General features: G+C 72.4%; 108 protein-coding genes, 1 pseudogene and 1 riboswitch (2 of these 110 only partly in view). Of the genes and pseudogenes, 74 read left to right on the top strand and 35 right to left on the bottom strand.

Annotated features, from left to right (window positions below):
* Positions 1-238, bottom strand: partial view of a MarR family winged helix-turn-helix transcriptional regulator gene (locus ACFYO8_RS06605; protein ID WP_354867723.1) — the 5' portion only. Its footprint begins 233 nt before the window's first position; only the first 238 of its 471 coding nucleotides appear in the window; its start codon is at positions 236-238; its stop codon lies off the left edge, out of view.
* A 63-nt stretch (positions 239-301) separates the two neighbouring features.
* Here ACFYO8_RS06605 and ACFYO8_RS06600 point away from each other — a divergent pair, with 63 nt between their 5' ends.
* From ACFYO8_RS06600 to mqnP, 3 genes are read left to right on the top strand one after another with little or no spacing between them, the layout of a single operon-like run.
* Positions 302-859 carry a carboxymuconolactone decarboxylase family protein gene (locus tag ACFYO8_RS06600; protein ID WP_354867726.1) on the top strand — a complete coding sequence of 186 codons (558 nt, stop codon included), beginning with the start codon at positions 302-304 and terminating at the stop codon, positions 857-859.
* Positions 860-906: 47 nt separating this feature from the next.
* A complete protein-coding gene (locus tag ACFYO8_RS06595) occupies positions 907-2,364 on the top strand; it encodes a menaquinone biosynthesis decarboxylase (protein ID WP_354867729.1) in 1,458 nt (485 codons plus the stop codon).
* A complete protein-coding gene (gene mqnP, locus ACFYO8_RS06590) occupies positions 2,364-3,269 on the top strand; it encodes a menaquinone biosynthesis prenyltransferase MqnP (protein WP_354867732.1) in 906 nt (301 codons plus the stop codon). Before ACFYO8_RS06595 ends, mqnP begins: the two co-directional genes overlap by 1 nt.
* Positions 3,270-3,314: 45 nt before the next feature.
* On the opposite strand, the gene ACFYO8_RS06585 is transcribed toward mqnP, so the two are convergent.
* Positions 3,315-4,280: a terpene synthase gene (locus ACFYO8_RS06585; RefSeq protein ID WP_354867735.1), complete on the bottom strand. Its 966-nt coding sequence runs from the start codon at positions 4,278-4,280 to the stop codon at positions 3,315-3,317.
* 141 nt (positions 4,281-4,421) lie between these two features.
* On the opposite strand from ACFYO8_RS06585, the gene ACFYO8_RS06580 reads away from it, so the two are divergent.
* The gene (locus tag ACFYO8_RS06580) at positions 4,422-5,066 is read left to right on the top strand and encodes a UbiX family flavin prenyltransferase (RefSeq protein WP_354867738.1); all 645 of its coding nucleotides are present in this window, start codon (positions 4,422-4,424) and stop codon (positions 5,064-5,066) included.
* A 50-nt stretch (positions 5,067-5,116) separates the two neighbouring features.
* On the opposite strand, the gene ACFYO8_RS06575 is transcribed toward ACFYO8_RS06580, so the two are convergent.
* A complete protein-coding gene (locus ACFYO8_RS06575; protein ID WP_013473529.1) occupies positions 5,117-5,383 on the bottom strand; it encodes a BldC family transcriptional regulator in 267 nt (88 codons plus the stop codon).
* Between the two features lie 255 nt (positions 5,384-5,638).
* Here ACFYO8_RS06575 and ACFYO8_RS06570 point away from each other — a divergent pair, with 255 nt between their 5' ends.
* From ACFYO8_RS06570 to ACFYO8_RS06560, 3 genes are read left to right on the top strand one after another with little or no spacing between them, the layout of a single operon-like run.
* On the top strand, positions 5,639-6,097 hold the full coding sequence (locus ACFYO8_RS06570; protein ID WP_354867742.1) for an Lrp/AsnC family transcriptional regulator: 459 nt from the start codon (positions 5,639-5,641) through the stop codon (positions 6,095-6,097).
* A gap of 42 nt (positions 6,098-6,139) precedes the next feature.
* Positions 6,140-6,982: an SDR family oxidoreductase gene (locus ACFYO8_RS06565; protein ID WP_354867745.1), complete on the top strand. Its 843-nt coding sequence runs from the start codon at positions 6,140-6,142 to the stop codon at positions 6,980-6,982.
* Between the two features lie 10 nt (positions 6,983-6,992).
* A complete protein-coding gene (locus ACFYO8_RS06560; protein ID WP_387188853.1) occupies positions 6,993-8,084 on the top strand; it encodes a PLP-dependent cysteine synthase family protein in 1,092 nt (363 codons plus the stop codon).
* 29 nt (positions 8,085-8,113) lie between these two features.
* Here ACFYO8_RS06560 and ACFYO8_RS06555 read toward each other — a convergent pair whose 3' ends face one another.
* The 3 genes from ACFYO8_RS06555 to ACFYO8_RS06545 form a co-directional block, all read right to left on the bottom strand.
* Positions 8,114-8,734 (bottom strand): putative glycolipid-binding domain-containing protein, encoded by a 621-nt coding sequence (locus ACFYO8_RS06555; RefSeq protein WP_387256853.1) that lies wholly within the window; start codon positions 8,732-8,734, stop codon positions 8,114-8,116.
* Positions 8,735-8,813: 79 nt separating this feature from the next.
* Positions 8,814-9,023 carry an AlpA family transcriptional regulator gene (locus ACFYO8_RS06550; RefSeq protein ID WP_041798756.1) on the bottom strand — a complete coding sequence of 70 codons (210 nt, stop codon included), beginning with the start codon at positions 9,021-9,023 and terminating at the stop codon, positions 8,814-8,816.
* 34 nt (positions 9,024-9,057) lie between these two features.
* The gene (locus ACFYO8_RS06545; RefSeq protein ID WP_036311366.1) at positions 9,058-9,273 is read right to left on the bottom strand and encodes an AlpA family transcriptional regulator; all 216 of its coding nucleotides are present in this window, start codon (positions 9,271-9,273) and stop codon (positions 9,058-9,060) included.
* 185 nt (positions 9,274-9,458) lie between these two features.
* Here ACFYO8_RS06545 and ACFYO8_RS06540 point away from each other — a divergent pair, with 185 nt between their 5' ends.
* Together ACFYO8_RS06540 and ACFYO8_RS06535 are read left to right on the top strand one after the other, a co-directional pair.
* Positions 9,459-9,710 (top strand): flavin reductase, encoded by a 252-nt coding sequence (locus ACFYO8_RS06540; protein WP_354867752.1) that lies wholly within the window; start codon positions 9,459-9,461, stop codon positions 9,708-9,710.
* Positions 9,703-9,924 carry a hypothetical protein gene (locus ACFYO8_RS06535; protein ID WP_354867753.1) on the top strand — a complete coding sequence of 74 codons (222 nt, stop codon included), beginning with the start codon at positions 9,703-9,705 and terminating at the stop codon, positions 9,922-9,924. Before ACFYO8_RS06540 ends, ACFYO8_RS06535 begins: the two co-directional genes overlap by 8 nt.
* 80 nt (positions 9,925-10,004) lie before the next feature.
* Here ACFYO8_RS06535 and ACFYO8_RS06530 read toward each other — a convergent pair whose 3' ends face one another.
* From ACFYO8_RS06530 to ACFYO8_RS06520, 3 genes are all read right to left on the bottom strand, one after another.
* Positions 10,005-11,810, bottom strand: coding sequence for a DEAD/DEAH box helicase (locus ACFYO8_RS06530; protein WP_354867756.1), 1,806 nt, complete (start codon positions 11,808-11,810; stop codon positions 10,005-10,007).
* Positions 11,811-11,999: 189 nt separating this feature from the next.
* Positions 12,000-13,580, bottom strand: a complete 1,581-nt coding sequence (locus tag ACFYO8_RS06525) for a hypothetical protein (protein ID WP_354867758.1) — start codon at positions 13,578-13,580, stop codon at positions 12,000-12,002.
* Positions 13,581-13,689: 109 nt separating this feature from the next.
* Positions 13,690-15,336, bottom strand: coding sequence for an NlpC/P60 family protein (locus ACFYO8_RS06520; RefSeq protein ID WP_354867760.1), 1,647 nt, complete (start codon positions 15,334-15,336; stop codon positions 13,690-13,692).
* Between the two features lie 220 nt (positions 15,337-15,556).
* Here ACFYO8_RS06520 and mqnE point away from each other — a divergent pair, with 220 nt between their 5' ends.
* From mqnE to ACFYO8_RS06505, 3 genes are read left to right on the top strand one after another with little or no spacing between them, the layout of a single operon-like run.
* A complete protein-coding gene (gene mqnE, locus ACFYO8_RS06515; RefSeq protein WP_354867762.1) occupies positions 15,557-16,726 on the top strand; it encodes an aminofutalosine synthase MqnE in 1,170 nt (389 codons plus the stop codon).
* 7 nt (positions 16,727-16,733) lie between these two features.
* Positions 16,734-17,162: a hypothetical protein gene (locus ACFYO8_RS06510; RefSeq protein WP_354867764.1), complete on the top strand. Its 429-nt coding sequence runs from the start codon at positions 16,734-16,736 to the stop codon at positions 17,160-17,162.
* A gap of 26 nt (positions 17,163-17,188) precedes the next feature.
* The gene (locus tag ACFYO8_RS06505; protein WP_354867766.1) at positions 17,189-17,467 is read left to right on the top strand and encodes a DUF4229 domain-containing protein; all 279 of its coding nucleotides are present in this window, start codon (positions 17,189-17,191) and stop codon (positions 17,465-17,467) included.
* 71 nt (positions 17,468-17,538) lie between these two features.
* On the opposite strand, the gene ACFYO8_RS06500 is transcribed toward ACFYO8_RS06505, so the two are convergent.
* On the bottom strand, positions 17,539-18,879 hold the full coding sequence (locus tag ACFYO8_RS06500) for a C39 family peptidase (RefSeq protein ID WP_387188850.1): 1,341 nt from the start codon (positions 18,877-18,879) through the stop codon (positions 17,539-17,541).
* Between the two features lie 206 nt (positions 18,880-19,085).
* Here ACFYO8_RS06500 and ACFYO8_RS06495 point away from each other — a divergent pair.
* The 4 genes and pseudogenes from ACFYO8_RS06495 to ACFYO8_RS06480 all read left to right on the top strand — a co-directional run.
* Positions 19,086-20,399: pseudogene (locus tag ACFYO8_RS06495) on the top strand (M14 family metallopeptidase); the annotation flags it as partial.
* A 120-nt stretch (positions 20,400-20,519) separates the two neighbouring features.
* A riboswitch (cobalamin riboswitch) is annotated at positions 20,520-20,613 on the top strand.
* A 107-nt stretch (positions 20,614-20,720) separates the two neighbouring features.
* On the top strand, positions 20,721-21,653 hold the full coding sequence (locus ACFYO8_RS06490; RefSeq protein WP_354867772.1) for an ABC transporter substrate-binding protein: 933 nt from the start codon (positions 20,721-20,723) through the stop codon (positions 21,651-21,653).
* A gap of 74 nt (positions 21,654-21,727) precedes the next feature.
* Entirely contained in the window at positions 21,728-22,804 is a 1,077-nt protein-coding gene (locus ACFYO8_RS06485; protein WP_354868419.1) for an iron ABC transporter permease, read from the top strand.
* Positions 22,801-23,580 carry an ABC transporter ATP-binding protein gene (locus ACFYO8_RS06480; RefSeq protein WP_357708724.1) on the top strand — a complete coding sequence of 260 codons (780 nt, stop codon included), beginning with the start codon at positions 22,801-22,803 and terminating at the stop codon, positions 23,578-23,580. The genes ACFYO8_RS06485 and ACFYO8_RS06480 overlap by 4 nt, the downstream gene beginning before the upstream one ends.
* 5 nt (positions 23,581-23,585) lie before the next feature.
* On the opposite strand, the gene ACFYO8_RS06475 is transcribed toward ACFYO8_RS06480, so the two are convergent.
* A complete protein-coding gene (locus tag ACFYO8_RS06475; protein WP_357708727.1) occupies positions 23,586-24,344 on the bottom strand; it encodes a VOC family protein in 759 nt (252 codons plus the stop codon).
* A 221-nt stretch (positions 24,345-24,565) separates the two neighbouring features.
* Here ACFYO8_RS06475 and ACFYO8_RS06470 point away from each other — a divergent pair, with 221 nt between their 5' ends.
* From ACFYO8_RS06470 to ACFYO8_RS06455, 4 genes are read left to right on the top strand one after another with little or no spacing between them, the layout of a single operon-like run.
* Complete coding sequence (locus tag ACFYO8_RS06470; protein WP_354867779.1) at positions 24,566-24,886, top strand: type VII secretion target; 321 nt, start codon at positions 24,566-24,568, stop codon at positions 24,884-24,886.
* Between the two features lie 11 nt (positions 24,887-24,897).
* The gene (locus tag ACFYO8_RS06465; protein WP_354867781.1) at positions 24,898-25,824 is read left to right on the top strand and encodes a WXG100 family type VII secretion target; all 927 of its coding nucleotides are present in this window, start codon (positions 24,898-24,900) and stop codon (positions 25,822-25,824) included.
* A gap of 9 nt (positions 25,825-25,833) precedes the next feature.
* Positions 25,834-26,187 carry a YbaB/EbfC family nucleoid-associated protein gene (locus ACFYO8_RS06460; RefSeq protein ID WP_354867783.1) on the top strand — a complete coding sequence of 118 codons (354 nt, stop codon included), beginning with the start codon at positions 25,834-25,836 and terminating at the stop codon, positions 26,185-26,187.
* A 4-nt stretch (positions 26,188-26,191) separates the two neighbouring features.
* A complete protein-coding gene (locus tag ACFYO8_RS06455) occupies positions 26,192-26,791 on the top strand; it encodes a hypothetical protein (protein WP_354867785.1) in 600 nt (199 codons plus the stop codon).
* Between the two features lie 81 nt (positions 26,792-26,872).
* Here ACFYO8_RS06455 and ACFYO8_RS06450 read toward each other — a convergent pair whose 3' ends face one another.
* Positions 26,873-28,918: an AAA family ATPase gene (locus ACFYO8_RS06450; protein WP_354867787.1), complete on the bottom strand. Its 2,046-nt coding sequence runs from the start codon at positions 28,916-28,918 to the stop codon at positions 26,873-26,875.
* 267 nt (positions 28,919-29,185) lie between these two features.
* Here ACFYO8_RS06450 and ACFYO8_RS06445 point away from each other — a divergent pair, with 267 nt between their 5' ends.
* From ACFYO8_RS06445 to ACFYO8_RS06435, 3 genes are all read left to right on the top strand, one after another.
* Entirely contained in the window at positions 29,186-29,767 is a 582-nt protein-coding gene (locus ACFYO8_RS06445; protein ID WP_354867789.1) for a winged helix-turn-helix domain-containing protein, read from the top strand.
* A 40-nt stretch (positions 29,768-29,807) separates the two neighbouring features.
* Complete coding sequence (locus ACFYO8_RS06440; protein ID WP_354867791.1) at positions 29,808-31,055, top strand: MFS transporter; 1,248 nt, start codon at positions 29,808-29,810, stop codon at positions 31,053-31,055.
* Between the two features lie 81 nt (positions 31,056-31,136).
* The gene (locus ACFYO8_RS06435) at positions 31,137-31,988 is read left to right on the top strand and encodes a menaquinone biosynthesis protein (RefSeq protein ID WP_354867793.1); all 852 of its coding nucleotides are present in this window, start codon (positions 31,137-31,139) and stop codon (positions 31,986-31,988) included.
* A gap of 7 nt (positions 31,989-31,995) precedes the next feature.
* Here the strand turns inward: ACFYO8_RS06435 and ACFYO8_RS06430 are convergent, their stop codons facing one another.
* Positions 31,996-32,934: a hypothetical protein gene (locus tag ACFYO8_RS06430; protein WP_354867795.1), complete on the bottom strand. Its 939-nt coding sequence runs from the start codon at positions 32,932-32,934 to the stop codon at positions 31,996-31,998.
* Positions 32,934-33,908 carry a hypothetical protein gene (locus ACFYO8_RS06425; protein ID WP_354867797.1) on the bottom strand — a complete coding sequence of 325 codons (975 nt, stop codon included), beginning with the start codon at positions 33,906-33,908 and terminating at the stop codon, positions 32,934-32,936. The genes ACFYO8_RS06430 and ACFYO8_RS06425 overlap by 1 nt, the downstream gene beginning before the upstream one ends.
* Positions 33,909-34,266: 358 nt before the next feature.
* Between ACFYO8_RS06425 and paaA the strand changes: the two genes are divergently transcribed.
* From paaA to paaE, 5 genes are read left to right on the top strand one after another with little or no spacing between them, the layout of a single operon-like run.
* On the top strand, positions 34,267-35,334 hold the full coding sequence (gene paaA, locus ACFYO8_RS06420) for a 1,2-phenylacetyl-CoA epoxidase subunit PaaA (protein ID WP_354867799.1): 1,068 nt from the start codon (positions 34,267-34,269) through the stop codon (positions 35,332-35,334).
* A gap of 53 nt (positions 35,335-35,387) precedes the next feature.
* The gene (paaB, locus tag ACFYO8_RS06415) at positions 35,388-35,732 is read left to right on the top strand and encodes a 1,2-phenylacetyl-CoA epoxidase subunit PaaB (protein ID WP_387188874.1); all 345 of its coding nucleotides are present in this window, start codon (positions 35,388-35,390) and stop codon (positions 35,730-35,732) included.
* Positions 35,729-36,451 carry a 1,2-phenylacetyl-CoA epoxidase subunit PaaC gene (gene paaC, locus ACFYO8_RS06410; protein ID WP_354867801.1) on the top strand — a complete coding sequence of 241 codons (723 nt, stop codon included), beginning with the start codon at positions 35,729-35,731 and terminating at the stop codon, positions 36,449-36,451. The genes paaB and paaC overlap by 4 nt, the downstream gene beginning before the upstream one ends.
* Positions 36,448-36,924 carry a 1,2-phenylacetyl-CoA epoxidase subunit PaaD gene (paaD, locus tag ACFYO8_RS06405; protein WP_354867803.1) on the top strand — a complete coding sequence of 159 codons (477 nt, stop codon included), beginning with the start codon at positions 36,448-36,450 and terminating at the stop codon, positions 36,922-36,924. The genes paaC and paaD overlap by 4 nt, the downstream gene beginning before the upstream one ends.
* On the top strand, positions 36,921-38,033 hold the full coding sequence (gene paaE, locus ACFYO8_RS06400) for a 1,2-phenylacetyl-CoA epoxidase subunit PaaE (protein WP_387256850.1): 1,113 nt from the start codon (positions 36,921-36,923) through the stop codon (positions 38,031-38,033). The genes paaD and paaE overlap by 4 nt, the downstream gene beginning before the upstream one ends.
* A gap of 27 nt (positions 38,034-38,060) precedes the next feature.
* On the opposite strand, the gene ACFYO8_RS06395 is transcribed toward paaE, so the two are convergent.
* The 3 genes from ACFYO8_RS06395 to ACFYO8_RS06385 are packed head-to-tail and all read right to left on the bottom strand — an operon-like array spanning position 38,061 to position 39,699.
* On the bottom strand, positions 38,061-38,714 hold the full coding sequence (locus ACFYO8_RS06395) for a hypothetical protein (RefSeq protein ID WP_354867808.1): 654 nt from the start codon (positions 38,712-38,714) through the stop codon (positions 38,061-38,063).
* Between the two features lie 56 nt (positions 38,715-38,770).
* Positions 38,771-39,535 carry an N-acetylmuramoyl-L-alanine amidase gene (locus ACFYO8_RS06390; RefSeq protein WP_354867811.1) on the bottom strand — a complete coding sequence of 255 codons (765 nt, stop codon included), beginning with the start codon at positions 39,533-39,535 and terminating at the stop codon, positions 38,771-38,773.
* A complete protein-coding gene (locus ACFYO8_RS06385; RefSeq protein WP_354867813.1) occupies positions 39,535-39,699 on the bottom strand; it encodes a hypothetical protein in 165 nt (54 codons plus the stop codon). Before ACFYO8_RS06385 ends, ACFYO8_RS06390 begins: the two co-directional genes overlap by 1 nt.
* Positions 39,700-39,810: 111 nt before the next feature.
* Between ACFYO8_RS06385 and mqnC the strand changes: the two genes are divergently transcribed.
* From mqnC to ACFYO8_RS06285, 20 genes are all read left to right on the top strand, one after another.
* A complete protein-coding gene (gene mqnC / locus ACFYO8_RS06380; RefSeq protein ID WP_030500766.1) occupies positions 39,811-41,001 on the top strand; it encodes a cyclic dehypoxanthinyl futalosine synthase in 1,191 nt (396 codons plus the stop codon).
* A gap of 422 nt (positions 41,002-41,423) precedes the next feature.
* The gene (locus ACFYO8_RS06375; RefSeq protein WP_354867816.1) at positions 41,424-42,689 is read left to right on the top strand and encodes a cell wall anchor protein; all 1,266 of its coding nucleotides are present in this window, start codon (positions 41,424-41,426) and stop codon (positions 42,687-42,689) included.
* 98 nt (positions 42,690-42,787) lie between these two features.
* On the top strand, positions 42,788-43,498 hold the full coding sequence (locus ACFYO8_RS06370) for a demethylmenaquinone methyltransferase (protein ID WP_354867819.1): 711 nt from the start codon (positions 42,788-42,790) through the stop codon (positions 43,496-43,498).
* A gap of 74 nt (positions 43,499-43,572) precedes the next feature.
* Entirely contained in the window at positions 43,573-43,791 is a 219-nt protein-coding gene (locus ACFYO8_RS06365) for a hypothetical protein (protein ID WP_354867821.1), read from the top strand.
* A 134-nt stretch (positions 43,792-43,925) separates the two neighbouring features.
* Positions 43,926-45,200 carry a geranylgeranyl reductase family protein gene (locus tag ACFYO8_RS06360; RefSeq protein WP_354867824.1) on the top strand — a complete coding sequence of 425 codons (1,275 nt, stop codon included), beginning with the start codon at positions 43,926-43,928 and terminating at the stop codon, positions 45,198-45,200.
* A gap of 134 nt (positions 45,201-45,334) precedes the next feature.
* Positions 45,335-45,700 carry an NADH-quinone oxidoreductase subunit A gene (locus ACFYO8_RS06355; protein ID WP_354867826.1) on the top strand — a complete coding sequence of 122 codons (366 nt, stop codon included), beginning with the start codon at positions 45,335-45,337 and terminating at the stop codon, positions 45,698-45,700.
* A gap of 11 nt (positions 45,701-45,711) precedes the next feature.
* Complete coding sequence (locus ACFYO8_RS06350; protein ID WP_354867828.1) at positions 45,712-46,392, top strand: NADH-quinone oxidoreductase subunit B family protein; 681 nt, start codon at positions 45,712-45,714, stop codon at positions 46,390-46,392.
* A complete protein-coding gene (locus ACFYO8_RS06345; protein WP_354867830.1) occupies positions 46,389-47,123 on the top strand; it encodes an NADH-quinone oxidoreductase subunit C in 735 nt (244 codons plus the stop codon). Before ACFYO8_RS06350 ends, ACFYO8_RS06345 begins: the two co-directional genes overlap by 4 nt.
* A gap of 55 nt (positions 47,124-47,178) precedes the next feature.
* Positions 47,179-48,504: an NADH-quinone oxidoreductase subunit D gene (locus tag ACFYO8_RS06340; RefSeq protein ID WP_354867833.1), complete on the top strand. Its 1,326-nt coding sequence runs from the start codon at positions 47,179-47,181 to the stop codon at positions 48,502-48,504.
* Positions 48,501-49,610 (top strand): NADH-quinone oxidoreductase subunit NuoE, encoded by a 1,110-nt coding sequence (nuoE, locus tag ACFYO8_RS06335; RefSeq protein ID WP_354867835.1) that lies wholly within the window; start codon positions 48,501-48,503, stop codon positions 49,608-49,610. Before ACFYO8_RS06340 ends, nuoE begins: the two co-directional genes overlap by 4 nt.
* Entirely contained in the window at positions 49,607-50,923 is a 1,317-nt protein-coding gene (gene nuoF, locus ACFYO8_RS06330; RefSeq protein ID WP_354867838.1) for an NADH-quinone oxidoreductase subunit NuoF, read from the top strand. Before nuoE ends, nuoF begins: the two co-directional genes overlap by 4 nt.
* Positions 50,923-53,364 carry an NADH-quinone oxidoreductase subunit G gene (locus ACFYO8_RS06325; RefSeq protein ID WP_355047341.1) on the top strand — a complete coding sequence of 814 codons (2,442 nt, stop codon included), beginning with the start codon at positions 50,923-50,925 and terminating at the stop codon, positions 53,362-53,364. The genes nuoF and ACFYO8_RS06325 overlap by 1 nt, the downstream gene beginning before the upstream one ends.
* A complete protein-coding gene (gene nuoH, locus ACFYO8_RS06320) occupies positions 53,361-54,716 on the top strand; it encodes an NADH-quinone oxidoreductase subunit NuoH (protein ID WP_354867843.1) in 1,356 nt (451 codons plus the stop codon). The genes ACFYO8_RS06325 and nuoH overlap by 4 nt, the downstream gene beginning before the upstream one ends.
* A gap of 1 nt (position 54,717) precedes the next feature.
* Positions 54,718-55,365, top strand: coding sequence for an NADH-quinone oxidoreductase subunit NuoI (gene nuoI, locus ACFYO8_RS06315; RefSeq protein ID WP_354867844.1), 648 nt, complete (start codon positions 54,718-54,720; stop codon positions 55,363-55,365).
* Complete coding sequence (locus ACFYO8_RS06310) at positions 55,362-56,132, top strand: NADH-quinone oxidoreductase subunit J (RefSeq protein ID WP_354867847.1); 771 nt, start codon at positions 55,362-55,364, stop codon at positions 56,130-56,132. The genes nuoI and ACFYO8_RS06310 overlap by 4 nt, the downstream gene beginning before the upstream one ends.
* The gene (gene nuoK / locus ACFYO8_RS06305; RefSeq protein ID WP_013283611.1) at positions 56,129-56,428 is read left to right on the top strand and encodes an NADH-quinone oxidoreductase subunit NuoK; all 300 of its coding nucleotides are present in this window, start codon (positions 56,129-56,131) and stop codon (positions 56,426-56,428) included. Before ACFYO8_RS06310 ends, nuoK begins: the two co-directional genes overlap by 4 nt.
* Positions 56,429-56,435: 7 nt before the next feature.
* On the top strand, positions 56,436-58,397 hold the full coding sequence (gene nuoL, locus ACFYO8_RS06300) for an NADH-quinone oxidoreductase subunit L (protein ID WP_387187722.1): 1,962 nt from the start codon (positions 56,436-56,438) through the stop codon (positions 58,395-58,397).
* Between the two features lie 64 nt (positions 58,398-58,461).
* Positions 58,462-59,994: an NADH-quinone oxidoreductase subunit M gene (locus ACFYO8_RS06295; protein WP_354867850.1), complete on the top strand. Its 1,533-nt coding sequence runs from the start codon at positions 58,462-58,464 to the stop codon at positions 59,992-59,994.
* On the top strand, positions 59,991-61,544 hold the full coding sequence (gene nuoN / locus ACFYO8_RS06290) for an NADH-quinone oxidoreductase subunit NuoN (RefSeq protein ID WP_354867852.1): 1,554 nt from the start codon (positions 59,991-59,993) through the stop codon (positions 61,542-61,544). The genes ACFYO8_RS06295 and nuoN overlap by 4 nt, the downstream gene beginning before the upstream one ends.
* 87 nt (positions 61,545-61,631) lie before the next feature.
* On the top strand, positions 61,632-62,672 hold the full coding sequence (locus ACFYO8_RS06285) for a polyprenyl synthetase family protein (protein WP_354867854.1): 1,041 nt from the start codon (positions 61,632-61,634) through the stop codon (positions 62,670-62,672).
* A 31-nt stretch (positions 62,673-62,703) separates the two neighbouring features.
* Here ACFYO8_RS06285 and ACFYO8_RS06280 read toward each other — a convergent pair whose 3' ends face one another.
* Positions 62,704-63,927, bottom strand: a complete 1,224-nt coding sequence (locus ACFYO8_RS06280) for an MFS transporter (protein ID WP_354867857.1) — start codon at positions 63,925-63,927, stop codon at positions 62,704-62,706.
* A gap of 153 nt (positions 63,928-64,080) precedes the next feature.
* On the opposite strand from ACFYO8_RS06280, the gene ACFYO8_RS06275 reads away from it, so the two are divergent.
* The 3 genes from ACFYO8_RS06275 to ACFYO8_RS06265 all read left to right on the top strand — a co-directional run bounded on the left by ACFYO8_RS06275 (position 64,081) and on the right by ACFYO8_RS06265 (position 66,251).
* Complete coding sequence (locus tag ACFYO8_RS06275) at positions 64,081-64,863, top strand: helix-turn-helix domain-containing protein (protein ID WP_354867859.1); 783 nt, start codon at positions 64,081-64,083, stop codon at positions 64,861-64,863.
* 183 nt (positions 64,864-65,046) lie between these two features.
* Positions 65,047-65,541 carry a sigma-70 family RNA polymerase sigma factor gene (locus tag ACFYO8_RS06270; protein ID WP_030274508.1) on the top strand — a complete coding sequence of 165 codons (495 nt, stop codon included), beginning with the start codon at positions 65,047-65,049 and terminating at the stop codon, positions 65,539-65,541.
* The gene (locus ACFYO8_RS06265) at positions 65,538-66,251 is read left to right on the top strand and encodes a zf-HC2 domain-containing protein (protein ID WP_354867861.1); all 714 of its coding nucleotides are present in this window, start codon (positions 65,538-65,540) and stop codon (positions 66,249-66,251) included. The genes ACFYO8_RS06270 and ACFYO8_RS06265 overlap by 4 nt, the downstream gene beginning before the upstream one ends.
* A gap of 103 nt (positions 66,252-66,354) precedes the next feature.
* Here ACFYO8_RS06265 and rarD read toward each other — a convergent pair whose 3' ends face one another.
* The 4 genes from rarD to eccE form a co-directional block, all read right to left on the bottom strand.
* On the bottom strand, positions 66,355-67,296 hold the full coding sequence (rarD, locus tag ACFYO8_RS06260; RefSeq protein WP_354867863.1) for an EamA family transporter RarD: 942 nt from the start codon (positions 67,294-67,296) through the stop codon (positions 66,355-66,357).
* Positions 67,293-67,781: a GNAT family N-acetyltransferase gene (locus ACFYO8_RS06255; RefSeq protein WP_354867865.1), complete on the bottom strand. Its 489-nt coding sequence runs from the start codon at positions 67,779-67,781 to the stop codon at positions 67,293-67,295. Before ACFYO8_RS06255 ends, rarD begins: the two co-directional genes overlap by 4 nt.
* A gap of 108 nt (positions 67,782-67,889) precedes the next feature.
* Positions 67,890-68,276 carry a phage holin family protein gene (locus tag ACFYO8_RS06250; protein ID WP_354867867.1) on the bottom strand — a complete coding sequence of 129 codons (387 nt, stop codon included), beginning with the start codon at positions 68,274-68,276 and terminating at the stop codon, positions 67,890-67,892.
* 101 nt (positions 68,277-68,377) lie between these two features.
* Positions 68,378-70,180 (bottom strand): type VII secretion protein EccE, encoded by a 1,803-nt coding sequence (gene eccE, locus ACFYO8_RS06245; RefSeq protein WP_354867869.1) that lies wholly within the window; start codon positions 70,178-70,180, stop codon positions 68,378-68,380.
* 241 nt (positions 70,181-70,421) lie between these two features.
* Here eccE and ACFYO8_RS06240 point away from each other — a divergent pair, with 241 nt between their 5' ends.
* The gene (locus ACFYO8_RS06240) at positions 70,422-70,739 is read left to right on the top strand and encodes a WXG100 family type VII secretion target (RefSeq protein ID WP_354868426.1); all 318 of its coding nucleotides are present in this window, start codon (positions 70,422-70,424) and stop codon (positions 70,737-70,739) included.
* A gap of 20 nt (positions 70,740-70,759) precedes the next feature.
* Complete coding sequence (locus ACFYO8_RS06235; RefSeq protein ID WP_135242906.1) at positions 70,760-71,053, top strand: WXG100 family type VII secretion target; 294 nt, start codon at positions 70,760-70,762, stop codon at positions 71,051-71,053.
* A gap of 61 nt (positions 71,054-71,114) precedes the next feature.
* On the opposite strand, the gene mycP is transcribed toward ACFYO8_RS06235, so the two are convergent.
* Positions 71,115-72,338, bottom strand: a complete 1,224-nt coding sequence (mycP, locus tag ACFYO8_RS06230; RefSeq protein WP_354867872.1) for a type VII secretion-associated serine protease mycosin — start codon at positions 72,336-72,338, stop codon at positions 71,115-71,117.
* A 152-nt stretch (positions 72,339-72,490) separates the two neighbouring features.
* On the opposite strand from mycP, the gene ACFYO8_RS06225 reads away from it, so the two are divergent.
* Both ACFYO8_RS06225 and ACFYO8_RS06220 read left to right on the top strand, forming a co-directional pair.
* Positions 72,491-75,670, top strand: coding sequence for an SseB family protein (locus ACFYO8_RS06225; RefSeq protein ID WP_354867875.1), 3,180 nt, complete (start codon positions 72,491-72,493; stop codon positions 75,668-75,670).
* The gene (locus ACFYO8_RS06220) at positions 75,667-76,032 is read left to right on the top strand and encodes a hypothetical protein (protein WP_114919301.1); all 366 of its coding nucleotides are present in this window, start codon (positions 75,667-75,669) and stop codon (positions 76,030-76,032) included. The genes ACFYO8_RS06225 and ACFYO8_RS06220 overlap by 4 nt, the downstream gene beginning before the upstream one ends.
* 1 nt (position 76,033) lies before the next feature.
* On the opposite strand, the gene ACFYO8_RS06215 is transcribed toward ACFYO8_RS06220, so the two are convergent.
* The 5 genes from ACFYO8_RS06215 to acs all read right to left on the bottom strand — a co-directional run bounded on the left by ACFYO8_RS06215 (position 76,034) and on the right by acs (position 85,371).
* The gene (locus ACFYO8_RS06215) at positions 76,034-76,966 is read right to left on the bottom strand and encodes an alpha/beta fold hydrolase (RefSeq protein ID WP_387256848.1); all 933 of its coding nucleotides are present in this window, start codon (positions 76,964-76,966) and stop codon (positions 76,034-76,036) included.
* A 131-nt stretch (positions 76,967-77,097) separates the two neighbouring features.
* Positions 77,098-77,433, bottom strand: a complete 336-nt coding sequence (locus ACFYO8_RS06210) for a hypothetical protein (RefSeq protein WP_354867880.1) — start codon at positions 77,431-77,433, stop codon at positions 77,098-77,100.
* A gap of 175 nt (positions 77,434-77,608) precedes the next feature.
* Positions 77,609-80,011, bottom strand: a complete 2,403-nt coding sequence (locus tag ACFYO8_RS06205) for an immune inhibitor A domain-containing protein (RefSeq protein WP_354868429.1) — start codon at positions 80,009-80,011, stop codon at positions 77,609-77,611.
* Positions 80,012-80,367: 356 nt separating this feature from the next.
* Positions 80,368-83,151, bottom strand: a complete 2,784-nt coding sequence (locus ACFYO8_RS06200) for an immune inhibitor A domain-containing protein (RefSeq protein ID WP_355047339.1) — start codon at positions 83,149-83,151, stop codon at positions 80,368-80,370.
* Positions 83,152-83,382: 231 nt separating this feature from the next.
* A complete protein-coding gene (gene acs / locus ACFYO8_RS06195; RefSeq protein WP_354867886.1) occupies positions 83,383-85,371 on the bottom strand; it encodes an acetate--CoA ligase in 1,989 nt (662 codons plus the stop codon).
* A gap of 190 nt (positions 85,372-85,561) precedes the next feature.
* Here acs and ACFYO8_RS06190 point away from each other — a divergent pair, with 190 nt between their 5' ends.
* A complete protein-coding gene (locus tag ACFYO8_RS06190) occupies positions 85,562-86,308 on the top strand; it encodes an oxidoreductase (protein ID WP_354867888.1) in 747 nt (248 codons plus the stop codon).
* A gap of 13 nt (positions 86,309-86,321) precedes the next feature.
* On the opposite strand, the gene ACFYO8_RS06185 is transcribed toward ACFYO8_RS06190, so the two are convergent.
* Both ACFYO8_RS06185 and ACFYO8_RS06180 read right to left on the bottom strand, forming a co-directional pair.
* Complete coding sequence (locus ACFYO8_RS06185; protein ID WP_354867891.1) at positions 86,322-87,128, bottom strand: HAD-IB family hydrolase; 807 nt, start codon at positions 87,126-87,128, stop codon at positions 86,322-86,324.
* Positions 87,129-87,461: 333 nt separating this feature from the next.
* Positions 87,462-87,710 (bottom strand): tyrosine-type recombinase/integrase, encoded by a 249-nt coding sequence (locus ACFYO8_RS06180; RefSeq protein WP_354867894.1) that lies wholly within the window; start codon positions 87,708-87,710, stop codon positions 87,462-87,464.
* Positions 87,711-88,247: 537 nt separating this feature from the next.
* Between ACFYO8_RS06180 and ACFYO8_RS06175 the strand changes: the two genes are divergently transcribed.
* From ACFYO8_RS06175 to ACFYO8_RS06135, 9 genes are all read left to right on the top strand, one after another.
* A complete protein-coding gene (locus tag ACFYO8_RS06175; protein ID WP_354867896.1) occupies positions 88,248-88,607 on the top strand; it encodes a transposase in 360 nt (119 codons plus the stop codon).
* Positions 88,604-89,530: an IS3 family transposase gene (locus ACFYO8_RS06170; protein WP_387188847.1), complete on the top strand. Its 927-nt coding sequence runs from the start codon at positions 88,604-88,606 to the stop codon at positions 89,528-89,530. Before ACFYO8_RS06175 ends, ACFYO8_RS06170 begins: the two co-directional genes overlap by 4 nt.
* 457 nt (positions 89,531-89,987) lie before the next feature.
* Complete coding sequence (ssd, locus tag ACFYO8_RS06165) at positions 89,988-91,091, top strand: septum site-determining protein Ssd (protein WP_354867902.1); 1,104 nt, start codon at positions 89,988-89,990, stop codon at positions 91,089-91,091.
* Positions 91,088-92,299, top strand: a complete 1,212-nt coding sequence (locus tag ACFYO8_RS06160; RefSeq protein WP_354867905.1) for a TadA family conjugal transfer-associated ATPase — start codon at positions 91,088-91,090, stop codon at positions 92,297-92,299. The genes ssd and ACFYO8_RS06160 overlap by 4 nt, the downstream gene beginning before the upstream one ends.
* Positions 92,296-93,195, top strand: coding sequence for a hypothetical protein (locus tag ACFYO8_RS06155; protein ID WP_387256846.1), 900 nt, complete (start codon positions 92,296-92,298; stop codon positions 93,193-93,195). The genes ACFYO8_RS06160 and ACFYO8_RS06155 overlap by 4 nt, the downstream gene beginning before the upstream one ends.
* Entirely contained in the window at positions 93,195-93,923 is a 729-nt protein-coding gene (locus ACFYO8_RS06150; RefSeq protein WP_387188844.1) for a type II secretion system F family protein, read from the top strand. The genes ACFYO8_RS06155 and ACFYO8_RS06150 overlap by 1 nt, the downstream gene beginning before the upstream one ends.
* Positions 93,924-93,946: 23 nt before the next feature.
* Entirely contained in the window at positions 93,947-94,114 is a 168-nt protein-coding gene (locus ACFYO8_RS06145; protein ID WP_013283643.1) for a DUF4244 domain-containing protein, read from the top strand.
* A gap of 110 nt (positions 94,115-94,224) precedes the next feature.
* The gene (locus tag ACFYO8_RS06140) at positions 94,225-94,596 is read left to right on the top strand and encodes a TadE family type IV pilus minor pilin (protein WP_387188843.1); all 372 of its coding nucleotides are present in this window, start codon (positions 94,225-94,227) and stop codon (positions 94,594-94,596) included.
* Entirely contained in the window at positions 94,593-95,057 is a 465-nt protein-coding gene (locus ACFYO8_RS06135) for an Rv3654c family TadE-like protein (RefSeq protein ID WP_387188842.1), read from the top strand. Before ACFYO8_RS06140 ends, ACFYO8_RS06135 begins: the two co-directional genes overlap by 4 nt.
* Before the next feature lie 47 nt (positions 95,058-95,104).
* Here the strand turns inward: ACFYO8_RS06135 and ACFYO8_RS06130 are convergent, their stop codons facing one another.
* The 3 genes from ACFYO8_RS06130 to ACFYO8_RS06120 all read right to left on the bottom strand — a co-directional run bounded on the left by ACFYO8_RS06130 (position 95,105) and on the right by ACFYO8_RS06120 (position 98,880).
* Positions 95,105-95,683: a hypothetical protein gene (locus tag ACFYO8_RS06130; protein WP_387188841.1), complete on the bottom strand. Its 579-nt coding sequence runs from the start codon at positions 95,681-95,683 to the stop codon at positions 95,105-95,107.
* A 268-nt stretch (positions 95,684-95,951) separates the two neighbouring features.
* Positions 95,952-96,158: a hypothetical protein gene (locus ACFYO8_RS06125; RefSeq protein WP_354867920.1), complete on the bottom strand. Its 207-nt coding sequence runs from the start codon at positions 96,156-96,158 to the stop codon at positions 95,952-95,954.
* A 235-nt stretch (positions 96,159-96,393) separates the two neighbouring features.
* Entirely contained in the window at positions 96,394-98,880 is a 2,487-nt protein-coding gene (locus ACFYO8_RS06120; protein ID WP_387188840.1) for a DEAD/DEAH box helicase, read from the bottom strand.
* Between the two features lie 133 nt (positions 98,881-99,013).
* Here ACFYO8_RS06120 and ACFYO8_RS06115 point away from each other — a divergent pair, with 133 nt between their 5' ends.
* From ACFYO8_RS06115 to ACFYO8_RS06085, 7 genes are all read left to right on the top strand, one after another.
* Positions 99,014-99,364 carry an STAS domain-containing protein gene (locus tag ACFYO8_RS06115; RefSeq protein ID WP_354867925.1) on the top strand — a complete coding sequence of 117 codons (351 nt, stop codon included), beginning with the start codon at positions 99,014-99,016 and terminating at the stop codon, positions 99,362-99,364.
* Positions 99,364-99,801, top strand: a complete 438-nt coding sequence (locus ACFYO8_RS06110) for an ATP-binding protein (RefSeq protein WP_013283650.1) — start codon at positions 99,364-99,366, stop codon at positions 99,799-99,801. Before ACFYO8_RS06115 ends, ACFYO8_RS06110 begins: the two co-directional genes overlap by 1 nt.
* Before the next feature lie 320 nt (positions 99,802-100,121).
* Entirely contained in the window at positions 100,122-102,470 is a 2,349-nt protein-coding gene (locus ACFYO8_RS06105) for a sodium-translocating pyrophosphatase (protein ID WP_354867928.1), read from the top strand.
* Positions 102,471-102,571: 101 nt separating this feature from the next.
* Entirely contained in the window at positions 102,572-103,114 is a 543-nt protein-coding gene (locus ACFYO8_RS06100; RefSeq protein WP_354867931.1) for a hypothetical protein, read from the top strand.
* Positions 103,105-103,713 carry a hypothetical protein gene (locus tag ACFYO8_RS06095; protein ID WP_354867934.1) on the top strand — a complete coding sequence of 203 codons (609 nt, stop codon included), beginning with the start codon at positions 103,105-103,107 and terminating at the stop codon, positions 103,711-103,713. Before ACFYO8_RS06100 ends, ACFYO8_RS06095 begins: the two co-directional genes overlap by 10 nt.
* Positions 103,714-103,980: 267 nt before the next feature.
* Positions 103,981-106,818, top strand: a complete 2,838-nt coding sequence (gene topA / locus ACFYO8_RS06090; protein WP_387256844.1) for a type I DNA topoisomerase — start codon at positions 103,981-103,983, stop codon at positions 106,816-106,818.
* Between the two features lie 100 nt (positions 106,819-106,918).
* Entirely contained in the window at positions 106,919-107,872 is a 954-nt protein-coding gene (locus ACFYO8_RS06085) for a DUF559 domain-containing protein (protein ID WP_354867939.1), read from the top strand.
* A 60-nt stretch (positions 107,873-107,932) separates the two neighbouring features.
* On the opposite strand, the gene ACFYO8_RS06080 is transcribed toward ACFYO8_RS06085, so the two are convergent.
* Entirely contained in the window at positions 107,933-109,249 is a 1,317-nt protein-coding gene (locus tag ACFYO8_RS06080; protein ID WP_387188838.1) for a D-arabinono-1,4-lactone oxidase, read from the bottom strand.
* 219 nt (positions 109,250-109,468) lie between these two features.
* Between ACFYO8_RS06080 and ACFYO8_RS06075 the strand changes: the two genes are divergently transcribed.
* Positions 109,469-110,044, top strand: a complete 576-nt coding sequence (locus tag ACFYO8_RS06075; protein WP_354868433.1) for a TetR family transcriptional regulator — start codon at positions 109,469-109,471, stop codon at positions 110,042-110,044.
* A 79-nt stretch (positions 110,045-110,123) separates the two neighbouring features.
* On the opposite strand, the gene ACFYO8_RS06070 is transcribed toward ACFYO8_RS06075, so the two are convergent.
* Positions 110,124-111,332 carry an amino acid deaminase/aldolase gene (locus ACFYO8_RS06070; protein ID WP_354867944.1) on the bottom strand — a complete coding sequence of 403 codons (1,209 nt, stop codon included), beginning with the start codon at positions 111,330-111,332 and terminating at the stop codon, positions 110,124-110,126.
* A 215-nt stretch (positions 111,333-111,547) separates the two neighbouring features.
* Here ACFYO8_RS06070 and tmk point away from each other — a divergent pair, with 215 nt between their 5' ends.
* A protein-coding gene (gene tmk, locus ACFYO8_RS06065) for a dTMP kinase (RefSeq protein ID WP_354867947.1) crosses the window boundary here: on the top strand, positions 111,548-111,720 show its beginning. The gene runs 1,984 nt beyond the window's last position; 173 of the gene's 2,157 nt are visible here — the first part of the coding sequence; it begins with the start codon at positions 111,548-111,550; its stop codon lies beyond the right edge, outside the window.

Raw genomic sequence — 111,720 nt, 5'->3', positions numbered from 1 at the left:
GCGCGACCAGCCGGTCCACCGTCTTGCCGGCGGCCTGCTTGGAGACGCCGAGGCGTTGCCCGAGGTCGGAGGCGGTGGTGCCGGCCGGGCCGACGGCCTGGAGGACGAAGCCGTGGGCCGGGCGCAGCTCGGGGTGCCCCTGGCGGGCCAGCTCGGCGTGCAGGTCGTCGACGAGCGTACGGAAGCCGGCGAGCAGGAGCAGCGGCAGCGCGAAGCCGGGGCGGTCAGGCGTTGCCATGTTCGACAACCACGTTTACTATTTCGTCAACCACGTTGACCATCTTACGAGAGGGGCACAGTCATGTCCCGCTTCACCGCGTACGAGCCGGACACCGCGCCCGCCGCCGCCCGCCCGGTCATGGCCGGGGTGCGCCGTTCGCTGGGCCACCTGCCCGCTGCCGTCGGCCTGATGGCCGGGTCGCCCGAACTGCTCAAGGGCTTCCTCGCCGCGAACGCCGCGTTCGAGGCCACCGACCTCGACCCGGTCGCCCGGGAGGTGGTGGTGCTGACCGTCGCCACCCGCAACGGCTGCCACCTCTGCGTGGCCATGCACACCGCGGCGCTGGTCCGGCACGCCGCCGCGCCAGAGCTGATCGAGGCACTGCGGACCGGTGTGCCGCTGCCCGATCCCCGGCTGGAGGCGCTGCGCCGGTTCACCGTCGCCGTGCTCGACCACCGGGGCGCGGTCCCCGACGCCGACCTGGACGCGCTGCTCGCCGCCGGATGGCAGCGCCGTCACGCCCTGGACGTGGTGCTCGGCATCGGCACGTACACGATCTCCACGTTCGCCAACCGGCTCACCGAGGCGCCGCTCGACCCGCCGCTGGCCGCGTACGCCTGGACGCCCGCCCCCTGTTGACCGGGGGCGCGCCTTACCCGAGGAAGGGGGTGCGGGAGGATGGGGGCATGGCGGCTCGCTTTCCGTACACCGATCTCAAGGACTTCCTCGCGGCGCTGGAGCGTGCGGGGGAACTGCGGCGGGTGAGCGCGCCGGTCGACCCCACGCTGGAGATCAGCGAGATCGTCACCCGCACCGTCCGGGCCGGCGGGCCCGCGCTGCTGTTCGAGCGCCCCACCCGGGGTGAGATGCCGGTGGCGATCAACCTGTTCGGCACCGAGAAGCGGATGGCGATGGCGCTCGGGGTGGAGCACCTCGACGAGATCGGCGCGCGGATCGGCGACATGCTCAAGCCGGAGCTGCCGCAGGGCTTCTCCGGGATGATGGGCGGCCTGGGCAAGGTCATGCAGCTCAAGTCGATGCCGCCGAAGAAGGTCAAGACCGCCCCCTGCCAGCAGGTCGTCTACCGCGGCGACGACGTCGACCTGAACCGGCTGCCCGGGTTGCAGGTGTGGCCCGGTGACGGCGGGATCTTCCACAACTTCGGGCTGACCCACACCAAGCACCCGGAGACCGGCAAGCGCAACCTCGGGCTCTACCGGCTCCAGCAGCACAGCCACAACACGATCGGCATGCACTGGCAGATCCACAAGAACTCCACCGCGCACCACGCGGTCGCCGAGCGGCTCGGCCAGCGGCTGCCGGTGGCGATCGCGATCGGCGCGGACCCGGTGGTGGCGTACTCGGCCAGCGCGCCGCTGCCCGCCGACATCGACGAGTACCTGTTCGCCGGGTTCCTCGCCGGTGAGCGGGTCGAGATGGTGGACTGCCTGACCGTCCCGTTGCAGGTGCCGGCACACGCGCAGATCGTGCTGGAGGGCTACATCGAGCCGGGCGAGCGGCTGCCCGAAGGGCCGTTCGGCGACCACACCGGCTTCTACACGCCGGTCGAGCCGTTCCCGGTCATGCACATCGAGTGCATGACCATGCAGCGCGACCCGGTCTACCACTCGATCGTCACGTCCCAGCCGCCGCAGGAGGACCACGGCCTCGGCAAGGCCACCGAGCGGATCTTCGCGCCGCTGCTGCGCTTCCTGATCCCGGACATCGTCGACTACGACCTGCCCGCCGCCGGGGTCTTCCACAACTGCGCGATCGTGTCGATCCGCAAGCGCTACCCGAAGCACGCGCAGAAGGTCATGAACGCGATCTGGGGCGCGCACATGATGTCGCTGACCAAGCTGATCGTGATCGTCGACGAGGACTGCGACGTGCACGACTACAACGAGGTCGCGTTCCGCGCCTTCGGCAACGTCGACTACGCCCGCGACCTGATGCTCACCGAAGGGCCGGTGGACCACCTCGACCACGCCTCGTACCAGCAGTTCTGGGGTGGCAAGGCGGGCATCGACGCGACCCGCAAGCTGCCCGAGGAGGGCTACAGCCGGGGCTGGCCGGAGGAGATGCGCATGTCGCCCGAGGTGGTCTCGCTCGTCGAGAAGCGCTGGAAGGAATACGGGATCTGATGACGGCGGCAGTACAGGAACGGCCCGGCAGGGTCTCGTCCTTCCTCAAGCTCGTCGCCATCGAGCACTCGGTCTTCGCGCTGCCGTTCGCGTACCTGTCGGCGCTGACCGCGATGCAGCTCGACGGCGGGCGGGTGGACTGGCTCGACCTGCTGCTGATCACCGTGGCGATGGTCGGCGCGCGGACGTTCGCCATGGCCGCGAACCGCATCCTGGACCGGCGGATCGACGCGCGGAACCCGCGTACCGCGAACCGGGAACTGGTCACCGGCGCGGTGAGCGTGCGGACGGCCTGGACCGGCGCGGCCGTCGCGCTCGTGGTGTTCCTGGCCGCCGCCGCCCTGCTCAACCCGCTCTGCCTGGTGCTCGCGCCGCTCGCCGTGGTGCCGCTCGTGGTCTACCCGTACGGCAAGCGGTTCACGAACTGGCCGCACGCCATCCTCGCGGTGGCGCAGGCGGTCGGCCCGGTCGGCGCCTGGCTGGCGGTCACCGGCACGCTCGACGGCTCCGGCCCGGCCTGGCTGCTCGGCGCCGCCGTCGGCCTGTGGATCGGCGGATTCGACCTGATCTACGCCTGCCAGGACGCCGACGTGGACCGGGAGATCGGGGTGCACAGCGTCCCCGCCCGGTACGGGCTGCGCTTCGCGCTGCACGCCTCCACCCTCGCGCACGTGGTGACGTTCGCGCTGTTCATCTGGTTCGGCGCCTGGGTCGGCTTCGGCTGGCTGTGGTGGATCGGGCTGGCGCTGACCGCTGTCGCCTTCGCCTACCAGCACATGGTGGTCAGCCCCACCGACCTGAGCAAGGTCAACCGGGCGTTCTTCACCGCGAACGGGTTCGTCGGCATCGCGTTGTTCGTCCTCGCCCTGCTCGACCTGGTGATCCGCCTCGGCCTGCGGCCGTAGCCGGGAGCCCGCGGCTCTCGCCGGGGGGCCTGCCGCCCGGACGGGTCAGGGCGTCGCGCCGACCGGGTAGCGCGCGCTCTCCAGCGTCCAGTCGACTGTGCCGCGCACGGCGGCGGCCAAGCCGTCGAGATGGGTGGCGACGGCCTGGTCGAGCGCCGGGCCGAACGACGGCGTCGCCGCGCGCAGCACGACGAATCGCCCCATCTCGGCCCGCCAGTGCCCGGCGACCAGGTCGAGCGCCGCCGGCACCGGCACGCCCCGCTCGGCGGCCACCGCCAGCACCAGGTTGTGCCCGCCGCCGGTGGCCCGGTCGCGTTCCAGCGAGGCGATGTCGTTGAACCAGGACAGCAGGTCGTTGGCCAGGCCGGCGAGCCGCCGCAGCGCCGGATGGTGGTAGACCGCGTCGGGCAGAGGCCGCCCGGACGCGAACTCGATCAGTGGGTACGAGACGTACGCCGCCGACGTGGCCCGGCGCAGCCGCACGTACTCGGCGACGCCCGGCGGTCGCCCGGTCGTGGTGGCGGTGGCCTCCCGGTGCACCCCGTCGAGGTGGTCGGCGACCGCGTCGGCGAAACGCAGCCGCCACCGGGCCGGCATCCGGCGGCGCGGCTCGCGCCACGCCTGCACCAGCAGACGGCGCAGCGGGCCGGAGAAGCCCGGGTGGCGGGCGCGTGGCCCCTCCCGCAGCAACGCGAGCGCACCGTCGCGCAACGCGCGGATCTGCGCCGGGGCCAGCCCGTCCCGCCCGTCGCAGGCGTCGTCGACCAGGAAGAACCAGGTGAACAGCGCGGTGAGCACCCGCAGGTCCGGTTCGGCGGCGTCCGGGTAGAGGCGACCGGCGTACCGGGCGAAGCCGGCCCGCGCCAGCCGTCGCCGCTTCGCCGGGTCCGCCGGCAGGCCGAGCCGGTCGACGTGCTCCACCAGCCAGCCCTGCACCTGGTCGGCGTACGGGGAGATGCGGGGCGCGATGGGGCAGTCGGAGCGGAGCGCCCGCAGCACCGTCCCCGTCATGACCGGCCCTTCCGTGGAAGTCGTCGTCGATCGAAGAATTTCATGCCGTGGGGCGTTCCGTGAACCCGCTGGACATCCCGGGCGGGCCGACCGAACGGGGGTCCCCGCCCGGCGCCCGCCGCGACCAGGCACGCTTGGGGCATGCGCGAACCATGGGTGGTGGGTGTCTCCGGAGCCTCGGGCACGCCGTACGCGGCGGCTGTCGTCCGGGCACTGCTCGACGCCGGCCAGGCGGTGGACCTGATCGTCTCCCGGGCGGCCCGGCTCACAGTGCTGGACGAGACCGGCCGGCCGTTCCGGGACGCGCACTGGGCCGAGGACCTGGCCGCCTGGCTCGACCGCGACCTCACCGGCGCCGACCTGCGGCACTGGCCCGCCGGCGACCTGGCCGCCGGCCCGAGCAGCGGCTCCTACCCGGTACGCGGCATGGCCGTGGTGCCGGCCAGCACCGCCGCGTGCGCGGGCATCGCGATCGGGCTGTCGAAGGACCTGCTCCAGCGCGCCGCCGAGGTGAACCTCAAGGAGCGCCGCCCGGTCGTCGTGGTGCCCCGGGAGACGCCGGTGACCCGCAGTCACCTGGAACATCTCGTCGCGCTGCACGACGCCGGGGCGGTGGTGCTGCCGGCCAGTCCGGGCTTCTACGGCGCCGGCGCGGCGGCGTCCGCCGGGCAGCTCGTGGACTTCGTGGCCGGCAAGGTGCTCGACGCGCTCGGCGTGGAGCACACGCTGTTCCGGCGGTGGTCCGGCGAGCTGGCCGCCGGTCGCCGGGAGGCCGCCGCCGACTGACGGGCCCGACGTGCGGGGGCGCGGCCTCGATCGGCCGCGCCCCCGCACGCTCAGTACATGCCGGCGTTCGCCGGTCCGGGGCCGGTGGAAGCGGTCGGGCCCATGTTGCGGGCCTTGCCCATGTCCTCCGCCTCGTCCAGCATGCCCTCCCCCTCGAGCAGGGCCCGCACCTCGGATTCCCGAAACCGGCGGTGCCCTCCTGGAGTCCGGATACTGCCGATCCGGCCGGCCGCTGCCCATCTGGTCACGGTTTTCGGGTCCACCCGAAACAGCGCAGCGACCTCACCCGGCGTCAGCAGGCGATCTCCAGTGTCCACAGCCCCCTCCTCGCGTCGACGAAGCCCTCGGCTGAACACACTGCCCCCGGCCGGTGCGAGCCCAGAGCCGTCATGAGGGACGTATGGCAATTACAGCACCGGCTACCGGACGTGTCCGCCAAACGCGAAAAAGGCACACACTGGGAAGTTAGGAAATGGTACCGGCGGAGAACCCCCTGATCGTACGTTTGTGAAGGGACCGGCCGCGGGTACCGATCGCGTTCGGTAGCCGCCGAGCGGATAGGGTCACTCTCCGTGGACACGATCGACCTGAGCCTCGTGGAGTTGTTGCGAGGCAACGCCCGTCTGTCGTACGCCGAGCTGGCCCGTCAGGTCGGCCTCTCCGCCCCGGCCGTGCACGAGCGGGTCGGCAAGCTGGAGTCCAGCGGCGTGATCCGGGCGTACCGGGCCGAGGTCGAGCCGGAGTCGATCGGGCTCGGCGTCACAGCGCTCATCGGCATCATCGAGGACTCCGACGCGGACACCGACGAGGTGCTGGAGTCGTTCCGCCGCATCCCCGAGATCGAGTCCTGCTACTTCATGGCCGGCGTCGAGTCCTTCCTGCTCAAGGCGCGGGTCGGCACGATCGCCGAGCTGGAGCAGCTGATCGTCCGGCTTAACCGGACGGCCGGTGTGGCGTCCACCCGTACCAGCATCGCCCTGTCGACCAAGTGGGAGAACCGCCCGCAGGCGTTGGGACCCCCCACCGCCTGACGCCTCTGGCCTCCGCGTGGGGGTTGCGGTTACCGTGCGCCGATGACGAGCTCTGGACGCGGTACCGCCGTGGTGACCGGTGCGGCCGGCGGGCTGGGGCGGGCGATCGCCGCCGCGCTGCACGCCGACGGGTGGAACGTGCTGCTCACCGACGTGGATGCCGGCGCCGTGGCGCAAGCCGCCGCGCCGCTGGGTGGCTGGTCGCGCCCGCTCGACGTACGCGACGAATCCGCCTGCGCGGACGTCGCCGCCGAGGCGGCGGCCGCGCCGGGCGGCCTCGGGCTCTGGGTGAACAACGCGGGCATCCTGGTCACCGGCCCGTCCTGGGCGCACGACGCCGCCACCCGGCGCGCGGTGGCCGAGGTGAACGCGCTCGGCGCGATGAACGGCACGCTCGCCGCCGTCGCGGTGATGCGGGAACAGGGCCGCGGCCACGTCCTCAACGTCGTCTCGCTGGCCGGGCTGATCGCCGCGCCGGGCGAGACGGTGTACGCGGCCAGCAAGCACGCCCTGCTCGCGTTCAGCCTCGGCACGTTGAGCGACCTGCGGATGGCCGGCGTCCGGGGCGTACACGTGTCGTGCCTGTGCCCGGACGGGATCTGGACGCCGATGCTGCACGACAAGCTGGACGATCCGGGAGCGCTGGCGTCGTTCACCGGCTCGCTGCTCGCGCCGGAGCGGGTGGCCGCGCGGGCCGTCCGGCTGGCCCGCCGGCCCCGGCCGGTGGTCAGCCTGCCGCGCTGGCGCGGCGCGCAGGTACGGCTGCTCGACGCCTTCCCCCGGCTCGCCCTGGCCCTCACGCCGGTGATCCGGGCCACCGGCCGGGCCGGTCAGCGGCGGCAGGCTCGTCGGGTCCAGGGGAACGCGAGGCCACCTCGCTTGTAACGTTGCCGACGTGACTCACTTCGACCGGTGCGACGAGGCCAGCCGGCGCTGGGTGACCGAGGCGATCGCCGCCGTCGAGGCGGACGCCAACCGCTCCGCCGACACCCACCTGCTGCCCTTCCCGCTGCCCCGGGACTGGGGGATCGACCTCTACCTCAAGGACGAGTCGGTGCACCCGACCGGCTCGCTGAAGCACCGGCTGGCGCGCTCGCTGTTCCTCTACGGGCTCTGCAACGGCTGGATCGGCCCGGACACCACGATCGTCGAGGCGTCGTCCGGCTCGACGGCGGTCTCCGAGGCGTACTTCGCCCGGATGCTCGGACTGCCGTTCATCGCGGTCATGCCCGCCTCCACCTCGCCGGAGAAGATCGCCCAGATCGAGTTCCAGGGCGGGCGCTGCCACCTGGTCGAGGACCCGGCGAAGGTGGTGGTGGAGGCGCGCTGGCTCGCCGAGGACACCGGCGGCCGGTTCATGGACCAGTTCACGTACGCCGAGCGCGCCACCGACTGGCGGGGCAACAACAACATCGCCGAGTCGATCTACGCCCAGCTCGCGCTGGAACGGCACCCGGTGCCCGCCTGGATCGTGGTCGGCGCCGGCACCGGCGGCACCAGCGCCACCATCGGCCGCTACGCCCGCTACCGTCGGCTGCCCACCAAACTCTGCGTGGTGGACCCGGAGAACTCCGCGTTCTACCCCGCCTGGCAGGCCGGTGACTGGTCGGTGTGCACCGACCGTGGCTCGCGGATCGAGGGCATCGGGCGGCCCACCGTCGAGGCGTCCTTCCTGCCCGGCGTGGTGGACCGGATGGTCCAGGTGCCGGACGCCGCGTCGCTCGCCGCGATGCGGGCCGGCTCGGCGGTGCTCGGCCGCCTGGTGGGCGGATCCACCGGCACCAACCTGTGGGGCGCGTTCGGGCTGATCGCGCAGATGCGCGCCGCCGGGCGTACCGGCTCGGTGGTCACGCTGATCTGCGACCCGGGCGACCGGTACGGCGACACCTACTACTCCGACGAGTGGGTAGCCGCGCAGGGCCTCGACCTCGCCCCGCACCTCGCCGCCATCGACCGCTTCCTGGCCGACGGCGCCTGGCCGGCCTGAGCCTGGTTCCAGCTTGCCGGCGAGGCCGGTCAGCGGGGTTCGGCCCGCTCGGCCAGCCCCGGGTAGCGCACCACGAAGCCGTCCGGGTCGACCTCCAGGTCGGCCGTGAACGTGTCACTGGAATACCGGATCCGGCCCGGGCCCAGCGAGGTGTAGACCTGCTCGGCGGGCACCACGGCCAGGCCGGGCAGCAGCACCCAGGCCACCGACACGGCGGTCGCCAGGTCGGCGGGCAGCCGGCCCAGCCCGATGCGGCGGATCGGCAGCGTGTTCGTCAGCGGGGAACCACCCAGGTCCACGTCGAGTGCCTCGGCCAGCCGTCCCGGATCGTCGGTGCCCGGCAGGCCCGCCGGTGGGTGGCCCGCGGCGCTCAGCGCCGCGTCCAGGTCACCCTCCTCGCCGGTACGCATGCGCCACCCGTCCCGGCCCCGCTCCAGGCGTACGCTCCGCGACCAGCCCGCGCCCTCGGCCTCGACCTCCAGCCGGTTCGTCGACCAGTCCGGCCCGACGGCCAGCCGGTACCGGCACGTGTACGGGATCGGATCCACGGCGAGCGCCACACCCTGCGCGGTCAGCCCCTGACCGTCGTCGAGCACCACGTGCTCGGAGCCGGCGGTGTCGGTCCGGGCCCAGAAGAGCGACTTCGGCATGGTCCGGACGTTACGCGACCCGGCGGTCGGCGGCAGCGGATGCGCGAACGCCGCCGCCGGTCCCGGGCTTGTTGCCTGCCTACCCCTGCTCGTCGCCCTCAGTGGGGCGGGGCGGCCGGTTGTGGCGGGCCCACTCGTCGACCTCATCCGCATCCCAGACGTTCATGCCGATCAGTCGGGCGAGCGGCTCCGGGAACCCGGGACGGCGAGTGATCTGCAGGACCCGCTGACGCGATACGCCGAACAGGGCGGCCAGCTCGCCGGGCCCGTACAGGCGTGGTCGTCTCACACGCCGAAGGGAGTCATGGTCATGCCTCTTCGGGCTACTCGTCGTCGTCCGCAGGCCGGGGCGGCCGGTGCTCCCGGATGTACCGCTCGACGTCCCGCTTCAACCAGACCGCGCCGACCGACAGCTCTTGATACGGCGCGGGGAATGCGGGGTGCCGCCGGATCTCGCGGAATCTCGATCTGCCCACGCCGAGCATCTTCAAGATCTCACCGGCCGCGACAAGTTCGCCCGGTCCCGTCTCCTTGGTCACGACTTCGAAGGTAGGAGCGGGCCGGCCCGACTATGGTGACGCGAACAAATGGCCCCACCTACGTGGGCCCGTCAATGTTGACAGGGGGGCGAGTGAGCGATCTGATGGATCAGCCCCCCGTCCGGTGGCGAGTTCGCGGCGGGCGGGGGTGCCACCTGGACGCCGAGGCCTGCAGGAGGCCCCGAGTGACCCAGCGCCACGCTCCGCTGAAACCCCTTTGGGTCTGTACGGCAGACCTGCTCAACTGGCCGTGCGAGAACGCCAAGGTCGAGTTGGTCGCTGATTACAAGCACGACCGGCGCCACCTCGCCGTCGATCTGGCTGTCCTGATGCGGCAGGCAACCATCGACCTGACCAGGCTCTACTCCGAGCCGCCGTGTCCCGCCGAGATGCACATCCGGTTCCTGGGCTGGCTGCGGTCGGTGCGCAATGTCTGACCCGATCGGCACCGGGCTGCTGCTGGCCGCCGTCATCGCCCAGGCGTTCGGCTGCTGGGTCGCCTGGTCGTGGGGCCGGTCCGCTCGGCGCAGCCTCCGGCAGACCATCGGCAAGACCATCCCGACGCCACCGCCCGATTGGCGGCCTCGTCATCGCCTGTCGCTGTGGAACGAGCCGACCCGGCGATACCCCGTCCTCGCACCGCGCAGCTAGAACGGGAGCCGAAATCACCACAGACGCACCGCCGCCGCCGAGCGGGTGCTCGGCGGCGGCGGTGGTTGGTCGCGCTCAGATCAGTGGGTACGTGCCGGCGGGCGCCCGCCGAAGCCGCGCCGGTCGTCCCGGCCCCGTCCCTCGGCCCGGAAACCGCCCCGGCGCTCGGCCGGCCGCGCGTCGCCCCGGTCACCGAAACGCCGCTCGGCGTGCGGGCGGTCCTCCTGGCGCCGGTCGCCGAAGCCGCGCGAGGCGCTCGGCCGGTCGTCGTACCGACGCTCGTCGCGGTCGTACCCGCGCCCGGCCGTCGGCCGCTGCCGGTCCCCGTACGGCCGCTCGGACCGCTCACCGTGCTGGCCGCGGTCATCGGACCGCTGCTCGCCGAAGCTCCGGTCGTCGCGGCGCTCCGGCCGCCCGAAGCGGCCTTCGCCGCCGGACCGCTCGCCCGAGTAGCGCTCGCCCGCCGGCCGGTCGCCGAACCGGCGGTCACCGCCGCGTTCGGCGAACCGGTCGCCCGCCGGCCGGTCGCCGAAACGGCGCTCGCCACGGTCGCCGAAGTCGCGTCCGCCACCGAAGCCCCGGCCACCGCGGTCGAAGCCCCGGCCGTCGCGGTCGCCGAAGCGACGCGGGCCGCCGCGTCGCTGCTCCGGCTCGTCCCGGACCGGTACGCCGCTGGGTTCGCGCGCGCCGGTCAGCTCGGCCAGCGCCTCGTCGCCCGCCCGGACCCGGGTCTCGGCCGGCTCGACGCCCGCCTTCTCCATCATGGCCAGCGTGGTCCGGCGCTGCTTGGGCAGCACCAGCGTCGCCACCGCGCCGGATTCGCCGGCCCGAGCCGTACGACCGGCCCGGTGCAGGTAGTCCTTGGGGTCCTTCGGCGGGTCCACGTGCAGCACCAGCGAGACGCCGTCGACGTGGATGCCCCGGGCCGCCACGTCGGTCGCGACCAGCACGGGCGTCCGGCCCTCGCGGAACTCGGCGAGCGTCTTGGTGCGCACGCGCTGGGTCTTGCCGCCGTGCAGCCCACCGGCCCGCACACCGACGGCGGCGAGCTGCTCGACCAGCCGGTCCACGCCGAGCTGCGTACGGGCGAACAGCATGGTGCGGCCCTCACGGGCGGCGATGGACGCGGCGACCGCGAACTTGTCGTGCGGCGGGATCAGCAGCAGGTGGTGATCCATGGTGGACACGGCGGCGGTGGCCGGTGCGGTCGAGTGCGTGACCGGGTCGGTCATGAACCGCTTGACGAGCGTGTCGACGTCGCCGTCCAGAGTGGCCGAGAACAGCAGCCGCTGCGCGTCCGCCGGAGTCTTCGCCAGGAGCTTGATGACCTCGGGCAGGAAGCCCATGTCCGCCATCTGGTCGGCCTCGTCCAGCACGGTGATCTCGACGTCGTCGAGGCGGCACACGCCGCGCTCGATCAGGTCGCCGAGCCGTCCCGGGGTGGCCACGAGGATCTCCACGCCACGGCGTAGCGCGTCGATCTGCCGGTCGTACGGCACACCGCCGACGGCGGTCTTCAGGAACACGCCCACCGCCTTGCCGAGCGGCACCAGGGCGTCGTTCACCTGCATGGCGAGTTCCCGGGTGGGGACCAGGACCAGGGCGCGCGGGTGCAGCGGCCGGGCCCGGTTGCGGTCGGCGAGCCGGACGATCACCGGGAGGCCGAAGGCGAGTGTCTTGCCCGAGCCGGTCTGGCCCCGGCCGAGGACGTCGCGGCCCGCGAGCGAGTCGGGCAGCGTGGCCCGCTGGATCTCGAACGGGGTGGTGATGCCCTGCCGGGTGAGCACCTCGACGACCTGCCGGGGCAGGCCGAGGGAGGCGAAGTCGATGTTCTCCGGGGTCGGGTCGACGGACGGTGACGTGCTGGATTCAGCGAACGTGGTCAAGAAATGCCTCTCGAGCGGGGCGCATCTTCGCGATGGCCCGCCGCGGCCTGTCACGCCGCCGAATCGCCCGCAAGATCGCCCATGGGCGCGCAGTCGGGGCGCGCCGGGTCAGTGATCGCAGATAAGTGTACGGCGAATCGCCCACTTCGCCAGGGCAGCGCGAGGCGGTAGTGGGCGGGCTCACCCCTGTCACTCGATGAGCATGGTCCCGGTCAGGCCGCTCAACGCGTCGTTGGCCAGGAAGACCACGAGCAGGCTGATCCCGATGAGCAGGGCCAGCGCGAGGGCCAACACGATGATCACCTTGGTGTTGCCACCCCGGGCGGCCGGGCTGTCCTCGGACCAGCCCTGGGCCAGGATGTGCCCGGTCAGGGAGCCGGAGTTCTCCAGCGGGTTGCCCTGCGGGAACGACACGGTGGCGAAACCGGGCCCGTCGGTCCCGCCGTACGCGGTGGCGGCGAGGTCCGGACCGGCGGGCTGCGGGCGTACCGGACGGGTCGCGCCGGCGTCGCGGGCGGGCGCGGCCGGCGGCGGCCAGGTCGGCAGTGCCGGGGCCGGCACCACGGGCGGCGGCGGGTCCGACATGGGCGCGGCGGCCCACGAGGGCTGCGCCTCGGCGGGCGCGGCCGGTGGCGCGATGAGCGGGGCCGGCGGGCTCGGTACGGCCGCCCGCGCGGGCGGAAACGCCGGGGTGGCCGGCGGGGCGGGAAACAGCGGCGCGGGCAGTGGGTCCGGAGCGCCGGTCATCGCCGGCGGCGGCGGGAACGGCGGCGCGGGCATCGGTCCCGGCGGGGCCGGTGGCGGGGGTACCGGTGGCCCCGGCGGTGGCACCGGCGGCCCGGGGACCGGCGGAACCGGCCCGGGTGGCGTCGGCGCCGGAGGGGTGGGCGCGGGCGGTGAGGGCAGGGGTGGCGTCGGCCGGAGCGGAGGTTCCGGCTCGGGTACCGACGGCGGCGTCGGACCCGGCACCGGGGTCGGCGCCGGCTCGGGCTCCGGGCCGTTCGGCGTCGGAGGCTGCGCGGGCTCCGGCGGCTGGACCGGCTCCGGGGGTTCCGGGCTCACCGGCCCGGCCCGGTAGACAGTGGCGGCGGCCGGCGGAGCGGCCACCACGGACGCCGCGGCCTCCTCGGCCGAGACGCGGCTCAGCCCGGGCACCGACGCGCTGGCCCGGGCGGGTGCTCCGACCTGCTCAGCGGTCGGGGCCGGCGGCGTGTCGGCGGACCCGGCTGCCGGGGGTGCGGGGGCGGCGTCCGCCTGCCGGGCGGGTGCGGTGTCGCGGTCCGGCCGGTCGTCCGCACGGCTCGCGGCGTCGGCCGGCGCGGCCGCTTCCGGCGGAGCGGGTGCGGGCACACGTGCGGAACCGGAGACGCGGGGTGTCGGGATGGCAGCCGGAGCACCGCCGGGCGTGCCCGCGGAGGCGTCGCCGTCCGGCTCGGCGGGCGCGGTGACGGGCTGGGGCATCGCCTGACGTTCGGCCACCGAGAAGGCGGACCAACTGGACGGCGGCACCGTGGCGCCGGGCAGGCGCCGGTCCAGCGGCGGCGGGGTGTCCGCCGGGGTGCCCGCCCGGTAGGTGGTGGGGGTGGACTGCGGAAGCGGCTGCTCGGCACCGGCGGGCGGCGGTACGGCCGCGCCGGCGACCGATACCCGCGCCCGCGCGACTGCCACCGGCCCGGCGAGGGCCGACCCGTGGTCGTCGCCGGTCGGGTCGGCGGGGTCGGGCGTCGGTCCCGGGTGGGCCTTCTCCGTCCGAACGTCCTGCTCGCCCATCTCGCCCCTCCGCACCCACGCTCGCCTCCGGCCGTGGCGCCGACCGGAAGTGCCTGGATCTCACCGTGCCATATTCCGGCCCGGGAACACAGCCGGAGCGGCGGTCGGGTCAGTCGGCGCTACTGCTCGGGCTGGCCGAGCCGCTGCCGGACGTGCTGCTCGACGGGGCGGCGCTGCTGCTGCTCGGTGCGGCGCTGCTGGTGTCCGGCTCGGCGCTCGCGCTCTGGCTGGGCTCCGGCTCCGGCTCCGCCGACTCGCTGGGCGGCGGCGTGGTGGGCGCCGGGCTGGACGTCGTCGGCTTCGGCGTGGGCGTGGTCGGCTTCGGCGTGGTGGGCGTCGGCTTGGGCGTGGTCGACGGCTTCGGCGTGGTGGGCGTCGGCTTCGGCGTGGTCGACGGCTTCGGTGTGGCCGGCGTGGTCGGCACGGGCGGCGGCGGTACGGGAGTGGCCGGGCCGGGTACCGCTCCGATCACCCGGGTCGCGGCGTAGAGCCGGGACCAGCGGACCACCGAGATCTTGACCACGTCGCCGGTCCGTGGGGCCTCCACCATCTTGCCGTTGCCGATGTACATGGCGACGTGGTGGACGCTCGTCCAGCTGCTGCTCGACGCGAAGAACAGCAGGTCGCCGGGGAGCAGGGCGTTCGGCGAGACGGTACGGGAACGGGTGGCGAAGTACTGGTCCTTGGCGACGCGAGGCAGACCCCGGTAGCCGGCCGCCCGGTAGGAGGCGAGCATCAGGCCGGAGCAGTCGAACCGGTCCGGGCCCTCGGCGGCCCACAGGTAGGGGTCACCGAGCTGGGCGAGGGCGTAGCGCACGGCGGCCAGCGCCCGCGGGTCCGCCGCCAGGCCGTCGATGCTCTGGTCGACCACGTACGAGGTGCCGAGCCGCTGCTCGGCGGCGTCCGCCAGGCGCTCGATCTCCAGGAGCTTCGCCGCGTTCTCCTTGCGCAGCGCGACGAGCGTGGTCTCCTGCTTGCGCAGGTCGGACTCGGCGCGGGTGAACGCCGCGCCCTTCTCGGTGGCCCGGCGCTGGGCCGAGTCGTGTGCCTCCCGGGCGATCCGCTCGGCGCTCGTGGCGCGGAGGAGCTCGCCGGTCACCGACGTCGTGGCGCCCTCGGCCTTGTCGCCCCGGGTGATGCGCTGGAGGTTGGCGAAGTCACGCAGGCTGGCGCCGAACTCGCCGGGCGGCAGCGCCGCGTCCGCCTTGACCGCGTCGGCGGCGGCGCTCTTGGCGTTCTCCTGGGCGCGGGTGAGCGCGTCCCGGGCTTCCTTGAGCCGGGCGGCGGCCTGGGTCAGCTCGGTCTGTGCGGCGTCCCGCTCGGTCTTGATCCGGAGCAGTTCCTCGCCGAGCAGTGTGACCCGGGCGTCGAGCTGGTTGATCTGCGCGATCAGCGGGCCGTCGGCGGGGTTGGTGACGCCGGTGGCGCCGGGCAGGCCCGGGACGGCGCCGGGAACGGTGCCCGGCAGACCCGGGACGGTGCCGGGCACGCCGGGAACGGTGCCGGGCAGACCCGGGACGGTGCCGGGCACGCCGCGGACGGCGCCGGACGAGCCGGGCAGCTGCAGGGGGCCGGTGACCTGCGGCCGCGAGCCGGTGTCGGGCACGGCGTCGGGCAGCGGGTCGGCCCATGCCGGAGTGGCGAGCGCCGCGGCCGCAACCGCACCCAGGAGGGCGGACCAGAGCGCCGGGCGCAGGATCGGTGAGATCACCGGCTGCCGTGCTCGTCGCCGTCGGGCCTTGGTGCTGTGCGCCATTCCGCTCCCCGTCCGGTCTGGGGTCCGTCACGCGTGGTGGGGCGTGTCGGGACAGGACGGCCCTGGTGTGTGTTCCGCCCCACCCTGTCTTACCTCACGGTTGCGAGGATGTCGATGTGCGGAGCGTGACGGCCGGTGAACCGGCGCACCACGTCGGCGGGCGGTCGGACCCGCGACGTAGGCTCGATCGGGAACCCAGGTGGAAGGACGTGGCCAACGGATGGACGCCGGACTCAAGCGCGAACTCGAGGCGAAGGTGTACGCGGGGGAGCGGCTGACCCGCGAGGACGGCATCGCCCTCTACGCCAGCGACGACCTGACCTGGCTGGGCCGGCTGGCCCACCACAGGCGTACCGAGCTCAACGGCGACCGGGTGATGTTCAACGTCAACCGGCACCTGAACCTGACGAACGTCTGCTCGGCGTCGTGCGCGTACTGCTCGTTCCAGCGCAAGCCGGGCGAGAAGGACGCCTACACGATGCGCATCGACGAGGCGGTCCGCAAGGCCAAGGAGATGGAGGACGAGCAGCTCACCGAGCTGCACATCGTCAACGGCCTGCACCCGACGCTGCCCTGGCGCTACTACCCGAAGGTGCTGCGCGAGCTGAAGGCCGCGCTGCCGAAGGTCAACCTCAAGGCGTTCACCGCGACCGAGGTGCAGTGGTTCGAGAAGATCAGCGGGCTCACCGCCGACGCGATCCTCGACGAGCTGATGGACGCCGGCCTGGAGTCGCTGACCGGCGGCGGCGCGGAGATCTTCGACTGGGAGATCCGCCAGCACATCGTCGACCACAACTGCCACTGGGAGGACTGGTCGCGCATCCACCGGCTGGCCCACTCGAAGGGCATGAAGACGCCGTCGACCATGCTCTACGGCCACATCGAGGAGCCCCGGCACCGGGTCGACCACGTGCTGCGGCTGCGTGAGCTGCAGGACGAGACCGGCGGTTTCCAGGTCTTCATCCCGCTGCGCTACCAGCACGACTTCGTCGACTCGGCGGACGGCAAGATCCGCAACCGGATCCAGGCCCGGACCACGATGGCCTCGCCGGCCGAGTCGCTCAAGACGTTCGCGGTCTCCCGGCTGCTGTTCGACAACGTGCCGCACGTCAAGTGCTTCTGGGTCATGCACGGCCTGTCGGTGGCGCAGCTCTCGCTGAACTTCGGCGTCGACGACCTGGACGGCTCGGTCGTCGAATACAAGATCACGCACGACGCCGACTCGTACGGCACGCCGAACACCATGCACCGCGACGACCTGCTGCACATGATCTGGGACGCCGGGTTCCGTCCGGTCGAGCGGAACACCCGCTACGAGATCGTCCGCGAGTACGACGCGCCCCCGTCGCCGGCGGAGCGCCGGTCCGAGCCGCAGCAGGTCTGGGCCTGACCTGGCGATGAGCGGCGAGGAACAGCAGCGCGCCTTCCCCCGGCGCGACGCCGAGGGGCGCATCCTCACCCTCGGTGACCTGCTCGGCGTGAGCCTGGCCGGCCTGGTCATCGGGGTGCTGGCGCTGCTGGTCTTCGAATTCGCGTTCGCCACCATCGGTGACAGCGGCTTCGGGGGCACGAACGGCTGGCTCGCGGTGATCCTGCCGCTCTGGCTGTTCTGGGACGAGTTCCGGGCCTGGGAGTTCGGCGCCGCCCGGGTGGTGGCCGCGCTCGCCGGCATCGCGCTCGGCGTACTCGCCGGTCTGCTGGCGGCCGGGCTGGCCTCGGGGCTGCCCGCGTTGTTCACCGGAGCGTTGGCCGCGGCGGTGTTCACCGTGGTCTACGCGGTCGTCTGGTTTCATGGCGTGCACTGGCTGGCCCGGCGTACGGGCTGAGGCACGAAGAGAGTGGGAATGCGGGAATGAGCGCGGCGCTCAAGTACACGCTGGGCCGGATCGGGCTGTTCGTCGTCGTACTGGCGGCCCTCTGGTTCGTCGACATGAACATGTTCCTGCGGCTGATGCTGGCGCTGATCTTCTCCGCCACGCTGTCGTTCTTCCTGCTGAAGGGTCTGCGGGACGACATGGCCGGAGAGATGGCGGAGGCCGCGGAGCGGCGTCGCGCCGAGAAGGACCGGTTGCGTTCGGCGCTGGCCGGTGAGGACCAGGCCGAGCCGGACGCCGAGCGCCGCGACAGCTGAGCGGGCGGGTGAGGGGCCCGGCGGACGACGTCCCGCCGGGCCCCTCACCGTTCACCAGTTGGTCGAGCCGGTCACCAGTTGGTCGAGCCCGGGACGACCGGCCACGGCCGGTCGGCCGGCTTGATCAGGTACGCGATGCCGCCGGAGCCGGAGGCCACCGTGCCGTTGGCCCGGTAGCGCTTGGTGCGCAGCCAGATCTGCTCGAACTGCTCCCGCTTGTAGACGTTGCGGACCGCGTCGTTGGACGAGGACGCCGGGTCGTTGACGATCACGTCGCCCTCGGCGGTGAAGCCGACGATCACGAACAGGTGCCCGGAGGTGCCGTAGTTGGCGCCGTTCAGCTCGCTGGCGAGGAACGACTGCGAGGTCACCACCGGGATGCCCGCCTTGATGAAGCGTTCCGCCTCGTCCAGGGAGTGCAGCCGGGTGACCCGCGCCTCCAGGCCGGGGAAGCTCGCCGCGTACGCGGTGTTGAACGGCCAGTTGCCGGCGCCCTCGTACTCGTAGTCGTAGGTCATCCGGGCGGCGTGGTCGACAGTCGGGTCGGCGTAGGAGGGGTCGACCCAGGAGGTGTCCTCGGCCGAGGGCTTGCGGCCCCAGTACTCGACCACCATCTCGGTGGAGGTGGGTGAGCACCACGCCTCGCCGCCGCCGTTGTACTCCGGGTACTCGCCGATGTGGATGTTCTGCGAGTAGCGCGGCACGGCCAGCTCCGTGCCCCAGGCGATGCCGCCCCGGCTCGGGGTGACGGTGAACCGGTCCGGCACGTTCGACGCCATCGCGCCGAGCATCCGGACCTGCGGCGTGGCGGCCTGGCCGGGCGCGCGGTAGAGGGTCAGCCGCAGCTGGTACGAGCGCAGCAGCACCCCGGCGTCGGCGTCGTCGATCGAGAACGTGTCGGTCCAGATGCTCGACCACGGGTCGCCCTGGCCGTCCAGCGTGGCGCGCTTGATGTCCTGGTCGCCGGAGGCCCAGCGGCCCATGACGTACCACGGGGTCTGTGCCCCGGTGTTGTACGTGCCGTGCAGCTCGACCTGGATCCAGGTGCCGGCCGGGGTGGCGGCGTTCCACGACGCGACCATCTCGGTGGCGTCGAAGCCGATCCGCCGCTCGGGCGAGGTCCAGGTGGCGTACTCCCAGGTGCGGGTGGCGCCGGTGTGCTCGTCGGTGAACTCGGTGGTCCCCGCCGGGCGGTCGATGGTCAGCGCCGGGTGGCGGCCCGGTACGGCGCGGGTGCCCTGGTGGGTGCCGCTACGCCAGTCGGGGAAGCGGGAGAACTCCTGAAAGGTGATCTGTTCGTCGTGCGTGACGCCCGGCCGCGCGGCTTGTGCCTGGACCGGTGCGCTGGTGCCGAGGAGGGTGAGCGCGGTGAGCCCGGCGAGGGCGGCCGCGCGCATGGGTCTTCCGAACATGGCAGCTCCACAGGGAGACGGCATCGTTGCCGTTCACTGTGGCGCTTGGCGGGAAGTTTCGCCAGATGTTCAGGCACAGAAAATCATTGCCGAAGTGACGATCAGGCCGGGATGGCTAAAGAGAGAGACAGATATTGATATGACCATGTGTCTCCTGGTGGAGTGTGCGGACAACGGGATCTCCCGTACCCCCAGGAGGTTTGTCAATGGCCTTCCGCGCCTCTCCGCTCCGCCGCCGGTTGGCGCTCGCCGCCGCCGTCGGCCTGACCATCGTCGCCGCGGCCGCCGCGCCCGCTGTCGCCCGCCCCGCACCGGAAGGCTCCGGTGAACCGACCAGCGTCGCCTACCGGGTGCTCGGCCCGCGCACCGCGGCCGACCGCACCGCCGTCGCCTCCACCGGCGCCGCCATCGACTACTCCGAGCACGGCGTGCTGCACGTCACGGCGACCAGGGCCGAGGCCAACGCGATCACCCGGCTCGGATTCCGGCTCGAGAAGGACGTCGCGCCGGCGCCCGCCGACGGGGGCATGACCGCCAACGCGTTCCCGTCCGCCGACTCGAACTACCACGACTACGCCGAGCTGACCACCGTGGTGAACAAGGTGGTCGCCGACCACCCGACCATCGCCCGCAAGCTGAGCATCGGCACGTCCTACCAGGGCCGGGACCTGATGGCGGTGAAGATCTCCGACAACGTCGCCACCGACGAGGCCGAGCCGGAGATCCTGTTCAACGCCCAGCAGCACGCCCGCGAGCACCTGACCGTCGAGATGGCGATCTACCTGCTGAACCTCTTCACCGACAACTACGGCAGCGACTCCCGGATCACCAGCATCGTCAACACCCGGGAGATCTGGATCGTCCCCACCGTCAACCCGGACGGCAGCGAGTACGACATCGCGACCGGCTCCTACCGGTCCTGGCGCAAGAACCGGCAGCCAAACAGCGGATCGACAGCCGTCGGCACCGACCTGAACCGCAACTGGGGCTACCAGTGGGGCTGCTGCGGCGGCTCGTCCAGCACCAAGTCGTCGGAGACCTACCGGGGCCCGTCCGCCTTCTCCGCCCCGGAGACCGCCGCGCTGCGCAACTTCGTGAACAGCCGGGTCGTCGGCGGGGTGCAGCAGATCAAGGCGAACATCGACTTCCACACCTACTCGCAGCTGGTGCTCTGGCCGTACGGCTACACGTACAACAACACCGCCACCGGGATGAACACCGACCAGTACAACACCTTCGCCACCATCGGTCGGCAGCTGGCGGCGACGAACAACTACACCCCGGAACAGTCGAGCGACCTCTACATCGCCGACGGCACCAGCATCGACTGGATGTGGGGCACCCACAAGATCTGGGCGTACACCTTCGAGATGTACCCCGGCTCGTCCTCCGGCGGCGGCTTCTACCCGCCGGACGAGGTCATCCCGGCGCAGACCTCACGCAACCGGGAGGCCGTGCTGCTGCTGTCCGAGTACGCCGACTGCCCGTACCGGGCGATCGGCAAGCAGAGCCAGTACTGCTGACCTCACCACCGGGCGGGAACCCCGGTTCCACCCCCGCCGGGGTTCCCGCCCACCCCCACCGTCCGGACGATCTCCGCTGGTCGTGCGCTACCGTGGCATCGACCGTGCCACAGCGAAGCCGGTGTGAAACCGGCGCTGTCCCGCAACTGTGATGCCCCGTACGCGCGGCGTCGGCCTTCCGCCGGCGCCGACGGACGTGGGACGAGCCAGGTCGCCTGCGGCCCGGTCGCGACACGCGCTCTCGAGGAAGGGCGCCTCGCGGACGGGCCTCTCTTCCTGTCGGCGAAGCACCACACTCCTCGACCGACAGGAGGTTCCATGTCCCGACGTACCCCCCAGCTCTTCGCCGCCGCGCTCGCGGCCGGCGCGCTGCTCCTCGGCGGCTGCGCCGAGAAGACCTCGACCGACACCCCGGCCGCCGGCGCCTCCGGCGGCGCGTTCCCGGCCACCGTCGGCAGGCTGACGCTGGAGAAGCGGCCCGAGAAGATCGTCTCGCTCGCGCCGACCTCCACCGAGATGCTGTTCGCCATCGGCGCCGGAAAGCAGGTCACCGCCGTCGACGACCAGTCGGACTACCCGCCCGAGGCGCCCCGCACCGACCTGTCCGGTTACCAGCCGAACGCCGAGGCGGTCGCGTCCCGCAACCCCGACCTGGTGGTGATCTCCGACAACCTCAACAAGATCGCCGACCAGCTCGTCGCGCTGAAGATCCCGGTCCTCCAGGTTCCCGCCGCGACCACGCTCGACGACACGTACCGGCAGCTCACCGACCTGGGCACGCTCACCGGCCACCGCGCCGAGGCGGACGCCGTGGTGCAGAAGATGAAGGACGACATCACCGCGCTGACCAAGGACCTGCCGAAGCGTACGGAGAAGCTGACCTACTACCACGAGCTGGGCCCGGAGCTGTACAGCGCGACCAGCAAGACCTTCATCGGCACCATCTACGCGCTCGCCGGCCTGGAGAACATCGCCGACGCGTCCGACGCCGACGGGAAGAACGGCGGCTACCCGCAGCTCTCCCAGGAGGTCATCGTCAAGGCGAACCCCGACTTCGTCTTCCTCTCCGACACCAAGTGCTGCAAGCAGAGCGCCGACACGGTGAAGGCACGCAGCGGCTGGTCCGGCATCACCGCCGTGAAGAACAACCAGATCGTGGAGCTGGACGACGACATCGCCTCGCGCTGGGGCCCGCGCGTGGTCGACCTGCTCAAGGTGATCGTGGACGCCACCGCCAAGGTCCCGGCCTGACCGTGGCCCTCCGACAGGCGGACTCCGCCCCGAACCCGGCCGGCACGCCCCGGGCGTCCCGGCCGGGTCCCCGGTTGACCGGGCGCCGCACGGCCGGTGCCCCGATCCGGCCCGCCGGGCTGCGCAAACGCTGGCTGTTCGCCGGTGTCGTGGCGGTGTTCGTCGCGCTGGTCGCGGGCGTCTCCCTCGGGCCGGTCAGCCTGCCGCCCGGCAGCGTCGCGGCCGAACTGCTCAACCTGCTGCCCGGGGTACGCCTGGACAGCGGGCTCACCGAGCGGGAAATCGCGATCATCACCGAACTGCGGCTGCCCCGGGTCGTGCTCGGGCTGCTCGTCGGCGCGCTCCTGGCCCTGGCCGGCGGCTGCTACCAGGGCGTCTTCCGTAACCCGCTGGCCGACCCGTACCTGCTGGGCGTGGCGGCCGGCGCCGGGTTCGCGGTCACCGCGGCGATCGTCCTCGGCGCCGGTGCGGGCGGCGCGCTGACCGGGCTGCCGATCACCATCCCGCTCGCCGCGTTCGTCGGGTCGCTCGGCGCGGTGATGCTGACGTACCTGCTCGGCGCGGCCGGCGGGCGGGACCGGTCGCCCGCCACGCTGATCCTGGCCGGCGTGGCGGTGTCCGCGTTCTTCGCCGCTGGGCAGACGTACCTGCTGCAACAGCACTCCGACAACATCCAGCAGGTCTACTCCTGGCTGCTCGGGCGGCTGGCCACCGCCGGCTGGCACGACGTGTGGCTGGTCCTGCCGTACTTCGTGCTCACCGCCGTGGTGGTGCTGCTGCATCGGCGCGAGCTGGACGTGCTCTCCGTCGGCGACGACGAGGCAGCCGGTCTCGGCCTGCACCCGCAGCGGTCCCGCTACCTGCTGATCGCCGCCGCGTCACTGGGTACCGCCGCAGCCGTGTCCGCGTCCGGGCTGATCGGCTTCGTCGGCATCATCGTGCCGCACACCATGCGGCTGCTCTTCGGTTCCAGCCACCGGGTGGTCCTGCCGCTGTCGATGCTGTTCGGCGGCGCTTTCCTCGCGCTGACCGACGTGGTCGCCCGGACCGCCGCCGCCCCCGCCGAGATCCCGATCGGCGTGGTCACCGCGCTGCTCGGCGGCCCGTTCTTCGTGCTTGTCCTGCGGACGGCCCGCCGGGTGGCGATGTGAACGCCCCCGCCGTGCGCGTCCACGACCTGCGCGTCACCCTCGGCGGCAGCCCGGTCCTGGCCGGCGTCGACCTCACCGTCACGGCGGGCGAGTGGGTCACCGTGATCGGACCCAACGGCGCCGGCAAGTCGACCCTGTTGCGCGCCGTCGGCGGCCTGCTGACCGGCCCGGGCGAGGTCGCACTCTTCGGTACGCCGATCGGCGCGCTGCGCCGCCGCGACCGCGCCCGGATCGTGGCCACCGTGGCGCAGTCCCCGGTCGTACCGATCGGCATGTCGGTGTTCGACTACGCGCTGCTCGGGCGTACCCCGTACATCCCGCCGCTGGGCCGCGAGTCCGCCGCCGACCTGGCCGCCGTGCACGAGGTGTTGGACCGGCTCGACCTGGGCCCGTTCGCGCACCGCGAGCTGGCGACGCTCTCCGGTGGCGAGCGGCAGCGCGTCTTCCTGGCCCGGGCGCTGGCCCAGGGCGCCACCCTGCTGCTGCTCGACGAGCCGACGAGCGCGCTGGACATCGGGCACCAGCAGGAGGTGCTCGAACTCGTCGACCAGCTCCGCTGCGAGCATGGCCTCACAGTGCTCGCCACCATGCACGACCTCTCCATCGCGGGCGAGTACGCCGACCGCCTGGTCCTGCTCGCCGACGGCCGGGTGGCCGCTGCCGGGCCGCCGGAGGAGGTGCTCACCGAGGACCTGCTGGCCCGCCACTACCGCGCCCGCATCCGGGTGATCCCCGGCGACCACGGCCCCCTGGTGGTCCCCGTCCGCCCGACCTGACCGGATCAGCGGAGGGTGGAGACGGAGAAGAGGGCGCCGGACGGGTCGCGCAGGGCGGCGCTGCGGCCGGCCGGGTTGTCACGCGGCGGGACGAGGATGGTGCCGCCCAGCTCGGCGGCCCGCGCGGCGGTCGCGTCGCTGTCCTCCACCGCGAAGTAGACCGCCCAGTACGCGGGCAGGTCTTCGGGTAGCGGCTCGGCCCGGGGCACCATGCCGGCGACGATGCGGGCGCCGCAGCGCCACCCGGTGTACGCCACCGGTCCGGCGGGACGCTCCTCCGGGTGCCAGCCGAAGACCAGCGCGTAGAACTCCTTGGCGCTCTCCGGATCGGGGGTGACCAGTTCGTTCCAGCACATCGCGCCGGGTGCGTTGAACAGTTCGGCCCCGCGCATCGCCATCGGCTGCCAGACACTGAACACGGCGCCCGCCGGGTCGGCGAGGACCGCCATCCGGCCCTGTGTGGAGACGTCGAACGGGGAGACCACCACCTGCCCGCCGGCCGCCTCCACCCGGGTCGCGACCAGGTCGGCGTCGTCGGTCGCCACGTACATCGACCAGACCGGCACCTGGTCCGGCGTGGCGGGCGGACCGGCCCCGGCGACCGCCTTGCCGTCCTTGCGGAAGACGGTGTAGCCGTCGGCGTCCGGCTCGGGGGAGACCTGCCCGGTCCAGCCGAACAGCTCGGGGTAGAACCGGCGTGCGTCGTCCAGCCCGGGCGTGGCCAGGTCGGTCCAGCAGGGCGTGCCGGGCTCGACGCCGTTCACGGTGACCCCTCTCGCCGGGGGCGGCTCCGCTGGCCCGCCCTGTCGGCATCGTGGCACCGCCGGGCCGGTCCCCGGGCCGGAACCGGACAAAAGGTCTGTGCATCCCCCGACTGCCGGGCGTGCGCCGGCGGCGGCATCCCCTGACCGGGTAGCCGGCATCCCCTAGTCTGGTGGCGCCGTCGACGACGGTGGAAGTTCCAACCGGACACTGGGGAGGGTCCGTGACCAGTCCGAGCAGGAATCTCGACGTCCAGCCGGAGGCGCTGAGGGCGTTCGCCGCCGCCTCCCGGGACCGGACGTCCCGGTTCCGCGAGCTGGAGCGGGCGTTCCGCGACGGCCACGTGGCCCGGCACTCCTTCGGCGTGATGCCCGCGTCGTTCAGCCTCGCCGCCGCGTACGAGCAGCAGTTCGAGGCGTGCCTGCAAGGGCTGGCGGACGGCGCCGAGACCATGCTGACGATCGCCGTGGGGCTCGCCGAGACCGCCGCCGCCTACGACGACACCGACTTGGCGAACGACACCATGTTCACCGCCGGCGGCTGAGGGGAGCGGGGATGAGCACCGAGGCGCTCCAGCGCAACAAGACCTACTTCGAGCAGATCGTGTCGGGCACGCCCGACCCGTTCAAGCCGCTGTCGAACGCGGTGCTGTGGCCGTTCGAGCAGCTCCTGGAGCTGGTCGCCGGTGAGCCGGACGACCTGATGCGGGCGGCCCAGCTCGCGATGACCACCGGAGAGGCGGTCCGGCGGATCGCCGGTGACCAGGTCGCCGACCGGGCCCGGCTGCGCGGCGCCTGGGACGGCGACGCGGCGGAGAAGTTCCACGCCTCGATGGAGTCGATCGAGGCGGCGATGGAGGATCTCGCAGAGGGGCTGGACGGCACCAAGGAGGTGCTGGTCGACTCCGCGAACGCGGCGGTGGACGCGTTCAACCTGCTGGTCGAGCTGATCCTGGAGTTCTTGCTCTGGTTCCTGACCGAGGTCATCATCGCCGCGGTGGCGGCGGTGCTGAGCGCCGGGGTGAGCCTGGCCGCCACTGTGGTGCGGGTGCTGGCGCGGCTCGCCACCACCGTCGGCCGCATGGTCAAGATCGTGGCACGGTTCGCGGAGATCCTCACGAAGCTCGCCACCAAGCTCCAGAAGGTCGCCAACCTGATCGAGCACTACGCCAAGGTGGTGATGGAGCTGCGCCGGGCCAAGAAGGCGTACAGCGCGTTCAACAAGTCCGGCTACACGAAGGCGGCGCTCGCCTTCAAGGTCGAACGCGCCGCCGTCCTCTTCCCGGGCAAGTTCGCCATCAACCAGACCTCCCCGGTGAACATCCCCGGCATGGGCGGCGCCCTGCTCGACACCGGTATGGGCCTGCACGACGTCTCCGACGGGCGCAAGGACCGCAACTACCTGGTGGACGGCACGTACCGCGAGGATCTCGGCCCGTACAGCAAGAGCGTGCAGAACGTGTTCGACTCGATCGTGAACTGAGAGGCAGCAATGACGTTCCCGGCCCTGGACCGGATCGAGGCGCTGGCCCGCAACCTGGACGGGTGGCAGCGTGAACTCGGCGCGCGGATGGCCGAGCTGGAGCAGAGCAGCGCCGAGGGGGTGAGCGACTCCGGCCTGGTCACTGTCGTGGCCGCCGCCGACGGCAAGATCCTCTCCACCGACATCAACGCCCGGGCCATGCGCTTCGACTCGTACACGCTCGCCGAGGAGATCACCGCGGCGGCGAACCGGGCGCAGGAGGCCGCCGCCGCCCGGGTACGCGAGATCGTCGGCGAGGTGATGGGCAACGCCCCCGCGGCGGAGCGCCGCGCCGACGACGGTCACGGCCACGACCGATACTGAGCCGATGGACGAGACCAGATACCGCGACCGGATCGGCCGGCTCGTCGAGCCGGGCGAGCGCGTCCTGGCCCACGCCAAGGCCGACGTCGGCCAGGGGCTCGCCCCGGCACCGCCGCCCGAGCCGGAGCCCACCGCCGAGCCGAGCCGGCGGACGGTCGGCTCGGTGCTGCTCAACGTCCTGCTGCCACTGGCCACCTGGGACCGTGGCGACCGCCTGGTCGACCTGATCGGCTGGGGGATCGCCGGGCGAGGCGCCCCCGGCTCGGCCGCCTCCCGCCTGCATCGCGCGCTCCGCCCGCCCCGGCCCGACCTCCAGGTCCGGGAGACGCTGCTCGCGGTCACCGACCGGCGGCTGGTGGTCTGCCGTACCGGCGGGGTCAAGTTGCTGGCCGGTCGCGAAGCCGAGGAACGCGCGCTGGCCGAGACCGCCGTGGCGTGGTCGGCCACCCGGGCGGAGATCGCCTCCGCGCGGGTGGGCTGGCACCGGCTCAACCCGAAGCGGCTGCGGATCGACTTCACCGACGGTTCCTGGCTGTCGTTCACCGTGCCGATCGCCGAGTCGGGTCGACCGCTGCGCGAGGTCGCCGCCGCGCTGACCGCCTGACCACGCCCGCTCCACGGCGCCACGGCCGGTCGCCCGCGTCAGCGCGCCGGCCGGCCCGCCTCAGCGCGCCGGCCGCCCGCGTCAGGCCGTCAGCGGCGCGGGCAGCGGCTCGCGGTGTAGCACGGCCAGGCGGGAGACCGCCCGGGTCAGCACCACGTAGAGGCGGTGCAGCCCGCGCGGCTCGGCGGCCACGATCGCGGCCGGCTCGACGACCACCACGTGGTCGTACTCCAGGCCCTTCACCAGCGTCGCCGGGACCACTGTGACGCGCGCCGCGGCCTCGACGTCGTCGGCGGTCGCGGTCTCGACGCCCGCGTCGGCGAGCGCCGCGCGGAGCCGGTCGACAGCGTCGTCGGCGGCGATCACACCGACCGAGCCGTCGTGCGCGAGCGCCACCCGCACCTCCGCCACCGTCGCGGCCGTCAGGTCCTCGGCGGTACGCACATCGAGCGTGCCGTCGTTGCGCAGCGAACGGGCCGGGGGTACGTCGACGGCGAGCGCCGGCAGCAGCCGGTTCGCGAACGCCACCACTGCGGCCGGCACCCGGAAGCCGACGCTCAGCGGCACCACCGCCGCGTCCGGCTTGCCCAGGTGGGCCAGGGACTCCCGCCAGTCCGTCGCCGCCCAGGGCGCGGTGCCCTGGGCCAGGTCGCCGAGCAGCGTGATCGAGCCGTGCTCGCTGCGCCGGGCGATGGCCCGGCACTGCATCGGGGAGAGGTCCTGCGCCTCGTCGACCACCACGTGCCCGAAGCCGGCGGGCCGTTCCAGCAGCCCGGCGACCTCGTCGATGAGCACCGCGTCGGCGGCGGTCCACCGGGTCGCCTTCGCGGTACGGCCCACCTTGCCGGACCGGAACAGCTCCTGCTCCTCGGGCGTGAGCAGGCCGTCGGCGGCGGCGGCGAGCGCGTCGGCGTCGGTACGCAGCCGGTGCAGCAGCCCGTCCGGGGTGAGCGCCGGCCAGACCGCGTCGACCAGGTCGGTGACCGGCTTGATCCGGCTCATCCGGCGCAGCCAGGCGTCGCTCGGTGACTCCGCCCGGCGGGCCTCGGCCTGGCGTTGCAGCAGCCCCACCACCCGCGCCCGGACCCGTTCCCGGCCGGTCGCGTAGGGCAACCCCTCCCGGCGGGTCTCGGTGACCAGCCGGTGCAGCGGGTCGAGCCCGATCCGCCACCGGTACGAGCCGTCCGACACCATGATCGGGTCGGTCGGCGTACCGATGTGGGCCTCGACCGCCCGCCGCAGCACCTCGGCCATCCGGACGTCGTGCTTGAGCGCGGCGGCGGCCGGGTCGTCGACCGCGCGGACCGGCACCCGCACGACCAGGTCCTCCACAGTGGCCTGCTCGACCTCGACCTCACCGAGGGCGGGGAGCACCGCCGCGATGTACGACAGGAACGCCCGGTTCGGCCCGACGATGAGCACGCCGGAGCGGCGCAGCCGTTCCCGGTGCAGATAGAGCAGGTACGCGGCGCGGTGCAGCCCGACCGCTGTCTTTCCGGTGCCCGGGGCGCCCTGGACGCAGATCGAGTCGGCCAGGTCGGCCCGGACCAGCTCGTCCTGCTCCGGCTGGATGGTGGCGACGATGTCGCGCATCGGGCCGACGCGGGGGCGCTCGATCTCGGCGGTGAGGATGCGGCTGGCGGTGCCGAGTTCCTCGCCCCGGTCCAGGTGCTCGTCCTCGAAGCTGGTCAGCGTCCCGGCGCTGAACCCGAACCGGCGGCGTACGGCGACACCCTGCGGGTCGCGCGCGCTGGCCCGGTAGAACGACCGGGAGACCGGCGCACGCCAGTCCAGCACCAGCGGCTCGCCCAGCTCGTCGGTGACGTGCCGCCGCCCGACGTGGTAGTCCCGCCCGGCGTGGTCCGGGTCGTCACCGCCGAAGTCCAGGCGGCCGAAGAACAGCGGGGTGTTCGGGTCGTCGGCCAGTTCCTTGACCCGCCGGGCCATGTGCCGGCCGAGCTGCTCGGCGGTGTACGAGTCACCGGCCACCTTGTCGCCGGTGGCGAAGAGCGCCTGGGCGCGTTCCCGCATCCGGGTCAGCGCGGCGCGGGAGGCGTCGAGGTGGGCGCGCTCGGCGGCCAGTTCGGCGTCGAGGCCGGGTGTGGCGTCAAGGTCGGTTGCGGGCACTGTGAACTCCGATGGCTCAACTGAGGCTCGCTCGCGTGTCCGGGGCGGTTGGCCTGCTCCCGGCGCGGGGACGTCCGCTGCGGTGCATGCTCACCGCGGCCGTCGGGCGGCCCTCCACGCTACGGGAGCACCGCCCGGCAACGCCACCGAATTTCCGGGCTCCGCGCCGATCTTGGTACGGACTCGCCCTCATGGGGGCGGTTCCGTACCAAGATCTGGCGGGTGGCGGGCTGCACCTGCCGTGTGTGGGCGCGGGATCATTGAGGCATGACCGAGGCGCTTCCCGGCAGGAGCCGGGTGACGATCAGTGACCCGCAGGTGATGCGGGCGCTCGCTCACCCGGCCCGCATGGCGATCATGGAACATCTCGGCACGCTGGAGGGCGGTGCGACGGCTACCGAGTGCGCCGAGATCGCCGGGCTGTCGCCGAGCGCCACCAGCTACCACCTGCGCGAGCTGGCGAAGTTCGGGCTGGTCCAGCAGGCGCCCGGCCGGGGTGACGCCCGCGAGCGGCTCTGGCAGGCGGTGAATCCGTCGTACCACGTCGAGGTGGGGCCGGACGCCGACCCGGAGGCGCGTGCCGCCGAGGCGGCCCTGGTCGAGGCGCACATGGTCCGCGACGCCGAGCGGGTCCGGGACTGGTTGCGCCGCGCGCCCGACGAGTCGCCGGAGTGGTACGCGGCGACCTGGTTCAGCGACGGCATGCTGCTCATGACCGCCGAGGAGCTGACCGAGCTGAACCAGGCGATCCAGGCGTTGATGGAGCCGTACCGGCGGCGAACCCGGACCGATCCGCCGGCCGGAGCGCGACCGGTGGCGACGCAGTACCGGGCGATGCCTGTCGATTGAGGGGTTGCGTGCGTCAGTTGTGAAGGATTACTTTCGAAGTATGTCCTTCACAACTGACGAGTCGCGCTGGCCGGACGTCTGGTTCGCGGCCACCGCGCGCGGCTTCTCCAGTTGCGGGAACTTCCTGGTCACCAGCGCTCTCACGCTCGCGCTCCAGTCCGCCGGCGCCGGTGGCCTCGCCGTCTCCGGGCTGCTGCTGGCCGCGACGGTGCCGCTCGTGGTGCTCGCGCCGCTGACCGGCCGGCTCGCGGACCGGGTGGACAGCCGGGTGCTGCTGATCGTCACCGGGGTCGGCCAGGGGGCGACCTGTCTGGCGCTCGCGTACGCCTCGGCCCCGGCGCTGGTGATCGCCCTGGTGGCACTGCTCGCCACGGGTCTCGCGGTCTCCCAGCCGGTGATCTCCGCGTTGGTGCCGGTCATGGTGCGGCCGGAGGACCTGCCCCGGGCCGGCGCGCTCAACCAGACCGCCGGCACGCTCGGCGCGCTTGCCGGACCGGCGCTGGCCGGGCTCCTGGTCGGCCAGTTCGGCACCCGGGTGCCGCTGCTCCTCGGTGCGCTCACCTATCTCTCGCTGGTGGCGGCCGGGCTGCTCGTGCGTACCCGCAGGGGTGGCCGCCGGGCTGCCGCCGTAACCGCCGCCGCGGCGGCGCCCCCGTGGCGGTTCCGACGCGACCCGCTGCTGACGGTGATGGTCGGCAGCGTGGCCGCGGTGATCGGCGCGGTCGGTGCGGTGAACGTGATCGAGGTCTTCTTCATCCGGGAGACGCTCGGCAGCAGCGCCACCGTGTACGGGCTGGTCACCGGCTCCTGGACGCTCGGCATCGTGCTCGGCGCGTGGCTGTTCGCCCGCGTCGCCCGCCGGCTCGCCGACGACGGCGCGCTGCTCGGGGCCGGGCTGGTGCTGCTCGGCGGCTGCGGTCTGGCGGTGCTGGTCTCGGCGGCGGTGCCCTCGGCCTGGCTGCTCGTGCCCATCTGGCTGCTGGGCGGCGTGGGCAACGGTGGCGACAACGTCTTCAACAACCTGCTGCTGGCGCGACGGGTGCCGGACGCGGCCCGGGGCCGGGCGTTCGCCGTCTTCGGGGCGGCCGCCCAGGGCGCCGCGATGGGCGGCTACCTGGTCGGTGGCCTGCTGCTGGAGGTGGCCGGTCCGCGCGTGCTCGTCGCCGGATGCGGCGTGGCCGGCCTGCTCGTGGTGGTGGCGCTGGCCTGGCCGGTCCGACGCGCGGTACGCGCCGAGCGGGCCGCCGCCCGCACGGCCACGCCGGCCGCCGCCTTGGCCGGCGGTTAGGGCGCCGCCGCAGGTGCGGAGTTCACCACTCCATCGGCTCCCCCGGCGGCGCGGCGCGAGCCACGGCGATACGGTCGGGGCATGGCCGACCGCATCGCCCGCCCTCGGGTGGGGCACATCCAGTTCCTCAACTGCCTGCCCATCTACTGGGGGTTGATGCGATCCGGCGCGCTCATCGACGTCGACCTGCACAAGGACTCGCCGGACCGGCTGAGCGCCGCCCTGGTCGCCGGTGACCTGGACATCGGGCCGATCACGCTCGTGGAGTTCCTCAAGCACGCAGACGACCTGCTGCTCCTGCCCGACCTGGCGGTCGGCAGCGACGGGCCGGTGCTCTCGGTGAACGTGGTGTCCACCCGCCCCCTGGGTGAGCTGGACGGCGCCCGGGTGGCCCTCGGCTCCACCTCGCGCACCGGGGTGCTGCTGGCCCAGTTGCTGCTCGCCGAGCGGCACGGGGTACGCCCGGAGTACTTCCGCTGCCCGCCGGACCTGACCCAGATGCTGCTGGAGGCCGACGCCGGAGTGCTCATCGGCGACGTGGCGCTGCGCGCGCTCTACGAGGCGCCGGCCAAGGGTCTCGAGGTGACCGACCTGGGGCAGGCGTGGCACGACTGGACCGGCCTGCCGATGGTGTTCGCCGTCTGGGCGGTACGCCGCGATTTCGCCGCCGCCCACCCGGGGCTGGTCAAGGAGGTGCACGAGGCGTTCCTGCGCTCGCGCGACCTGTGCCTGGCCGAACTGGACCAGGTGGCGGAGGCGGCGGCCCGCTGGGAGACGTTCGACGCGGCGACGCTCGCCACGTACTTCCGGGCGCTCGACTTCTCGCTCGGTGAGCGGCAGGTGGCCGGGCTGCGCGAGTTCGCCCGCCGGGCGGCCGCGTACGGGGAGGTGCCGGCGCTGCCGGCCGGCGGCCCGGAGTTCTTCCAGGGCTGAGCGTGGCTCAGGTGGCGGGGCGCATGAGCGCCTTGGTGATCCGTTCGCAGGCGTCCATGCCGTACTCCCAGCCACCCTCGACGCCGAACGGGCTGCGCAGCATCACGCCCATCGTCCAGGTGTCGCCGATGGCCAGGCAGTTGACGTGGTACTCCTCTTCCTCCTGCCGGTCGATCCACCCGTTCTTGATGGCGATCTTCTTCTGCTCGGCAGCGGGGAACGCCTTGCGGATGCCGAAGTCACCGGGGGCGCGGACCAGGCGCATCTCGTTCAGCAGCCACTTGGTCCACTTCGGCCCGGCGGCCCGGCCGTCGTCGATGCAGAGCCCGAGGCGGGCGGTGTCCCGGGGGGAGAGCTGCGTACGGCTCCAGCCGCCGTCGTCGGCGACCTCGCTGTCGGTCAGCTTGCAGATCGAGATCAGTCGCTCGATCGAGTCGGAGTCCCCGACGTTCCGGTAGAACTCCTGGGCACGGGTGTTGTCGCTGTCCCGGATGATCTTCGTGGCGTCGGCCAGCTTCGCTTTGCTCGGCGTCTTGCCGTCCTCCGCGCTCAGGCGCAGGTAGTCGGCCACCACCCAGGACTTGATCAGGGACGCGGTGGTGCTCGTCTCGCCCATGTTCGACGAGCCGATGATCTGCCCGGTCCGCTTGTCCAGCACCGACCAGCCGTACCAGCCCTTGATCTTGAGACTGTCCAGGTTCTTCGCCTGGAACGGCAGCGGTTCGAGGGACCGTGAGGGGGCCACCCGCGGTTTCGCGCCGCGGTCGACGGTCTGCTGGCCGGACCGCTCGCTGGTCGGCTCCGGGCGCGAGTTCGCGGTCGCCTCCAGCGGTGAGCCGGGGATCACACGCAGGGAGAGGCCGAGCAGGCCGACGAGGGCCACAGCCAAGGCGCTGAACGCGAGCGGGCGCCGATAGCTGCCGGGCCGGCGCCGGGCACCGGCCATCAGAGTTTCCCGACCGGCTGCTGCGGCACCTTGAGCGCCGCACCGGGCTGCGGCGTCACGAGCTGGGTGGCGACGGCGGCGCACATCTTCGCACCGTACGGCAGGCCGGCGCTTCCCGGGTACCGCATCATCACGGCGAGACTCCACTTGTCGGTGAACGACAGGCAGCTGACGTGCCAGTTGCCGTCGTAGGCGAGTTGCGTCCAGCCGTTCTTCATGTGTACCGGACCCTGCGCCTTGATCGTCGCGGGCAGGCCGTCGATGATGCCCCACCGGCCGCCGCCGGATCGGGTGCTCTGCTTGTTGACGCCGCCGGCGACCTTTGTCATCTCGCTGAGCAGCCACTCGGTCCACTTGGGGCCGGCGGCGCGGCCGTCGGCGATGCAGTCACCGAGGCGGGCCGCGTCCCGGGGGGACATCTCGGTGAAGCTCCACCAGCCCTTGTAGTCGGGCACGGTGCCGGGCCGGGTGTCGGTCAGACCGCAGATCCGGATCGCGCGGGCGATGACCGGGTCGGGCCGGCCGCCCGGCTGAGGCTTGTAGGAGCCGCCCGCCGCCCGGTAGACGGCGTTCGCGCCGTCGTCGTCGCTGTCCCGGATCGCCAGGACCGCCGCCTTCTTGAGCCCGGCGCTCGGCTGCTTGTCGCCGAGCTGGCGAAGGTAGTCCGCGACGATCCAGGCCTTGAGCATCGACTCGGTGGAGCTGGTCTGGTTCATGTTCTGCGCGCCGGTGACCCTGCCGGTCTCGCGGTCCATCAGGGCCCAGGAGAAGAACTCGCCCTTGAAGTTCACCGACACCGGGGCGTCGCTGAGCGTCGGCGCAGCCGGCGCCGTCGGTGCCGGTGCCGGGACCTGCTCGCCGCCGCCGATGCCGCCCGCGCCGGCGCCGAACTTGGCGTACGCGGCCGGCACCAGCATGACGCCACCGATGAGGATCGCCACGATGGCGACCGCCATGGTCACGCGAGGTCGCATGAGTGGTGAACTCCAGATGTCTGGCCGGGGGGCCGGCGCTTCCGCATGGGTCCGGCCCGGTCGCCGACAGGCCGGGGGACGATGGCCTGAACGGTGACGATCATGGAGCCGAACGGGTTGCCGGGGGGAAGTCTACTTCCGGACAGTCCTGATGACAGGTCTCGACACCCGTGACTCTGCCGGGTCGGCGGGATATTGAGCCACTTTGCCTACCTTGGGGGATTTAGCCGGAGCTGAGTGATCGACATCACAGCGACCTGGGCCGATGGTGGCGCGCGCACCCCCGGTGACGCGAGACGATCCTCGAAACCTGTTACACCCCCTGGTGTGGTTCGTGCCGAGCTGTAACACTGGCTTCATGTATGGCAACGACTTCGCCCCGCCGGAGGACGCTCCGGGCGGCGGCCTGCTCGGCGAGGTGGAGGCCGCGGAGGCGGCGCTGCGCGAGGCGGCGGCGCGGTCCCGGCGCGGCGGCGCGGCTCCCGACGAGGACGTCGAGGCGTACTTCGCAGACGTGATCAGCGCGGACCAGAAGATCGAACCCCGCGACTGGATGCCCGAGGCGTACCGCAGGACGCTGATCCGGCAGATCGCCCAGCACGCCCACTCCGAGATCATCGGCATGCAGCCGGAGGGCAACTGGATCAGCCGCGCGCCGTCGCTCAAGCGCAAGGCGATCCTGCTCGCGAAGGTGCAGGACGAGGCCGGGCACGGCCTCTACCTCTACGCCGCGGCGGAGACGCTCGGGATCAGCCGCGACGAGCTGGTGGAGCTGCTGCTCGACGGGCGGCAGAAGTACAGCTCGATCTTCAACTACCCGACGTTGACCTGGGCCGACGTGGGCGCGATCGGCTGGCTGGTGGACGGCGCGGCGATCGTCAACCAGGTGCCGCTGTGCCGCTGCTCCTACGGCCCCTACGCCCGCGCGATGATCCGGGTCTGCAAGGAGGAGTCGTTCCACCAGCGGCAGGGCTACGAGATCCTGCACACGCTGGCGCACGGCACCCCGGCGCAGAAGGCGATGGCCCAGGACGCGGTGGACCGCTGGTGGTACCCGTCACTGGCCATGTTCGGCCCGCCCGACGGCGACTCGACGCACAGCGCCCAGTCCATGGCCTGGAAGATCAAGCGCTTCTCCAACGACGAACTGCGCCAGCGCTTCGTCGACATGTGCGTCGGTCAGGCGGAGGTGCTCGGCCTCACCCTCCCCGACCCGGACCTGCGCTGGAACGACGAGCGCCAGGCGTACGACTACACCCAGCCCGACTACGACGAGCTGATGCGGGTGATCAAGGGCAACGGGCCGTGCAACAGGGAGCGCCTCGCGCACCGGCGCAAGGCGCACGCCGACGGCGCGTGGGTACGGGAGGCCGCCGCGGCGTACGCCGCGAAGCGGGCGGAGCGAAAGGAACCGGTCGCGGCATGAGCGAACGCACCGAGCGAAGCGAGGGCCGTGAGGGCATGCCCGGTCGGCTCGGCATGAGCGAACGCACCGAGCGAAGCGAGGGCCGTGAGGGCATGCCCGGTCGGCTCGGCATGAGCAGCCAGTCCACTCCCCTGTGGGAGGTGTTCGTGCGGGCCCGCCGTGGCCTGTCGCACACCCACGTCGGCAGCCTGCACGCCCCCGACGCCGAGCTGGCCCTGCGCAACGCGCGGGATCTCTACACCCGCCGTCAGGAGGGCGTCTCCATCTGGGTGGTGCCGGCGAGCGCGATCACCGCGTCCAGTCCCGACGAGAAGGACGCGTTCTTCGACCCGGCCGCCGACAAGGTCTACCGCCACCCGACGTTCTACGAGGTCCCCGAAGGGGCGGCCCACCTGTGAGCCTTTTCGACTTCACGCTCGCCGTCGGCGACGACGCGCTCATCGCCGCGCAGCGCCTCGGTGAGTGGACCTCCCGCGCTCCCGAGATGGAGGAGGACATCGCGCTGGCGAACATCGCCCTGGACCAGCTCGGCGCGGCGCGGCTGCTGCTCACGTACGCGGGCGAGCTGGAGGGCGCCGGCCGGGACGAGGACGCCCTGGCCTACCTGCGCGACGACCGCGAGTTCCGCAACTGCCTGTTGGTCGAGCTGCCGAACGGCGACTTCGGCGTGACGATGGCGAAGCTGTTCTTCCTGGCCGCGTACCAGGTGCCGCTCTACACCGCGCTGGCCGGCTGCGCGGACGAGCGGCTGGCGGCGGTCGGGGCGAAGGCGCGCAAGGAGTCGGCGTACCACCTGGACCACGCCGCGCTGTGGGTGAAGCGGCTCGGCGACGGCACCGGGGAGTCGCACCGGCGCATGCAGGACGCGGTCGACCAGGTGTGGCCGTACGTCCACGAGCTGTTCGACCCGGCCCCGGCGGCGCCGGTCGACCCGGCCACCCTCCGGGCCGACTTCGACGCCACGGTGACCGCGGTCCTGGACGAGGCCACGCTCACCCGCCCGGAGACGGGCTGGACGCCGGGTGGCGGCCGGGACGGCCTGCACACCGAACACCTCTCCTACCTGCTCGCCGAGATGCAGGTGCTGCACCGCGCCCACCCCGGAGCCGCGTGGTGAGGAACGCAAGGGACGCCGCGGCGGCGGTGGTGGACCCGGAGATCCGGGTCATCACCATCGACGAGCTGGGCATCCTGCGCGCGGTCGACGAGGAGCCGGACACCGGCCGGGTCGTCGTCACCATCACCCCCACCTACACCGGCTGCCCGGCCATGGACGTGATCCGGGCCGACATCCGCCGGGCGCTGGCCGCCGCCGGGCATCCGGACGCCGAGGTCCGTACCGTCTACCACCCGGCGTGGAGCACCGACTGGATCTCCGACGCCGGCCGGGCCAAGCTGGCCGCCGCCGGCATCGCCCCGCCCGCGCCGCGCGGCGACGACACCGTGGTGCCGCTGACCCTGGCCGTACGCTGCCCGCGCTGCGGGTCGCCGGAGACCAGCCAGATCAGCCGCTTCGGCTCCACCGCGTGCAAGGCGCTGTGGCGCTGCCGCTCCTGTTCCGAACCCTTCGACCACCTGAAGGCGCTGTGACTGTCACCATCACCCGGCCGGTGCGCCGCCGGCCGGTCTTCCACCCGTTGCCCGTGGCCGCCGTGGACCGGCTCACCGACGACTCGGTGTCGATCACGTTCGCCGTGCCCGAGGAGCTGCGCGAGACGTTCGCGTTCTCCGCCGGGCAGCACCTCACCGTCCGCCGCCCGGCCGAGGCCGACGGCGGGGAGGTGCGGCGGTCGTACTCGATCTGCTCGACCCCCGACGAGCTGGCCCGGCACGGCCGGGTGCGGATCGGGGTGCGTGAGGTTCCGGGCGGGGCGTTCTCCGCGTACGCCTGCGGCGCGCTGCGCGACGGCGACACCGTCGAGGTGCTGCCGCCGCTGGGGCACTTCACCTCCGCGTTCACCCCGGGCCGCGTCCGCCGGTACGGCGCGGTGGTCGCCGGTTCCGGCATCACCCCGGTCCTCGGGCTGGCCGCGACCGCGCTGGCGACCGAGCCGCGCAGCACCTTCACGCTGGTGTACGGCAACCGCACGGCGAACTCGGTGATGTTCGCCGAGGAGCTGGCCGACCTGAAGGACCGCTATCCGACCCGGCTGCACCTGGTGCACGTGCTGTCCCGGGAGATGGGCGAGTCGGCGTTGCTGTCGGGGCGGATCGACGCCGACCGGCTGACCCGGCTGCTGGACACCGTCGTACCGGGTGACGAGATCGAGGAGTGGTTCCTCTGCGGCCCGTACGGCATGGTGGTGGACGCCAAGGCGGTGCTGGCGGGTCGCGGCGTGCCGGACGCGGCGGTGCACACCGAGCTGTTCCACGTCGACGCGCCGCCGGAGCCGGTCCGCCGCGAGGCCGACCGGCCCGGATTCGGCACCGCTGTGACGATCGTGCTGGACGGGCGCTCGTCGAGTTTCACCATGGGCCGGGACGAGCGGGTGCTCGACGCGGCGCTGCGGGTGCGCGGCGAGTTGCCGTACGCCTGCAAGGGCGGCGTGTGCTCGACCTGCCGGGCGAAGGTGACAGCCGGCGAGGTGACGATGGCGCGCAACTATGCCCTGGAGCCGGACGAGGTGACCGCCGGTTACGTGCTGACCTGCCAGTCCAGCCCGGTCACCGACGAGCTGACAGTCGACTACGACGCGTGAGCTGACCGGCGGGCCGGTGCCCGGCGGTCAGAACGGCAGCGGCAGCGGCGCCGAGGCCCGCCGGGCCCGGGCCCGGCGGACGTGGCCGCGCCAGCCGGCGAGGAGCGCGAACAGCGTCCAGCCGACCGCGCCGAGCACGAGCATGCTCCGCTTGCCGGCGACGTCGACCTTCTCGGCGTCGGCCAGCTCCACCTGCCCCTGCGGATCGACGAGCACGGTCAGCCGCTGGCCGACCTGGTAACCGGGAGAGCTGCCCGAGTAGACGAGCGGCTCGTCGAGCGGACCCGAGTCGCCCTGGAGCGCGAACTCGTGCCGCTTGCCGGACGTCTGCACGTCGGTGATGGTGACCTGCTGGGCGACGCCCCGATCCCGCAGCACCGTCTCGGGGGCGAGCTGCACACTGCCCACCAGCACGAAGAGAGCCGGCACCACCGACAGGACGGCCAGCCACCAGGCCCGGTGCAGCAGGCGCAGGGCGACGGCGAAGGCCAGGCAGCCGACCAGCCCGAGGCAGATCGGCACGGCCTGGGACAGCCCGACGGTCAGGTGGCTGACGAGCGTGTTCACCACGATCACGGCGAGACCGAAGCCGGCTACCACCGCGGTCAGCGCGAGGGACCAGAGGGCGGGGCGGGTACCGGCCACTGCTACCGGGGCGGGCGGATGCGGTGAGACGAACACGCGGCGAGCCTAGGCGACGGACGCAAGATTCCTCGCGCCCGTCGCCCGCGCGCGGGTCAGCTCGGCGCTTTGACCTGACCGTCGAAGGCGATGCTGCGCCAGAGGTCGAACTGGCGGTCGTTGCCGATGAGCGGATTGCCGACGAGCGCGACGGCGGCGTAGACCTCCTCGTTGTTGTTGAGCACGCGGAAGTAGCCGGGGCCGACCAGGGCGATGCCCCGGTTGGTGGACTGGATGAGCTTCATGTCGTCCTTCCAGAGTTCGAGGGGCGGGTTCCCGGTGAGCTGCCGGGCGACGTCGGAGCGCATCGTGTCGAGGTCGATGAAGGAGGGATCGATCTTGCCGGTGGTGCTGGTCTCCCGGTGGCCGCGCGCATAGGAGGCGTCGCGGCCCAGCCGGCGCAGCACGGCGGCGGTGGCGAGCACCGACGCGGAGTACTGCGCGGGGGTCATCTGCTGGTCGACCCCGTTGTAGTCGATCTCCCATCCGACCATCAGCGTGTTGCCGTCGCCGGCCGGGATCGGGCCGCTGCCGCGGCTCTTCCCGGCGTGGTTGGCCCGCCCGCCGGAGATGATGTGGAACACACCGTGGTAGTCGACGAGCGCGTGGCAGAGCGGGCCGGGCAGGTCGGAGCGGCCGTTGATGCAGATGCCCAGCGCGGGGTGCGGGTTGGCCGCGCTGGAGGTGGAGGCGGTGTGGTGCCAGAGCACACCGATCGGGCTGAACGAGCTGCCGGCGACGCGGCCGAGCCAGTTGCCCTCCTCCACCACTGTGACGCCGGCCGAGCGCAGCACGTCGGCAAGCCACGGAATGGTGGCCATCAGCTCTCCAGCAGGTCGGCGAGGCACTCCGGTGCGGGTGTGGCCGCCGCGGCCGGGCGGGGGGCCGCGGCGAGGGCCACTCCACCGGCGGCGAGGGGAGCCAGGACGAGCAAGGCGCGGCGGGGTAACGCGCGCCTTGCTCGGGGTACGGGTTCGTCGGTCATCGATTGATCGTAATCCATCTATGAGATTGCCGGCACCCGCCGATCTCACCGGCTCCGCCGCACCCCGGGTCGGCGAGGTGGTGCCCGGGGCGGTCGGCGTACCCTCGGAGTGTGACGGCGAACCGGGAGATCGACGACATCCTGCAACGCGGCGCTGACGGCGGGCGGATCACGCCCGAGGAGGCGCTGCTGCTCTACACCGACGCGCCCTTCCACGCGCTGGGCGAGGCGGCCGACGCGGTACGGCGGCGCCGCTACCCGGACAACATCGTCACGTACCTCATCGACCGCAACATCAACTACACGAACGTCTGCGTGACGGCGTGCAAGTTCTGCGCGTTCTACCGGGCCCCCAAGCACAAGGAGGGCTGGACCCACCCGACCGAGGAGATCCTGCGCCGCTGCGGCGAGGCGGTCGAGCTGGGCGCCACCCAGGTCATGCTCCAGGGCGGGCACCACCCGGACTACGGCGTCGAGTACTACGAGGAGCTGTTCTCCTCGGTCAAGAAGGCGTACCCGCAGCTCGCCATCCACTCGATCGGCCCGAGCGAGATCCTGCACATGGCGAAGGTCTCCGGCGTGAGCCTGGACGAGGCCATCGCCCGGATCAAGGCCGCCGGCCTGGACTCGATCGCCGGCGCCGGCGCGGAGATGCTGCCGGACCGCCCGCGGAAGGCGATCGCGCCGCTGAAGGAGTCCGGCGCCCGCTGGCTGGAGGTCATGGAGCTGGCGCACCGGCAGGGCCTGGAGTCGACGGCCACCATGATGATGGGCACCGGCGAGACGAACGCCGAGCGCATCGAGCACCTGCGGATGATCCGCGACGTGCAGGACCGCACCGGCGGTTTCCGCGCCTTCATCCCGTGGACCTACCAGCCGGAGAACAACCACCTGAAGGGCCGCACCCAGGCGACCACGCTGGAATACCTGCGACTGGTCGCGGTGGCCCGCCTGTTCTTCGAGACGGTGCCGCACCTCCAGGCGTCCTGGCTGACCACCGGCAAGGACGTCGGGCAGCTCGCGCTGCACATGGGCGTGGACGACCTCGGCTCGATCATGCTGGAGGAGAACGTCATCTCCTCGGCCGGCGCCCGGCACCGGTCCAACCTGCACGAGCTGATCGGCATGATCCGGTCGGCCGACCGGATCCCGGCCCAGCGGGACACGCTCTACAACCGGCTGGCGGTGCACCACACGCCCGCCGACGACCCGAGCGACGACCGCGTGGTCTCGCACTTCTCGTCGATCGCGCTGCCCGGCGGCGGGGCCGGGAAGTCGCTGCCGCTGGTCGAGGTCAACTGACCCGGTTCCGCCGTTCGGCCGGTCGGTGTCCGTCGTGCGGCCGGAGGTCCCCCCGTTTCCGGTGAAGCTTCGGCGCGGGGTCTTCACCCGCGTGATCACCGGCGGCTAACCTGCCCGCGCGACACCACCGATCCGGGCCGCGAGCAGGCAGGTAACAGGTCGGCGGCGACCCGGGCGAGCGCGGCCCGGTGAGCCGACGACGCCACTACGCTTGCGGCGTCGTCGGGGACCGTCGTCCTCCATCGGCCCATGAGGGCCGTTCACATAACGCACCGCGGCAGGGGCGGGATGGGTGACCATCCCGCCCCTGCTGTCTGCCGGGATCGATGGGAATTCCGCCGCCGGTGCTGGCGTGGCGACGCGTCGCTCCGGTACCGTCCGTTCGTTCGGCGTGATCACGCCTCCCTATCCCCGGGAGAACAATGACCTTCCGCTACCGGTCCACGCTGGCCCGCGCCGGCGTCGTGGCCCTGCTCTCCGCCGCCGGTCTCGGCGCGCTCGCCGGCCCGGCGCAGGCCGCCGACGAGGCCGACCTCCAGCTCATCCCGCTCAGCTACCAGGTCGCCAAGGGCGTCAGCGAGGCGAAGGCCAAGCCGTTCAAGTTCCAGGTGAACAACACCGTCGGAACCGTGGACGCGAAGGACGTCCGGGTCACCGTCGAGACGAACGGACTCAAGACCGACAAGGTCGGCGTGCTGGTCCCGGCCGGTTGCGACATCCGGGGCACCGCCTTCTCCTGCCTGCTCGGCGACCTGCCCGCCGGCACCTCCGAGGACTTCGGCATCCCGCTGTTCGCCAAGGGTGGCAAGGGTGCGGCCGGCACGCTCACGGTCTCGATCAGCGCGGGCAGGAGCGCCAAGGTGCTGGACGAGATCGACCACGACATCACCGTCGCCGAGCCGGGCTACGACCTCACCACGTGGGTGCAGGACGTGTACGCCGACGTGGTGGTCGACGGCGACGACGCCGGCGAGTCGGGCCTGCGCCCGGTCCGGCCGGGCGCGACCGCGCCGCTGGACTGGGCCGTGTTCAACGACGGCAGCAAGCGCGCCACCGGCATCGCGTACGGGATCGGACTGCCGGCCGGCGTCACTTTCGCGAAGCTGCCCGAGGGCTGCGTCGAGCAGAACCTGGGCGGTGTCCTCAACGCGCACTGCGAGGACGCGGGCGCGGTGCTCAAGCCCGGCCAGTACTACACCGCCGACATCCGGGTGACTGTCGGCGCGGACGTGACGGAGAAGCTGCTCCGGCCCGGGATCGTCTGGGCCAAGGGCCTCGACGCCGCGGCCGGGGCGGCCGACGAGGAGCCGCGGGTCGCCAGCTCGGCGCAGCGGCGCGCGTTCACCGAGACCGACGACTTCGACAACACCGCGCTGTTCGACGTCTTCGTCGACCAGAGCCCGCCGTCGAGCCCGTCCCCGAGCCCGTCGCCGACCGCCCAGCCGACGTCGTCGCCGACGGCCGGGCCGACGCCGACCGGCGGCGCGACGGCGGTGCCGACCCCGACCGCCGGTGGTGGCACGGGTGGCGGCGCCGGTGACGGTGGCCTGCCGGTGACCGGTATGCAGATCGGCCTGATCGGCGGGACCGGCGCGGCGGTGCTCGCGGCCGGCGCGGCGCTGATGATGCTGTCCCGCCGCCGCAAGGTGGTGCTGGTCACACCGGGCGAGGAGCGCACCGGCGACTGACCTGGGAACCGATACGCGGCAGGGCGGGGTGGGTGACCACCCCGCCCTGCCGCGTACCCGGGCGGAGCCGGGCGCCGTGCGGCTGGCAGAGTGGAGGGGTGAGCCGTACCCCGCAGGGCCAGCGCGCCAGCCTGGACAAGCAGCCGCACGAGGTAGCCGCGATGTTCGACGGCGTCGCGGCCCGCTACGACCTGACGAACACAGTGCTCTCCTTCGGGCAGGACCGGTCGTGGCGGCGGGCCACCCGGGCGGCGCTCGGGCTGCGGCCGGGCGACCGGGTGCTGGACGTGGGCGCCGGCACCGGTGTGTCGACCGAGGAACTGGCCCACTCCGGGGCGTACGCGGTCGGCGCCGACCTGTCGCTGGGCATGCTGCACGCCGGAAAGCGCACCCGTCCGTCGGTGCCGCTGCTGGCCGGGGACGCCCTGCGGTTGCCGTTCGCCGACGCCAGCTTCGACGCGGTGACCATCTCCTTCGCGCTGCGCAACGTCAACGACACCGACGCGGCGCTGGCCGAGCTGGCCCGGGTGACCCGGCCGGGAGGCCGGCTGGTGGTCTGCGAGTTCAGCACGCCGGTCAACCCGGCGTTCCGCACCGTCTACCTGTCGTACCTGATGCGGTCGTTGCCGGCGGTGGCCCGCGCCGTGTCGAGCAACCCGGACGCCTACGTCTACCTGGCCGAGTCGATCCGGGCCTGGCCGGACCAGGCGGCGCTGGCCGCGCGGATCGCGGCGGCCGGCTGGGGCCGGGTGGCGTGGCGCAACCTGACCGGCGGCGTCGTGGCGCTGCACCGGGCAGTCCGAAACTGACAGTCCGGCCGAGGCTGGCCGGCCATTTCGTGAATGTCCAGTTCTGGTCTACTTTGTCCCGTAGGCTCGCCTCCATGAGGGGACCAGACCAGGCCGCCACCGACGACGACGCCGCCGAGCTCATCGCGCAGCTCCGCGAGCTGGCCGGCGCGGATCCCGCCGATGTCCGCCAGGTCGTCGCCGAGGTGCTCGCCGCGCTGGACCGGGCCGCCGGTGGCGCGTTGCGCGACCACCTGCCCGACGCGATACGCCTCGACGCCGGGCTCGGACCGGCCGCGCAGGCACGCCCGTGACCGGTCTCGACGCTCTTACCGGCGCGTTTCCGCGAAGTTAGGCCCCCCTCAGCGCGAACTGGTGTAACGGCGGTCATAGACTCCAACCCGATCGGCTTGTGAAGCATTTCACGAGCATGCGGGAGGAGGCGCGGATGACCGCGGTGGAGAACGACGCCGACGTCATCGTCGTGGGCGCCGGTCCCGGAGGATCGGCCACGGCGTACCACCTGGCGCGGCACGGCGTACGCGTGCTGCTGCTGGAGAAGACGGAGTTTCCCCGGGAGAAGGTCTGCGGCGACGGGCTCACGCCCCGCGCGGTGCGGCAGCTCATCCGGATGGGCGTGGACACCTCGCCCGAGGCGGGCTGGCTGCACAACAAGGGCCTGCGCGTGATCGGCGGCGGGGTACGCCTGGAACTGGACTGGCCCGACCTGGCCAGCTTCCCCAACTACGGCCTGGTGCGGACCCGGCTCGACTTCGACGACCTGCTCGCCCAGCGGGCGGTCGCCGCCGGGGCGAAGCTGCGCACCAACGTCAACGTCCTCGGGCCGGTGCTCGACGCCGACGACCGGGTGATCGGCGTGCAGGCCGAGGTCGGCCCGGACAAGGAACCGGCCACGTTCCACGCGCCGCTCGTGGTCGCCGCCGACGGCGTCTCCGGCCGCTTCCCGCTCGCCCTCGGGCTGGCCAAGCGGGAGGACCGCCCGATCGGCGTGGCGGTCCGCCGCTACTACCGCTCGCCCGCCAAGCACGACGACGACTACCTGGAGTCCTGGCTGGAACTGCGGGCCAAGGGCAGCGACGCGCTGCTGCCCGGCTACGGCTGGATCTTCGGCCTCGGCGACGGTCGGGTGAACGTCGGCCTCGGCGTCCTCAACTCCTCCTCGGCGTTCGGCAAGACGAACTACCGCAAGCTGCTCACCGACTGGCTCGCGAACACCCCCGAGGACTGGGGGATGACCGACGAGTCCAACGCGGAGGGTCCGACCCTCGGCGCCGCGCTGCCGATGGGCTTCAACCGGGTACCGCACTACACCCGCGGCGTCCTGCTGGTCGGCGACTCCGGCGGCATGGTCAACCCGTTCAACGGCGAGGGCATCGCGTACGCGATGGAGTCGGGCGAGATGGCCGCGGAGGTCCTGGTGCAGGCGCTCGCCCGCCCGGCCGGCGCGGAGCGCGAGCGGGCGCTGATGGCGTACCCGCAGGAGCTGAAGGCCCGCTTCGGCGGCTACTACCGGCTCGGCGGCGTCTTCGTGAAGCTCATCGGCCGCCCCGAGATCATGCGGATGGCGACCAGGCACGGCATGCCGCACCCGATGCTCATGCGGTTCGTGCTCAAGCTGCTGGCCAACCTGACCGACCCGCGCGGCGGGGACGCGATGGACCGGGTCATCAACGCGATGACGAAGGTGGCCCCGGCCGTGTAGGAGACGACCGGCCCCGAGGCCGAACGCCCACGGGCCGGACCGAGATCGACCCCGCCGACCGCTGTCGGGAGGGACGTGAATAGTGTGATTTTGGCCAACCACCGAGGTCAGGGAAGGACGAGCAGGGGACAACGATGACGCTCTCTCCTTACACACCCATCATCGGGCTGTTCGCCCTCGCTGCGGCGTTCGCGCTGTTCTCCGTGGCCGCCGCCCGACTCGTCGGCCCGCGCCGTCTGAACAAGGCCAAGCTCGAGGCGTACGAGTGTGGCATCGAACCGAGCCCGCAGCCGGTCGGCGGCGGCCGGTTCCCGATCAAGTTCTACCTGACGGCGATGCTCTTCATCGTCTTCGACATCGAGATCATCTTCCTCTACCCCTGGGCGGTCTCCTTCGACGCCCTGCCGATCTTCGGCTTTGTGGAGATGGTCCTGTTCATCGTCGCGGTCTTCGTCGCATACGCCTATGTCTGGCGTCGCGGCGGCCTGGACTGGGACTGAGGAGGTAGCAGATGGGCATCGAGGAGAAGCTTCCCTCCGGCGTCCTGCTCACCAGCGTCGAGAAGCTGGTCAACTGGACGCGGAAGACCTCGGTCTGGGGCGCCACGTTCGGTCTGGCCTGCTGCGCCATCGAGATGATGGCGGCGGGCGGCCCGCACTACGACATGGGCCGCTGGGGCATGGAGGTCTTCCGGGCCTCGCCCCGGCAGGCGGACCTGATGATCGTGGCCGGCCGGGTCAGCCAGAAGATGGCCCCGGTCCTGCGCCAGATCTACGACCAGATGGCCGAGCCCCGCTGGGTCATCTCGATGGGCGTCTGCGCCAGCAGCGGCGGCATGTTCAACAACTACGCCATCGTGCAGGGCGTCGACCACGTCGTACCGGTCGACATGTACCTCCCCGGCTGCCCGCCCCGGCCGGAGATGCTCATCGACGCGGTGCTCAAGCTGCGCGAGAAGATCATGTACGAGCCGCTGGGCCCGAACGGCCGCAAGATGCTGGAGGCCCGCCAGGCGCGCGGTGACGTGCCGGCCGTGCCGTACGGCTCGATGCCCTCGTCGTACCGCAGCGACAAGGCCCGGCGTGCCGAGTGGACGAAGGCCGTCCGCGAGGGGCGCGAGGAGCAGCTGCGGATCGAGAACTGGATGAAGGCGCAGAACCACCTTCAGGCGTCGCATAGGGGCCCGAAATGACCGCACCGAACGACAAGACCAACGACGGCGGGGTGCCGGTACCCACCACCCCGGTCGGCGCCAGCTCCACCGCACCGGCGGAGTACCCCCCGGCCAGCCCGGCCGGCCGGGGCATGTTCGGCAACCAGGGCACCGGCGACGTCTCCGGCTACGGCGGCCTGGTCCGCCAGCGCAAGCCGATCGAGGAGGCGACCCGCCCGTACGGCAGCTACTTCGACGAGGTGCGGGACGCGCTGGAGGAGGCGTACCCGGACTTCGGCGACGCGATCGAGAAGGTCGTGGTCGACCGGGGCGAGCTGACCCTGCACATCCGCCCGGAGCGGATCGCCGAGGTCTGCCAGGTGATGCGCGACGACCTCGCGCTGCGCTTCGAGCTGCTCTCCTCGGTGTCCGGCGTGGACTACCTGGGCGCGGAGCGTCGCCTGCACGTGGTCTACCAGCTGACCTCGATGACCTACCGCCGCATGGTCCGGCTGGAGGTGGCCGTCTCCGCCGAGCAGCCGCACGTCCCGAGCGTCACCGCCGTCTACCCGACCGCCGACTGGCAGGAGCGGGAGGCGTACGACATGTTCGGCGTCGTCTTCGACGGCCACCCCAACCTGACCCGGATCCTCATGCCGGACGACTGGGAGGGCCACCCGCAGCGCAAGGACTACCCGCTCGGTGGCGTGCCGGTCGAGTACAAGGGTGCGGAGATCCCGCCGCCGGACAAGCGGCGGTCGTACCAGTGAGCGCGAGGAGTGCAGCGAAGCGGAGCCCCGCAGTCGCGAACGGAGGGTTGGCACTGTGACCACGTCGAACTACGCGACCGAGCGCGAGACGACCGAGGGCAAGGTCTTCACCGTCACCGGCGGGGACTGGGACGAGGTCGTCTCCGGCACGGACCCGATCAACGACGAGCGGATCGTCGTCAACATGGGTCCGCAGCACCCGTCCACCCACGGCGTGCTCCGGCTGGTCCTGGAGCTGGAGGGCGAGACGGTCCGCGAAGCCCGCTCGGTCGTCGGCTACCTGCACACCGGCATCGAGAAGAACCTGGAGTACCGCAACTGGGTCCAGGGCTCGACGTTCGTGACCAGGATGGACTACCTCGCCCCGCTGTTCAACGAGACGGCGTACGCGCTCGCGGTGGAGAAGCTGCTCGGGATCACCGACGACATCACCGAGCGCGCGAACACCATCCGCGTGCTGATGATGGAGCTCAACCGGATCTCGTCGCACCTGGTCTGGCTGGCGACCACCGCCATGGAGCTGGGCGCGATCAACATGATGCTGTACGGCTTCCGCGAGCGGGAGTACGTCCTCGACATCTTCGAGACCATCACCGGCCTGCGGATGAACCACGCGTACGTGCGGCCGGGCGGTGTCGCACAGGACGTGCCGGACGACGCGATCCGCAAGATCCGCGACTTCCTCGTGCTGATGCCGAAGCGGCTCAAGGAGTACGAGAACCTGCTCTCCGGCCAGCCGATCTGGCTGGAGCGCACGCAGCAGGTGGCGGTGCTCGACGTGAGCGCGTGCATGGCGCTCGGCGTCACCGGCCCGGTGCTGCGCAGCGCGGGCCTCGCCTGGGACCTGCGCAAGACCATGCCGTACTGCGGTTACGAGACGTACGAGTTCGACGTGCCGACCCACACCGACGGTGACGTGTGGGGCCGCTACCTGGTCCGGGTGGCGGAGATCCGCGAGTCGCTGAAGCTGGTCGAGCAGGCGCTGGACCGGCTCAAGCCGGGCCCGGTGATGGTCTCCGACAAGAAGATCGCCTGGCCGGCGCAGCTCGCCATCGGCGTGGACGGCATGGGCAACTCGCTGGAGCACGTCGCCAAGATCATGGGTCAGTCGATGGAATCGTTGATCCACCACTTCAAGCTCGTCACCGAGGGCTTCCGGGTTCCGCCGGGCCAGGTGTACGTCGGCATCGAGTCGCCCCGCGGCGAGCTGGGCGTGCACGCGGTGTCCGACGGCGGCACCCGGCCCTACCGGGTGCACTACCGGGAGCCGAGCTTCGTCAACCTCCAGGCCCTCCCGGCGATGGCCGAGGGCGGCCTGATCGCCGACGTGATCGCCGGCGGCGCCTCGCTGGACCCCGTGATGGGTGGTTGTGACCGATGAGCACGTTCACTGAAGAGACCCGGCTCCGGGCGCGGGAGATCATCGCCCGGTACCCGGCGGACCGGTCCCGCTCGGCGTTGCTGCCGCTGCTGCACCTGGTCCAGTCCGAGGAGGGCTACGTCTCCCCGGCCGGTGTCGAGTTCTGCGCCGAGGTGCTCGGGCTCAACAAGGCCCAGGTCGGCGCCGTCGCCACCTTCTACACCATGTACAAGCGCAAGCCCACCGGTGACTACCTGGTGAGCGTCTGCACCAACACGATGTGCGACGTGCTCGGCGGGCAGAAGGTCTACGACACCCTGGCCGAGCACCTCGGCGTCGGGCACGAGGAGACCACCGCCGACGGGAAGATCACCCTGGAGCACGCCGAGTGTCTGGCGGCGTGCGACTACGGCCCGGTGATGACCGTCAACTACGACTTCTTCGACAACGTGGAGCCGCAGGCCGCGCTCGACGTGGTCGAGGAACTGCGCGCGGGCGGCCGCCCGATGCCGACCCGTGGCGCGCGGCTGTGCACGCTCAAGGAGATGGCCGTCCAACTCGCCGGTTTCGCCGACGAGCGCGAGGGCGCGGTGGCCGACGGCGGACCGGGCGAGCCGAGCCTGCGCGGTCTGCGCCTGGCCGAGCAGCACGGCGTCTCGGTGCCGGGCTTCGACCCGAAGACTCCGATCCGCAGCAAGGCCGAGGCCGACCGGGCCGCCGCCGAGGCGAAGGCGAAGGCCGAGAAGCCGGCTCCCGCGCCCGAGCCGGCGAAGGCCGTCGAGCCGGCCAAGCCGGAGGCGGCCACCGGCAGCACCGCGCCGGACGTGAAGGCGCCGGACGACAAGTCGCCGCAGGTGCGTACCGCCGAGACCCGGCAGCCGGACGCGCACACGCCGGTGGCGGACGCGCCCGGCACCAAGGTCCCGGTGGACGGCCCGCCGCCGGCGTCGCGCGACGCGCAGGCGGCGGAAGCGGCCGGCGCGGCGGCGAACCCGCCGGCCGGCGACGGCAAGCCCGCCGGCGACGCGGCCGGCGCGCAGGAGCGCAACCTCAAGGAAGCTGAGGCCGGTACGGGCGCGGACGGCGCCGACCCGGCGGACGCGAACGGATCGGGGGTCCGCAAGTGACCACTCCTCGGCCGGAGACGCTGGCCAAGCTCACGCCGGTGCTCACCAAGCGCTGGCTCTCGCCGGACGCCTGGCGGCTCGGCACCTACGAGAAGCTGGACGGCTACGCCGCCCTGCGCAAGGCGCTCAAGGCGCACCCGGACGACCTGATCCAGCTGATCAAGGACTCCGGGCTGCGCGGCCGGGGCGGCGCGGGCTTCCCGACCGGCCTGAAGTGGGGGTTCATCCCGCAGGGCGACGGCAAGCCGCACTACCTGGTGGTGAACGCCGACGAGGGCGAGCCGGGCACCTGCAAGGACCTGCCGCTGATGACCTACGACCCGCACTCGCTGGTCGAGGGCGTCATCATCGCCTCGTACGCGATCCGGGCCAACCGGGCGTACATCTACATCCGCGGTGAGGCCGTGCACGCCGCCCGGCGGCTGCGGAGCGCGGTCGCCGAGGCGTACGCGAAGGGTTATCTCGGCCGGAACGTCCTCGGCTCGGGCTTCGACCTGGACCTGGTGGTGCACTCCGGCGCCGGGGCGTACATCTGCGGTGAGGAGACCGCGCTGCTGGACTCGCTGGAGGGCTTCCGGGGCCAGCCCCGGCTGCGCCCGCCGTTCCCGGCGACCCACGGCCTGTACGCCAGCCCGACGGTGGTCAACAACGTCGGCACCATCGCCAGCGTGCCGTACATCGTGCTCGGTGGCGCGGACTGGTGGAAGACGATGGGCACGGAGAAGTCGTCCGGCCCGATGATCTACTCGCTGTCCGGCCGGATCGCCAACCCCGGCCAGTACGAGTGCTCGATGGGCATCACGCTGCGCGAGCTGATCGAGCTGGCCGGCGGCATGACGCCCGGGCACAACCTGAAGTTCTGGACGCCGGGTGGCTCGTCGACGCCGCTGCTGACCGCCGAGCACCTGGACGTGCCGCTGGACTTCGAGGGGGTGGCGGGGGCCGGCTCGATCCTGGGCACCACCGCCACGCAGATCTTCTCCGACCAGGACTGCCCGGTGTACGCGACCTACCGGTGGCTGGAGTTCTACCACCACGAGTCGTGCGGCAAGTGCACCCCGTGCCGGGAGGGCAACTACTGGATGGTCCGGGTCTACCGGCGCATCCTGTCCGGCCAGGGCACCCACGAGGACCTGGACACCCTGCTCGACACCTGCGACAACATCCTCGGCCGCTCGTTCTGCGGTCTGGGTGACGGCGCGACCAGCTCGGTCACCTCGTCGCTGAAGTACTTCAAGCAGGACTACCTCGACTACATCGAGGGACGTACCGCGCCGAAGCTGTCGGACAAGCAGCTGGTGGGAGCCCACTAATGACCGACGTAGCCAAGCAGACCGAGACCGTCACGCTGACCATCGACGGCGTCGAGGTCACCGCGCCCAAGGGTGCGCTGCTGATCCGCGTCGCCGAGCAGCTCGGCACCGAGATCCCGCGTTTCTGCGACCACCCGCTGCTGGCCCCGGCCGGCGCCTGCCGGCAGTGCCTGGTGGAGGTGGAGGGCCAGCGCAAGCCGGTCGCCTCCTGCACCCAGACCGTCGCCGACGGCATGGTGGTGCGGACGCAGCTCACCTCCCCGGTCGCCAAGAAGGCCCAGGAGGGGGTGATGGAGCTGCTGCTCCTCAACCACCCCCTGGACTGCCCGATGTGCGACAAGGGCGGCGAGTGCCCGCTGCAGAACCAGGCGATGTCCACCGGCCGGACGGACTCGCGGTTCCACGAGCACAAGCGGGAGTACCCGAAGCCGCTGCCGATCAGCACCCAGGTGCTGCTCGACCGCGAGCGCTGCGTGCTCTGCCAGCGGTGCACCCGGTTCTCCGAGGAGATCGCCGGAGACAAGTTCATCGACCTGATGGGACGCTCCTCGCACGAGGAGATCAACATCTACCGGGACGAGGAGTACGGGGAGGACGGCGACGCCGGTGACGTCCCGTTCAACTCGTACTTCTCCGGCAACACCGTGCAGATCTGCCCGGTGGGCGCGCTGACCGGCGCCCAGTACCGGTTCCGGGCCCGCCCGTTCGACCTGGTCTCCACGCCCAGCGTCTGCGAGCACTGCTCGGCCGGCTGCGCCCAGCGCACCGACTGGCGGCGCGGCAAGGTGCTGCGCCGGCTGGCCGGCGACGACCCGGCGGTGAACGAGGAGTGGAACTGCGACAAGGGCCGCTGGGGCTTCCAGTACACCCGCGCGTTCGACCGGATCAGCACGCCGATGGTGCGCGACGAGAAGACCGGTGAGCTGCGCGAGGCGTCCTGGAGCGAGGCGCTGACCCGGGCCGCCGAAGGGCTGCGCGCGGCCCGCGACGGCGCGACCGGCACGGCGGTGCTGACCGGCGGCCGGCTCACCGTCGAGGACGCCTACGCGTACGCGAAGTTCGCCCGCATCGCGCTGCGTACGAACGACATCGACTTCCGGGCCCGCCCGGCCTCCCGCGAGGAGGCCGACTTCCTGGCCAGCAGCGTCGCCGGGGTCACCGACGTGACCTACACGGACGTGGAGAACGCGCCCGCGGTGGTGCTGGTCGGCCTGGAGCCGGAGGAGGAGTGCCCGATCCTCTTCCTGCGGCTGCGCAAGGCGTACCTGAAGAAGAAGCTCACCGTGTACGCGATCGCGCCGTTCGCGACCCGCGGCCTGGAGAAGCTCGGGGCGAAGCTGGCCCGCGTGGTGCCCGGCGAGGAGGCCGGCGTGCTGGCCGAGCACGCCACTGTGGCCGAGGCGCTGGGTCGGCCCGGCGCGATCCTGGTCGTCGGCGAGCGGCTGGCCGAGGTTCCCGGCGGGCTGTCGGCGGCGGCGGACGTCGCCCGGCGTACCGGCGCCCGGCTGGTCTGGGTGCCGCGGCGCGCGGGTGACCGCGGCGCCGTCGACGCGGGCTGCCTGCCCAACCTGCTCCCCGGCGGCCGGGTCGTCACCGAGCCGGCCGCGCGCGCGGAGCTGGGCGAGGCGTGGGACATCCCGGCCGGGGTGATCCCGAGCCAGGCCGGCCGCGACACCGACGGCATCCTCGCCGCCGCCGCGAACGGCCAGCTCGGCGCCCTGGTGGTGGCCGGCGTCGACCCGGCCGACCTGGCCGACCCGCGCCTGGCCGAGGCGGCCCTGGACGCGGTGCCGTTCCTGGTCAGCCTGGAACTGCGGATGAGCGCGGTGTCCCGCCGCGCCGACGTGGTCCTGCCGGTCGCGCCGGTGGTCGAGAAGGCCGGCAGTTTCCTGGACTGGGAGGGCCGGCTGCGCACGTTCGAGAAGGTGCTGGACACCGGCGCGATGACCGACGCACGGATCCTCGACGCGCTCGCCGCGCAGCTCGACGTGCGGCTGGGCACCGGCGACGTGCCGAGCATCCGGCGCGAGCTGGGCGCGCTGCCGCGTACCCGGGTCGAGCGGCCGTCGGCGCCCTCGGTCGAGCCGGCCGCCGTGCGGCAGCCCGGACCGGGCGAGGCGGTGCTCGCGACCTGGCACCAGTTGATCGACCTGGGCAGCCTCACCGACGGCGACGAGCACCTCGCCGGCACCGCCCGCCCGCCGGTGGTCCGGCTCGGCAAGGGCACCGCCGAGGCGCTGGGCGTGGCCGACGGCGACCCGGTCACGGTGGGCACCGACCGCGGCGCGATCACGCTGCCGGCGGCGATCACCGAGATGCCCGACGGCGTCGTCTGGCTGCCGACCAACTCACCCGGCTCCACCGTGCGGCGCGGCCTCGGCGCGACGTCCGGCGACGTGGTGAGCGTCTCCGCAGGAGGGAACGAAAGGTGGGTGCAGTGAACCCCGTCATCCTCGCGGCGCAGGACCCGACGCTTGCCGACTTCGGCAGGGACCCGTGGTGGCTGGTCCTCGGCAAGATCCTGTTCGCGTTCGTCGTCGCCGTGGCGGCCACGCTGCTCGGCGTCTGGTTCGAGCGCCGGGTGGTCGGCCGCATGGCGGTGCGGCCCGGCCCCAACCAGGCCGGCCCGTTCGGCCTGCTCCAGACGCTCGCCGACGGCGTGAAGCTGGCCTTCAAGGAGGACATCCTCCCGCGCAAGGCCGACAAGGTCGTCTACTTCTTCGCCCCGGTGATCTCGGTGGTCTGCGCGGTCACCGCGCTGTCGGTGATCCCGTTCGGGCCGATGGTGAGCATCTTCGGGCACCGGACGCCGCTGCAGGTCACCGACGTGTCGGTGGCGGTGCTGGTGGTGCTGGCCTTCTCCTCGCTCGCCGTGTACGGCATCGTGCTCGGCGGCTGGGCCAGCGGCTCCACCTACCCGCTGCTCGGCGGCCTGCGCTCGGCGGCCCAGCTGGTCTCGTACGAGGTCACCATGGGCCTGAGCGTGGTCGCGGTCTTCATGACCGCCGGCACCATGTCGACGAGCGGGATCGTCGCCGCACAGGGCGACGGCACGCGGCTGACCATCGGCGGCTTCGACCTCGCCGCGCCCGGCTGGTACGCGATCCTGCTGCTGCCCAGCTTCATCATGTTCTTCATCGCCATCGTCGGTGAGACGAACCGGGCGCCGTTCGACCTGCCCGAGGCGGAGTCGGAGCTGGTGGCCGGTTTCCAGACCGAGTACAGCTCGCTGAAGTTCGCGCTGTTCATGCTCAGCGAGTACGTCGCGATGGTGACCATGTCGGCGTTCACCGTGACGCTGTTCCTCGGCGGCTGGCACGCACCGTGGCCGATCACGATCTGGTCCGGCGCCAACGAGGGCTGGTGGCCGATGCTGTGGTTCTTCGGCAAGGTCATCATGCTGGTGTTCGTCTTCGTCTGGCTGCGCGGCACGCTGCCCCGGCTCCGGTACGACCAGTTCATGCGCTTCGGCTGGAAGGTGCTGCTGCCGCTGAACCTGGTCTGGATCATGGTGCTCGCCGGGCTGCGCTCGATCGAGGACTGGCAGACCCGGGACCGGCTGCTCGTCACCGCCGTCGGCGCGGGCGTGCTGCTGCTGGCCACGCTCTTCTGGCCGTCGCGCAAGAAGGAGCTGAAGCCGTCGCTCCAGGAGCAGGCGGACACCCGGCCGTACGGCAGCTTCCCGCTGCCGCCGATGGATCTTCAGGTTCCGCCGAGCCCGCGTACCAAGCGCGTGCTCGCCGAGCGGGAGCCGGCCAACGTCGTCGCCGGCCCGGACTCCAGGGAGGTGTGACGTGGGCGCGATCACCGGAACGTTCAAGGGCTTCGGTGTCACCTTCTCGCACATGTTCAAGAAGGTCGTCACCACCGACTACCCGTTCAAGCCGCCGGTCTCGGCGCCGCGCTACCACGGGCGGCACATCCTCAACCGGCACCCGGACGGGCTGGAGAAGTGCATCGGCTGCGAGCTGTGCGCCTGGGCCTGCCCGGCCGACGCGATCTATGTGGAGGGTGGCGACAACACCGAGGAGCAGCGCTTCTCCCCGGGTGAGCGGTACGCCAGCATCTACCAGATCAACTACGCCCGGTGCATCTTCTGCGGGCTCTGCATCGAGGCCTGCCCGACCCGTTCGCTCACCATGAGCAACGAGTACGAGCTGGCCCGGGACAACCGGCAGGACCTGATCTTCACCAAGGAGCAGCTGCTCGCGCCGCTGCTCGAAGGCATGGAGCAGCCGCCGCACCCGATGCGGCTGGGCGACAGCGAGAAGGACTACTACGTCGGCGCGCTCACCAACCCGGGCACCTCGGCCGGCGCCGAGCGCTCGCCGATGGGCCCCGGCCGGTACCAGGTGGACGAGCACCCGGGCGTGACCTTCCCCGGCGCCGAGCAGGCCGAGCAGCGGTCCGCCGCCGCGGCGGGCAAGGGAGGCAAGGCATGACCTCGGCTACGGTGCTCGCCGCCGCGGGCCAGGTGTCCGGCGGCGAGGAGGTCACCTTCTGGATCCTCGCCCCGCTGGCCCTGCTCGGTGCGGTCGGCATGGTGTGGGCCCGCAACGCGGTCCACTCGGCGCTCTGGCTGGTGCTGACCATGCTCTGCCTGGGCGTGTTCTACGTGCTCCAGGCCGGGCCGTTCATCGGCATGGTGCAGATCATCGTCTACACCGGCGCGATCATGATGCTGTTCCTGTTCGTGCTGATGCTGGTCGGCCGGGACGCGTCCGACTCGCTCATCGAGACGCTGCGCGGCCAGCGGGTCGCCGCCGTGGTCCTCGGGCTCGGCTTCGCCGGCCTGGTGGGCACCGGCCTGTACCGCGCGCTCGACGGCGTCCAGGCGGTCGGGCTCGACGAGGCCAACGGCGAGGGCAACGTGCAGGGCATCGCCCGGCTGCTGTTCACCAAGTACGTCTTCGCCTTCGAGCTGACCTCGGCGCTGCTGATCACCGCCGCGGTGGGCGCGATGGTGCTGGCGCACGTGGAGCGGCGCAAGGCGGACCGGATGGACCAGATCGCCACCATGAAGGCGCGGTTCCGCCCCGGCAACTACCCCGGACCGAAGCCCGGCCCGGGTGTCTACGCCACGTCCTCCTCGGTGGCCACCCCGGCCCGTCTGCCCGACGGCCGGCTGACCGACCGCAGCATTCCGGAGATCCTGCCGGTGCGCGAGTTGACGGCCGAGGAGACCGCACCGAAGGGGACTGACAAATGACCCCGGACTACTACCTCATTCTCGCGGCGGTGCTGTTCACCATCGGCGCCGTGGGCGTGCTGGTCCGGCGCAACGCGATCGTGCTGTTCATGTGCATCGAGCTGATGCTCAACGCGGCCAACCTGACCCTGGTCACGTTCAGCCGGATCAACGGCGACCTGAACGGCCAGATCATGGCGTTCTTCGTGATGGTGGTCGCGGCGGCCGAGGTCGTGGTCGGGCTCGCGATCATCATGGCGATCTTCCGGACCCGGCGCTCGGCCAGCGTCGACGACGCCAACCTGCTGAAGTACTGAGGGGCTCGTGGTGGAACAGATTCTGACGATCGCCCAGTCTGAGCCAGCCGAGGCCGTCACCTTCGCCACGGCGGACGGGATGCTGGGCAGCGTCTGGCTGCTGGTGGCGATCCCGCTGGTCAGCGCGGCGATCCTGCTGCTGCTCGGCAAGCGGGCCGACCGCTGGGGCCACTGGCTCGGCGTGGGCGCCATCGGCGCCGCCTTCGTGCTCGGGCTCACCTACTTCTTCCAGCTCCGCGGCTTGGAGAACAAGCAGGTCGAGCTGAGCCTCTGGGACTTCATCGCGGTCGGCGGCCTGCGGGTGGACTTCGGTCTGCTCTTCGACCCCCTGGCGGCGGTGTTCGTCCTGCTGATCACCGGGGTGGGCTTCCTGATCCACCTCTACGCCGTGGAGTACATGGCGCACGACAAGGGTCGGCGGCTGTTCTTCGCGTACTTCAACCTGTTCGTCGCCGCCATGCTGCTGCTGGTGCTCGGCAACAACTACGTGATGCTCTACTTCGGCTGGGAGGGCGTCGGTCTGGCGTCGTACCTGCTGATCTCCTTCTGGTACGGCCGGCCGAGCGCGGCCACCGCCGGCAAGAAGGCGTTCCTGATGAACCGGGTCGGCGACGCCGGCCTGGCCATCGGCATCTTCATCATGTTCGCCATGCTCGGCACCACCCAGTACGACGAGGTGTTCAACGGGGTCGGCTCGCTGACCTCGACCACCGTGCTGGTGCTCGGCCTGCTGCTCCTGCTCGGCGCGGCCGGCAAGTCCGGCCAGTTCCCGCTCCAGGCCTGGCTGCCGGACGCCATGGAGGGTCCGACCCCGGTGTCCGCGCTCATCCACGCGGCCACCATGGTCACCGCCGGCGTCTACCTGATCGCCCGCTCCAACGCGATCTTCTCGGCCAACGAGACGCTCCAGCTCGTGGTGGTCAGCGTCGGCGCGCTCACCCTGCTGATGGGCTGCATCATCGGTGCGGCCAAGGACGACATCAAGCGCGTCCTGGCCTGGTCGACGGTGAGCCAGATCGGCTACATGTTCCTCGGCGTCGGTCTCGGCGGCGGCGCGTACGCGCTGGCCATCGTGCACCTGCTGGCGCACGGCTTCTTCAAGGCCAACATGTTCCTCGGCGCCGGTTCGGTCATGCACGGCATGAACGACCAGGTGGACATCCGCCGCTTCGGCGGGCTGTCCAAGTACATGAAGGTCACCTGGCTGACGTTCATGATGGGCTGGCTCGCCATCATCGGCATGTTCCCGTTCTCCGGCTACTTCTCCAAGGAGCCGATCATCGTGGCCGCGTTCGAGCGGGAGGGCTGGACGGCCTGGCTGTTCGGGCTGGCCGCGCTGCTCGGCGCCGGGCTCACCGCGTTCTACATGACGCGGCTGTTCGTGCTCACGTTCCACGGCCCGAAGCGTTGGACCGAGGACATCGAGCACCCGCACGAGTCGCCGAAGCTGATGACCATCCCGCTGATCCTGCTGGCGATCGGCTCGGTCGGCGCGGGCTTCCTGCTCGCCACCTCCGTGCCGGACTGGCTCACCGCCACCAACGGGCTCGCGTCCGAGAGCGGGGAGCACGCGCCGGTGCTGGCGCACTGGCTGCTCACCGCGCTGTCGCTGCTGGTCACCGTGCTCGGTGCCGGGCTGGCCTGGTTCCTGTTCCGCGCCGGCACGGCCACCGAGCCGCAGCCGGCCGGCGTGGTGGTCACCGCCGCCCGCCGCAACCTCTACACGGACGCCTTCAACGAGGCGGTCTTCGAGAAGCCGGGCATCTTCCTCACCCGGGCGCTGGTGTTCCTCGACAACCGGGGCGTGGACGGGCTGGTGAACGGCCTGGCCGCCGCCGTGGGCGGGGGCTCGGGCCGGCTCCGGCGGCTCCAGACCGGCTTCGTGCGGTCGTACGCGACCTCGATCCTGACCGGCGCGCTGCTCGTGGTGGCGGCGTTCCTGGCGGTGCAGGCGGGGTGGTTGGCGTGATCGACCTCAACGCGGCCGCCCCCGCCGGCGGGCCACGCAGTCACGACGGAGGTAAGGCCGAATAATGTCCAACTTCCCGTTCCTCTCGGTGCTGACCGTGGCGCCGCTGGTCGGCGCCCTGGTGGTGGCACTGCTGCCCCGCAGCCGCCCCGACCTGGCCAAGCTGGTGGCGTTCGGCTGGTCGCTGCTGGTGCTGGTGCTCTCGGTGGTGATGTGGTTCGCCTTCTCCGCCGGTGGTGACCGGTTCCAGTTCCGCGAGTCGTACCCGTGGATCCCGAACTGGGGCGTGAAGTTCACCTTCGAGGTGGACGGCATCGCGCTGGTCATGCTGATGCTGATCGCGATCCTGGTGCCCCTGGTGATCCTGGCGTCCTGGCACGACGCCGAGGCGTCGAAGCGCTCCGTGCCCGCGTACTTCGCTCTGCTGCTCGTCCTCGAATGCACGATGATCGGCGTCTTCGCCGCCGCCGACGTCTTCCTGTTCTACGTGTTCTTCGAGGTCATGCTGGTGCCGATGTACTTCCTGATCGGCAGCTACGGCGGCCACCAGCGGCAGTACGCGGCGGTGAAGTTCTTCCTCTACTCGCTGGTCGGCGGTCTGTTCATGCTGGCCGCGGTGATCGGCCTCTGGGTCGTCGGCGGGAAGACCTTCGACTGGCAGACGCTGAGCCAGGCGGAGTTCGCCACCGACACGGCCCGCTGGCTGTTCCTCGGCTTCTTCGTGGCCTTCGCGATCAAGGCGCCGTTCTTCCCGTTCCACACCTGGCTGCCGGACGCCGGTGGCGCGGCCCCGGCCGGTGCCGCCGCGCTGCTGGTCGGCGTGCTGGACAAGGTCGGCACGTTCGGCATCCTGCGCTACTGCCTCCCGCTGTTCCCGGAGGCGTCGCGGTGGTTCGCGCCGTGGGCGCTGGCGCTGGGCGTCATCGGCATCATCTACGCCGCGCTGCTGGCGGTCGGCCAGAACGACCTGAAGCGTCTGGTGTCGTACACCTCGATCGCGCACTTCGGGTTCATCGGCGTCGGCATCTTCGCGTTCACCACCCAGGCCGGCACCGGCGCGGTGCTCTACATGCTCAACCACGGCCTGGCCACCGGCCTGCTGTTCCTGGTGGTCGGCATGCTGGTCGCCCGGCGCGGATCGGCGCTGATCAGCGACTTCGGCGGCGCGGGCAAACTGGTGCCGGTGCTGGCCGGTGTGCTGTTCTTCGCCGGTCTGGCCTCGCTGGCGCTGCCGGGCACCGCGCCGTTCGTCTCCGAGTTCCTGGTGCTGATCGGCACGTTCACCGTCAACAAACCGGTCGCGGTGATCGCCACGCTCGGCATCATCCTGGCGGCGGCGTACGTGCTGTGGATGGTGCAGCGCACCACGCAGGGCACCCTGAACCCGGCGCTGACCGAGGTCGAGGGCATGCGCCGTGACCTCACCCTGCGCGAGAAGGTGGTCGTCGCGCCGCTGATCGCGCTGATCGTGCTGCTCGGCTTCTACCCGAAGCCGGTCACCGATGTCATCAACCCCGCCGTCCAGGCGACCATGCAGGACGTCGGCAAGTCCGATCCCGCCCCTGAGGTCGGCAGCGTCCAGGAGGCCGCGAAGTGAGTGAACTGAAGCTGCCGTCGATCGACTACGCGGCGCTCGCTCCCATCCTGATCATGCTGGGCGCGGCCCTGCTCGGGGTCCTTGTCGAGGCGTTCGTGCCGCGCCGCCTGCGCAACGCGGTGCAGCTCGGGCTCGCCCTGGTGGCGCTGCTCGCCGCGATCGTCATGGTGATCCTGAACGCCGACGACCGGCTGATCACCATCGGCGGTGCCATCGCGATCGACGGCCCGACGCTGTTCCTCCAGGGCGCCATCCTGGTGCTCGCGGTGATGGCGCTGCTGCTCGTCGGCGACCGGACGGTGGAGCGGGGCGGCGCGTTCGTGGCGCACGCCGCGGTCACCGCCGAGTCGCCGGAGGACCGCCGGCAGGCCGAGGGCGTCGGTGGCGCCACCGAGGTCTACCCGCTGATGTCGTTCGCGATCGGCGGCATGCTGATCTTCGTGGCGGCGAACGACCTGCTGACGATGTTCGTCGCGCTGGAGGTCTTCTCGCTCCCGCTCTACCTGCTCTGCGCGCTGGCCCGCCGCCGGCGTCTGCTGAGCCAGGAGGCGGCGCTGAAGTACTTCATGCTCGGCGCGTACGCCTCGGCGTTCTTCCTGTTCGGGGTGGCCCTGATCTACGGCTTCACCTCCGGGATCCCGGGCCGTGCGGCGGGCGTCGACTTCGCCACCGTGCACGCCGCGGTCACCGACTCCCCGTCCAGCCCGGTGCTGCTGTTCGCCGGCATGGCGCTGCTCTCCATCGGCCTGCTGTTCAAGGCCGCCGCCGCGCCGTTCCACGTCTGGACGCCGGACGTCTACCAGGGCGCGCCGACCCCGGTCACCGGCTTCATGGCGGCCTGCACCAAGGTCGCCGCGTTCGGCGCGCTGCTGCGCGTCTTCCACGTGGCGTTCGCCGGGGCCTCCTGGGACTTCACCCCGGTGCTCGGCGCGATCGCGGTGCTGACCATGCTGGTCGGCGCCGTGCTGGCGGTCACCCAGACCGACATCAAGCGCCTGCTGGCGTACTCGTCGATCGCGAACGCCGGCTACCTGCTCGTCGGTGTGCTGGCGCCGAGCCGCGAAGGGCTCTCCGGCACCATGTTCTACCTGGCCGCGTACGGCTTCTCGGTGCTCGCCGCGTTCGCCGTGGTGACGCTGGTGCGCGACGCCGACGGGGAGGCCACCCACCTGTCCCGCTGGGCCGGGCTGGGCCGCCGCTCGCCGTTCTTCGCGGCGATCTTCACGTTTATCCTGCTGGCCTTCGCCGGTATCCCGTTGACCAGCGGGTTCACCAGCAAGTTCGCGGTCTTCGGTCCGGCCCTGGAGGCGGACCAGGCGTGGCTGGTGATCGCGGGCGTGCTGACCAGCATGGTGCTGGCGTTCCCGTACCTGCGGGTCGTGGTGATGATGTGGCTGTCCGAGCCGGGTGAGTCCACCCCGACGGTGACCGTGCCGGGTGCGCTCACCTCGGCCGCCCTGGTCATCGGCGTGGTGGCCACGCTGGTGCTGGGCGTGGTGCCCGGCCCGCTGCTCGACCTGACGACCGGTGCCGCCGAATTCGTCAGATGACAGAGGTGATCACACCGGGGGCCGGTACGCCGTGGCGTGCCGGCCCTCGGCGTATCCCCGTCGGCGAGCAGGTCGAACGGGTGTGGCATGGTTGAGGATGTGGCGAACCCGGCTGGCGAGCGTTCAGGTCAGTTCGGCGCGCTCGGCCTGCACCTCGCCGACCCGCGCGCCGAAGCCTCAGTGCTGGGCGTACTCGACCGGGTAGAGGCGAGCCTGCGGGCGAGCGTGGCGAGCGCCGATCCGCTGGTCACCGAGGCGTCCCGGCACCTGGTGGAGGCCGGCGGCAAGCGGTTCCGTCCGTTGCTGGTGGCGCTCGGCGCCCAGTTCGGCGAGCCGGACGCACCCCAGGTCGTACCCGCCGCCGTGGTGATGGAGCTCACCCACCTGGCAACGCTCTACCACGACGACGTGATGGACGAGGCGGCCGTGCGGCGTGGCGCCCCGAGCGCCAACTCCCGCTGGACCAACTCGGTCGCCATCCTGGTCGGCGACTACCTCTTCGCCCGGGCCGCGGACATCGCCGCCGACCTGGGTCCCGAGGCGGTACGCCTCCAGGCCCGCACGTTCGCCCGGCTGGTGCACGGCCAGATCGCCGAGACGGTCGGCCCGCGCGACACCGACCCGGTCGCGCACTACCTGCACGTGATCGCCGAGAAGACCGGCTCGCTGATCGCCACGTCGGCCCGCTTCGGCGGCATGTTCGGCGGCGCGTCCCCGGAGCACATCGAGGCCCTGGCCGAGTACGGCGAGATCATCGGCGTCGCGTTCCAGCTCTCCGACGACCTGCTGGACATCGCCAGCGAGTCGGTTCAGTCCGGCAAGACCCCCGGCACGGACCTGCGCGAGGGCGTGCCCACCCTGCCGGTGCTGTACGCGCTGGCCGCCGACGACGCGGACGCGGCGAGCGTACGGCTGCGCGAGATCCTGTCCACCGGCCCGCTGGTGGACGACGCGCTGCACGCCGAGGCGCTCGGCCTGCTGCGGGAGTCCCCGGCGCTCAAGCGCGCCCGGGAGACGGTGCGCAGCTACGCCGAGGACGCGCGCGCCCGGCTGGCCCCGCTCCCCGAGGGTCCGGCCCGCCGCGCGCTGGAGTCGCTCTGCGACTACATCGCCGACCGCACCAGCTGACCTACCCACTGCACTCTCGCCCTCACCCGGCTCACCCCGCCGCCCTGGCCTCGTCGATCACGAGGTTGGCTTGCCGCGTAGCCGGGTGCAGGAGGCGGGCGCCGAGCAGCATCAGGAGGGCGGCGAGGAGCATCGCGGTAGCCGCCGTCAGCCACATCGCCGGGTAGCCGGCCGCGCCGGCCAGCGCGCCCAGGCCGAGCGGGCCCAGGCAGCCGCCCGCGTACACCCCGGTCTGGGTGATCGAGGTGGCGGCGGCCGGCGCCTGCGGGTGGAGCCGGACCACGGCGAAGTTCATCAGCCCCGGCCATGCCCAGCCGAGCCCGAAGCCGAGAACCACGCCCGCGACCAGCGGCGTCGAGCCGGCCACCGCGAGCAGGATCAGGCCGACGGAGCCGGTCAGCAGCATCCCGGCGATCAGCCCGACGTGCCCGCTGGTGCGCCGGTCGGCCAGCCAGCCGACGCCCACCCGGGCGAGCACGCACACCACGCTGCCCAGCGTCAGCGTCAGGCCGGCCAGCCCGGGGGAGAGCCCGCGCGCCGCGGCCGAGTCGACGAGGAACGTGCCGAGGGCGTTCGCGGCGGCCGCGGCGAGCGTCGCGGCCAGCCCGATCACCACGAGCGGGCCTCTGCCGCCGGGACGGCGACCGGAGGCGCTCCGGGCCCGCCCGTCCCGTCCGGCCCGCGGTACGGCCGGCAGCGCGGCCACGGCGGCCACGGCGGCCGCCACGAAGGCCCAGCGCCAGCCGGCGGTGAGCGCGACAGTGGGGACCGCCAGACCGGCCAGCAGCGTGGCGGCGGGTACGGCGGCCTGCTTCACGCCGAACGAGAGGCCCTGCCGGTGGGCGGGCACGTGCTCGGCCAGCGCGGCGTTGCTGGCGAGCTGCCCGAGGGCGTTGGCGGCGGCGCTCAGGGCCAGCAGCGCGACCAGGACCGGGTACGACCGGGCCAGACCGGCCACGGCGAGCAGCGAGGCGGCGGAGAGCACGACGGCGGCCCGGGCGACCGGGGCCGGGCCGAAGCGCTCGACCAGGGCGCCGGAGGGCACCGAGGCGAGCGCGCTCACACCGAAGTAGATCGAGACGGCCAGGCCCAGGCCGGCCGGGCTGAAGCGGAGTTCGTCAGCGAGCTGGACGGCGAGCCCGCCCACCAGGAACACCGGTAGGACGCACACGATCGTGGTGAGGGTGGCGCCCGCGCCGACCGTGACCGCGCGCCGGGACGTCGCAGGGGTGGCACGCGAAACTGTTTCAGTCATCGCGAGCACACCTTACGCCTGCGCGTTTCGGCTGCTCATCGTGTCGGTGGACGTACCGTCTGTGTCCGGTCTTCTGGCATCCTCCATCCGAACAGGCATTTCGCACTCGGCCGGTTTTTCATATGGTGTAAGTCCCCGGCGGCGGAGGTGGTTGTGCGCGACCCCTTGGCGGAACCTTCGGACCTGATCCGTAGCGTCTCCCGCGCGCTTCGCGTGCTCGAGTCGGTCGGCCGTGCGCCGAGAGGGCTCACCGTGAAGCAGATCGCGCGGCGCTGCGAGCTGACCGTCGCCACCACCTACCACCTGGTGCGCACCCTCGCGTACGAGGGCTACGTGATCCGGCGCGAGGACGGGACGTACATCGTGGGGTTGGAGGTGGCCGACCGCTACCGCGAGCTGGTCACCGCGTTCCGTGGGCCGCCCGCGGTCGGTGAGGCGCTGCGCCGCGCGGCGTCGGACACCGGCTGGAGCCACTACCTCGGCCGTTTCGTCGGCGGCCAGGTGGCGGTGACCGCGTCCGCCGAGGGGCCGCGCTCGCCCTACCTGGAAGACCTGGTGCCCGGCTTCGACGAGGGCGCGCACGCCACCGCGCTCGGCAAGAGCCTGCTCGCCACGCTCACCACCGAACAGCGCTTCCGTTACCTGCGCGAGTACGGCATGCGCCCGTTCACGAACGCCACCCTCACCACGGTCGAGGCCTTCGAGGCGGACCTGGCCGCCGGTGACCGGCGCGGCATGCAGCTGGAACTCGGGCAGTTCCGGCAGGGCGTGGCGTGCGCCGCCGTGCTCGTCACCCCGGACAAGGACATGGAGCGCCGGGTGGTGCTGGCGTGCGCGCTGCCGGCCGGGGAGATGATGACCTCGGCCCGGGTGGTCCGAGCCAAGCTGCTCACCGCCGCGCGGGCCATCGCCGACGGGATCGCCTCGGAGAACTGACGAAGGGCCGCCGACCTGGTGGGTCGACGGGGGGATCGGCCCGGATCTGAACCGGACGTGAACAGCTCCGCCCTGACCTGCGGATGAACCGTTCGGCGTCACGGCACGTATGGACAGGCGAACGCATCGCCCGTTTCCCGCTGCCGGAAGCGAGGTACCGCCATCAGCGACCATGACGCCCAACTGCTGCGCGCGCTGCACGACGAGCACGCCGACGCGCTGTACGCGCACGCCCTGCGGCTCGTGAACGGCGATCGGCCCCGAGCCGAGGACCTGGTGCAGGAGACGCTGCTGCGCGCCTGGCGGCACCCCGAGTCGCTGGACCCGCGACGCGGCTCGGTACGCGCCTGGCTGTTCACCACCGCGCGGAACCTGGCCATCGACGCTTGGCGGCGACGCTCGGCCCGGGTCGGCGAGGTGTACACGGACGAGTTGCCCGAGACTGCCGAGACGGTCGACGAGACCGAGCGCGCGGTAGAGGCGTGGACCGTCGCCGAGGCGCTCAACCGGCTCAGCCCGACCCACCGGGAGGTGCTGGTCGAGTGCTTCTACCAGGGGCGTTCGGTGGCCGAGGCGGCGGCGCGGCTGGGCGTGCCACCGGGGACGGTGAAGTCGCGTACCCACTACGCGCTGCGCTCACTACGGTTGGCGCTGGCCGAGATGGGGGTGACCGGATGACACGCTGCGAGTTCGCACACGACGACGGGGCGTACGTGCTCGGCGCCCTCGCGCCCGCGGACCGGGTCGCCTACGAGCGGCACCTGGCCGGCTGCGCGCAGTGCCGGGAGGCGGTGGCCGAGATCGCCGTGCTGCCCGGTCTGCTGGGCCGGCTCGACCCGGCCGGGCTGGAGCAGTTCCTGGAGGTCGGGCCGGAGACGTCGCGGGTGCCCGCGCTGCTCGACGCCGCGCGCGAGCGCAAGCGCCGCGAGCGGTCGCGCTCCCGCCGACGGTACGCGCTGACAGCGCTCGCCGCCGCCGCGCTCGCGGCGCTGGTCGGCGTCGGGGTGGGGCTCGTGCGGTCGCCGGCCGGCCCGGCCGGGCCGCCGGTGGCGCTGGCCTCCGTGCGGCCGGTGGCGTTGGCCTCCATGCGGCCGGTGGCCGGGACGGTGCCGGTGCACGCCGAGGTGGGGCTGACCGAGACGCCGTGGGGCACCGAGGTCACCATGCGCTGCGGGTACGACAGGCGGGCCGGGCACCGGGAGGCGTACACCTTCCGGCTGGTGGCGCACGGTCCGGACGGCGCGACGGAGCAGATCGGCTCGTGGCTCGCCGCCCCCGGCGACGACCTGCGCTTCTCCGGCGTCACCCGCTTCACCAAGGGCGAACTGGTCCGTCTGGAACTACTCCGAGGCAGCAATTCCCCCGTCCTCGCCTACGACCTCCGCTGACCCCGCGGCCCTCTCCGGCCTCCCACCCTCGCATGGTTGATCTTGCAGTTTCGGCCCTCGGTGCGGGTCTTTCGCCCCTTTCACAGGGGCGGAAAGTGCAAGATCAGCGGGAGGGGGTGGGGGTCGAGGCCGGGGGCGGGGTGGGGGTCGCGGTGCGGGCGGCCAGGCGGGTGCGGTGGGAGTGGCGCAGCGCGTCGGCGGTGAAGACCACCAGGGCGAGCCAGACCAGGGCGAAGCCGGCCAGCCGGGCAGGCGGCATCGGCTCGTGGAAGATCAGCACGCCGCAGCCGAGCTGGAGGATCGGCGCGAGGTACTGCAACATCCCGACAGTGGACAGCGGCAGCCGGTTCGCCGCCCCGGCGAAGAGCAGCAACGGGATCGCGGTGGCGGCGCCGGCCAGCACCAGCAGCGCGGTGTGCCCGGCCGAGACGTGCCCGAACGTCGAGTCGCCGCGCGCCGACAGCCACCCCAGGTACGCCAGCGCGGGCAGCGCCAGCACCGCCGACTCGACGAACAGCCCCTCCGTGGCCGGCAGCGCGAGTTGCTTCTTGACCAGCCCGTACCCGGCGAAGCTGAACGCCAGGGTGAGTGCCAGCCAGGGCAGTCGGCCGTAGTCCACGGTGAGCACCGCCACCGCCAGCGCGCCGACGCCCAGTGCCGCCCACTGCGCCCGACGCAGCCGTTCCCGTAGCACCAGGACGCCGAACAGCACCGACACCAGCGGGTTGATGAAGTAGCCGAGCGCCGTCTCCACGACCCGGTCGGAGTTCACGCCGTAGATGTACGTACCCCAGTTGACGGCGATCAGCGCGGCGGCGAGCCCGATGCCGGCCAGCGTCCGGGGGCGCCGGGCCAGCTTGCGCAGGAAGCGGGCGTGCCGCGTGGCGGCCAGCAGCAGCGCCACGAACGCCACCGACCAGAGGATCCGGTGCGCGAGGATCTCCACCGGCCCGGCCGGGCGCAGCAGCTTCAGGTAGATCGGGAAGAAGCCCCAGATCAGGTATGCGCCGATGCCGTACAGGTAGCCGAGCCGGAGCTGGTTCACGGCTCCACCGTAAGTGGCGGATCGCGCGGCTGGTCCTTATCGGTGACCGCTGTCACCCGCTGATCCAGCTCCATCCACCGATCCGGCGCGATCGGCCGGAAGTCGATCTTCGCGTAGACACCGTGCGCGTCGAGAGTGGCCAGCAGGATCCGGCCCACGCCCAGCTCGGCCAGGTGGTCGCGGACCGCGCCGGCCAGCCAGGAGCCCAGCCCGCGACCCCGCTCGGCCGGGTCCACGTACACGTCGCAGAGCCAGGCGAACGTGGCCCGGTCGGTGACCACACGGGCGACAGCCACCTGCGCGCCGTCGCCCGGCCGGTAGACGCCGAAGCCGATCGAGCCGACGAACGCGCGCGCCACCGTCTCCCGCGCCCGCCCCAGCGCCCAGTACGCGTCGGTGGAGAGCCAGAGGTGCACCCGGTCCAGGTCGAGCCGGTGCGGGTCGGTGCTGATCTCGTAGCCGTCCGCGCGGGTCAGGGTGAGCACCCGGCCGAGGCTAGTACCACCGCCCGGCCTCCTCGCCAGCCAATTCCCTCCTGCTGGCCTGGTGGCCCCGGCCGGGCCGACGTGACGACGGCCGGCCGGGGACCGGCGTCAGTCGCGGTCGAGGACGGCGCCGAGGATCCAGGTGACGATGCCGACGAACAGCGCGCCCAGCACCGCCTCCGGCCAGAACCCGTCCACGTGGAAGGGCAGCCCGGCCTCACCGGCGATCCAACTGGTGAGCAGGAAGAGCAAGCCGTTCACCACGAGCGCGATCAGGCCGAGGGTCAGCAGGTAGAAGCCGCACCCCACGGTCTTGATGATCGGTTGGAGCACCGCGTTCACCACGCCGAAGATGACCGCGACGAGCACCAGCGTGATCACCGTCTCGACGGTCGAGCCGGAGTCGAGCGAGATGCCGGGGATGAGCAGCGTGGCGAGCCAGAACGCCACAGCCGTCGAGCCCACGCGAATCAGAAGACCCTTCAGGAAATCCATGGCCGGGATCGTGCCACGGCCGTACCACCAGCGGAAGCTGCCATGCCGGGCCTGCCGCGTCTGTCGGACCGTCCGGGCCGCCGGCCTGCCGGGACCGCGCCTCAGTGCCGGGCCGGGCGGCCGACGAGTTGCGACTCGACGGGTGTGGGCGAGAGCAGCGCCCAGCGCAGGGCCCGCCGATTGATCACCGCCACCATGTCGTCGCGGATCCGGGTCAGCCACTCGGCGGAGCCGCCCAGACCCAGCGCCGCGCCCGCCAACGCGGCCTCGTCCGGGTCGAGCGGCTGGAGGATCGCCAGGTCCGCGCGGGCCAACGCGAGCGCGTCGGCCGGCGTCAGCTCGTCGCGGACCACCAGGACCGACTGCCAGGCGGCGGCTGGTCCGGCCTCCGGCGGCACCGGGCCGGCGTCCACCACCACCAGCAGCGGGTGCAGCGGCGAGCCGGGGACGCCGCCGACCGGACGCCCCGGCGGAAGCAGCGGTACGCCACCACCGAGCGTCCCGACGCCGCGCGCGAACGGCTCCCAGAACCGGGGACGGCCGGTCTGCACCACCACGCGCGCGCCGAGCGCCAGCGCCCGCAGCAGGAGAAGTTGCGCCGCGGGCACGCCGCCGACGAGCAGCGCCCGGGTCGGGGCCGGCCGGAACAGCCGCACGGTGAGCGCGGTGCCGTGCCGGTTGGCACCCACCATCAGGCCGGCGGTGGCCGAGGGCAGGTCAAGTGCGGGCGGAGGTGATCCGGCCGCCGGGGTGGCCCCACCGGAGGCCGCCAACGGCAGCGTGGCGGCCAGCCCGGCCAGGTGTTCACCGTCGAGCCGGCGCAGCTCACCGCCGACGTCCCCGGCGACCCGGCGCAGCGTACGTTCCGCGGCCGACAACTCGGCCGCGCTCCCGGCCGCCACCCGTACCGCCAGTTCGGCCGGGACCGGTGCCGGACCGGTGCGCGGACCGGCAGTGAGTGCGACGGTGGTGGCGGTGGCCGGCAGCGCGAGCAGCCGTCCGACCAGCCCACGGGCCGCCTCGCCGCGCGGATCCGGCCACCGGCGCAGGCGCCAGGTCGCCTGGGCCAAGCCACCCACCGCGAGCAGCGGCCACGTCTCCCGCACCGGCGCGCCGGGCTCGTGGTGGGCCAGCTCGGCGATCACCCGCAACGCCGCGTCGCCGCCCAGCGGCCGGGCGGTGAGCGGACCGAGCCGGCGGACGAGCCGCCGAACGGTGCCGGACAACACACGCAACAGGTCCTCGTCCGGCCGGCCGTCGGCGCGCAGCACCTGGACGGCCAGCACCACGCGCGCCCGCCCGGCCACCCGCCCGTCGGTGAGCTGGCGGTACGACGTCCCGGCCGGGCCGCCGGCGATCGCGGGCGCGGGCGCCGGCGACGACGAGAACACCAGTTGCAGCCGGATCGCGGGCGCGTCCGGACCGGTCGGCGGCAACAGGTCGAACGGCGTCGGCAACTCGCCGGTGTGATCGCCGAGCAGGTCGTCCGGGTCGCCCAGCTCCAGCAGCGCGGTCAGGCCGGCGGCGTCGTGCAGCACGGCAGCGCCACCGGACGCCTCCGTGGCGTCGATCACCGAACCCGGCCGGACCAGTTCCAGCAGCGCCGCCGGGTCGGCCGCCGGGGGCAGGGCGCGGCGCCGGGTCAGGTACGCGGCGGCGGTGGCGAGCCACTCGTGCAGCCATCGGCCACGCACCCGTACCCACGTGGCCGGCAGCAGCAGGGCTGCCGACAGCAGCGCGACGGCCGTCGGGACCACGCCCCGCCCGGCGGCCGCGATCACCATCGCCGCCGCGACCTGGGTCGCCACGATCTGGCCGGCACGCAGCCGGGCTGCCGGACGTGTCGTCCACTGTGGTGTGCGGACCAGGGCGGGCATGGGCCGCTCGGACGTGCTCGCGGTCACCGCACCTCCTCGCCGGCCTCCGCGTGACGCTGCCGTGGCTCATCGTAGTGGCGCGGTTGTCCACAGGGGAGCCCGCAGGGGTAGCAGAACCGGAGTCGGACGGCTACCGTCAGCGACGAAATCGTCGAGTCGCGTGCCCGCCGCCGTCAGACTTCCCTCCACCCCCCCGGGCACCCGCCGACGAGTCCACGGTGGTCACGCAGTGGCCAGCCACGACCGAGGAGACGAGGTGACGTCCGGGATGTCCCAGACCCAGGCAGAAGCCGCGGTGATGCAGCAGACCGCCGCGAAGTTCGAGCAGGTCGACCAGTCGCTCCAGAGCATGCTCAGCGGCCTGATGGCCGAGCTGGAGGTGCTGCAACAGGCCTGGCGGGGTGCTGGCGGGCGCTCGTTCGCGCAGGTCAAGCAGCAGTGGGCGGAGGATCAGGCCACCCTTCAGCGAGCGCTGCGCGAGACCGCCACCGCGATCCGCACCGCCGGCCGGCAGTACGACGTCTCCGACACCGAGGCCGCCGGCCGGGTGGCGGGCACCAACCGCGGCATCCAGCTGCCCCTCTGACAACCGGAAGGATCGAACTCATGGAGCACGGTGTGCTGGTCGTCAACTTCGCCGCCCTGCAACAGGCCGGCGCCGACATCCAACGGGCGCTGTCCACGCTGGAGAGCCAGCTCGGTCAGCTCGAACGCGACGCCGCCCCGCTGGTGGCGAGTTGGAACGGCGAGGCTCGCGAGGCGTACGAGGTGCGGCAGTCCCGGTGGCGGGCCGCCTCGCAGGATCTCCAGGCGATGCTGCGCGACATCAAGCTCGCGGTGGAGGACTCCGCAGCCGACTACCTCGACACCGAGAAGCGCAACGCCAACCTGTTCCAGTGAACCGACACCGCGCGGCCCGGGCAGGTGAACCGGGCCGCGCGGCCGCGTCTGTGGCCGGCGGTCATTCCTGCGCTGCCGTCCCGGCCGGGTCGGCCGCCCGCCATCGCCTGCGCGCGCCGCGCGGCAGCACCAGGGCGAGCGCCGCCACGAGTGCCACCGCCCCGCCCGCGACGGCGACGGCCGGCAGCGCCCGGTCGCGGGCCGCGTCCCGGCGCGACCGGCGGGCGAGCGCGGCCGGATCGGGACGGTCGGCGGGCAGCACGGCACCCGGCCGGATACGGGGACCCGCCGCGCCGGCCGACTCGGTCACCGCCCGGTACGGGTTCAGCACCCCCGCCCCGTAGCCCGCGTCGCGGCCCGGTGCCGGGTCGGCGGCGGCCATGATCCGCCCGGCCACCTCGTCGGCGCTCAGCCCGGGCCGGTACTGGCGCAGCAACGCTGCGGTGCCCGACACGAACGGGGTGGCGTAGCTGGTTCCCTCCGCCCGCTGGTGTCCCGCCCGGGGCGCCGCCATCAGCACCTCGCTGCCCGGGGCGACCACGTCCACGTACGAGCCGGTCTGGGAGAACGCCGCACGCGTCCCGTCCCGCCCGATCGCACCGACGCCGAGCACCCCGTCGTACGCCGCCGGATAGGGCCGGGGATCTCCGTTGTCGTGCAGGTTCCCGGCGGCGGCCACCACTACCACGTCACGCCGCACCGCGTAGGCGACGGCGGCACGTACGGCCGGATCGTCCGCGTACAGCACGACCGAGAGGTTGAGCACGTCGGCGTCGTGGTCCACGGCCCAGCGGATGGCCCGGGCGAATCCGGCCGCGTCGACCGTACGCCCCGACTCCCGCCCCTCGACCACCTGCTGCTCGCTCACCCGTACCGGCAGGATGCGCGCGCCCGGCGCGAGGCCGCGGAACGCGACGCCGGGCTGCGGCGCGGCGGCGATGATGCTCGCCACCCCGGTGCCGTGCCCGGCGCAGTCCCGGGTGCCGTCCCCGCCCCGGTCGAGGAAGTCGGCGCCGTCGAGAACGCGGCCGGCCAACTGCGGATGGGACCGGTCCACTCCCGAGTCGACGACCGCGACCACGACTCCGGCGCCGGTCGCGAGCGGGGTGAGCCGGTCCGGGGCGTACCGCTGCTGTGTCCATGGCTGGTCCGCCACCGGACGGACGGGCGCGAGTGGCTCGGCGCAACCGGCCGGCGCGGCGGCCGTCGCCGGGGCGGCCGGAGACGCGGTGGCGAGGAGCGTCGCCAGGGCGGCCACGGCGGGGTACGCGACTGGCCGAGACATCGACGACCTCCGTAATGTGTCGACTCCGGAACGGGATGTTAGCGCCTCGGTCAGGTCGGGGCCGACCGTCGATGGGCGGAAGTCCTGATGTCGCCGCGACCTTGTAGGTTGTAGGCGATGCCTGTGGCCTGTTCGCGGAAGGAGAGGTGGCCGTGACCGGATGGGAGCCGGCCACCGAGGCCGAGGTGGCGATGCGGGACGCGCTGGGTGCGCAGGACCAGCAGCAGTATTTCCGCGTGCTGACCCGCGTCGATCTCTTGCTTCCGGTCACGGGCGGGCCGGGCGCCGGGTGGGGCACCTGGACCGCCGAGGGCCGCACCCACGTGCTGGCCTTCACCTCCGCCGCGGCGCTGCGCGCGAGCCTGGGCGAGAACGCGGGGCCCACCCGCCGCCTCGCCTACCCGGATCTGGCGGCCGACTGGCCCAACCCCGAGTGGTGGTTGGCGGTCAATCCCGGCCTGCCGATCGAGGGCTACCTGCCCGCCTGGTACGTGGCTCAGCTCTCCCGGGGTGACATCCGGCTGCCTGGCCGCACCATGGGCGCCCGCGCCCGGCTGGAGCGCGTGGAGAGCGCCACCCGGGCGGCCCGGAACGCGGTGCCCGAGGCCGCGCCTCGTCCGCCGGCCGTTCCCGTCCCGCCTGCCGCTGTTCCGCCGCCGAGCGTGCCGTCCGCCGCGATGCCGCAGCCGGCCGCACCGTCCGCCGCCGTTCCGCCGCCGGTCGCGCCGCTACCTGCGACGCCGCCACCGACCGTGCCGCCGACCGCCGTGCCGCCGACCGCCGTGCCGCCGACCGCCGTGCCGCCGACCGCCGTGCCGCCGACCGCCGTGCCGCCGACCGCCGGGGCGCGGGGCCGGGACGAGCGGCTGAGAAAAACCGGCGAGCCGCCCACGGTGCCGATGCGGGCCGCCTCAGTCCTGGGGCGCCGGCTGCCCACCGTGCCGCCACGCCGCCGGGCAGCGGACAGCGACGTCCCGGGCCGTGCCGCCGCTGAGCCGGATACGGACGCCCTCGACGGCTGGCTCACCGACCTGCGCCGCCGCCCGGACGAGCCGGACCCCTTCGCGGCCGCCCCGGCGGTGGCCACCGACGAGCCGTCGGCGGCCACCGCAGCGCCGCCGTCCCGTTCCTTCTTCGAACCCTCGTCCGGTGGCCGCTCGGCCCGGCGCCCATCGCCGCTGGACCCGTCACGCCGGGCCGGTGACCGGGCCACCCCACCGACCCGGTTCGCCGGTGGGCAGCCGTTTCCGCGTCGACGGCCGCTGAACGAGCCGGTACGCGAAGGCCCCACCCACCCGTTCCCGGCGCGTACGGACGAGCCGCCGCCCGCGTCCCGCCCGGAGGAGGCGACCCGGGCGTTCCGGCCCACCCGCCCGCCCGAGGACGCGACCGAAGCGCTGCCCCGGCGGCACGCCGAACCCGCTCCGGCGGCGCACGCCGACCCGGTCACGGCCGAACCTCCGGCCACGGCTGACGGGTGGGGGGCCGCACCGGGCGGAAGCGGGGCCGAGACCAGGTGGGAAACGGTCGACGAGTCGGCGGAGGAACTGCCCCCGTCGATCGCCGAACCGGTCTCCGCGCCGCCCGCGCCGCGCCGCGACTTCACACCCATCGTCATCGAGGGCACCGTCATCGAGGCCCGCGACCTGACCGAGCCCGCGCCGTTCTGGTCCGCGCAGCAGGCCGGCCCGGCGCGTCCGGAACCGGCCGGGGGCGCAACCACGCCGTGGGCCGGCGCCGTCGACCCGACCGTGTCGTTCCCGGTGGATCCGCCGACCGACGACACGGTGAACCTCGTCGACCCGGCGCCGACCCACCTCGGCGCCACCGGCACGCCGGACCGGAGCACGCCGCTTGACGATCCGACGGTGTCGCTCGGATCGGGTTCCGAGCCCACCACGTCGCTGTTCGACCCGTCGGCCTCGGTAGCGGAGGCCACCGCGCCGCTCTTCGCGCCGTCGGCCGAGCCGACGGTGTCGTTGTTCGACCGGGTGTCGGCTGAGCCGACCGAGCCGCTGACCGGCCCGGCGTCGGCCGAGCCGACCGTGTCGTTGTTCGACCCGGCACCGACCGCGCCGCTGTCCGGTGCAGCTGAGGCCGAGCCGACGGTGTCGTTGTTCGACCGGGTGTCGGCCGAGCCGACCGAGCCGCTGACCGGCCCGGTGTCGGCCGAGCCCGTGCCGGCGGAACAGCCGCCCGTGTCCCTCTTCGAGCCGGCGACCGACGAGCCGGTCACCACGGCGCTGTTCGCGCCCGGTGACCCGACCGTGGCGTTGTCCACGCCGGCCCCGGCGACTCCCGCGACTCCCGCGACTCCCGGGACGCCCGTCGATCCGCCGCCCGACGCCGGATCGAGCACCGCACACGGCTCGGCCGACTTCGTACCAGCGAACGACGTGGAGGAGGACCTGCTGGCCGCCGCGGGCAGCGGGAGCACGGACGGCTTCCTCACCACCCTGCTGCTGGCCCGGGTGCTGCTGCCGGTCGCGCCCGATTCGGCCGCCGGCAGCCGACCGGGTGACCCCGGCTTCGTCTGGCACGCCGAGCCGGTCGACGGCGAGACGTGCGTCTCGGTCTACACCTCGCCGGAACGCCTGGCCGAGCACACCGAGGGCCAGGTCGAGACGGTACGGGTGAAATTCGTCCAGCTCATCCGCAGGTGGCCGGACGCGGCCTGGTCGTTCCGGGTCAACCCGGGCAGCCCGGTGGGCGCGTCGTACCCCGGGGAGCAGGTCCTCGCGCTGGCCAACTGGGCGGCCGAGGTGGGCCTCGGCGACGACCCGGAGCCGGCCGCCGCGCCGCAGCCGGCGGAGCGACCGCGTCCGCAGGGGTACTCGGTCACCGACAACCGGCCGGTGACCATGCAGAAGGCGATCGCGGTGAGCCAGCTCGCCTACTACCTGGAGCGGGGCTACGACCGCGTCTCCGGATTCGTGCACCGGGCCGGGGAACTGGCGCACCTGCGTACGCCGGTGGAGCTGTACCGCGCGCTCGGCCTCGGCCACCCGGGTTCGCCGTTCTCCCCCGACGACGAGGAGATCTACCTGCTGCGGTGGCCCGCCTACCGGCCGAGCCTCTACCGGATCCCGTACGGCGGCCCGAACGAGGCGGCGATGCGGGCGATGGAGGGCTGGGTGATCGAGCGGCCCCCGTTCCGTGGCAACGGTTTCGCGCCGGGGGAGAGCAGCGACGTGATCGCGGAGTTCAAGGTGGACAGTGCGCGGCTTCCGCACGGCGCCGAGCTGTGGCGGGCCGGCGCGGACGGTGACAGCAGGCTGGTCGCGGTCCTGGACACCGACGAGCTGCTGTGGCGTAAGGCGGGCGAGGCGTGACCCGCGACGGCTACGTGGCCCGCTGGCGAGGGCGGGAGTACCAGGCCAGCCCCGACGGGGACGACATCCGCCTGTACCAGCCCGGCCCCGACGAGGGATTCACGGAGGTGCGTCCCGGCCGGTACGTCCGGGTGGTGCCGGCCGCCGAGGTCGACGATCTGGCGTACGTTCGGACCACCTGTACCTGGCAGGGGCAGCCGTTCATCGTGCTGGCCGAGCACGAGGGCTGGCTGCGGCTGGAGTACACCGGTGGGCGCTGGCCGGTCGCCGAGGCGATGGGGCTGGAGGCGTTCGACTTCGGCGTCTACCAGGGCTGGGCGCCCGCGGCCGAGGTGGCCGACCTGGGCGAGCAGCGGGTCTGAGTCAGGACTTCGCCCAGCGCAGGACCTCGCCGAGCACCACGTCTCGCGCCTCCACGTGCGGGAAGTGCCCCACGTCGTCGAGCAGCCGCCACTCGTACGGGGCGGTGACGTAGCGGCCGGAGCCCTGCGCGGTGCGGGGGAGCGAGGCCTGGTCGAGCGCGCCGTGCAGTTGCAGGGTCGGCGTGACCAGCGGCTTCTGCATCAACTTCACGAAGCGGTAGCCGTGCAGCCGCAGCGCCGAGCGGAACGCCCAGCGGTAGCCCTCCATCGCGCAGAACGCGGCCTGCGGGATCTGCATCGCCACCCGGCAGCAGTGGGCGTAGTCGGCGAAGTCGGGGCCGGACACCCAGCGCGGCCCGCCCCAGCGGCGCAGCGTCTCCTCCACCTCGGCGGCGCCGTCCCGGGTCAGCACGTGCTCGTAGCGGGGGAGCTGAAACTTCAGTGTCGCGGTGGCCGAGGCGAACTGGCCGCGCGGGTCGGCGAAGATGGCCGCCCGCAGCCGTAGCGGATGCGGCGCGCCGAGCACCACGAGCCGCCGGACCAGGGTCGGGTGGAAGGAGGCGGCGGTCCAGCCGATCAGCCCGCCCGCGCCGGTGCCGACCACCGTGGCCGACCGCTCGCCGAGCGCCCGGATCAGGCCGGCGACGTCGGCGGCGAGCGTGAAGCCGTCGTACCCCCGGGGTGGTTTGTCGCTCGCACCGTAACCGCGCAGGTCGACAGCGACCGCCCGGAAGCCCGCGTCGGCGACCGCCGGCAGCATCTCGCGCCAGGCGTACCAGTATTCGGGGAAGCCGTGCAGGAAGAGCACCATCGGCCCGGTGCCCGCCTCGACGACGTGGAACCGGCTGCCGTTGGCGCCGACGAACCGGTGCGTCCACGGCCCCTCGGGCAGGACGCAGGACTCGTCGACGGGTCCGCCGCGCTGGTCGGTCATGGCGCACAGCCTAGGGCCGTCTGTGACCCACCGGCCCCGCAGGTGACCAGGATCAGGGATTTCTCCGGGCGGGCACCCGGGGTCGCGTACGCCGTCCGCTCATCGACGGGTGAGTACGCCGCTACCGGACGTCATTGGATGATCCGCATCGGGATGCCGGGCCCGCAGTCGACGGAGCGATCCCGCGCGGTGAGCCGCAGCGTGACCAGGTCGCCCTTGCGCAGCTCGCCGGCGTTCGGGCCGTACACCGCGTACTCCGTGCCGTTCTCGTCCATCAGCCCGTAGCACGGCCCGGACCCACCCCGGGTGATCCAGCCGACGACGACGCCGGTGGGCCGGTTGTCGGTCGGCTTCTTCGGCGGGCCGGCGGGCCGGCGCAGCGTCGGCAGGTCGGTGGCGGACAGCGGGGTGGGGCGATCTGCGGGCGTGCCGGCGCCGCTCGCGGCCGGCTGGTGGTCGTCGGGCACGGATCCTCCGTCTCCGCCGCACCCGCGCCGGCGAGCAGCACCAGCGCGAGGGCGGCCGGCAGCGTGGCACGGGCGTCACCCGGATGGGACGCGGGCGGGGTCCGCCGGGTTCCCGGAAAGGGCGATGCCCGGACGGTTCACCGCCCGGGCATCGCGTGGTGCGTCGATCAGTGGATCAGGAGAAGCGGACCTTCAGCGAGGTGCCGTTCTGCTCCAGAACCTTGATCTTGGTGCCGGTGGCCGGGAGCTTGACGCCGTGGTTCGGCAGCTCCGGGTACCAGTACTGCTTGGTGTCGTCGAACAGCGGCTGCGCCGCCTGGCCACGGATGTACTGCGGCTGGCTGTTGAGGTGCAGCGTGAACGAGTCGGCCTTCTTCAGGCTGAACGGCGCGTCGTAGACCTGGACGCGGGCCCGCCAGGGCGCCCCGGTCAGGTTGTAGATCGGCCGCGGGTGCGCGTCGATGATCATGTTCCGACCCTCACCCGGGTGCGCGAACGTGTCGTTGTCCGCGAACCGGAGGTTCCAGTAGGAGATCAGCAGACCCTCCTGGTACGCGTAGTGGTCCACGTAGTCCGGGCGGGTGTTCGCGTAGCCGAAGAAGTACGGGCCGGTCTTGAGGTACTTGTCGTACGAGACGTACGACCGGTTGCCGGCGATGTAGTAGTTGTCGAACTTACGGGTGTAGGTCTCCTCGACGATGCTGAAGCCGCTGAGGGTCCAGCCGCTCGCGCCGGCCTCGGCGCCGTCGGTGAGAAGCGTCTGACCGTCGGCGGTCACGGTGATCGCGTCACCGTAGAAGCCGCCCTCGGAGACACCGCCGTCCGTCTGGTAGCGGAGCCGGAACTGCACGACCTTGCCGGCGACCGCGTCCATCGGGATGTTGACGTCGACCCACTGGCCGTTGCTGGAGCCGTCCAGGGCGTAGCGCCCGGGGGAGATCTCCTTCAGCGGGGTGCCGTTGGCCGTACCGGGCAGCGAGGCCCAGGTCTGGCCACCGTCGGTGGACGCCTCGAAGAACAGGTAGTCGTAGTCCGCCTCGATGCTGTAGCGACCCTTCATCGACAGCGCGGCGCTGGTCTTCCCGGTGAGGTCGACAGTGCGCGTCATCGTGGTGTTCAGGTCGTCGTCGTTGCCCGAGAAGAACTGCTTCGTACCCTCGAACGGCTTGCCGTTCTGGAACGTGTACTCCCGCTGCGGCAGCACCACCACGGCGCCCTGGGCCTTGTTGGAGTTGTACTCCTGCGGCCCGAGTTCCAGGGTGCGCTTCTGTCCGGCCACTACGACCTCGTAGTCGAGCCAGCCGAGCTGGAGCTTGTTCCACGCGCCGAGGTCGCCGCCGCGATCGCCGATGCCGCCGTCGTTCTTGGCGCCGAGCCGGCTCTGGGCCATCAGGGTCCAGTGCTCGTTGTTGTTGTCCCCGCCGCTGACCACGTTGTAGTCGTCCGGCAGACCGAGGTCGTGGCCGTACTCGTGGTAGAAGACGCTGCGGCCACCGTTCTCCGGCTGGATCGTGTAGTCACCGATCCAGACGCCGGTGTTGCCGATCTGGGTGCCGCCGGCCGGGAAGTTCTCCGGGCCGGTGTTGCCCTGGTCGCTGGCGAAGGCGTACCACCGGTGGCTCCAGATGGCGTCCTCACCCTGGTACGGGTCACCGTCGGCCTGGTCGCCGCCGGCGTGGACGATCTGGAAGTGGTCGATGTAGCCGTCCGGCTCGTTGAAGTCGCCGTCGCCGTCGAAGTCGTACCGGTCCCACTCGTCCATCGCCTTGACGTCCGCGGCGATCTCCGCGTCGGAGCGGCCCTGCGCCTTCTGGTCGGCGACCCACTGGTTGGCGGCGTCGCGGACCAGGGCCCAGGTGTTGGTGCAGACGTTCGAGGCGCACGGGTAGCCGTCGGAACGGCCGTAGCGGGCCTCGTTGTACCGCACCTTCACCCAGTTGGTGACCTCGCCGTCGACGCTGTACCGACCCGAGGACTGGGCCTCGTAGTACTGCTTCAGCGACTCTTCGCCCGGGTTGGTGCCGAAGTACAGCTGCCGGTAGTGGTCGGCGCTGTAGTCCGCCTGCCAGACCGTGGAGTTGTCCACCGCCCGGTTGGGCTGCGGGATCTGGTTGACGCGCGGACCGTCGAACCGGGTCGGGCCCGGGGTGTCCGGGTCGGTGTCCTGGTCCGGGTAGCTCGGGTGCCGCTCGTCGCCGAACTCCGCGAGGATGACGAAGATCTTGTCGGTCCGCTCGCGGGAGAGTTCGACGTACTGGTCCTTGGTCGGACCCTTGCCTGCCTTGGTGCTCTTGGCTGCCTTACCCGCCGCGGGACCGGCGACAGCCTGCTCGCCGACCTTGACGACCTTGCTGCCGTTGATCTTCTGGGCCTTCGCCCTGCCGGACAGGACCTCGCTGAGGCCCTCCTGGCGCAGCGCGCGCCGCTTCTCCTCCAGCGGGTTGGGCAGGTCGTGCTCAGCCTGCGCAGGCTCGGCCACCGACGGAGCGGCGGCCGGCAGCTTCGGCGTCGGCGCGGCGCTGGCGGCCGTGCCTGCCATCAGCCCCGTCGCGGTCAGCGAAAGCCCGAGCAGACCCACTGCGACTTTGCGCACGTGGTACCTCCGGTGTGAGGGAACCGGCCCAACTGGGGGTACGGGCCGGTGGAACGTCCCACTAGTGGGACCAAAGGTGAACATAGACACTGCTGCGACTGGTGGGAAGATGTGTGCGTCGATTTGTGGCAACTTTTTGTTGGGGATGCTTTTCACCGTCACACGTCGGCCCGTCACCTAGCCGGTGACCAGCGGCGATATCTGGATCATGAAGTGCAGTGACAGTCATGGATTAACTGCCTACGCGGAAGGGCCGGGAGCACTCGCGCTCCCGGCCCTTCCCTCATCGAGCCCGTTCAGCTCATTTTTCGGTCATTCCGGTTCCGGTTTGAACGTACGGTTCAGCGCCGCGGCGGAACCACGTACACGGTGGCGTACGAGTTGTCCTTCGCGGCCCACTTGATGATGATCGAGACGCCGTACTGGACGCCCGAGTCGCGCGGGTTGCCGGTGCCGAGCACGATCGCCCCGCCACCCAGCGTCGAACCGTAGTAGTCCGTCGCCGGGGTGCCGTCCGGGTTGACCACCCGGGTCGTGTACTGCTGGTTGCCCCGCGAGGGGACGACCACCGAGGCGTCGTTGTCCCGCGAGTACGCGGCGCCGTCGCGGATCTCGATGCCCGGGTACCAGCCCTTGGCGTCGGTGAAGCCGCGCACCGGCGCCTGCGGGCCGAACTTCGTGCAGTACTCGCTGTACGGCTCGTCCGCCGCCTCCAGGCACTCCTTGAACGGGTACGTCGGCTTCAGGCCGAACGCGGCGTTGGAGGACTGCGGCCGGCTGGGCAGGTTCTTCAGCACCGACGGGTCCTTCTCGGCCGCGACGCCCTTGCGGCGCAGCGGGTCGTTGTGCGAGTCGACGATCAGCAGACCGCCCTTGGCGCCGTAGCTGGGCAGCGCGGTCATCTGCGCGGTGACGTGGTTGACGTCGCCGAGCTGCGTGTCCCGGTACCAGACCAGCATGCCCGGCGCGTTGTACGCGATCCGGTCGACCTTCCACGCCTCGTGCGAGTAGACGGTGTCGTAGGTGTACTTCAGGCCCTTGTCGAAGCCGTCGAAGTTACGCCACTCGGCGAGGTAGTAGTGCGCCTTCACCTGCGTGCCCGAGTCGATGTACCAACCCGCGCCGCTGGTGTCGGTGAAGGTGCCGCCGGTCTGGGTCCAGCCCGCCGCGCCGCCCTCCACGTCGTCGCTCCAGGTGGTCGCGCCGCCGCCGGTCACCGAGAAGTCGTCGGCGAACCAGCCGCGCTCCTGGAACGCCTCGTCGGTGGCGTAGCGCAGCCGCACCTGCACGGTCTGCCCGGCGTACGACGACAGGTCGGCGTAGTCGTGCCGCCAGCCGTTCGTGCTGCCGGTCAGGCCGTACTTCTTGTTGCCGAAGTCGACCATGCGGCCGTTCGGGTCGGCGTAGCCGTCGTTCGTGGAGACCAGCGCGCCGCCCTCGGCGTACACCTTCTGCTCGGTCCAGGTGGCGCCGCCGTCCGTGGAGACCTCGACGAAGCCGTAGTCCCAGTCCGCCTCGATGACGTAGTTGTTCCACATCCAGAACTTCGCGTCCGCGGCGTTCGGGACGGACACCGAACGGCTGATCTTGACGTCCGCCCACCCCTGGTCGGCGCCCGAGTACCACATGTTCGAGCCGCTGTGCGGCGTGGCCAGTGAGATCACCTTGTCCGGCAGGTCGATCTTGATGCCGTCCTCGGTACCGACCGGCGTACGCGACGTCTGCCCGAGTTTGACCAGCTTGGACCGGTCACCCGGCCCGAACGTCTTCGGCTCGGCCCAGCCCAGCACCCACTTGTCCCAGAGGCCCATGTGGGTGGGCAGCGCCTGGAAGATCTCGCCGGAGTGCGAGCCGGACGCCATCAGGTCCCAGAAGTCCACGTCCGAGTCGGCGTTGCCCGAGGTGTCGTAGAGGTCCGGCAGGCCCAGGTCGTGCCCGAACTCGTGGGCGAAGACGCCGACGCCGGCGTCCTCCGGCTGCACGATGTAGTTCGACACCTTCAGGTTGGTGCCCGGGATCGTGTAGCCACCGGTCACGGTCGAGGAGTGCGCCCAGACCGAGTAGATGCCGATGTCGCCGCCACCACGGGACTTGCCCTGGTTGGCGTGCACCAGCACCAGGTGGTCGATCACGCCGTCCGGCTCGTGGTAGTTGCCGTCGCCGTCGCGGTCGCTCTGGTCCTCGATGTCGTAGTCGGCCCACGGGAAGTTCGGGTCCTTGGCGGCCAGCGCGTCGATCGCGTCGGTGGCGAGGCGCCCGGCGCCCTGCGGGTTGTCCGGGTGGCCGTTCATCGACTGCTCACGCCCGGCGACCCAGTTGCCGTTCTCGTCCTGGAAGCAGCGCGAGGCGGCGTACCAGCCCTCCGAGTGCGGCACCGTGATCCACGGGCTGGCCTGCCCGTCCACCGTGTACGCGTTCTTGGACATCTCCAGGTACATGTTGTGCATGGTCCGCCCGGCGAGGCTGATGCCCGGCTTGCCGTCCGGCCCCTTCAGGTCCTTGCGGACCCGCTCGGTGATGCCCTTCTTGCTGTACAGCATCTTGTCGTAGTGGGCCGGGGAGAAGTCCGGCACCCACATCGAGTTGTTGTCCTTGTGCGGCAGCGTGGCCGGGTTCGGGATGGTGTTGTGGCGCGGGCCGTTCTGCACCGTTCCGGGCACGCAGGTGCGGTCCTCGAACACCGTCTTCGGGACCATCACGTTCGTGAAGTCGTCGTTGGCCTTGTCGTTGAACTCGACGAGCAGCGTCAGCAGCTTGGCGGTCTGCGTGCTCTTGGCCTTCTTGATCTTCCGAGGGCTCTGGCCGCTCCGGATGGACCTGGCCTCCAGCCTGGCCAGCTCGCGGGCGGCGATCGGGTTGCCGCCGGCGTACTTGCGGTCGTAGGCGCGGGCCTCGTCCGCCGGCGCGGAGAAGATCCCGTCCCGGCCCTTGACCTCCTTGCCGCCGGTGTCCGGCTGCACCTCGGGCTCGGCGTAGTTGATGTAGTGCTCGTCCGCCCCGATCGTGACCGGGGCGGACCGGGACGGCTGGGCCGCCGCGCTGCCGGTCACGGTCAGCGACGTGGCCGCGAGCGCGATGACGGGCAGCGCGACGAGTAGGCGTCGCCGTGCCCTGTGCTGCGACATGGGGAGCATGCCACTCCGTTCGTAGGGAATGGTGAGGGACCGGCCGTCTCACTGACGCACGTCGAAATCTGCCGGTGCGGCTGAACGTAACCGACAGGCAGCGACATCGACAGAGGTGAAAAGGCCCTCTGGCCGATCAGGTCAGTCACGGGTCAACCGATCGACCGGCGCGGATCGCGGACGCGAGGAGGGGCGGACCGCCCGCGGCCCGCCCCTCCTCGTACGTCGACGTCAGTCCTCGTCGGACTTCCCGCCGCTCATCCCCGACGAGATCAGCTCCATCACCGAGGAGTCCTGGAGTGTGGTCACGTCGCCGAGCGACCGGTTCTCCGCCACGTCCCGCAGCAGCCGGCGCATGATCTTCCCGGATCGGGTCTTCGGCAGCTCCGCCACCAGCATGATCTGCCGCGGCTTGGCGATCGGGCCGAGCGTCTTCGCCACGTGGTTGCGCAGCTCGGCGATGAGCCGCTCGCCCGCGTCGCCCGTGGTCTCCGCGCTGCCGCGCGGGATGGCGAACGCCACGATCGCCTGGCCGGTCGTCGGGTCGGTCGCGCCGACCACCGCCGCCTCCGCCACCGACGGGTGGCTGACCAGCGCCGACTCCACCTCGGTGGTGGAGATGTTGTGGCCGGACACCAGCATCACGTCGTCCACCCGGCCGAGCAGCCAGATGTGCCCGTCGTCGTCCTTCTTCGCACCGTCACCGGCGAAGTAGACCCACTCGTCGCCGGTGTTCGCGCCGGCGCCGAACCGGGACCAGTACGTCTCCAGGAACCGGTTGTCGTCGCCCCAGATCGTCCGCAGCATCGACGGCCACGGCTCCTTCAGCACCAGGTATCCGCCGCCGCCGTTCGGCACCGACTGGCCCTGGTCGTCGACCACGTCGGCGACGATGCCGGGCAGCGGGCCCATCGCCGAGCCCGGCTTCGCCTCGGTCACGCCCGGCAGCGGCGAGATCATGATGGCGCCGGTCTCGGTCTGCCACCAGGTGTCCACCACCGGCAGCTCACCGCGGCCGACGTGCTGCCGGTACCAGATCCACGCCTCCGGGTTGATCGGCTCACCGACGCTGCCGAGCAGACGCAGCGACGACAGGTCGTACCCGGCCGGGATGTCCTCGCCCCACTTCATCATGGTGCGGATCAGCGTCGGCGCGGTGTACAGGATGGTCACCTTGTACTTGTCGACGACCTCCCAGAACCGGCCCTTGTGCGGGGTGTCCGGGGTGCCCTCGTACATGACCTGGGTGGCGCCGTTGGAGAGCGGGCCGTACACGATGTAGGAGTGCCCGGTCACCCAGCCGATGTCGGCGGTGCACCAGTAGACGTCCGTCTCCGGCTTCAGGTCGAACACCGCGTGCGTGGTGTACGACGCCTGGGTCAGGTAGCCGCCGGTGGTGTGCAGGATGCCCTTCGGGCGGGCGGTCGTGCCGCTGGTGTAGAGGATGAACAGCGGGTGCTCGGCGTCGAACGCCTGCGCCTCGTGCTCCGGGGAGGCGGTCTCCACCGTCTCGTGCCACCAGTGGTCCTTCGCCGACCAGGCGACCTCCTCACCGGTACGCCGGACCACCAGCACGTGCTCCACCGACGGGCAGTTCGCCACCGCCTCGTCCACCGTCGGCTTGAGCGCCGACGGCTTGCCCCGGCGGAAGCCGCCGTCCGCGGTGATCACCACCTTGGCGCTGGCGTCCTGGATCCGGTTGGTCAGCGCGTCGGCGGAGAAGCCGCCGAACACCACGCTGTGCGTGGCGCCGATCCGGGCGCAGGCGAGCATCGCCACCGCCGCCTCCGGGATCATCGGCAGGTAGATCGCCACCCGGTCACCGGCGGTCACGCCCAGCTCGGTCAGCGCGTTCGCCGCCTGGCAGGTGAGCCGGTGCAGGTCGGCGTAGGTGACGGTCCGGGTGTCGCCGGGCTCGCCCTCCCAGTGGATCGCCACCTTGTCCCCGAGGCCCGCCTCGACGTGCCGGTCCAGGCAGTTGTACGCCACGTTGAGCCGGCCCCCGGTGAACCACTTCGCGAACGGGGCGTTCGACCAGTCGAGCACCTGCTCCCACGGCTGGGCCCAGGCCAGCCGGCCGGCCTGGCGCTCCCAGAAGGCCAGCCGGTCGCCGGCCGCCTCCTCGTACGCCTCGGCGGTCACGTTGGCGTTCGCGGCGAGTTCAGCAGGCGGCGGGAACTGGCGCGTCTCGTTCAGCAGATTGGCCAATGCCTCGCTCATGCGGTGACTCCTTCGTCGCGTGACCTGCGTCTCCTGATGCGGGGAAGGTTAGCCCCGGCGTACCGCGCCCGCGACCGTCCGGTCCTCCACCGCGCGCCCAGCGGCCCTCCCCTCGCGCCGAGGTGTAAGGAAGGGCCCTTATTGACAACCCCGGGCATGGGTGGAGCCCAGCGGTCGCTAGCGTGACGGGGTGACCACCGATCCGCTCGCCCCGCTGCTCGCGCTCGCCGACGTCGCCTCCGCCGTCGAGCAGGCCCGCGAGCGGGTCGACCTGGCCCACCGGCACCGCGCGCTGCGCCGCCAGGGCGGCCAGGTCGCCGCCGAGGTCAGCCTCCGCTCCGCCGTGGCCAGCGCCGCGCTGGAGGGCCGCGTCCACGACCGCGAGGAGGTACGCGCCGGCACCGTCACCGACCCGGTGCTCCAGGGCGCGCTGCGGGTCGCCGGGGCGCTGCCCGGGCTGAGCGACCTCTGGCCCAAGGCGCCCCGGCAGGTGCTCGCCCGGCTGCACGTGCTCGCCGCCCGCGACGTGGTCACCGAGGAGGAACTGGGACGGCCCGTCGCCGACCCCGTGGTCGCGGCCCGTCTCGACGGCCTGGCCGCCCTGGCCGCAGGCGGCACGAAGGTGCCACCGCTGGTGCTGGCCGCCGTCGTACACGGCGAGCTGCTGAACCTGCGCCCGTTCCCCGGCCCGTCCGGCGTGGTGGCCCGCGCCGCCGCCCGGCTGGTGCTGATCTCCACCGGGTTCGACCCCCGCGGGCTGGTCGCGGTGGACGTCGGTCACCGCGAGCGCGAACCGGAGTACGTCGGCGCGGCCGGCGCGTTCGCCACCGGCACGCCCGACGGCCTGCGCTCCTGGCTGCGGCACTACATGAGCGCGGTGGAGGTCGGCGCCGACCAGATCACGCTGATCGGCGACGAGATCCTCGCCGCGTCCTGAGAGGGCGCGGGTGTCAGGCGATGGGTGCGGCGGTGCGGGTGCGGCGGTGCCGGCCGTACCAGGCGATGCCGATGGCCACCCCGACGCCCACGCCCAGTGCCGCCGCCGCGACCGGCACCGCAGGCCGTTCGCGCAGCCGGCGGCCCAGCGGGATCGGGTGCCGGAACTCCAGCACCGGCCACGAGTTCTCCACCGCCAGCTTGCGCAGCGCCCGGTCCGGGTTGACCACCGTCGGATGCCCCACGCACTCCAGCAACGGGCGATCGGAGTACGAGTCGGAGTACGCGTACGAGTCGGCCAGGTCGTAGTCGCGCTCCAGAGCCAGTTCGCTCACCGCCTCGACCTTGCTCGGACCGGCCGCGTAGAACTCGACCTCGCCGCTGTAACGGCCGTCCACCACGCCCATGCGGGTGGCGATCACATCGGTGATCCCGAGCAGCTCACCGATCGGCCGGACCATCTCGTCGCCCGACGCGGAGACCAGCACCACGTCCCGCCCGGCGGCCTGGTGCTCCTCGATCAGAGCGGCCGCCTCGGCGTACACATAGGGGTTGATCAGCTCGTGCAGCGTCTCCGCGACGATCTGGCGGACCTGTTCCACCGGCCAGCCCTTGCAGAGCGTGGCCAGGTAGTCCCGGGTGCGGGCCATGGTCTGCTCGTCGGTGCCGCCCAGCCGGAACATCAACTGCGCGTACGCCGACTTGACCACGTCACGCCGGGTGATCAGCCCGTCCCGGTAGAACGGCCGACCGAACGCCAGTGCGCTCGACTTGGCGATGACGGTCTTGTCGAGATCGAAGAAAGCGGCGCTACGGCCCACGGCGCGAAAGTCTAGCCCGACGGGCGACGTCCGGGCGTCCGCCCGGGTGGCGAAAGCTGATGAGCACCCGGAGGAGTGATGGCGGTCACAGGTAGTTATCGATGAATTTAGCTTTGCGTGGAGTGAACAACACTCGACGTATAAGGGTCGACTGCGGCATGCTTATGCTCGCGACGGGAGTTCGCATACCCGGCGCCGCTCGGCCCTCGGCGGTTGCACCCCCCGTAACCGCTGAGTCGGTTCGGCTCGACCCCCCCGGAGCCGAACCACAGACGACCCCCGTCTCCCCCCGACGGGGGTCGTCCCTTTGCACCGTGAGCGCTCCGCCGCAGATCACAGGTCATCTCCTTCCCCGTCGAGCAGGCTCCCCGAGGGCGTTTCTCCGGTCGGAGGCAGCAGAGAGGCAGCAGAGCCGTTGAACGCCTCCAGGACGCGGGCGGCGTAGTCGTCCGGGGTGTGGGTGTAGCGGTTGAGCGTCGTCGACGCCTGTTCGTGGCCCATCACCCGCTGCACCAGGTTGATCGGAACGCCGTCGGTGACCAGCCAGGTGGCGTAGGCGTGCCGCAGATCGTGGAACCGCATCCCGCCGGACGCCTTGCCCGCACGCAGGCGACAGCCTCCCGCTTGGTGGTGAACTCGGCCGACCACTCGATGCCCTCCCGGTCCGGCCAGGTCGCGCGGTACCGGTGCGGGCCGGTGTTGACGACCTGCCCGAGCAGCCCGGCGCGGACCAGCGACGGCAGCCACACCCGGCGCCGGAAGTTCGATCGGCGCAGCGGCCGGCCGACCCGGTCGCGGAAGACCAGGACTCGCGGGTCCGGATCGTCGGCGGCGTTGTGCAGCTCGCGGAGCGCGGCCAGGAGGAACGCTCTCGATTCGCTGGCGGGGATTAGCTCGATCGGGATCTGGGAATGCCAGGGCCATGGATCGTCGGCGGAGAGTAGCGGCCACCATCCTTGGCGCAGTCATCGGTGGTCTGCTGTCCGCGCTGTTGACCGGCTGGAAACATCCGGTGGTGACCCTCGTTGTCTGGTTGGTCATCTGGGCGCCTCTGGTCTACTTCGGCCTCTACTGGTCCGGAGGCAGACGCATCCAACGACGTGAGCTACCCCCGCTTTCATGGAGCTTCTTGATCATGGTCTGATGGCCGTGGGGAGGAAGTTGTCCGTGGCAGCACCGAAGAAGTACCCCGATGAGCTACGTCAGCGCGCTGTGCGTTTGTACCGCGAGTCGGATCCGAAGCCGGTGATCCGGCGCCTGGCCGAGCAGCTTGGTGTGCATCACGAGGCGCTCAGGAACTGGATCCGTCAGGCTGAGGCCGACGCCGACGAGCGTCACGACCGGCCGACCAGCGAGATGGCGGAGGAGAACCGCCGGCTGCGCAGGGAAGTCACCGAGTTGCGGCGGGCGAACGAGATTCTGAAGGCTGCGAGCGCGTATTTCGCGGCGGAGCTCGACCCGACCCGGCGACGGTCATGAGGTTCATCCACGAACACCGTGACCAGTTCGCGGTCGCGCTCCTGCTACGGGTCCTGAACATCGGTGCTTCGACCTACTACGCGTGGGTGAAGCAGGTCGAGCAGCCCTGCGACCGTGACGTGGTCGACCTGGGTCTGGTCTCCAACATCCACGAGATCTGGGAGACATCGGGGCGCACCTACGGCGCGGACCGGGTCCACCGGCAGCTACGCCGTGACGGCATCTACGTGGGCCGTAAGCGGATCGAGCGGTTGATGGCGCAGCAGGGCTGGCAGGGGGCGTTCCTGCGTCGAGGCTGGCGCGGCGGCTCCACGAAGCAGGATCCACGGCACACACCGGCACCGGATCTGGTCAACCGGCCGTTCACCGCCGACGGGCCGAACCGGCTCTGGGTCGCCGACGCCACCCGCATCCCCTGCGGTGAGGGCGTGTTCTGGTTGGCTGCGGTCCGCGACGTGTTCTCCCGCCGGATCGTCGGCTGGAAGACCTCCGACCGCTGCGACACCGACCTGATCCTCGCCGCCCTCGAATACGGCATCTGGTCGCGTGATGTCCGCGACGGCCAGTTGATCCACCACTCGGACAGGGGATCGAACTACACGTCGTTTTGCTTCGCGGAACGCTTGCAGGACAACGGGATCCTGCCCTCGATGGGATCCGTCGGCGACAGCTACGACAACGCCCTGATGGAGAACTTCTGGTCGACGTTGAAGATCGAACTCGTCTACCGCACGAGCTGGCGGACCCGGGATGAGGCCGAGAACGCGATCTTCGCCTACATCGACGGCTGGTACAACACCCGCCGCATCCAGAAGGAACTGGGCTACCTCAGCCCAAACGAGTACGAGACCGCCTGGCACAGCCACCGAACCGAGCCAGCCGAGCCACCTATCGCCACCCCTGCACCAGCCGGCAGCAGGTAACCACCGCTCCATCAAAGCGGGGGGAACTCATCCCGCCTCTCACGCTCCTCGCGGTCGATCTGCTCGTAGATTTCCTGTTGTCAGCCAAGGCTGCCTCATAGGCGGCGACGAAGGCGGGCGGCGCGGGAGAGGGGTTGCCTGCACGTAGTTCCCCGAGCGTTCGCAGCCGCTCGCCCGCGGTCGACCGGTAGGTCTCCACCGGCAGGACAGCGGCGAGTTCGGCGCTCGGCGGGACCTGGTGCAGCTGGCCCAGGAAGTCGCCGTACTCGATCCCCGTAGTCAGTGGCTGACCGTGCGCTCAGTGCTCCGCCCTCGCGGCACATAGCAGATCCACTACTCCGCCGAGGTCTGTCCACATCACACTTCGTCGTCCACAGGCGAGCGGTCATCCCCCTCGCTCGCCTCGTCGGCTCGGCAGGCTACCGGGGACGTCCGAGTCCGACCGATGGAGGCCGCCATGCCGCCGCGCACCCCTCTCCCGCCGTACCGTCGCCTGCCTCTGCTCGTCACCTCCGACGGCGACCTTCTCGACGAGCTGCTGCGGCTCGCGGCGGCCGGTGGCACCGAGGTCGAGCTGGCCGCCGATCCGGCGGCCGCCCGGGCCCGCTGGGCGCCGGCGCCGCTGGTGCTGGTCGGCGCCGACCAGGCGGCGGCCTGCCTGCGGGCCCGCCTTCCCCGCCGTCCCCGCACGGTCCTGGTCGGTCGCTCCGGCCAGCTCGATCCGGGTACGGAGTTGGCCGAGCTGATCGGCGCGGAGCACGTCGCGACGCTGCCGGCCGCCGAGCCCTGGCTGATCGACCGGTTCGCCGAATGCGGGGCCGGCCCGGCGGGACCGGCGTCGGGGCGGGTGGTGGCGGTGCTCGGCGGGCGGGGCGGCGCCGGGGCCAGCGTGCTGGCCGGCGGGCTCGCCGTCACCGCGGCCCGGTCCCGGCTGCGCACGCTGCTGGTCGACGCCGACCCGCTCGGCGGCGGTCTCGACCTGGTGCTCGGGTGGGAGCAGCTCGACGGGTTGCGCTGGCCCGAGCTGGCCGGCACGGACGGGCGCGTCGACCCGCCGTCGCTGATCCGCGCGCTGCCCAGCCGAGGCGACCTGGTGGTGCTCTCCTGGGACCGGGGCGACCTGCGGCACCTGCCGGCGGAGGCGATGGCCGCGACAGTCGACGCCGGACGGCGAGGGCGGGATCTGGTCGTGCTCGATCTACCCCGGCACCTCGACGACGCGGCGGTGATCGCGCTCCAGGCCGCCGACCGCGCACTTCTCGTCGTACCGGCCGAGCTGCGGGCGGCGGCCGCGGCGGCCCGGGTCGCCGCCGTCGCCGCGCCGCACTGCGTCGACCTCTCGGTCATCGTGCGCGGCCCGGCGCCCGGCCGGCTCCGCGCGGCCGAGGTGTCCCGGGCGCTGGGCCTGCCGCTCGCCGGCACGCTGCGACCCGAGCCGGGACTGTGCCGTGGGCTGGAACGGGGCGAGGCGCCGGGCGCGAGCGGGAAGGGGCCGCTCGCCGCGCTCTGCCAGCGGCTCGTGGACGAGATGGCCGGCTCGTCGGCCGCTGGTGCGGCGTGACCACGCCGGCTGACCCGGGGGAACTGGCCGCCCGGGTCCGGCACCGGTTCGCCGCCGAGGCCACCCCGGTCACGCCGGCGGCGATCGTCTCCGCGGTACGCGCCGAACCGGCGGCGGCGGTGCTCGGTGACACCACGCTGCTGCGGATCGCCGACCGGGTGCACGACGACCTGGTCGGCGCCGGCCCACTGGCGCCGCTGCTCGCCGATCCGCAGGTCACCGACGTGCTGGTGAACGGGGTCCGCGTCTGGGTCGACAGAGGGCGAGGGCTGCATCAGGTCGCCGTGCCACTGGGCACGCTCGACGACGTACGCCGCCTGGCGCAGCGCCTCACGTCGGCGGCCGGGCGGCGGCTGGACGACGCCTCCCCGTACGCGGACGCGCGGCTGCCCGACGGCACCCGGCTGCACGCGGTGCTGCCTCCGGTGGCGACCGACGGGCCCTACCTGTCGCTGCGTACCTTCCGGCAGCGGCCGTTCACACTCGACGAACTGGTCGAGCGGGGCACCGTGCCCCGGCCGGTCGCCCCGCTGCTCGCCGCCCTCGTGGCGGCCCGCCTCGCGTACCTGGTCAGTGGCGGCACCGGCTCCGGCAAGACCACGCTGCTCAACACGTTGCTCGGGCTGGTGCCCGGCACCGAGCGGATCGTGCTCGTGGAGGACGCCGCCGAGTTGCGCCCGGTGCACCCGCACGTGATCGGGTTGCAGGCGCGGACGGCGAACGTCGAGGGCGCCGGTGCCGTCGGGCTCGGCGACCTGGTACGGCAGGCGCTGCGGATGCGGCCGGACCGGCTGGTCGTGGGCGAGTGCCGGGGCGCCGAGGTGGTCGACCTGCTCGCCGCGTTGAACACCGGCCACGACGGCGGGGCGGGAACGCTGCACGCGAACACCCCTGCCGACGTTCCGGCCCGGCTGGAGGCGCTCGGGATGCTCGGCGGCCTGCCCCGGCTCGCGTTGCACGCCCAGGTCGCCGCCGCGTTGCAGGTCGTCCTCCAGCTCCGCCGCACCGGCGAGGGACGCGTGCTGGACTCCATCGGCCTGCTGTTGCCCGAAGGGCCCGACCGGGTGGTGACCGTGGTCCCGGCCTGGGTACGCGGCCGGGGTCTCGGTCCGGCGGCCCGGGCGCTCGCCGACCTGGTGCGGGAGCGGGGAGCGCCGGTGCCGCCGATCCTCCAGGCCGCGTGGCCCACCCCGGCGGAACCGTCGTGACCGGCCACCTCTGGCCGGCGGTCCTGCTCCTGGTCGCCGCGGCGGTCGCCGTCGCCTGGCCGGTACGTGCCGGTCGGGCCCGGAGGCTGGCGGTGCTGGGTGAGCCGGGCATCCCGGTGGAGCGGGCGGAGGGAGCGCGTTCCGCCCCGCCGGACCCACCACGACGTCCACTCGACTCCAGGCCGAAGGCGTCCGCCGGTCCGCCCGGCCGCGACCGGGAGCGGACTCGACCCGGTGCCGGGCGCCACGTTTCGGTGTCACCTTCCGCACTGGCCCGCCGGATCCGGCGGTGGGCCGCCGCCCCCGGGTCTTCCGCCGGACGCCTGCTGCCCGCTGCGGCACTGTGTGGCGCCGTGACCGGGGCGCTGCTCGGCGGCCCGGTGGCCGCCCTGGTGCTCGCCACCTATGGCGTGCTCGCGGCCCGGGCGGTGCTGCGCCGGCGTACCAACCGGGCGGCCGCCCTCGCGCACCGCCGCGATCTCGACCGGCTGGCCGCCGTCGCCGCCGACCTGCGGGCCGGGCTACCTGCCGACGGCGCTGTCGACGACGGCCCGGGACGCGTCGCGCGGCTGGCCCGCGCCGCGGGCAGGCTGGCTGACCGGACCGGTGCGCCGCTGGCCGATCTGCTGGAACGGATCGAGGCCGACGCCCGCGCCGCCGATCGGGGCCTTGCGGCTGCCGCCGCCCAGGCCGCCGGGGCGCGGGCGACCGCCTGGCTGCTGGCCGCGTTGCCGCTCGGCGGGATCGGTCTCGGCTACGGCATCGGGGTGGACCCGGTGGCAGTGCTCCTGCACACGCCGGTGGGCGCCGGAAGCGCGGTCGCGGCGGTCGTGTTGCAGGTCGTCGGGTTGCTGTGGGCCGAGCGGCTCGGCGTCGCGCCCGGACGGGCCGCCTGATGGCACGGCAGGTGCTGGCCGCCGCCTGCCTGGGCGGCGCCGCATCGCTGCTGGTCGTCGCCGGTCCGGTGGTCCGTCCGGCGCGGCGGCTGCGCCGGCTCGCCCCGGCGACGACGCCGGCCCGCCCGGCGTGGTGGCCGGATCGGGTACGCCTCGGCGCAGCGCTGGCCGGGATCGCCGTGGCGGTCGTGGTCGGCGGCGTGACGGGCGTGTTCCTCGGGCTGCCGGCCGGTGTCGCCGCCGACCGTCTGCTGCGCCGGATCGAGCCGCGCGCCGCCCGGGAACGGCGACTGCGCGAGGCAGTCGACCTGCCACTGGCCGCGGATCTGCTGGCGGCCGCGCTGCGGGCGGGCGCACCGGTCGACCGCTCGGTGCTCGCCGTCGCCGAGGCGCTCGGTGGACCGCTCGCGGACCGGCTCGGCCGGGTCGGCCGCACGCTGCAGCTCGGTGGCGACCCCGGCGAGGCGTGGGCGCACCTGAGCGGCGTCACCGGGGCCGAACCCGTGGTCGCGGCGGCGGTCCGCTCGTCGAACAGCGGCGCCGCACTGGCTCGCGCGCTGACCCGGCTGGCCGACGACCTGCGTGCCGAACGGTCGACAGCGGCCGAGGCGGCGGCCCGCCGGGCGGGCGTGCTCATCGTGCTGCCGCTCGGGCTGTGCTTCCTGCCCGCCTTCATTCTCGCCGGTCTGGTGCCGGTGATCGCCGCCGTCCTCGGCGACGTGCTGTGAACCATCGAGAAGGGACGTACGACATGCGCAAGCTCCTCACCCGCCTGCGGGGTGACGCCGGCATGAACACCGCCGAGTACGCGGTGGGCACCCTCGCCGCGGTCGCCTTCGCCGGGATCCTGCTGAAGGTGCTCACCTCCGGAAACGTGCAGTCCGCGCTGACCGCCGTCATCGACCGGGCCCTGAAGTGATCGGGCGCCGGCGGGCCGGCCGTCGTGGTCGGTGGCTGACCTCAGCGGTCCCGCTGGGCGTATCAACCGGGCCCGGCCCGCTCCGGGACGCCGGCAGCGGCCGGGCCGGGGTGGCGTGGCGGCGGTGGCGCTCGTCGATCGCGTGCGAGCGGGGCTCCTTCACCGCCGAGTTCGCGGCCGGCCTGCCGGCGCTCATGCTGCTCCTCGTCGCCGGTCTGACCTCCGTGAACGCGGTGGGCACCCGGCTCGCGTGTGTCGACGCCGCCCGGGAGGCGGCTGTCGCCGCGGCCCGGGGTGAGTCCGGCGCGGTCGCCGGAAGCCGGTACGCCCCGGACGGCGCCCAGGTGGCCGTGACGGTCGCCGGTGATCGGGTGACGGCGACGGTCCGGGCGCCGGTCCGGACCTTCGGGACGCGGCTGCCTCGCCTGGTCGTGTCGGGGGAGGCGGTGGCCGCCGTGGAACCCGGTGCACCGGTGCCGTGAGAGCTGAAGGATTCCCGGCTGACTCGTCGTCCCGCCGGCCCGCCGCAGGAAGACCGCCGATCACGGGCGGTCCATGGAAGAGCGGGGAACGCGGGCAGTCCGCCGGCGGTAGGTCCTCGGCGGACCGGGGCGGCGCCACCGTATGCCTGCTCGCGGTAGGGCTCGTGTTCGTGTTGGTCGGGGTGTTCGGTGCCGCGCTCGGGGCGGCCCGGTGCGCGCGGCATCAGGCCCGCAACGCGGCGGACTTCGGGGCGCTGGCCGGTGCCGCGCAGGTGCTCGACGGAACCGGCGCCGCCTGCGGTCGTGCCGCCGACCTGGTCTCGGCAAACGGTGGCCGGATGACCGGGTGCCGGGTGGACGGACTGGACCTGATCGTCACGGCGCGGGTACGTGTCGCACCGCTGCCGGGACTGACCCGGGACGCCACCGCGACGTCCCGGGCCGGCCCGGCCCGGTCCTGACGGGTGGACGCCAGTGCCGGAACCGGGAGCCAGCCGGGGGCCGCAGGTCAGCGGGACTGCAGGGCGTCCAGTCCGACCGCCATGGCGATGACCAGTCGACGGTCGATCTGCGGGTGCTGGATCTCCACGGAGTACCGGTCCCGCAGGCCCCACTTCCGGTCGACCGAGAACACCGGCTGTCCGCCGGTCACGAAATCGAAGTGGTACGGCAGCCAGGAGAGCGAGTCGACGAACCGGCGCAGCAGCGCCACCGGCATGCTGCGCTCCTGCCCGGTGGCGGGCGGCAGCCCGGGCTGCTCGACGTGCCACGTCGAGCGCAGCAGTGACTGGGCGAAGTCCTTGCGGAACAGCCCGATGGGGTTGCCCGCGTGGTCCGTCACGTCGTAGGTGGCGCCGAGGTCGAGCCGCTGACGGGCCTTGAAACCGAGAAGGGGGTACTGCTTGGTGTCATCGGTGTAGATGGTCACCTGCTCCTTGAAGGCGAGCCGCTTCTGCTGCGCGAACGCGAGCAGCCCTCCTTCGGAGCCGTCGGGCGCCACCGAGTGCACCTCGTACTGGTTGACCATCATCCGGATCCGCTGACGGATGATGAACCGCTGCTGGGCCTGCAAATTATCGGGCGACATCTGATCTCCTTCGAGGGGTCGCCGGAGTCTCGCACAGCAGGCCCAACGCCGTTGGCCCGACCGCATCCCGCTGCCTGGACGAGCGCCTCCCGCATGCCGAACGGCCAGCAACGGTCGACACGCCGCCATGGCCGGCGAACCGCGCCGGCCAGCACACCGCGCCGGTCAGCACGCCGCAGTCCAGCACACCGCGGTCCAGCACGCAGCGCCGGGCGGGGCGCACGGTGACCGGCACGCCGCGACGGGCGCGTCCGGGCGAGGCGCAAGGTCAGCGACCGCCGTCGAGGGTGGCCTTCATCGCCCAGGTGTTCAGCACCTGATGGATGCCGCGCAGACGCTCGTTAATCTGCTCCAGCCGCTCCGCCTGGGCGAGGGTGGCCATCGCGGTGCCCAGCGCTATCTGCTGGTCGGGGGTGAGGTGTTCCTGGTCGATGGTGTAGAGCAGTTCGACGGTCTCGGCGATCGTGTCGGCCACGGCGGCACCTCCGGCGGGACGGGTCTCGGGTCACCTGCGCTACCGGAAATGATGCATGGAAGCGCTCCCATGTATCAATGCCCTGACCGCCCCCTGCTCATGCCTTTTCCACACCGGTACGGCGAAGGGGTGGGCTCAGCGCCTCCCGATACCGCAACCTCCCGACGTGGCCGGCGAGCCCTCCGGCGGGCCGGTCGAGCCATCCGGCGGCGCGACCTGCCGGTGGTCGAGGAGGTCAGGCGGGTGTGCCGCCGGTCGCCGGAGCCGGGTGGGCCACTCGGTCGCCCTGCCGGGGCAGCGCCTCACCGCGCCGCGCCTCCGAGCCCGGGCCGCCGCCCACCTCCGGGCCGCCCACCTCCGGGCCGTCCGCGTGCGGGCCGGCAAACGCGTCCGCGCGACCGGCCGCGGCCAGGTTGGTCAGCACCACGTCGAGGACCTTCACCGCCTCCGCCTTGGCCAGCGGGTTGTTGCCGTTGCCGCACTTCGGGGACTGGACGCAGGACGGGCACCCGGTCTCGCACCCGCATTCGGCGATCGCGTCCCGGGTGGCGCGCAGCCACGCGGCGGCGGTGCCGTACGCCCGTTCGGCGAAACCCGCGCCGCCGGGATGGCCGTCGTAGACGAAGACGGTGGGCGCCTCGGTGTCCGGGTGCAGGGCGGTGGACAGCCCGCCGATGTCCCACCTGTCGCAGGTCGCCATCAACGGCAGCAGGCCGATGGCGGCGTGCTCGGCGGCGTGCAGCGCGCCCGGCACGTCCGGCGCCTCGACACCGGCGCCGGTCAGCGACTCGGGGGACAGCGTGAACCACACCGCGACGGTGCGCAGTTCGCGGGCCGGCAGGTCCAGCGGGCGGGTGTCGATCACCTCGCCGGTGGCGATGCGCCGCCGCTGGTACGACACCACCTGGCTGGTCACGTCCACCTCGCCGAGGAACAGGCCGACCGGTCCGGCGTCCACGTACGAGCGGACCGACACCACAGACAGCGAGGTGACGTCGCGGGCGTGGGTGGACCAGTCCGGCTCCTCGGCGTGCACGAGCGCGCACCCGTCGGCCAGGTCGAGCGAGTCGACCACGTACGAGACGCCCTGGTGCAGGTAGACAGCGCCGGTGTGCAGCAGGAAGTGCGCCGATCCGCCGTCAACGGTGCCGAGCAGCCGGCCGGTGGACTCCTCCACCACGCACACCGGTGCGCCGCCCTCGCCGCGCAGGTCGACCTCGGGGCGTTCCCGGTGCCGCCAGTACCAGCCGGTGGGCCGCTGCCGCAGCGCCCCCGCCTCGACCAGCGAGTCCACCGCCTCCTTGGCGCCCTCCCCGAACAGATCCAGGTCGGCCGGGGTGAGCGGGGACTCGTGGGCGGCGCAGGCGAGCTGCGGTGCGAGCACGTACGGGTTGGCCGGGTCGAGCACAGTCGCCTCGACCGGCCGCCCGAACAGCGCCTCCGGGTGGTGCACCAGGTAGGTGTCGAGCGGGTCGTCCCGGGCCACCAGCACGGCGAGCGCCTCGTCGCCGGAGCGCCCGGCCCGCCCGGCCTGCTGCCACAGCGACGCGCGGGTGCCGGGCCAGCCGCAGATCAGCACCGCGTCCAGCCCGACCAGGTCGACGCCGAGTTCGAGCGCGTTGGTGGAGGCGAGCCCGAGCAGGTCGCCGTGCAGCAGCGCCCGTTCCAGCTCGCGGCGTTCCTCGCGCAGGTAGCCGGCCCGGTAGGCGGCCACCCGGTCGCCCAGCCCGGGCACCGCCTCGTCGAGCGCCCGCCGGGTGTTCGCGGCGACCACCTCGGCGCCCCGGCGGGACCGCACGAACGCGAGCGTGCGTACCCCCTCGACCACGCTGTCGGCGAGCAGGTCGGCGGTCTCGCGCAGTGCGGAGCGCCGGACCTGGACGAGGTCGGCGCCGGGAGCCGAGTCGGCGGGAGGCAGCAGTGGCGGTTCCCAGAGCGCGAACGTCACTCCGCCGCGCGGCGAGGTGTCCTCGGTGACGGCGGTGACGGGCAGGCCGGTGAGCCGCCCGGCCGCCGTCGCCGGGTCACCCGACGTGGCCGACGCCAGCAGGAAGACGGGGGTACGCCCGAAGCGGGCGCACTGCCGGCGCAGCCGCCGCAGGACGTGCGCGACGTGTGAGCCGAAGACGCCCCGGTAGGTGTGGCACTCGTCGACGACCACGTACGCGAGGCGGCGCAGGAACCCGGACCAGTGGGCGTGCCCGGGCAGGATGCCGTGGTGCAGCATGTCCGGGTTGGTCAGCACGAACCGGGAGTGCCGGCGGATCCACTCCCGCTCGGCGCGCGGCGTGTCTCCGTCGTAGGTGGCGGGGCGTACCCCGTCGAGTTCGAGAGCGGCGACGGCGCGGAGCTGGTCGGCGGCGAGCGCCTTGGTCGGCGCCAGGTAGAGCACGGTGGCGCGCGGGTCGGCGAGCAGCGTGCTCAGCGCGGGTAACTGGTACGCCAGGGACTTGCCGGACGCCGTGCCGGTGGCGACGACCACGTGCTGTCCCGCGTACGCCAGCTCGGCGGCCTCGGCCTGGTGCCGCCAGGGGGCGGTGACGCCGCGTCGCGCGAACGCCGCCCGCAGTTCCTCCGGTGCCCAGCCGGGCCACGCGACGGGCTCGCCGGCGCGGGCCGGGACGCGTTCGACGTGGGTGACCGGGTCGGTGGCGTGACGCAGCCGCAGCCGGTGCAGCAGCTCGCCCGGAGCACGTCGCGGGCCGGGGCTGTGGTCGGTCACGTCCTGCACTCTCGCACTGGTGTTCGGAATTGGGAACCGCAGGGTGGGGGTAAGGGGAGAGCCCTGGCGGTGACCCGAGGGGTCGCACGGGGAGATGGTTAGATGCCCAGGAGAGTTTACCGAGGAGGGGCCGATGGAGCTGTCGCTGGCGACCCGTGCCGTGGGTGAGCACACGGTGCTCGAGGTCGGCGGTGAGGTGGATGTCTACACCGCCCCCCGCCTACGGGAACGGCTTCTGGAGCTGATCGACGGCGGGGCCCACCACGTGGTGGTCGACCTCGGCCGGGTGGACTTCCTCGACTCGACCGGGCTGGGTGTGCTCGTCGGCGCGCTCAAGCGGCTGCGCTCGGCCGGGGGTTCCTTCGCGCTGGTCTGCGACAAGGAGCCGCTGCTCAAGATCTTCCGGATCACCGCCCTGGACCAGGTCTTCCCGCTGCATCCGACGGTCGACGCGGCCATCGCCGCCGACTCCACCGGCGCGTGATGGCCACCGTCAAGCTGTCCTTCTCTCCGGCCCCGGTGCACGTGCGTACCGCCCGCCTCGTCGGCGTCGCGGTGGCCCGGCGGGCCGGCGTACGCGAGGACCTGCTGGACGAGGTGCGCCTGGCCATCGGTGAGGCGTGCACGCGGGCGGTCGCGCTGCACCGGCAGTACGGCCTGGCCGACCCGGTGTACGTGGAGATGTCCGACGGCGGCGGCTACACGGTCCGGGTGGTGGACCGGGCCCCGATCGAGGCGGGTCTCGGCCTGGCCGCGCTCGGCCCGGACGAGCTGGCGAAGGAGTCGCTCAGCGAGGACGCGCTGACCACCGGCGTGGGCTTCGCGCTGCTCGCCGGTTTCGTGGAGGATCTCCAGGTCCGCCCGGTCGACGACGGTGTCGGCACCGAGGTGCGGATGTCCTGGCCGGCCGGCCGCGCCTGACCCGTTTCGCACACGCAGGCCGCGTTCCCTTCAGGGGAGCGCGGCCTGGTCGTATTGGTCGCGCCATATATCAGATTTTTTCACATAACACAGTTACGAAGATCATCGAGACACGGTGCCCCCTGCCTGTGACCCTCGCCACGCCGGAGGGCTACAGTACGCGGGTTGTCAGCAAGTGATCCCATCCCGTAGCCGGCGGGAACGGGAGTTCATCGCTGGTCCGCCGAGGTGGGTCGGCGCGCGCTTGCGAATCCGCATCCAGGCGTCGGCCCGTGCGTCTCCACGGGTCGGCGCGAGTTGTTCGGTACAGGAGGACATAGATGTCCGGGACCTTGGCCGCCGACGGCGGCGCACTGTCCCTTACCGGAGCCAACGTGACGTACGTCGTCATCGCCGCGGTCATCGCGCTGGTGGCGCTCGTCTTCGCGGCCGCCCTCACCAGGGCGGTCCTGGCGGCCGGTACGGGAACCCCCAAGATGCAGGAGATCTCCGGCGCGGTGCAGGAGGGCGCGTCGGCGTACCTGCTGCGGCAGTTCCGCACCCTGGCGATCTTCGTGGTGATCGCCGTCGTGTTGCTGTTCCTGCTGCCGGTGCACGACACCGACGGCAACGAAACCCTGGTGAAGGTCGGCCGCTCGGCGTTCTTCGTGGTGGGTGCGCTGTTCAGCGCGTTCATCGGCGGCGCCGGCATGTGGCTGGCCACCCGCGCCAACCTGCGGGTGGCGGCGGCCGCGCGGGAGCGGGAAGGCGGGCGCGAGGGCGCCATGAAGATCGCCTTCCGTACCGGCGGCGTGGTCGGCTTCCTCACCGTCGGTCTCGGCCTGTTCGGTGCGGCGCTGGTCGTGCTGATCTTCCGGGGCGACGCCCCGACCGTGCTGGAGGGCTTCGGCTTCGGCGCCGCGCTGCTCGCCATGTTCATGCGGGTCGGCGGCGGCATCTTCACCAAGGCCGCCGACGTCGGCGCCGACCTGGTCGGCAAGGTCGAGCAGGGTATCCCGGAGGACGACCCGCGCAACGCCGCCACCATCGCCGACAACGTGGGCGACAACGTCGGCGACTGCGCCGGCATGGCCGCCGACCTGTTCGAGTCGTACGCGGTCACGCTCGTCGCGGCGCTGATCCTCGGCCGGGCCGCGTTCGGCGAGACCGGCCTGGTCTTCCCGCTGATCATCTCCACCATCGGCGTGCTGGTCGCGATCGTCGGCGTCTTCATCACCCGGCTGCGCGCCAGCGACCGCAACGGTCTGACCGCGATCAACCGGGCCTTCTACCTGTCCGCGCTGCTCGCCGCGGTGCTCGTCGCGATCGCCGCGTTCGCGTACCTGCCGGCCACGTTCGCCGAGCTGGAGGGCGGGCTGACCGACGTCGACCGCAACCCGCGGCTGGTGGCCATCGGCGCGGTCGTGATCGGCATCGTGCTGGCCGCCGCGATCCAGGCGCTCACCGGCTACTTCACCGAGACCAACAGGCGCCCGGTGCAGGACATCGGCAAGAGCTCCCAGACCGGTGCGGCCACCGTCATCCTCGCCGGCATCAGCGTCGGCCTGGAGTCGGCCGTCTACTCGGCGCTGCTGATCGGCGCCGGCGTCTTCGGCGCGTTCCTGCTCGGCGGCAGCTCGATCACGCTGTCGCTGTTCGCCGTCGCGCTGGCCGGCACCGGCCTGCTCACCACAGTCGGCGTCATCGTCGCGATGGACACGTTCGGCCCGATCTCCGACAACGCGCAGGGCGTGGCGGAGATGTCCGGCGACATCGACGAGCACGGCGCGCGGACGCTCACCGAGCTGGACGCCGTCGGCAACACCACCAAGGCGATCACCAAGGGCATCGCGATCGCCACGGCGGTGCTGGCCGCGACCGCGCTGTTCGGCTCGTACACCGACACGCTGCGCTCGGCGTACGAGGACGCGGGCGTGGGCGACGTCGGCACCGAGATCCTCAACTCGCTCAACGTGTCCAACCCGCGCAACCTGGTCGGCCTGATCATCGGCGCGGCTGTGGTCTTCCTCTTCTCCGGCCTGGCCATCAACGCGGTCTCCCGCTCGGCCGGCGCCGTGGTGATGGAGGTGCGCCGCCAGTTCCGCGAACTGCCCGGCATCATGGACGGCACCCAGCGGCCCGAGTACGGCAAGGTTGTGGACATCTGCACCCGGGACGCGCAGCGTGAGCTGATGACCCCCGGCCTGCTGGCCATCCTGGCCCCGATCGCTGTCGGCTTCGGCCTCGGCCCGGGCGCGCTGGCCGCGTACCTGGCCGGCGCGATCGGTGCGGGCACGCTGATGGCGGTGTTCCTGTCCAACTCCGGTGGCGCCTGGGACAACGCCAAGAAGCTGGTGGAAGACGGCGCGTACGGCGGCAAGGGCTCCGAGGCGCACTCCGCCACCGTCATCGGCGACACCGTCGGCGACCCGTTCAAGGACACCGCCGGCCCGGCGATCAACCCGCTGCTCAAGGTGATGAACCTGGTCTCGCTGCTGATCGCGCCGGCCGTCGTCGCCTGGAGCGTGGGCGACGACAAGAACAATCCGCTGCGCATCACGATCGCCGTGGTCGCCGCGCTGATCATCGCGGGGGCAGTGGTGTTCAGCAAGCGCAAGGGCGTGGTGATGACCGACTCGGACAGCGACGCCGGCACCCCGGACCAGCGTCCGGAGACGGTGAACGCCTGATCGCACGCGACGGTTCCCGGCCGGCCCCGGCCGGCCGGGAACCCCGCACCCGGCAAACCTGACCGGTGGCGGTTCGCCCCGGAGGTCGTACGCTGCATCGCATGCGTACGCGCCGGGCGGCAACCGCCGGAAAGCTCACGGTGGTCCTGGCCACGCTGGTCCTCGTCGTCACCGGTTGCGGTGGCGGTCCCAGCCCTCGGGTCTGGGCCGCGTCGGTGTGTCAGGCGCTCACCCCGTGGCGCGCGGAGATCTCCAAGCTGACCAGCAGCACGCAGCAGCAGATGACCGCGCAGACCACCCCGGCGCAGGCCAAGGAGAACCTGGTCCGGCTGTTCGCCGGGGCCGAGCAGGCCAGCGAGGACGCCCGGCGCAAGGTCGAGGAGGCGGGCGTGCCCGAGGCCGACCGTGGCGCCGAGGTGTCCGCCGGGTTCCTGGGGTCGCTGAGCAAGATGCGCGACGCGTACGGCCAGGCCCGGGACTCCATCGACCGGCTCGACACCGCCCAGGCCGGCCCCTTCTACGACGGCGTGCGCGCCGCCGTGGACACGCTCAACAAGGAGTACGACGCGAGCGCGCTGGACACCAGCAAGCTCAACTCGACAGAGCTGAAAGAGGCCTTCGACGAGGTCCCGGAGTGTCGCTGACCCCTCCCACCCCGAACCCCGCCCGCCAACCCTCGCTGTTCTCCACCGAGGCGGCCGATCCCGCGCTGGCGGATCTCGCCGGCCTGCTCGCCGGGCCGGGTGAGGTGGGGCGGATGGGCGGCACCGCCCGGATCTCGGTGGTGGTGGACGCCGCCTGGCGGGTGCACGTGCTGGTGGCCGAGCTGGGCGCCCGGGGTGTGCCGGCGAGCTGGGAGCCCACCGAGGACGGCCGGCATCGGGTGCGCACCGCGTACACGAGCATGCTGGCGCCGCTCGCGCGGGCCTGGCTGCGCGGCGCGGTGAAGCGGCCACCGGCCCGCTTCCACCTGGACGGGCGGCGGCTGCGGCTCTGGGTGGCCGCCGCCGGCACGGCCGAGCCGGCCGGTTTCCGGCTGCGGCTCGGACCGGCCGACGAGCTGTCCTGGCCGGTGGTCCGCGCCGCGCTGGCGGCGGTGGGACTGCCGGCCGCGTTCGTGGAGCCGGACGAGGGCGGGCCCGCGTTCCGGATCGGCGTGCGGCGGATGTCGCGGCTCGCGGAACTGGTGGGGGAACGGCCGGCGACGGCGCCGGTGGCGGAGTGGCCGGGCGCCCGCGGATGACAGCCGGTGTCCGAATCCTGACACCCGGCTACGGTTCCGCTGGGGTGCGCGATCGTCACAGTGACACGCCTGCCGCCCTACCCACGGTGTACCGTGACGCCGTCCGGCAGGGTACGGCCGGCGGTCGCCGGGAGGGCGGCCCGTCAGCCGCCCACGAAACCCGGAACGCGGACGGCGCGTTACGTTGGACATCCGGACCTCCCGTGGTCCGGGTGGCGCAACACGGCCCGAAGCGGGCATGGCGTAGGAGTGAGGTCGGGGAGAGACGTGCCGAGCAACGCTGGAACCACCCGTCTGGTCATCGTCGAGTCACCGGCGAAGGCCAAGACGATCTCGGGCTACCTCGGCCCGGGGTACGTCGTGGAGGCCAGCTTCGGCCACGTCCGGGACCTGCCTCGCAACGCCGCCGACGTCCCGGCCAAGTACAAGGGTGAGCCGTGGGCGCGGCTCGGCGTCGACGTCGACAACGGCTTCCAGGCGCTCTACGTGGTCTCCGCCGACCGCAAGCAGCAGATCAGCAAGCTGATAAAGCTGGCGAAGGAGGTCGACGAGATCTTCCTGGCGACGGACGAGGACCGCGAGGGCGAGGCGATCGCCTGGCACCTGGTGGAGACGCTCAAGCCCAAGGTGCCGGTCAAGCGGATGGTCTTCCACGAGATCACCAAGCCGGCCATCCAGGCCGCCGTGGCGAACCCCCGGGAGATCGACCGCGACCTGGTCGACGCCCAGGAGGCGCGGCGCATCCTCGACCGCCTCTACGGCTACGAGGTCTCGCCGGTGCTGTGGAAGAAGGTCATGCCGAAGCTGTCGGCGGGCCGGGTGCAGTCCGTGGCGACGCGGATCGTGGTCGAGCGGGAGCGCCAGCGGATGGCGTTCCGCACCGCCGAGTACTGGGACATCCTGGCCACGCTCGCGGTGGCGAAGCCGGGCGAGGGCCCGCGTACGTTCAACGCCACGCTCGTCGCGCTGAACGGCGACCGGATCGCCACCGGTAAGGACTTCGAGCCGACCACCGGCCGGGTGCGGCCCGGCGCGGGCGTGGTGCACCTGGACGAGGGCGGCGCCCGGGGGCTCGCGGCCCGCCTGGCCGACCAGCCGTTCACGGTCACCCGGGTCGAGGAGAAGCCCTACCGCCGCCGTCCGTACGCGCCGTTCATCACCTCCACCCTCCAGCAGGAGGCGGCCCGCAAGATGCGGTTCTCGTCGCAGCAGACGATGCGCACCGCGCAGCGCCTCTACGAGAACGGCTACATCACCTACATGCGTACCGACTCGGTGAACCTGTCCGAGACGGCCATCGCGGCGGCCCGCCGGCAGATCGTCGAGCTGTACGGTGAGCGCAGCGTGCCACCGGAGCCGCGCCGCTACACCGGCAAGGTGAAGAACGCGCAGGAGGCGCACGAGGCGATCCGCCCGGCGGGCGACAACTTCCGCACCCCCGGCGAGGTGGCCAAGGAGCTGTCCGCCGAGGAGTTCAAGCTCTACGAGCTGATCTGGCGGCGCACCATCTCCTCGCAGATGACCGATGCGGTCGGCTCCAGCGTGTCGGTGCGCATCCGCGCCGTCTCCTCCGCCAAGGAGGAGGCCGACTTCGGCGCGACCGGCAAGACCATCACCGACCCGGGCTTCCTGCGCGCGTACGTCGAGTCCAGCGACGACGAGAACGCCGAGGCGGAGGACGCCGAGCGGCGGCTGCCCACGCTGGTCAAGGACCAGCCGCTCACCGCCGACGAGTTGGCCGCCCAGGGCCACCACACCCAGCCGCCCGCCCGTTACACCGAGGCGTCGCTGGTCAAGGCGCTTGAGGAGCTGGGCATCGGCCGGCCCTCCACGTACGCGTCGATCATGCAGACGATCCAGGACCGCGGGTACGTGGTGAAGCGCGGCCAGGCCATGATCCCGTCGTTCCTGGCGTTCGCGGTGATCGGGCTGATGGAGCGGCACTACCCGCGCCTGATCGACTACGACTTCACGGCCAGCATGGAGAACGAGCTGGACGAGATCGCCGGTGGCGACCACGCCGCCGTCGACTTCCTCACCTCCTTCTACTTCGGCAGCACGAACGGTGCCGGCGACCAGGCCATCGCGCACGCCGGCGGCCTGAAGAAGCTGGTCACCGAGAACCTCAGCGAGATCGACGCGCGCAGCGTCAACTCCATCCCGCTGTTCACCGACGACGAGGGCCGCGAGGTGGTCGTCCGGGTCGGCCGGTACGGGCCGTACCTGCAGCGGGCGCTGCCCGACGAGCAGCAGGCGCAGGCGCAGGCGGCCTCGGGTGAGGGCGAGGAGGGCGGCTCGCAGGGCGACCGGGCGCCGATCCCGGAGGGCCTGGCACCGGACGAGCTGACCCCGGAGAAGGTGCACGAGCTGTTCCTCGGCGGCGGGGGCGAGCGCAAGCTCGGCGACGACCCGTCGACCGGCGAGCCGATCCTGCTCAAGTCCGGCCGGTACGGCCCGTACGTGGCAAGCGGCGAGCGCAAGTCCTCGCTGCTGCGCTCGCAGTCGCCGGACAGCCTGACCCTGGACCAGGCGCTGCAGTTGCTGCGCCTGCCCCGGCTGGTCGGCGTGGCCCCGGACGGCGCCGAGGTCGTCGCCAACAACGGCCGCTACGGCCCGTACGTCAAGCGCGGTGACGACTTCCGTTCGCTGGACTCGGAAGACAAGATGTTCACCGTCACGCTGGACGAGGCGCTGGCGTTGCTGGCCGCCCCGAAGACGCGCCAGCGCCGTGCCGCCGCGCCGCCGCTGCGGGAGATGGGCAACGACCCGCTCACCGAGAAGCCTCTGGTGATCAAGGACGGGCGCTTCGGGCCGTACGTGACCGACGGCGAGTTCAACGCGTCGCTTCGGCGCGGGCAGACGCCGGAGGAGTTGACGCTGGAGCAGGCGTCGGAGATGCTGGCCGAGAAGCGCGCGAAGGGCCCGGCCCCGAAGAAGAAGGCCGCTCCGGCAAAGAAGACGGCCGCGAAGAAGACCACTACCGCCGCGAAGAAGACCACTACCGCGGCGAAGAAGACAACGGCCGCCAAGAAGACGACGGCGGCGAAGAAGGCCCCAGCGAAGAAGGCCGCCCCCAGAAAGGCGACCTCAACCCCGAAGGAGTGATCTTGGAAGGAAAGGGCCCCCATGAGGGCCGTTTCCTTCCAAGATCTTGTGGTTGTCCACAGGGGCGGCAAGGAACCGCGTCGGGGGTCACCGTGGAGCGGTGGGGAACTCCTGGGCGGGGATGCGGCGGGCGCTGCCGTCGGATGACGCGGACGAGTTGACCTGGCTGCTCTTCCGGCAGGACGACGTGCTCAGCCTTCAGCAGGCACGGGCACACCTCACCCGTAAGGCGATCCGTCACCGGGTGACGACCGGCCGGTGGCGGCAGGCGCACCGCGCGGTTCTCGTCGCGCACAACGGCCCGGTCGGCCCCGCTCAACTCCGGTGGATCGCGGTGCTGGCGGCCGGGCCCACCGCGCTTCTGGGCGGCTTGACGGCGACCCAGGCGGGCGGGCTGCGCGGGTTCCCGGACCGGGTGATCCACCTGCTCCTGCCCGCCGCGACCCGTCGATGCCCACTGCCGGCCGGTGTGCTGGCGCACCGGACGATCCATCTGCCCGACCTCGACGTGATGCCGGTCGCGGCGCCGCCCCGGACGGCGACGGCTCGGTCGATAGTGGACGCCGCGCAGTGGGCACCGACCGACACGCAGGCCCGCGCGATCATCGCGGCCGCCTTTCAGCAGCGGCTGGTGGGTGGTGACGACCTGCACGAGGTGGTGGAGCGGATGCCCCGGGTTCCTCGGCGCCGCCTGATCCTGTCCACCGCCACCGATGCGGCAGGCGGTGCCCATTCCCTGGGCGAACTGGACCTGCTCGATCTCGTACGCGGCGCTGGGCTGCCCGAGCCGACCCGACAGGTGGTCCGCCGGGACTCCGCCGGCCGGCGACGTTACCTCGACGCGTACTTCGAGCAGTGGCGCGTGCACGTGGAGGTGGACGGCGGGCAGCATCTGGATCCGGCGCACGCCTGGGCGGACATGCGGCGGCAGAACGCCCTGTGGGTCGAGGGCGACCGCGTTCTCCGGTTCCCCGCCTGGGCCCTGCGCGCACATCCCGAAGACGTGATCGCCCAGCTTCGCGCCGCCCTGCGGGCCGCCGGTTGGCGGGGGTGACGGCCAGCCGAGATCTTGGAAGAAAACGGCCCCCATGAGGGCCCTTTCCTTCCAAGATCTTCAGGAGCCCAGCACCTGACTCAAGTACGGGTTCTGGAAGATGTGGGTCGGGTCCAGGCGGGCGCGGACGGACTGGAAAGCGGCGAACTTCGGGTAGGCGGTGGCCAGGGACTCCGCGTCGCGCCAGTGCAGCTTGCCCCAGTGCGGGCGGCCGCCCAGCTCGGTCGCGACCTGCTCGAAAGCCCGGAAGTACGGCTCGTACGGCATGCCCACGTACTGGTGCACGGCGATGTAGGCCGAGTCCCGCCCGTACGAGTGGGACAACCAGATGTCGTCGGCGGCGGTGAACCGCACCTCGACCGGGAACAGGACCTTGAACGGCAGCCGGTCCACGATCCGGCGCAGTTCGGTCAGCGCGGTGGGCAACGCCTCGCGCGGCAGGCCGTACTCCATCTCCACGAAGCGGACCCGGCGCGGGGTGCAGAACACCCGGTCGGAGCGGCCGGTGTAGGTGCGTTCGGTGAGCGCGCGGGCGGAGACGGCGCTGATCGTGGGTGCGACGGCGGGTACGGCCCGGCCGAGGCGGCAGGCGCCGGCGAAGACGGTGTTGGAGAGGAACTCGTCGTCCAGCCAGCCCCGCCAGCGGGGCAGCGGCCGGTCGTCGGCGGGTACCCGGTCGTTGGTCTTGACCTGCACCCGGTCGGTGTACGGGAACCAGTAGAACTCGGCGTGGTCGTGCGCCTCGTACAGGCCGGGGAGGTCGTCGAGCACCTCGGCGAGCAGGGCCGGGCGTTCATGCGCGCGCAGCACGAACGCGTCCACGCAGCGCAGCGTGACCTCGACCAGCACGCCCACCGCGCCGAGCCCGACCCGGGCGGCGTCGAACACGTCGCGGTTCTCCTCGGCCGAGCAGCGCAGCACCTCGCCGGTGCCGGTGACCAGCGTCAGCCCGGCCACGAAGGTGGACAGGCAGCCCAGCTTCGCGCCGGTGCCGTGGGTGCCGGTGGAGAGCGCGCCGGCGATGGTCTGGGCGTCGATGTCGCCGAGGTTCGGCATCGCCAGCCCGTGCCCGGCGAGCAGATCGTTGAGCGTGTGCAACGTCATCCCGGCCGGTACGGTGACGAGACGGCGCGTCACATCGACTGTGACGTCCGTCTCCAGCTCGGCGAGGTCGATCCGGTGCCCGTCGGTGACGGCGGTGGCGGTGAACGAGTGGCCGCTGCCGCTGGCGCGGATGGTCCGGCCCGTCGCGGCGGCCTGGCGGACCGCCTCGACGACGTCGGAGACGCTACGCGGACGCACGGTGAGGAGCGCGGTGCTGTGCTGGTTGCCGGCCCAGTTGGACCAGGTGGTGGTGGTACCGGTCATGACGGCCACTCCTCGACATGAATATGAAGTGAATTCATATCAGGAACGTTGTGCCTGGTAAATACCGCAATCGAGCCCGGCTCGTTGTACCGGTAGTCACAGACTCGTGACGTGCAGATATGTTCATCCGTCGAAGGGGGGTGGCGCCGAGTGTCCACACCAGCCGCCACGACCGGGCCGCTGCGTCGAGTGCCGGTGCAGGGTCGAAGTGTCGCGCGGGTCCAGCGGATGCTGGACGCCTGCGCCGAGCTCGTCGACGAGGTGGGGTACGAAGGGCTGACCACGACCCTGCTCGCCGAGCGCGCCGAGGTGGCGATCGGGTCGGTGTACCAGTTCTTCCCGGACAAGCGGGCGATAGTGCAGGCGCTGACGCTGCGCACCATGGAGTCCTACCTCCAGCGGCTCGACGAGCGGTTCGCCTCGGACGACCTGACCTACTGGTGGGACGGGGTCGACGCGGCGATCGACGAGTACATCTCGATGCACCGCACCGTCCCCGGCTTCCGTACCCTGCACTTCGGCGACGTGGTCGACCTGCACCTGCTGGACGACCAGCGGGACAACAACGGGGTCATCGCGGAGCAGCTCGCCCGCGTGCTCACCGAGCGTTTCGGCCTGGCCGGGGTGCCCGACCTGCGGTTCCATCTGGAGGTCGCGGTGGAGGCCGCGGACGCCCTGATCAAGCTGGCCTTCCGCCGCCGCACCGACGGCGACGAGCGGGTGCTGGCCGAGGCCAAGGCGCTCATCCGGGAGTACCTGCACCGGCAGGTGAACGCCCTCACGGAGGCCGTTCGCCAGGGCTGAGCGGAACGTTGAACGGCGGGTTCTGAGAGTGCGTCGGGGCCCGCCGTCGTCACGCCGTCGGACAGAGCCGCGGGGCGCGTCAGAGGAAGGCGTGCCCCTCGCCCCGGTAGGTCGGCACCGTGGCGACCACCGCGTCCCCCTCGACCAGATGTACCTCGTTGACGTGCTCGCACAGCTCGCCCGCCTTGGCGTGGCGGAACCACACCCGGTCGCCCACGCGCAGGTCGTCGGCGGCCTTCCCGGCCAGCGGGGTCTGCACCTCACCGGCACCCTCCGCGCCGAGCAGCTTCAGCCCGGCCGGCAGCCAGGGCCGCGGCAGCCGGCTGTCCGCCGCCGGGCCGGAGGCGATCCAGCCGCCGCCGAGCACCGTGGCCAGCCCGGGCGCCGGGCGGCGGACCACCGCGCAGGCGAAGAACGCCGCCGGGGCCGGCTGCCAGGCACGGTACGCGTCGAACAGCGTCGGCCCGTACAGGCCGGAACCCGCGGTGACCTCGGTGACCGCGGGGTCGGCGCTGGTCGCGGCCACGCTGCCGGTGCCGCCGCCGTTGACGAACTCCAGGTCGGCGTGCTCGCGTACCGCGCTGACCGCGGCCGAGCGGCGGGCCAGCAGTTCCCGGTACGACCCGCGCTGCGCGACCCGGATCGCCGAGCCGAGCACCGCCTGTCCGGGCGGCGCGTCGCCCAGGCCGGCGATCTGTGCCTCGTACGACATCAGGCCGACCAGCCGGAAGCCGGGCCGGCCGGCGACGGCGGCGGCGAGCGCGCCGGCCGCCGTGGCGCTGTGCACCGGGGAGCGCCGCACGCCCACGTGCACCCGGCCCCCCAGCGGGCGCCAGGAGGCGTCCAGATCGAGGCAGATCCGCAGCGCGGGCCGGCGCGCGGGCGGGCACACCCGGTCGATCAGGTCGAGCTGCCCGGTGTCGTCGACCATCAACGTCACGGCGTCGGCGAGCGCCGGGTCGGCGGCCAGTTCGGCGAGGCCACCCCGGTGGGCTGTCGGGTACGCCACCAGCACGTCGTCGCTGACCCCGGAGCGGACCAGCCACACCGCCTCGGGCAGCGTGAAGGCCATCACACCGTGCCAGCCCGGACGCTTGAGCGCCCGGGTCAGCAGCTCGCGGACCCGTACCGACTTGCTCGCCACGCGCAGCGGCTTGCCGCCCGAACGGCCGGCGAGCGCCTCGGCGTTGGCGTCGAACGAGGTGAGGTCGACCACCGCGTACGGCGGGTCGAGATGAGCGGTCGCCCGGTCGAGACGATCGCGAGTTTTGTCACGGTCGATGGCCACGTCTGCACGCTAACTGTCTGGACGGCAATGCGAAATACCCTCGCGTCTGCCCGGGCTGCGGGTGGTGGTCCCGGCGGCCTAGGCTCGGCGAGCAGGTGAATGTCGCGGGGGCGACCCTCCTGCGCGACTAGAGTGTTCCACCGGGGATGCCCAGCTCTGGGCCGGCACGTGGAGGTACGGCCATCGAAAGCCAGAACAACGGCGAGTCGCCCGGCGTGTCGTCGCCCGGGACAGCCGCCGACCGCTCCGGTCTCGCCGCCATCCGCTCGGTGCTGCGCATCCGGCCGTTCCGCAGGCTCTGGATCGTGCTCAGCGCCGCCTCCTTCGGCGACTGGCTGGGCCTGCTCGCCACCGCGCTGTTCGCCGCCTCCCAGGTCTCCGGCAGCAC

The sequence above is a fragment of the Micromonospora sp. NPDC005257 genome, from assembly GCF_042872445.1.
GTDB lineage: Bacteria > Actinomycetota > Actinomycetes > Mycobacteriales > Micromonosporaceae > Micromonospora.
The sequence above is the reverse complement of the archived record's forward strand: the minus strand, read 5'-3'. Positions and strand labels throughout refer to the sequence as shown.

What these genes read in the sequence shown, in the direction of transcription:
- ACFYO8_RS06600 (WP_354867726.1), top strand. Translation starts at nt 302, where the DNA reads ATGTCCCGCTTCACCGCGTACGAGCCGGACACCGCGCCCGCCGCCGCC.
- ACFYO8_RS06595 (WP_354867729.1), top strand. Translation starts at nt 907, where the DNA reads ATGGCGGCTCGCTTTCCGTACACCGATCTCAAGGACTTCCTCGCGGCG.
- mqnP (WP_354867732.1), top strand. Translation starts at nt 2,364, where the DNA reads ATGACGGCGGCAGTACAGGAACGGCCCGGCAGGGTCTCGTCCTTCCTC.
- ACFYO8_RS06585 (WP_354867735.1), bottom strand. Translation starts at nt 4,280, where the DNA reads ATGACGGGGACGGTGCTGCGGGCGCTCCGCTCCGACTGCCCCATCGCG.
- ACFYO8_RS06580 (WP_354867738.1), top strand. Translation starts at nt 4,422, where the DNA reads ATGCGCGAACCATGGGTGGTGGGTGTCTCCGGAGCCTCGGGCACGCCG.
- ACFYO8_RS06565 (WP_354867745.1), top strand. Translation starts at nt 6,140, where the DNA reads ATGACGAGCTCTGGACGCGGTACCGCCGTGGTGACCGGTGCGGCCGGC.
- ACFYO8_RS06555 (WP_387256853.1), bottom strand. Translation starts at nt 8,734, where the DNA reads ATGCCGAAGTCGCTCTTCTGGGCCCGGACCGACACCGCCGGCTCCGAG.
- ACFYO8_RS06535 (WP_354867753.1), top strand. Translation starts at nt 9,703, where the DNA reads ATGTCTGACCCGATCGGCACCGGGCTGCTGCTGGCCGCCGTCATCGCC.
- ACFYO8_RS06525 (WP_354867758.1), bottom strand. Translation starts at nt 13,580, where the DNA reads ATGGGCGAGCAGGACGTTCGGACGGAGAAGGCCCACCCGGGACCGACG.
- ACFYO8_RS06520 (WP_354867760.1), bottom strand. Translation starts at nt 15,336, where the DNA reads ATGGCGCACAGCACCAAGGCCCGACGGCGACGAGCACGGCAGCCGGTG.
- mqnE (WP_354867762.1), top strand. Translation starts at nt 15,557, where the DNA reads ATGGACGCCGGACTCAAGCGCGAACTCGAGGCGAAGGTGTACGCGGGG.
- ACFYO8_RS06510 (WP_354867764.1), top strand. Translation starts at nt 16,734, where the DNA reads ATGAGCGGCGAGGAACAGCAGCGCGCCTTCCCCCGGCGCGACGCCGAG.
- ACFYO8_RS06505 (WP_354867766.1), top strand. Translation starts at nt 17,189, where the DNA reads ATGAGCGCGGCGCTCAAGTACACGCTGGGCCGGATCGGGCTGTTCGTC.
- ACFYO8_RS06500 (WP_387188850.1), bottom strand. Translation starts at nt 18,879, where the DNA reads ATGTTCGGAAGACCCATGCGCGCGGCCGCCCTCGCCGGGCTCACCGCG.
- ACFYO8_RS06490 (WP_354867772.1), top strand. Translation starts at nt 20,721, where the DNA reads ATGTCCCGACGTACCCCCCAGCTCTTCGCCGCCGCGCTCGCGGCCGGC.
- ACFYO8_RS06465 (WP_354867781.1), top strand. Translation starts at nt 24,898, where the DNA reads ATGAGCACCGAGGCGCTCCAGCGCAACAAGACCTACTTCGAGCAGATC.
- ACFYO8_RS06460 (WP_354867783.1), top strand. Translation starts at nt 25,834, where the DNA reads ATGACGTTCCCGGCCCTGGACCGGATCGAGGCGCTGGCCCGCAACCTG.
- ACFYO8_RS06455 (WP_354867785.1), top strand. Translation starts at nt 26,192, where the DNA reads ATGGACGAGACCAGATACCGCGACCGGATCGGCCGGCTCGTCGAGCCG.
- ACFYO8_RS06445 (WP_354867789.1), top strand. Translation starts at nt 29,186, where the DNA reads ATGACCGAGGCGCTTCCCGGCAGGAGCCGGGTGACGATCAGTGACCCG.
- ACFYO8_RS06440 (WP_354867791.1), top strand. Translation starts at nt 29,808, where the DNA reads ATGTCCTTCACAACTGACGAGTCGCGCTGGCCGGACGTCTGGTTCGCG.
- ACFYO8_RS06435 (WP_354867793.1), top strand. Translation starts at nt 31,137, where the DNA reads ATGGCCGACCGCATCGCCCGCCCTCGGGTGGGGCACATCCAGTTCCTC.
- ACFYO8_RS06430 (WP_354867795.1), bottom strand. Translation starts at nt 32,934, where the DNA reads ATGGCCGGTGCCCGGCGCCGGCCCGGCAGCTATCGGCGCCCGCTCGCG.
- ACFYO8_RS06425 (WP_354867797.1), bottom strand. Translation starts at nt 33,908, where the DNA reads ATGCGACCTCGCGTGACCATGGCGGTCGCCATCGTGGCGATCCTCATC.
- paaA (WP_354867799.1), top strand. Translation starts at nt 34,267, where the DNA reads ATGTATGGCAACGACTTCGCCCCGCCGGAGGACGCTCCGGGCGGCGGC.
- paaB (WP_387188874.1), top strand. Translation starts at nt 35,388, where the DNA reads ATGAGCGAACGCACCGAGCGAAGCGAGGGCCGTGAGGGCATGCCCGGT.
- ACFYO8_RS06390 (WP_354867811.1), bottom strand. Translation starts at nt 39,535, where the DNA reads ATGGCCACCATTCCGTGGCTTGCCGACGTGCTGCGCTCGGCCGGCGTC.
- ACFYO8_RS06385 (WP_354867813.1), bottom strand. Translation starts at nt 39,699, where the DNA reads ATGACCGACGAACCCGTACCCCGAGCAAGGCGCGCGTTACCCCGCCGC.
- ACFYO8_RS06375 (WP_354867816.1), top strand. Translation starts at nt 41,424, where the DNA reads ATGACCTTCCGCTACCGGTCCACGCTGGCCCGCGCCGGCGTCGTGGCC.
- ACFYO8_RS06365 (WP_354867821.1), top strand. Translation starts at nt 43,573, where the DNA reads ATGAGGGGACCAGACCAGGCCGCCACCGACGACGACGCCGCCGAGCTC.
- ACFYO8_RS06360 (WP_354867824.1), top strand. Translation starts at nt 43,926, where the DNA reads ATGACCGCGGTGGAGAACGACGCCGACGTCATCGTCGTGGGCGCCGGT.
- ACFYO8_RS06355 (WP_354867826.1), top strand. Translation starts at nt 45,335, where the DNA reads ATGACGCTCTCTCCTTACACACCCATCATCGGGCTGTTCGCCCTCGCT.
- ACFYO8_RS06350 (WP_354867828.1), top strand. Translation starts at nt 45,712, where the DNA reads ATGGGCATCGAGGAGAAGCTTCCCTCCGGCGTCCTGCTCACCAGCGTC.
- ACFYO8_RS06345 (WP_354867830.1), top strand. Translation starts at nt 46,389, where the DNA reads ATGACCGCACCGAACGACAAGACCAACGACGGCGGGGTGCCGGTACCC.
- nuoE (WP_354867835.1), top strand. Translation starts at nt 48,501, where the DNA reads ATGAGCACGTTCACTGAAGAGACCCGGCTCCGGGCGCGGGAGATCATC.
- ACFYO8_RS06325 (WP_355047341.1), top strand. Translation starts at nt 50,923, where the DNA reads ATGACCGACGTAGCCAAGCAGACCGAGACCGTCACGCTGACCATCGAC.
- ACFYO8_RS06310 (WP_354867847.1), top strand. Translation starts at nt 55,362, where the DNA reads ATGACCTCGGCTACGGTGCTCGCCGCCGCGGGCCAGGTGTCCGGCGGC.
- nuoK (WP_013283611.1), top strand. Translation starts at nt 56,129, where the DNA reads ATGACCCCGGACTACTACCTCATTCTCGCGGCGGTGCTGTTCACCATC.
- ACFYO8_RS06295 (WP_354867850.1), top strand. Translation starts at nt 58,462, where the DNA reads ATGTCCAACTTCCCGTTCCTCTCGGTGCTGACCGTGGCGCCGCTGGTC.
- ACFYO8_RS06285 (WP_354867854.1), top strand. Translation starts at nt 61,632, where the DNA reads ATGGTTGAGGATGTGGCGAACCCGGCTGGCGAGCGTTCAGGTCAGTTC.
- ACFYO8_RS06280 (WP_354867857.1), bottom strand. Translation starts at nt 63,927, where the DNA reads ATGACTGAAACAGTTTCGCGTGCCACCCCTGCGACGTCCCGGCGCGCG.
- ACFYO8_RS06265 (WP_354867861.1), top strand. Translation starts at nt 65,538, where the DNA reads ATGACACGCTGCGAGTTCGCACACGACGACGGGGCGTACGTGCTCGGC.
- ACFYO8_RS06250 (WP_354867867.1), bottom strand. Translation starts at nt 68,276, where the DNA reads ATGGATTTCCTGAAGGGTCTTCTGATTCGCGTGGGCTCGACGGCTGTG.
- ACFYO8_RS06240 (WP_354868426.1), top strand. Translation starts at nt 70,422, where the DNA reads ATGTCCCAGACCCAGGCAGAAGCCGCGGTGATGCAGCAGACCGCCGCG.
- ACFYO8_RS06235 (WP_135242906.1), top strand. Translation starts at nt 70,760, where the DNA reads ATGGAGCACGGTGTGCTGGTCGTCAACTTCGCCGCCCTGCAACAGGCC.
- mycP (WP_354867872.1), bottom strand. Translation starts at nt 72,338, where the DNA reads ATGTCTCGGCCAGTCGCGTACCCCGCCGTGGCCGCCCTGGCGACGCTC.
- ACFYO8_RS06215 (WP_387256848.1), bottom strand. Translation starts at nt 76,966, where the DNA reads ATGACCGACCAGCGCGGCGGACCCGTCGACGAGTCCTGCGTCCTGCCC.
- ACFYO8_RS06200 (WP_355047339.1), bottom strand. Translation starts at nt 83,151, where the DNA reads ATGTCGCAGCACAGGGCACGGCGACGCCTACTCGTCGCGCTGCCCGTC.
- acs (WP_354867886.1), bottom strand. Translation starts at nt 85,371, where the DNA reads ATGAGCGAGGCATTGGCCAATCTGCTGAACGAGACGCGCCAGTTCCCG.
- ACFYO8_RS06180 (WP_354867894.1), bottom strand. Translation starts at nt 87,710, where the DNA reads ATGCGGTTCCACGATCTGCGGCACGCCTACGCCACCTGGCTGGTCACC.
- ACFYO8_RS06175 (WP_354867896.1), top strand. Translation starts at nt 88,248, where the DNA reads ATGGAGCTTCTTGATCATGGTCTGATGGCCGTGGGGAGGAAGTTGTCC.
- ACFYO8_RS06170 (WP_387188847.1), top strand. Translation starts at nt 88,604, where the DNA reads ATGAGGTTCATCCACGAACACCGTGACCAGTTCGCGGTCGCGCTCCTG.
- ssd (WP_354867902.1), top strand. Translation starts at nt 89,988, where the DNA reads ATGCCGCCGCGCACCCCTCTCCCGCCGTACCGTCGCCTGCCTCTGCTC.
- ACFYO8_RS06150 (WP_387188844.1), top strand. Translation starts at nt 93,195, where the DNA reads ATGGCACGGCAGGTGCTGGCCGCCGCCTGCCTGGGCGGCGCCGCATCG.
- ACFYO8_RS06145 (WP_013283643.1), top strand. Translation starts at nt 93,947, where the DNA reads ATGCGCAAGCTCCTCACCCGCCTGCGGGGTGACGCCGGCATGAACACC.
- ACFYO8_RS06130 (WP_387188841.1), bottom strand. Translation starts at nt 95,683, where the DNA reads ATGTCGCCCGATAATTTGCAGGCCCAGCAGCGGTTCATCATCCGTCAG.
- ACFYO8_RS06115 (WP_354867925.1), top strand. Translation starts at nt 99,014, where the DNA reads ATGGAGCTGTCGCTGGCGACCCGTGCCGTGGGTGAGCACACGGTGCTC.
- ACFYO8_RS06110 (WP_013283650.1), top strand. Translation starts at nt 99,364, where the DNA reads ATGGCCACCGTCAAGCTGTCCTTCTCTCCGGCCCCGGTGCACGTGCGT.
- ACFYO8_RS06105 (WP_354867928.1), top strand. Translation starts at nt 100,122, where the DNA reads ATGTCCGGGACCTTGGCCGCCGACGGCGGCGCACTGTCCCTTACCGGA.
- ACFYO8_RS06100 (WP_354867931.1), top strand. Translation starts at nt 102,572, where the DNA reads ATGCGTACGCGCCGGGCGGCAACCGCCGGAAAGCTCACGGTGGTCCTG.
- ACFYO8_RS06075 (WP_354868433.1), top strand. Translation starts at nt 109,469, where the DNA reads ATGCTGGACGCCTGCGCCGAGCTCGTCGACGAGGTGGGGTACGAAGGG.